The sequence below is a fragment of the Microbacterium sp. genome (assembly GCF_048259935.1).
In the GTDB taxonomy this organism is placed as follows: domain Bacteria; phylum Actinomycetota; class Actinomycetes; order Actinomycetales; family Microbacteriaceae; genus Microbacterium.
Window position 1 is genome coordinate 1 of sequence record NZ_JBLXHF010000001.1, and the last position, 115343, is coordinate 115343.

Genomic DNA, 115343 nt, shown 5'->3' on the forward strand with positions numbered 1-115343 from the left:
AGTCCGCGACGACGGTGATCAGCGCGGTCTCGGCTCGTTTGCGGCGCTCGAGTAGCCATTCTGGGAAGTAGGTGCCTTGGCGCAGCTTTGGAATCGCGACATCGATCGTGCCGACGCGGGTGTCGAGGTCGCGGTGAAGCGCCCTGAGTTTGCTGGAGACTCCTGGCCTTGGAAACGAGGATCGGTCTATGCCGAAAGTTCAGACAACAGGGAAGCCAACGACGCGTCGGTATTCGCCGGAGGAGAAGGCCGCTGCGGTCCGGATGGTACGGACGCTGCGAGCCTCGGCGACGTCCCGCCGACCGAGTTTAAGCAGACGTTCTATGCTGGTCAAACCACAAGCGGTCAGCTGATGGGAATCAAATAGCGCGAGTCTCCATCAGACTCAGGGCGCTTCAGATCGACGCTGTCACCAGCGGTGGTCCGGCCACTCTGAACGAGGTCCGCCGACCCGGCCGGACCCTGAAGAAACGCGCTACGGATCTCCTCCTGTTCCTCGCCCGCCTTCGGCGCCAGCAACGGTCTCACCGAAGCCGCCAACGGGCGGCTCAAGCATCTCCGCGGCACCACTCTCTGTGTCCGGAACGTCAGCGACTAAATCGCCCGGAGCCTGCTCGAAGCCGGAGGATTCAGACCACGATTACTTCCCTCGCGCGTGAAGACTCTGTTTGGGCATCATGCCAGCGACGATGGTTCCGAATCAAGGAGCACCGATACTTTGATCAACGTAAACTACCGTGCCCACGCACGTCGAGAACGAGTATATGTCGCATATTTAACAACAAGGAGTGTCGTATTTGCTACACACAGCGCGACGATAACAGAAAGAACTGAATTGTTAGTTAATGAAATCAAGACTGCTAGGCAAGCTATAAACATCGAGACGCTGATTGCCGTTGAAGCGAAAATCGTGCGATCTTTGTGGAATGCATACAGGCCATAGTGTGGTATCAGGGAAATATTGTATAAAGCCGAGGCGATCATCGAGGCCGGAATCGCCCAGCTGTATTCGACGTAAACATTCTGGCCAAACCACGTGGATATCCAGGAATGTGACACTATCGCTGTTAGTACTGCCGCGCCTGAAACGATCGTGGTTTGCCATGTGATAGAGCGCATGATCTGCCGAAAATCTATATACGATTTTTCGCGGGCAGCGGTAATGAGAGAAGGATAATTGAATTGCATAATCCCAACTGCGATCACACTACTCAAGCCGCCGGAGATCGTGACGGCTAAAACGTAGGCACCCAAAACATCTAGACCATCAAAATATGCCACAATTTGACGATCTAGAGTGAAGAGCAGTCTGAGCAATAGCGTGCCGCCCAGGAACGGCAAAGCGACAACTAGCCCCTTCCTGACCCATGCCCAATCAACCCGCAGTCGTCCTCGAGGGGTTGTATGGTGCAAGAACAGAAGTCCGAGGATGATTGCAACTACGTTAAAAACTGTCCAACTCCCGAAAACCCACTCGATCTTTCGGAGGTCGCTGGATGCTGCAAACATGATGACTACAGTGAGGGGCATCGCAGCCTGTCTTACCAGAATAACGACACTAGCAGCGAATTGTTTCGAGAGGGCGATCAGCGTTCGATCAATGTCTTGTGCCCATTGCTCGGAGATCGCGATGGTTGCTAACCAGCCGACAATGCTCCAGGGTAGTAAGGTGCTTATTCCAATACCGATGAAGACGGGTGTAGCTATTAATGCGATAGTTCCGAGAATCGCGGCGTGGGAAGTGAGCTTAGTTCTCCACGTTGATCTATCTGATTCAAGAATTTCACGAGTGCTATACGTATAAAAATCCATTCCGAGCGCATAAACGGCATAAGTGGCAGTAGCCGCAACGAGCCCGTAGAGTCCGACCTCAGTCGGTGGCAGAAACATGGCGAGGGCGAAGATCAGTAGGAAGCGCGCCGCGAGTGCAGTGAAACGAAGAGAGGTCGACGCCAAGCGAATAGTACGCTTACGCATAATAGGGCCCTGATTTCTGTGATTACCCTGCTCAGTGAGCGGAATCAACCAATTCTCAAACTAGTCTCGCTCCAGCGATGTCGGGGAATATTGCGCGCAGCTGCGGCTCATATCGAAGGCATGGCCCGCGAAGCTGTCCTGTGAAGAGTGCCTGGGTAAACCTCGTGCGTCATGGTGACAGCAAGATCTTGTTCCGGCACCGCGTACAACTTTCTCCACAGACGTATCGTAGATGCCAACTGTAGTGCGCGCTGCACCGTTGGTGCTGTGAACTACAAGTTCTACGTGCTAAGAACCCCTTGACAAGAAGTCCTGTGACTTGAATCACAGCTTCCTGAACGGGGGCGAGGGTTGCCTGGTGGCAGTGGTGTCACGTCGAACTTTTCCTCTGGCGGACCACAGCTGGCGTTGGAAGCCGTAGTAGGCCCGTCTCGTTGCGACTCTTGCTGCTTCAACGCACGGAGTATTCAACACCGTGAATAGTTGGGTCTTCGCAGCGGGTTGCCGGCGTCTCAGCAATGGCTCGGTTGAGCTCGGGGTGCTCGCGACTCCCAACCTCGAGAAGAAGTTCCTACATCATGCCCGGGAATCGGACTCACCGGTGTGGCTGCCCGATATATATCTGGGGTTGTCCCATGGCGGTGCCACAGTAGCTGCTTGCAGCCCACGCGACGTGATCGTCTCGGTGGTCATGATCGATGGTTTGAACTAACGCCTGATCGTGGTCTCTTCGATCAGGTACTCGGAGATGAGCTACGGGCCGGTTATTCGTGTGTACGTCGAGGCTGCTCCTCGCATGAGCGATGATGATGGGGGTCTGATGCAGGAACAGGTGACTGTTCTGGTTAGGCCGCGAGGGCCAGGTCGTTGTTCATGATGGTCTCGAACTCGATGGGCGTCAAGCGGCCCAGGCGGGCCTGACGGCGCCGGCGGTGGTAGGTTCGCTCGATCCAGGTCACGATGGCGATGCGCAGCTGTTCACGGGTGGCCCAGGAGCACCGGTTCAGGACGTTCTTCTGCAGCAGGCTGAAGAATGATTCCATGGCCGCGTTGATGCTCCTATATCTGTCAAGCCGCAGTTTGGAGGGATGGTCGGGCTTCGCGGATGGGGCGCATCGCGGCCCAGAGTTCGCGGGCGAGAAGACGTTTCAGACACCGGATGATTTCGGACTTTGTCTTGCCTTCGGTGATCCGGCGGGCGACGTAGGCCTTGGTGGGTTCGTGGTGCTGCATTCGAACGATGACGACGCGATAGAGCGCGGCATTCGCTTGCCGATGGCCGCCACGATTGAGCCGGTGTCGGGTGGTCATCCCCGACGATGCAGGGATCGGGGCGACTCCGCAAAGCCTGGCGAATGCGGCCTCTGAGCGGATCCGTTCCGGATTGTCACCGGCGACGATCAGCATCTCGGCCGCGGTGTCAGGACCGACCGCGAAGGCTTTCGCGAGGTCGGGAGCGACCTGCGCGGTCAGCTCTGCCAGGAGCTTCTCATGCCCGGAGATCTCGGCGTCCAGCACTTCCCACCGACGAGCGATCGACCGCAACGTGTGCTTGGTCGACGCGATGATCGTGGTTACTTGGCCCGGACGAAGCGCCGCGCAACGGTGAATGAGCGCCATCTTCGATAGCGGCTGCAGCTCCTGACGCAGATCATCGGGGGCATTCACGATGACCTGCTTGAGGCTGATCATCGCGGATGTTCGCGCCTTGACAGCGATGTCCTTGGCGACCTTGATCTGACGGATCATCTCCACGGTTCCGTCAGCTGACTTCGGGATGGCCGTGGCCAGGCCCGCGAGAACTGCCCTGGCTGCATTCTCAGCATCGATCGTGTCGGACTTGCCTCGCAACCGCCGGTCGCGACGGTCCGTTCTCATCACCTCCAGCGTCCCAATTCCACGACGGCGCACTGCGCCGGCCAGGCCTGCACCATAGGAACCGGTGCCTTCGATACCGAAGGTGAGCTTCCCGCCGAACGATTCGCCCCAATCGACCAGCTGACCGTAGCCACCGGAATCCGCCGCGAAAGACCGGCGATCCAGGACCACGCCGAGCTCATCGATCGCGACGGCGACGTGGACGTGTTTGTGAGTGTCTACGCCGACAACGACTCGACGGTGACAGGGTGAGTGACACTGGCCGGTCGGGTGGACGGGACTGTGATGGGACTGTTGCGATCAGGCTCCTATGAGGTCACGCCCGCCCGGCCAGCACCACGAGGGTGATGCGCCTCCTGACGGACGACAGATCAACAGCAAGGACACCCAGACTTCGAGGTCAGTCGTCAGCAAGAGTCAGGCCGCCAGGAGGTACTCGACACTCTCACAGTCGCCGCATGACGCGACTCTGCCCATCGAGCCGACGAGATTGTGGACGGTGAGTTCGCGGCGCAGTTTCCTGCTTCGAAATTGCGATCCTCTGTCCGAATGGACGATGCAGCCGTTCACGACTCCGCGCATCCGGGCGGCGTTGCGGACGGCGCGGACCGCGAGCGACGCTTTCATCCTCGAGTCCATCGAGTAGCCCACGATCCGACCGCTGAAGGCGTCTTTGACAGCGCAGAGGTAGAGCTTGCCCTCAGCGGTCTGGTGTTCGGTGATATCGGTCAGCCAGAGCTGGTTCGCCCGGTCCGCTTCGAACCTGTGCCGCTCACGCCCGTGCTCGTCGATGACGACGCAGAGATCATCGTGAACGGCAGGGCCGGGCTTCTTGCCGTTCTTGCCGCGCTTCTTCCCGAACACGCTCCACCAGCCGTTCTCCGACGCGATCCGCCACGCCGTCCGATCCGACATCGCCTCACCGCCCTCGACACGGGTCTCATCGGCGAGGAGCCGATACCCGAACTCCGGATCATCGCGGTGAGCGTCCAACAGCGCGTTCGCCCGATATGCCTCCTCCAACTCCCGCCCGGTCACGGGGGTTGCCCGCCAGCGATAGTACGGCTGGCGCGCGAGCTTCAATACCCGGCACGACACCACGACAGGGATGCCGTCCGCGGCGAGCTCGCTCACGAGCGAGTAGAGCCTTTTCCCGGCAGATGAGCCTGGGACAGATACGCGGTCGCGCGACGCAGGACCTCAACTTCCTGCTCAAGCAGACGGTTGCGCTTGCGGAGCTCGCGCAGCTCCACGGACTCCGACCTCGTCTCACCCGGCTGCTCACCGGCTTCGATCCGCGCCTGACGCATCCACTTGTCGAGAGTCCCGACATGGACACCGAAGTCCTTCGCGATCTGCGCGAGCGTGACCTCCGGATCACGACTCTCCGCAACGCGGATCACGTCGTCGCGGAACTCCTTGGGAAACGGCTTAGGAATGAGGACATCCTTCCAGGCCAGCCCTCTCGGCTAGCCACGTTCGATGTCACCTGTTCCTGCATCAGACCCCTTTGGCCCGAGTCGTAGGGCGAAGAGTAGCTGTCGTGAGGTAGTCACAGCCAGCCTTTCGATGAACGCTGGCGTGCTGCCCGGGCGGCATCTGTGCCGCTCGCGCTATCTCCGGAGTTACGGGAAGTGCGACAGCGCTGCGATGCGCGTTCGAAGACATGCGCGCCTGGTTGACTCGATAGGATAGGCGCGAACGGGGGACAGGTTGCCCCTGGGCCAGGTAGACTATTCAGGGAGACGAAGTGTCTGTTCTCGAGGGATCAAGTATCCTCATCACCGGTGGGACCGGTTCATTCGGCAAGGCTTTTATCCGATACGCCCTCGATAATTTGAACCCGCGTCGACTCGTTGTCTTCTCTCGCGATGAGCTGAAGCAGTACGAGGCTCGACAACTCTTCAATGATGACCCACGTCTTCGATGGTTCATCGGAGATATTCGTGACGAGCGTCGACTGGCTCGAGCTCTTCATGGAGTTGACTATGTAGTTCATGCTGCTGCTCTAAAGCAGGTGGACACCGCCGAGTACAATCCCTTCGAGTTCGTTAAGACAAATGTCTTGGGTAGCCAAAACGTCATTGAAGCATCGATTGATGCTGGAGTTAAAAAGGTCGTTGCGCTCTCGACAGACAAGGCTTCGAGCCCGATTAATCTTTATGGCGCAACTAAGTTGACTGCCGACAAGCTCTTCATCACGGGGAACCACTACGCGGCTGCGTATCCCACCCGATTTTCCGTGGTGCGGTACGGGAATGTAATGGGGTCTAGGGGATCAGTTATCCCGTTTTTTCGGAAGCTGGGTGAACAAAATAAGGCGTTGCCGATCACTGACCTCAGATGCACAAGATTTTTCATTACGCTTCCGGAAGCGGTGGAAATGGTTGTGGAAACGTTTGAGCTGATGCAAGGAGGCGAACTTCTCGTTCCGCGGATCCCGTCAATGCGGGTAACGGATCTGGCACACGCGGTTGTGCCGGGGGCGGAGCTAGTAGACGTCGGGCTGCGGCCAGGTGAGAAATTGCATGAAGAAATGATCAGCCCGGAGGAAGGGCGCCGTGCGGTGAGTGTTCAGGACGGCAAATACTTCATCATCCAACCGGACATGGCCTCATGGGGGTACAGCGCCCCAGCGGGCGCAGTTCCAGTCCCAGAGGGGTTTGCTTACCGGTCTGATGTGAACGACCAATGGTACACGCGCGAAGAGATCGCGACCATCATCGGAGCAGGGATCTAGATCGTCGAAGTAGATACCTAAACATCGCGCTGCTCGGACGTTGGTTACTTGGTTCTGAGTGGCCTGGGGTGTGGTGAGAGCGACGTGGAGTTTGAGGAGGGAAGGGCGCTATGGGGGCAGATTGGCTAGTAACAGGCGGAACCGGGCTTCTCGGTGCAAACGCCCTCGTTCAATTGAGCGAGTCGGGAAGTGCAGTTGGTGTCGCCCGGTCAGCTCCGTTGCGTCGAAGCGGTAGGGCCGACTTCGTGATCGCAGATTTAAGCTCTTCGCAGGATCGTGATGGGCTGGTCGATCGGGTTGCTCCGCGGAACATTCTTCATGCTGCAGCAATCGCTACGATTGAGGGTTGCGAGTCGGACCCCGTGGCTACACGCGAGTTGAATGTTCGGAGTGCGGAGGATCTCGCTGGACAGGCTAAGACGGTTGGATCTCGATTTATTTTCATTTCGACAGACGCGGTTTTCGACGGTGAACGCGGTGAGTACGCCGAGGGGGATCCGACGAATCCGACCACGGAGTACGGTCGGAGTAAGGTCGAGGCGGAACAGCGTGTGCTCGCAGCGAACCCTGACGCAGTGGTCGCTCGAGTGAACTTCTATGGGTGGAGCCCGTCAGGGACACGAAGCCTTGCGGAGTACTTTATTAACGCGCTCTCAAGGGGCGGGGGCGCTGGTGGGTTTACGGACGTGACTGTGAGCACGACCTACGTCAAACATCTCATCGCGGCGCTTCAACAGCTCGCTACTACGGACGAGTCCGGGATCTTCCACGTTGTCGCAGGGATAGGCGCGTCAAAGTATGAGTTCGGGCGTGAAGTTGCGCGTGCGTTTGGTTTTGACCCAGAACTGATTGAGCCAGTGCTATCGACATCAGTTCTTTCAACTCCGCGTGGCTCTGATCTGCGTCTTCGCACAGATAAGCTTGACGCAGTGCTCGGTGCGCGGTTGCCATCGAGCGTCGCCGGGATCAACGACCTTAGACTCGACAAAGCGAACGGCCACGCACAGGCAGTCGCGCGTTACCGAAGCTGAACGGAGCCACAAGATGGAATTTTCGATCGCAGATCGTCGAATCGGCCAGGATCAACCGACCTATTTCATCGCTGATATTGCGGCAAGTCACGACGGCGAGTTAAGCCGTGCAATTGATCTCATTTATCTTGCTGCTGAAGCTGGCGCCGAGGCTGCAAAGTTCCAAAACTTTACGGCTAGCGAGATCGTCTCTGACCGTGGTTTCGCAGAGCTCGGCGGCAACTTAGGACACCAGGCAAGCTGGTCCAAACCTGTAACTCAAGTCTACGCGGAGGCGTCTATCCCCGCAGAATGGACGCCGGATTTAAAGCACGCCTGTGATGATGCGGGGATACACTATTTCTCGACTCCGTACGACTTGCCGACCATCGACATGCTCGCCCCGTTTGTCCCCGCATTCAAGATCGGTAGTGGCGATATCACGTGGCTTGAAGCGGTCGAGCACATCGCGTCGAAAGGAAAGCCGGTACTGGCAGCAACAGGAGCTTCGACGCTCGAAGACGTAGTACAACTCGTTGATTCGGTGACGAAACACACTGATGAGTTCGTGCTGATGCAGTGCAACACCAATTACACCGGTAGCCGCGATAACTTTGGCTATATCTCTCTGAATGTGCTCAAGTCATACGCGGTGATGTTCCCAGACCTTATACTTGGTCTTTCGGACCATACACCTGGGCACGCGACAACCCTCGGTGCGATCGCGCTCGGTGCGCGCGTCGTGGAGAAGCACTTTACGGATGATACGCGACGTGAAGGGCCCGACCACGGCTTCTCGATGGACCCTGCATCGTGGCGTGAGATGATCGACCGATCGAGGGAACTCGAAAGCTCTCTCGGAGGGCTTGTCAAGCGGATCGAAGACAACGAGCTTGACACAGTGGTTGTCCAGCGCCGTGCAGTTCGTGCTCGCCGACCAATACGGGCTGGCGAACGTATCGAGCGGGATGACCTGATCGCCGTCCGCCCGGCTCCTCGAGGGTTAGTTCCCGCCAATCAGATTGCACATGTCGTCGGACGCATTGCGGCGCGGGATCTCGCCTCCGATGACGGAATCGCTTGGAGCGACCTTTCGGCTATCGAGTGATGCGCGCGCTCTACGTTTCCCCGACCGAGGGTGTGCACGACCGTCGGTTTGTCGACGCGATAGCCGATTCCGGTGCGCAGGTGGCTTCGTTTCGATGGAGCGAGGCAACAGTAGAGTCACTCGCGACAGAGATAGAGGTACGCCAGCCGGAAGTCATTATGGCTGGCCCTATACCCACCGCAGCTTACGGGGTGACGACCATCTGGAACGGCCCGTTAGTCGCAACCTCATGGGGGTTTGATCTCATGAGTGACGTTGAGAGTAGCACTCCCATGCGCACTCGTGCGGGGCGGGTACTAAGACGCGCACAGGTGACAATTACCGACAACGACGCTGTCACCGCTCGGGCAATACAACTGGGGGCTCTTCCGAGCAAGGTAGTCAGTTTCCCCTGGGGTGTCGACCACGAAGTGTTTGTACAGGAGGGGCCCAATCTCAGGCGAGAGCTCGGGATCAATAGAGACGATGTCGTGATTCTTAGCGTACGAACGCATGAGCCACTCTATGACGTTCAGACGCTAGTTCGAGCATTCATCACGATTTCTCATGAGACTCCGTCAGCCCGTCTTGTTCTTGGTGGGGTTCACGGCTCCACGACGGCTTTGCTACGCAAAATGCTTGAACAGGCTGGCCTCGTTGAGAGAGTTCGGTTCCCTAGGCCACTATCTGGTCCCGCCTTAGCTGCTCTCTACAGGACGGCAGACATCTACGTGAGCACCTCTCCTGTCGACGGCAGTTCAGTCTCGTTGCTGGAGGCTATGTCGTGTGGGTTACCTGTTGTCGTCACAGACGTTCCAGGTAATAAGCAGTGGGTTGATCAGGAAACTGGGTGGCGTTTTGCTGCTGGAGATTCTCGTGACCTGTCAGGTATATTGCAGACGATGGCCGCAGATCTAACCGCACGTACGCGCCGGGCGGAAGCCGGTAGATCCCGGGCGCGAGAGTACGCTGACTGGGCGTTCGGTAAGCGGGCGCTTGTCAACGCTCTGCAGACCGCGATAGCGTCCCATAACCCAGAAGAGGCAGGATGAGGATAGCGGTTATCCAAGCGCGGATGGGGTCACAACGGTTGCCTGGGAAGGTCCTGGCTGATCTTGGCGGGCGTCCGATACTGGAGCATGTAGTCGCAAGATTGCGACGTGCAAGTACCGTAGATGTGGTTGTCGTTGCAACGTCGACTGCGCCGACTGACGACGAGTTGCAGTCGTTTTGTGAGGCCTATGGCGTCGATGTTGTGCGTGGTGACCAGTTCGACGTGCTCGAGCGGTTCGGCCAGGTGTTGGATCTTTACCCGGAGGCAGATGAGGTTATCCGTGTAACAGCTGACTGCCCATTCATTGACCCAGATGTTGTGGACGAGGTGGTCAACGCCTTGAGCGACGCGGATTATGCAACGAATCGGTTGCCTCCGCCACATCCTCGAACATATCCGGTGGGGCTAGACGTGGAAGTTGCGAGCCGGTCGGCGCTTCTGCGCGCCCGATCCGAGGCGACAGCACCCGTGGATCGCGAACATGTTATGCCGTTTCTGTATGCCGTGCCAGGGCGGTTCAAAGTGCGAGTCCTAGACCTGGACGAAGATCTCTCGAGACATCGGTGGACGGTTGATACGCCAGAGGACCTTGCAGTGGTACGAGCGTTGTACGCGAAGCTTCTTGGAGAGCCATTTGGGTGGAGGGAGGTCCTCGAGATTGCGCGCAAAAACCCTACTCTAGAGGTGCTGAATTCCGCTATTAGACAAAAATCGCTCGACGTAGTCGATTCGCGATGGGAAGGCGCCGTTTCCGCTGAACCACCTGCGTCCGACAGGAAGAAATAACCGGTCTCATCAAATGCTAGGGGCTATGGGCGGGGTAGTAAGCATTAATTGGAGCACCCAGCGGTTGCGAGGCTAACTGGGGTGTCCCGCACCATTGGCGTGTGACGCACGGAGAGTGATCCGTACTGGCCGTCAGAAGCAGTGAAACCCACAACAATAGTGCGTGTTTCGCTAGGAGGATTTTCAACGTTTATCTTTACGGCCGGTCGGCCGACATGGGTGACAGCCGAAAAACTTACGGGCTCCCCATTCACAGATACTGTGGCGGCTGTCGCTCCGACTGGTCCGTAGAGTACAAGATCGGTCGATATAACGCCCTTTGGGAAGAACCGCGCAGGCGAGATGTACGGAGCAAGAGCGTCAACGTCGTCCGGGGCAAGTGTGTTCGTTAGCGTAGCAGTAGTCGTGAACGTCGAAGGCTCCGGGCTGCATTGGGCGGATGCAGCAACGATCTCAAGTTGCATGTAGTAGTCGAGCTTACCTTCGGTGATGTCGTTGACGTAGACGCCAAGCAGAGTCTCGAACTCATTCGTCGAGGGCAGCGTGCCCGACAGTCGTGTCTCACCGATTAGCTCAGCCTCCGCAACGTCAGTGGGAACGTACATCAGCCGTCCTTCATTGATCGCCTTGGTGAGGGCTTCGAGCAGAGCTTTGGGATCAGCCGAACCGGATGTCACGGCGTCGAAGATCGTCCCGGCTGCAGTTGCGAAGAAGGCATCCTGCAGTTCAGGTTGCTTGATCTCTGCATAGATCTGATTGAGAAGGTAGGAGACGGCGTTATCGGCGTTGAGCTCGACAGGCTGGTCTGCGATCTCAACGTTATACCCCTCGATTTCGACGTATTCAGGAACAGTTACTGGTCCGGTCGCCTGCAGCAGGTAGCTGAGAGCCACAGGGTCGAAGGAAACGACAGCGTCTACGGGCGTTCCAAATGATTCTGCCCAGAATGCACGCACGATCTCGGCGGTTTCAGAGAATTCCGGCGACAACGTCGTGTCTTGAACGTAGCGTCCGATTTTGTCGCCGTAGAGGGCGACAGTCTCTGGATCCAGATCGATGATGGGCGTCGCGCGGCCATTGTTGAAATCGCCACTCGATGCCTGCTGCGTGATGCTGATCCTGCCTTGATCAGCTGTCAGGAGCACGAGAGCCGCGGGGTTACCTCCGGTACCGCGGGACTCGGCATTGTTCTGGAACATCATCAGATAGTTGCGTGGACCGTCCGCGCCGAGCGCGGTCGGCAGAACGCCGATGATGTCCTTCGCCGGGCCGAGCATGGGTTGAAGCTCATCGACTGCGCCTGTGAGCTTCACGAGCGCGTCCGCAACTTGCGGGATCAATGCGTTCTGATCGATCGTCTCGAGTTCCGTTGCGGCTTTGTCAACGGTTTCGGCCGCCTGCGTCACAGCCGCCTGCATCTCGGTGATCGCCTCGAGATTCACGGCGCCATCAACGGGCGTAAGCGCCTTGATATTCAGCGATGTTGCTGGGGTCAACGCGCCCGTCACCAGGTCATCGGTCACTATCGCCGCGGTGCGAACGGCGTGCAGGTTGGCCCCGACGACCGGGATCCACTCCAGGCTTTTCCAGACCTCGTCGTCGGTCTGTTCACGCGCATCGGCGGTCAGCGACGCAAGCTGCGTGGTGGTGGCGACCGCGTCTTCGGCGTCGCCAGCGAGAATCTGATCTTTCGCGACCGTCGCAAGCGGCATCGCCTGCTGCAGAGAGTCCCTCGCTGACATCGCGCGATCGAACACGCGCAGACCGACGACTACCGCGACAGTGATCAGCGCGACGACCACAAGGAAGACTGCGAACCCGATCCAACGGCGACGCTTGCGGCGGCGCGCCTTGGCCAGCTCGGCCTCAGTCGGTGGCGCGTCGTCACGCTCAGCATCGCTGATCAGATCATCGATCGAGGGCTTGCGCTCCGGCGCCTCGGAGGCAGCTTGCGGCTTATGACTTTCACGCGCGGCGCGGCGGCTGAGGGGCTTGTCAGATTCCACACAGTCATCTAAGCATCCGACGTGTGCTCGAACCTGTCGATTATCTGCTGACCTTACGTGAGCGCTGCGCGCACGATCCGCTCGACATCATCGATGGCCGGCGCAAGCTGAGATGCCGAGAGCTCGTACGTCTCGCGTGATCGGCGGTAAGGGTCGATGACATCGTCGTTCTCGGGGGCGGCCGCCGCCATGCCCCGTTGGCCAGTGACGGCGAGAGCTACCGCTCGCACGCGTTCACGCGGGTCATCGCCTGCAGCTTCAGCTGCGGCGCGCGCATCGTCGGTGCTGAGGCTCTGGGCGAGCCTCGCGAACTCTCTCACAGTGAACGTGCGACGTAGCGCTCCGGGAACAAGCTGCACCGCGTACGATCGGTGCTCCCGCGCCATCGTAAGGATGAGGTCTGCGTCCTTCAGCATCGGATCGATGAGGTACCGGGCGCGATGATCCGCAGCAGCGTAGGCGGTTGCGCCGAGTTCAACCGCGAGCTCTTGTGCTGGCTCAGTCATCTCGTGATCGACCAGCGCGTGAGTGCCGGCGCTGTGCACTCGGACGCCGAGCGGTTCAAGCTTGGCGCGAAGCAGTACCTCAGCCATGGGGGAGCGGCAGATATTGCCTGTGCACACGGTCAGGATCGTCGGGCGGATCTCGGAAGCGGTTGCCGTCACTGATTCGCGGAGAATTGGACTAGGCGTTGATGGCTCATCCGTTGTCGGTTGTGCGGCGAGCCGCCGCCATTCTCGACGACTAACGCCGTTGGGCACGCCGTCGGAAAATCGAATCGCCATGGCTTAACAATAGGTGCCTCGTCTTACGGTCGACCCATCCCGTAGTAGGCCCATCCAGCTGCGCGCCAGGCGGCGGCGTCGAGGCAGTTGCGTCCGTCGATGACGATGGTGTCCGAGACCAGGGAGGCCGCGTGCTCGGGGGAGAGCTGACGGCGGTATTCGTCCCACTCCGTGACGACCACGACTGCGTCAGCTCCACGGAGCGCATCGTCGCGCTCGTGGACATAGTTCAGCTGCGGGTGCTTGCGACGAGCGTCCTCAATCGCCTGGGGGTCGGTGACTGTGACCTCGGCGCCGAGGCCCTTGAGCCGCACCGCGACATCGAGCGCTGGGGAATCGCGAGTATCGTCGCTGTGGGGCTTGAACGCGGCACCGAGCACGGCGACTTCTTGCCGACGATCCCGTCGTTGAAAGCGCCGACGACGACGTTGGCGGCGTGTTCGCGGCGGCGCAGATTGATGGCGTCGACCTCGCGGAGGAATGACACCGATTCGCCTCGTCCGAGTTCTTCTGCGCGAGCAGCGAACGCGCGAATATCCTTCGGCAAACAGCCGCCGCCGAAGCCGATACCAGCACCCAAGAAGCGGCGTCCGATGCGCGTATCATGACCGATGGCGTCGGCAAGCTGGGTGACATCTGCGCCGGTGACTTCGGCAATCTCAGCCATCGCGTTGATGAACGAGATCTTGGTCGCGAGGAAAGCATTCGCGGCGCCGACTCGGTGGTGCTCGAGGGCGTGAAGTTCGTCGGCACCGGCCCCGGGACGACCCGCACAGCGGGCTCGGCTGTGATCACTCAGTCGGATATCGACGAGACGGAGTGGCATAGCCAGCCCGAGATCATCGCGTGGCTTATCGATCACCCGATCGGATGGCTCTGGCTTCTGCTGCTCGGCGTTCCCGCGATCGGGCTTCCGGTGCTTGCGCGTCGCAACCGCAACCATCGTGATCTGCGTCGCAAATTCGAAGCGGCCATGCTGCAGTACGGCGCCCAGCAGGTCGCGACGTACGGGAATGGCAGCGCCGAGGACGTTGCTCCGCCCGAGCAGGAGATCACCGCGGTTGCGGAGGAGCGCATCTCCGGGACGGTGGTCGCGCCCGCAAGGCCCAACATCCTGCGCCAAGAGGTGTCAGTCGATGCCGCCGAGCGGGTGGAGAACCCGCGCACGCTTGACGACCTGCGCTCCGGGGCACTCGCCGGGCGGCAGTTCAGCTCTATGCAGGACTTCGCGATCGCCGCCGTCCTCGACGCAGGGTACCCCGTCAGCACCGTCGCGAAGCTGTTCCGCTTCTCGACGTGGCGACTGCAGGAGTGGGTCGTCGCTCGCGCGGAGCGGGAGCAGCTGGACACGAGGCACGGCCACGACGAAGACGCTCAGCGCGTCACGCGGTTGCCTGTAGCGACCGGTGATCCCTAATCGACCGGAGCGCCGCCGCGCCGCTTCGCTCGCATGCCGAGGTACATGTGCCCGACCGACATCACGATGATCGCGGCCGCGGCACCGACGAGCGTGTAGAGGGCGCGCTCGCCGATCGCGAAGAGCAGATCGTGGGTCGTCCCCGTCGTCTGGAGCACCACAGCGGGCGTCAGCAGCATCGCGAACACCCAGTAGGGAAGTTTGAGATTCGCGTAGGCGGCGCCGAGCGTGAGCGCGAATGCGATGACCGTGATCACGGTGGGGAAGTGGTGCAATGCCGCCACGACGACCACGGCGAGTAGGGCGCCGGCGAACGTCCCTCCGACTCGCTCCAGCCTCCGCCTGGCGGAATCGGCGTAGTACGGCTGTACGACGACGAAGAAAGTCAGGATGATCCACCACGACGCGGGATCGAGCCACCACATGCAGACGTACGCGGCGATGCCGATGAGGATTCCGAGCGCCGCAGCGAAGTGCCGTGCGGTGTGACCGGGCACTGAGCGGGGAGTCTTCACACCCACCGCCCGGATGACGAACGCGCCCATCAGCGTCGTCCACAGCCCGCCGGCAGCGACATAGGCCATCGTGACGAGGCCCGAGACGAGCGAAGCATCCGCGGCTACGGTGTCGCCCGGAAGAGCGACATACAGGTTTCCGATGAGAGCAAACGCCACCAGCGGACCGGCGAACGCACCCATCAGGTGCCATCCGCGCGCCGCCGACAGCCCGGTGCCGATGCCGATCACGGCCATGAAGAGCGCGCCGAGCAGCGGGACAATCCCGCAGCAGGAGTGCGGCGCCCATGAGTAGAGGAGTGAGGACCGACGCCGCGAGGGCCAGCCGCCGGTGGGTGAAGAGCCCCATCAGTGCGGGCAGCATTCCCAAATACCAGAGGCTGCTGTTCACATGCAGGGGCGAGGCGCTCAGCGCGATCATCGGCGCAACGACGAGCAGCGCCATGACGACGGTCATCGCGACTCCGGTCTTACGCGCTGTGGGCGGTGGCGACTCTACTGACATAGCCTCACGCTATTCGACCGAGGCGTCGGTGGTTCGATGTGACCCTCCGCAGCACCCTGAAGCGCTGTAATCGTGCCGAGCGTCAGGCGAGTTCGTCGAGCACGAGCTCCCCGCGTGCGTTGAGGTGTTCCACCATGCGCTCGAGCCTCTTCGGGTCGATCGTAGGCGTCTTGGCTTCGTCGAATGCAAGCACCAGAGGAATGCTCGGGTGAATCCAGATGGTCAAGCGACCGACGGCGTTCTTCTCATCGGGAATCCACGTCATCATGAAGCTCTCGTTACGCCGGAGCTTCGTCGCGATCACGATCTTCAAGTGCGCAAGCGTTCCGTCTTCAACCTCGATCGGAGGACGCGAGCTGTTGTACTCGAGAGTTCCCATGAAGCGAAGACTACTCCGTAATTGAGCCCCGCTAAATGAGCGCCGCGCGCAGCACGCGGGCGGCCTCGTCGACGCCAGGGACGAGCTGCTCAGTGGGGGTCGTGTCTGTCACCCCTCAACAACGGGAGGCGAGCCAGGGGAGATATCCCCGTGGCCGTGTTCTCGTCGTGGCAATACGATTCCGTTCAACACGATGAGGAGTTCTCATGGACGAGACCGGCTGGGTGGTTGCAGTTGTTGCGGTGTGGATCGCCCTCAGCATTCCGATCGGAGTGATCGCCGGAGGTCTGATCAAGCACGGGCACGACGGGGAGGCGTAGGGGCGGCTACGCTCGTCGCGGGGATGTTGCTCGCAATTCGACTGGTTCCGCAATGGCGGAAGACGCAGTCCGATTTTTTGGCGCTCATGGATGGAGCAACAGCGTTCGTCGCGCTCCTCGCTGTCAGCATCGGAGCACTCGGGACGGATCTGTTCGGCACCTTGCAGTCGGTTGGTGGGACGCTCCTGCTGGGGTTCGTGTTCTCGGGGCTGATCTACGGGCTCGCCTGGGTGGTCATTACCGCTCGCAGGGGGCGGAAACCGCCCGCGCCAGAGGACGAGATCTGATCACGACTTCTTGCTGACGCGACTGATTCTGCACCACTGCCAGATCGCGCTGCGGTCAGGCACAATGGAGGGGTGTACGTGTCCATCGAGATGATCACGGTGCTCATCGGCACCGTGTCGATCCTGCTTGCATTCGCTGGCGCGTTCGGCTGGATGGTCCACCGCATGGATCTTCTCGAGAACCGGCTTGAGTACAAGATCGGTGCGCGGATCGATGGGCTCGGTCGCAAGATCGGCGCGCTCGATGAAAGGCTGAGCGCGCGGATCGATGCGCTTGATGTGAAGCTGAGCGCACGGATCGACAGAGTCGCCGACGAACTCGTCGAAGTCAAGATCGCGATCGCGCGCGTCGAAGGGCCGCCGCGTCACCTGCTCCCTGCCCGCTGAGTGGCACTGCGGAGCCTCGGCATGCCGAGGTGCTGATCACGCCCGTCCTGTCGACGGTCGCTCGGTCGGAATCGCGTCGGCGTAGCTTTTATGCGCTTGAATGAGCCTGGGGAACTCTTCAAGGACGGCAACATGACATCGACTCCTCCCGGGTGGTACCCGGATCCTTCGGCTGCCCGCGAGGGCGACCTGCGCTGGTGGGACGGGGCGGTGTGGACTGCACACGTGCACTCGGTCGAACAGCCTGCGTCGATGCTGCCGCCGCCCGCGGCATCCGCTCTGCAGACCGCCCCGCAGGGGCGACGGCTGCCGATCTGGGCCTGGATCCTCATCGGGATCGCCGTGGTCGTGCTCGGCGTCGTGCTCGCGCCGGTGTTCGCTCCGCTGTGGCTCGTGGTGCTCATCACCGGAATCGTCGCACTCGTGAAGAACACGCCCACTTGGCTTCGATTCCCGAATCGCAAGGTGGCGACGATCGTCACGGCGGTGGCGGCGGTCGGGTTCCTTATTACCGGCAACATCAGCACCGGGGTGTTCGGGTCGTCGAAGGAGGAGCCTTCGGGTTCGGTTGCTGTCTCGGTTTCGCCTTCTGCTTCTCCTTCTGTCTCTCCGTCTGTATCTGCTGTGCCGGAAGACGAGCTGGTGGCCTTCGCGGGGGTGGCGGGGACCGTCACCGACACGTCGACGACCGCGGGGCGCACCGCGCTCGAGGTGCTCGAGGCGCTGCCGATCAAGGGGCGCGCCGCGAAGACCGGATATGACCGCGACAACTTCGGGCAGCGCTGGCTCGACGTCGACCGCAACGGATGCGACACCCGCAACGACACTCTCGCGACGCAGCTGACGGGCGTCGTGCGCTCCGGGCCGTGCAAGGTGACGTCGGGCGTCTTGGATGACCCGTTCACGGGGAGCATCATCGCGTTCGAGCGCGGCCAGGGCACATCGGAACTCGTGCAGATCGACCACGTCGTCGCGCTATCGGATGCCTGGCAGAAGGGCGCCCAGGCGCTCACCGTTGACCAGCGCGCGTCCTTCGCGAATGACCCCATCAATCTGCTCGCCGTCGACGGAAAAGCCAACTCGCAGAAGGGCGACGGAGACGCGGCGACCTGGCTGCCGTCGAACAAGGAATTCCGGTGCGAATACGTCGCGCGTCAGATCTCGGTGAAGGCCGCCTACGGATTGTGGGTCACGCAGCCCGAGCACGACGCCATCGCGCGGGTGCTCTCGGATTGCACGGATCAGCCGGCGATCACGTCTGCGTATGCGGTGGTGGCACCTGTCGTTCCTGAGCCGGTGCCTCTGCCGGTTGAGCCTGCGCCTGTTGCTCCTGCTGAGCCGGTGCCTTTTGTGGCGCCAGCCGAACCGGCTCCTGCTCCGGCCCCCGCGCCGGATGTGTACTACGAGAACTGCGATGCGGTGCGGGCAGCAGGTGCGGCGCCGATCTACGCCGGCGACCCGGGCTACAGCTACAAGCTCGACCGCGACAAGGACGGCGTCGCGTGCGAGTAGGTGGGGAGGGGGCGCCGCTGCCGAACCCCGATCGGCTTGGTGAGAACCAGGGGGTATGCCCCCGTATCGGCGCTGAGAGGTCGAACCTAGGATTCGAGAGACGACCGAATGAGGCCTGCCTCGTCGGCGAGATGAAGAAGCTCGGCCTCGGTGCATCCCCTCCGCGCCGGGGTCGAGTTTCTCTGTCGCGGGTTATCCACAGATTCACGAACCTTTGTTCTAGTGTCGGTGGTGGCTGAGAGTATGAAGTATGGCCACCTTCACAGACGTCGCAGCGCTGATTCCCACCCTGTGTGGGCAGCTCGCCGACGGTGCGGGTGCCGATGCTGCGCGGGTTTCGCTGATGTCCATGGCAGACGCTGATGTCGTCAAGGTTCTTCACGAAGTGTCTGAGCTCGTGACCCAGGCCGAACAGATTCAGGTGGTTGCTGCGGGAGTCATCGCCGCGCGCTCCACGCGCGAGCGCGGGCACTCCGGGCTCTCGCAATCGCGCGGCCACCGGTCGGCGGCGTCCCTCATCCAAGACGTCACCGGGTCGACGAAGGCAGACGCGAGTCGTAAGGTGCGAGTCGGCGAGGCCCTGCTCGATGACGGGCGCACCGAATGGTTCGGCGGGGCGGATGCTGGCGGGACGGATGCTGCGCAGCCCACAGGTTCGCCAGCGGACGGGTTGCCGGCAGACGGGTTGCAGCCGGGGGACGAGGAACGCGCTGCGCGCGGGCCGTGGTTCCAGCCACTGAACCACGCCTTGCGCGGAGGGACGCTGACGTCAGCGCAGTTCGACGCGATCCGGCGGGGGCTGGGTGACCCGCCTGCGATCGACAGTGTGGCTGCGTGGACGCAGGCCGCGGATCATCTCGTCGCAGAAGCCGCCGTGCGGACGGTCGAAGAACTCCTGCAGCAGGCGCGCACAGTGCGTGATCTGCTCGATCCGGAGGGCGCTGAGGCGCGGTACTTGGCGCGGTTCGAGAAGCGATCCTTCCGCACGTGGCGCGATCAGGACGGGCAGAAGCGCGCGAGCATGGTGCTCGATGACGAGGGTGATCTCTTTGTCGAGACAGTGCTCGCCGCGGCGTTGCGGCCGCGTCGTGGTGGTCCGCGGTTCGTTGATCCTGACGAGGAGAAGCGGGCAGCGACCCTCGTCGATGACACCCGCACGAACGACCAGCTCGCATACGACTTGATCATGGATGTTCTTCGCGCTGGCACTCTCGCCGACGTCAAGAATGTCTTCGGCACGCGTCAGGCCGGAGTACGGCTCGTGCAGGTCGTCGACGCCGACGGTCGCCCCGCCGCGGTCGCGCACAGCGAAGACCATTTGATGTCCGTGCCGAAAGCAGTGGCAGAGCAGCGGATGTGCGAGAGCGGATTCGTGCCCGTGACGATCGACACGTTCGGAAATGCGCTCGATGTGGGCCGAGAACAGCGACTGTTCACTCCGAAACAGCGCATTGCGCTCGCCGCGCGTGATGGCGGATGCCGGTGGCACGGATGCGATCGGCCCGCATCGTATGGCGAAGCCCACCACATCGACGAGTGGGAGCGAGATCATGGTCGCACCGATATCGATCGCGGAATCCTGCTCTGCCGCTACCACCACATGACTCTGCACAACGGCAAGTGGCGCATCACTCGCGACGGCAAAGACGACTTCATCCTGCGAAGTTCATCGGGCGAGGCGTTTGCGCTGAGACCGCGCACCGTGCTCAGCTACGCCTTCGGCGGGATCGATCCACCGCCTGCACGGTTCAGGGCGGGTGCTGTCGATGGGCGCAGCACGGGCAATGTGGCGTGACCCGTCCGGAGAACTCCGCCGGGGGCTACCCGTTCTCGACCTTCGAGAGGGGGTGGATGCTGCGGATCGCGCAGCATCCGATGATCGTCCCGAGGGTGTTCGCGATCACGTCAGAGATCGTCGATACGCGCTCCGGAACCACCAACTGGACCAGCTCGATGAGCACGCTCGTCGAGAAACCCGCCAAGATCACCCACCACGCATTCAGGCGCGGCCACGCGACCGCCACCAGCAGACCGAACGGAACGAAGAGCGCGATATTCGCTACGAACTCAAACACCGTGTAACTGGTCTGCAGAGGGATGCCCGACTGCTCCGACACGAACCGCGCGAACTCGAACACGATGCTGGTCGTGCCGGAGGCGACATCGGCCGGCAGCCAGACGATCAGTCCCAGCGCGATGACGTACGGAACGAGAAGGATGCGTGCCGCGACGACGAGAGTGAACGTGCGGGGCATATACCGATCGTACGACCCGGCTGGGAGCGAGCAGCCAGCCGTGAAATCCATCCCGGCTGGCCCCATAGGATTACCTCAAGTCATCGCGGGGCATGACAGGGGGAGAAACATATGCGCACACGAGTCGTGCAGCGTGCCGTCATGGCAGCTGCGGCGCTGACAGCATCCGTCATCGTCGTCGGGTGCGGACCCGCACCGTGGACGCAGGAACAGCCAGGTGCGTCACCGAGCCCCGCGGCGAGCGTCGCGCCGCCCGTGCCGAACGATCTCTCCAGCGGCAGCACCGAACGCGAGCTCATCGCCGGCGCTGTCACCGCCCAGGTCGACTACTGGTCCACGCTCTCGATGGATCGCTGGACGCCCGACGCTGTCAAGCCGATCAGCATCTCGCTGGTCACCACCGTCACCCCGAATGACGGCCAGAAGGTGTACCTGCAGAAGGCCACGATGATCGCGATCCCCGCGAACGCCGACGAGACCTTCGGACCGCTCGACGCACAGATCGATGCATCCAGCGTCAGCCCCGGCTACCTCGTGCTCTCGCCCTACAGCTACTCGCAGACGTTCAACGTCGGCCCGGTCGACGCGGCAGCGACCCACGTGACGGTGCAGTTCACCTACGACTTCCTCGTGCAGACGAAGCCGGACTCCAGCGAGTACGCGAAGCAGACGGCGACCGATACGCTCACCGTCGCGATCGCGCAGCCGGAGAACAAAGAGGAATAATCCTCTCGGCAAGCGCAAGATCAGCACAAGATCAGCACAAGCACTCCTCGTCGCCACCGGTCACGCGCGCAGACGCCGGTAGCGTGACCGGTGGCCTTTCGTCTCGGGACCCTTGTCCCCGCATCCAGAATCGGTGTATCCATGACTCCCCGTCGCCTCCGCGGCGCTGCCCGCGCCACCGCAGCCATCGCCATCATCGGCGCGCTCTTCGCGACCACAGGCTGCTCCCAGATCGTCGACGCGTTCAACAACGCACAGCGGGCAGAGGCCGTCGTTCCGACGCAGCAGCCCGACGCGAAGACCCCGCCCGAGGAACTCGCCTTCGATTCGCAGTTCACCCGCGACGGGTCAGTCTCACTCTCGAGCGACGTCGCCGAAGACCTCGAGGTACGCCTCGACGTCTGGGCCTACGACCCCAAGCGCACCATGGAGTGGACCCCGACCGGAGAGAAGACATTCGGCTTCTCCGTCAACGTCTACGACCACCGCGTCGACGAGAAGGCTGTGCTCACAGAGAAGCGCCGCGTGTACATCTCGCAGATCTCGATCACCTCGCAGACGTCGCAGACGTCGAACCAGTCGTCGAGCCCATTCCAGTTCAGCGCCGACCCGCGCACGCTCGTTCCCGTCGACACGCTGCGCTCTGACCGCGGACTGCTGCTGAACAGCTTCCAGGGCGGTCTGCTGGTGCCCCAGACGACGATCCACCAGCTGCCCGATGACACCTACGGCATCACTCTCGACTTCGCGATCACCGTGGCGGTCGAGGGCACGGCGAACGACGACACGACCTTCCAGCAGCAGATGATCTACCAGGTGCTGCCGATCGCCATCTACCCCGAGAGCGACTGAGCGCTTCTTCTGGATACCTTGCGGATAACCTCTGGAGTCCGCGCGCGAATCTGAAAGTCAACACGCGAGGATTGCCCTGTCGGAGCACACCACCCGGGCGCTCTGCAACATAGAGGATCAACCATGTCGACACCGTTCACCGGAGCCCACCGGGCTATCGAGCCTTTCGCTGACCGCGACGCCGAGTCCAGCGAACTCGCCATCGAGCACCCGATCCCCGGTTTCGCCGACGACTTCGCCGACGTGCTCGAGAGCACGACAGTGCACCGGTCGACCATCGGCTGCGTCATCCCCGCCTACAACGAAGAAGCATCCATCGCCGGCGTCATCACCTCGCTCCTCGCGCAGACACGCGTTCCTGATGTGATCCACGTCGTCGTCAACAACACGACCGATCAGACGGTGCGCGTCGCATCCGAATTCGCCGGACCCCACGAGATCGTCACCGACCTCGGCGAGCAGTTCACCGAGGTCTTCGTCCACGACATCGGCAAGAACCCCGATAAGAAGGTCGGCGCCCTCAACTACGGCTACTCGCTCGTCGAGGGATACGACTACCTGCTCGGCGTCGACGGCGACACCCTCGGTAACAAGCGCGCTGTCGAGTATCTCGAGACCGAAGCCGTCTCTGACTCGCGCATCGGTGGCATCTCGGCGATCTACTCGATCGATACCGCACCGATCAAGGGCACCATCGCCAAGTTCCTCATCGCCGGCCAGCGCACGCAGTTCGCCGCATTCAACCTGCAGAACCTGCTGCGCGGACGCAACATGGCAGTCCTCGGCGGACAGTTCTCGATCTTCTCGACCACCGCGCTGCGCGACGTCATGAAAGCCAACCACCAGCGCACACCCTGGGTGCGCGACAGCGAGGTCGAAGACTCCCTGCTCTCACTGCAGATCAAGAGCGCCGGCTACCTCACCAAGATCAGTCCCTACGCGCGTGCGGACGTCGGCGGGATGACGACGCTGCGGGCGTACGACGCGCAGCAGGTCAAGTGGACCTTCGGCGCGATCGAGCTCATGTGGCCCGGTCAGCGCGGCGACACCAAGGGGCAGCCGCTGCACCCCAACCTGCGCCTGCGCTGGTTCGAGAACTTCGGCATGCTCACGAACCTGTTCGTGCGCATCGCCTTCATCACGCTGCTCGCCGGGTCGCTGTCGATCAACGCGTTCGTGTTCTCACCCCTGTGGCTGATCCCCGTTGCCGTGGCGGTGATGCTGAACCTGCGCATCGCCATGACCATGCAAGACCACAAGAACAGCGACATTCTCTTCGCAGCCCTCGTCTTCCCAGCCGAGATATTCATGTGGATCAGGCTGAGTCACTTCTTGCGATCATGGTTCCGGTTCCTCTCGCGCAAGAAGGTCGACAACTGGGCCATGCAGGCCAAAGCAGAACGCGGCAGCGGCAGCAGTCACTGGACGCCGCTGATCCTGCTGCTCGTCGTGGTCGCAGCCTTCGCGGTGGTGTGGATGCTGCTCGGACCCGTCACCCAATCGGCGATCCTCTGGATCGGCTGGCCCGTTGTCGGTGTGGTGACCGTCGTGCAGACCGTGATCATGATCTTCCAGCTGCTGCGCCGCCACCAGGGCTACAAGGTCTGAATCCGGGTCTGGCGCCTGGCGGCGGCTCCGGTTTCGAAGACCGCGCCCTCGTCAGGCGGCGAGCTCGGACGTCAGCCGGTAGCCGACGCCGCGGACCGTCTCGATGTAGCGGGGCTGAGCGGCCGAATCACCGAGCTTGCGCCGCAGATTCGTCATGTGCGCTTCGATGGCGCGCTTATCGGCTTCGCCGACGAAGTAGCTCGTCACATACGACTCGCCGCGCAGCACCAGCGTCAGATCGGCCTTGCTGCGCACGCGCCGCTTCGATTCCATCAGCGTCGACAGCAGGTCGAACTCGGTACGTGTGAGTTCCAGCTCATGCCCACCGACCAGCACGATGCGCGTATCGGGGTTGAGCTGCAAGTCGCGATGCGACACCCAGATGCCCTCGGTCAGATCGGAGGAGGGCGCCGTCACCGGCGCGAGCGCCTCGGGGCGCTCTGCTCCGATGACGATGGTCGTTTGCGCTGCCGGCTGCGCGGGCTGATACGCCGGAGGTGCGGACTGATACTCGGGCACGGGCTGATATTCGGGCGCCGGCTGGGACTGCACCGGCCCGGACTGGGCCGGCTGATACTCAGGGGCCGCCCCATTCACGCGTGCCCCGGGAAACGAGGGGCCGGACACCTCTTGTCGCGGCTGGGGCGCGACTGCACCGTGGCGCGGACGGCGAAGCATCGCTTCGATGCGCGCACGCAGCTCACGCGGACGGAACGGCTTGTTGAGGTACTCGTCAGCGCCGGCGCTGAGGCCCAGCACGACATCGGCCTCTTCATCGAGGGCGGTGAGCATGATGATGTACGTGTCGCTCTGCGCACGGATGCGTCGCGCAGCCTCGAAGCCGTCGATCCCCGGCATGTTGACGTCGAGAGTCGTGATGAGCGGCTGGTAGTTGATCACCGCGCGCACACCATCGATGCCGTTGCCGACGGAGACCGTCGAGAAGCCGGCGGATTCGAGTACCTCGGCGAGCAGGTGACGTACCTCTGGGTCGTCCTCTACGATCACCGCGGTTTTTTGGCGCTGCGCGTCATCGATCATCGGTAGAGCACTTCACTCTCGAGTTGGGTATCAGAACCTGAGCAACCTGGACCTTCGGGGGTACTGGGCGTTACCTCGACATGCTACATGTGATATGCGAACGATGTGATAAAGATCTCATTTCGAAAACGTGAGCTCTACCGCGCCTGCCGGCCACCAGACGCCCGGCTCGGGCCCGCCGTTGCACGGCCCATCGCTCTCGCCGGGTGGTTTGATCCACAGGTTCGTGTCGACGACGTCATCGCCGTAGGTGCCGCCGGGGTCGCCGATGCGCTGACCGGGCGGGTTGCACCAGTCTGAGCCGGCGGTCGCCGCGCCGTTGCGTGATGTGTCGATGATGGCATGCAGTCCGCCCAGGTGCGCGGAGACCTCGCGTGAGTATTCGAACTCGTCGTAGCTGGACTGGTAGTTCGACACGTTCGTCACGAATCCTCGGATGCGGTCATTCACGCCGACCGCGTCGATGAGCGATGCCGTCTCGGCTGCCGAATGCCATCCGCTGTGGCCGCCGTCGAGATAGATCCAGGTCGCGGGGGCCTCGAGAGCAAGCACCGCATCGCGCAGCTGCTCGACCCGATCATCGAGGTTGCCGCACTCGACCGCCAGCGAGAGGCTGTCCGGCTCGAGGATCACGATCTTCTCCAAGTCGGGCGCCGTTGCCAATGCGGCGCCGATTTCGGAGACCCAGGCGCGGTACTGATCGGGGGAGAGGCCGCCGGCTGAATGGTTGCCGCAATCCCGCTCGGGCAATCCGTACACGACGATCGCGAGCGCGGCACCCTGTGTGCGCGCCTGCGCCAGCAGCGCCGCGGTCGTCGCCCCCGCCGTCCCCAGCGGATCCTGTTCCGGCGTCAGCCAGTACGCGGTCGGCTGTGCGGCCAGGTATTCGGTGGCGGCGGTGGCGTCAGCATCCATCTCGATCGTCTTCAACGCCTGCTGAGCCTTCGACTGCTCCGGCGCGACCACGATCGTGCCGATGCCGGGCGGCTGCGCCGTGATCGAATGGAACCAGCGCTGTGTCATGGTGACCGCGATGGCAAGCCCTGCGATGATGGCGATGATCGCGACACCGGCGATGACCAGCCAGAGTGTCCGCTTGCTGAGCCACGGCTTGCGCCGGTTGCGACCACGCGTGCTAGACCGTGCCACGGACGCGCTCCCACCTATCGCCGCCGGCCGTCTGCGCTGACTGCGCTGCGGCACCGGCCAGCGCCACGAGCGTCTCGAAGTCGTAACCGGCCGCCGACACCGGAGCCCACCCCACGCTCGCTGACAGACGCAGCGCATATGGACGCGTGGCGTCGGACTCCGATACCCGTTCGAGCAGCTCGGTCAGCAGCTCGCGCACACCTCCCTGCGAGCGCGGCACCAGCACGATGATGCGCGTCGCTGTCATCTGATCGATGTCGGAAGACGCGGGGAAGACCGCGTTGATGTCTTTCGCGAACCTCTGGGCGACAGCGTTGAAGGCCGCCGTGCTGGTTGCGGTGCGGATCTCATCCGGGTCGTCGAGGCGGATGTCGAGCAGCGACCACCACTGCTCGTCCATCTCACGAGCGCGCTCGAGACGGGTGCGCACGGTGCTCTCGAACGCGCCGTGGGGAGCCATCGACGTCTCATCCGCGCGGATCGTCAGCAGCAGCGTCGTGACGAGGCCGCACACGGTGAACACTGTCACACCGAGCAGATCCAGCGAGCGGATGAAGGCGAGGCTCTCGTCGTTGCCGATCTCACCGACCGCGAGCAGGATGCCGTTGACGACCGTGACCACGGCGAAGACGACGAACACTCCCGCGACCGCCATCAGCGGAAGAGCCTCGTCACGCAGACGCGGGCCGAGCTTCGCCAGCTCCCATACGATCAGCGCGGCGAACACCGCCGACGCCGAGAAGAGCACTCGGAACGCGATTCCGTACACGTTGATGAATGTCGACCCCAGCAGCATCAGCGGCATCACCACGAGGAAGGTGCAGGCGACCCACACGTAGGGGCGGTCCCGTCGGCGATACGCGCGAACACCAGCCCACAGCAGGGCGATCGGCGTGATCGTCAGCGCAGAGCCGATCGCACGGAGCTGCTCGGAATCAAGCAGCTCATACGCCAACCAGACGTACGATCCGACCATCGCGATGACGAACGACGAAGCCCAGAGCACGGTTGCGCGCGAAGGCCTGGGCAGGAACCCGAGGGCGATGGAGATGATGGTGCCGAGAGTGGTCACGGCGATGACCGGCATCACGAACGCAGAGGTGATCATTCAGGTGTCCGTTCAGAAAAGATGTCGATCGGTGCGGACAGAAAGACGGTGAACTCGGTGCCCTGCCCGAGTTCGCTCGTCACTTCGAGTCGCCCGCCCTGGGCTTCGATGATGTCGCGCGAGATGCTCAGACCCAGGCCGGTGCCGGGGATGCCGCTCGCGCGTGCGGCCTCGGTGCGGAAGTCGCGCTCGAAGATACGAGGAATGTCCTCTTCGGCGATGCCGATACCGTTGTCGATGATCCGAAGTGCGACCTCATGCTGATTCGGGCGGTACGTCTGAATCACGACCTTGCCATTGTGCTGAGCGTACTTGATGGCATTGCCGAGAACATTGTCGACCACCTGCCGCACTCGGAAGGCGTCGCCGCACAGCGGGAGAGCCTCCTCCAGGAGAGGCTCGATCGTGACCCCGGACTCATCCGCTGTGGGGGCGAAGGCCTCGACCGAGGCGCGCGTCAGGTCGGTGAGATCGAAGTCGACATCCGCATCGTCGTTGCGTGCGCCGGGGGCAACGAGCGCCTGGTCGATGAGCTGCTGCATGCGGTCGCCCGCCCTCTCGACCACCTCGAGCTGCCTACGTGCGGATTCGGCGAGGTCGTCGCGCTCGAGCACCAGATCGATATGCCCGAGGATCGCGGTGAGTGGATTGCGCAGCTCGTGCGAGATGCTGCGACGTTTGGCGTCGTCGCGTGCGTGCTGATCGACGCTCTCGGTGACGTCCTCCACAACCAGCAGAAGGCCGTCGTTGGCGTACTGCCCGCTGCCGATGATCTTGGTCGACGTCTTCACCGCCCGCCACTGCCCATCAAGCCCGAACAGCCACACGATCTCGTTCTCGAACAGCTCGCCGCGTGCGGCGCGCATGAGGGCGGTCTGGTTCGCAGGCACGGCCTGGCCGCGGCGCTCGCGGTATTCGACGGCGTGATTGGGATGGAACTGTTTCGTCACATCGAGGGCATAGATCGTGCGGAACGCGTCGTTGGCTATCTCGACCAATCCGGTCGTCGTCAACCGAGCGAGGCCGATGCTCAGCGTGTCGAGCAACCGTGCGTTGCGGGCTTTCTGGTCGTTCATGCGCAGCACGGAATGCGCGAGCCGGTCGGATTGCGCGCTCAGCAGTCGTCGGGACGAACGGTTGCGCCGCGCCCCTACGGCGGTGATGATTCCGACGAACCCCAGCGTGATCAGCAGGATGATGACGTTGATCGTGGTTTCGGCCGTCACACCGAGCACGAGGAGGTTGAGGATGCGGAGCACGCCGATGAGGATGGGCGCCGCGATCATCGCGGTGACGGAGTAGAAAGTCGCGATCCAGGTCAACGGGAAGACCCACAAGAACGAGGCCGCGGCCGTATCTCCGGCCGCAATGAGGTCGATGGCGAAGATATCGAGGAGGGGGAGGACGAGGACGCCGGATGCTCCGATCCGATGCCAGGGGATCGCCAGCGCAGCGAGCGTCAGGGCGATGATGAAGATCATGCCGGCGGTGAAGCGCCAGTTGCCGAATCGCTCCGGGGTCAGCAGGGCGACGCCGAGCGCGATCGCCACGATGGTGAATGCGATGATCAGCTGCCACTGCCAGATCGAGCGGCAGCGGGCGTCGCCGTAATACCCGGTGCCCGACGGTGATGAGGCACGCGCCGTCTGCGGTCCCCTCATCATGAGCGACAGTGTATCGGGACGGGCGTCTCTTGCCGCGACGCGCGGCGCAGAGCGGGAAGCGTCGCGAGGCTGAGCAGCGCGAGCACCGCCGCGGACGCGTACAGCGCGAGGTAGTTGTCGCTCGCGCCGGAGATCGGATCGCTCTGGCCGATGCGCAGCAGCCCCGCGGCGACCAACGGCACCAGCACCTGAGGGATCGTCTCGGCGACGTTGAGCACACCGAGGTACGTGCCGGCGCGGCCCTCGGGAAGAACCCGCATAGCCAGTGCCAGATTGACCGCGAGGTAGGCACCGACCGCGAGACCACCGACAGCGGATGCGACCCAGAGCGCGATCGGAACCTCCGCAACGGCACGCAGCGACGCACCGGCGGCGAGCCCCACCGCGCCGCATACCAGGAACGGCATGTATCGATGCAGGCGCGACGCCCACGCTCCACCGAAAGCCGCTCCGACGACGATGCCTGCACCGCCGGCGACGGTGGCGATCATCGCGATCGGCGTCGCCGCCACCGGGTCTGACGTCATCCGATCGATGATCATGTACAACGTGAAAGCGGTCGCCAGCGAGAGCGCCGACTGCATCGCGAAGCGTTGCAGCCACACCGCAACGAAGGCCGGCGAGACGGGTGCTGCGCGCAAACCGCGCCGAGCAGCCCGCAGTGCGCTTGAGGCCCGATCGGGAACCGTCATCGCGACCCCGACGACGGCGAGAGCGGCGACTGGCATCACGAACGAGACGAGATCGACGTGGCGCGGCAGCAGCGCCGTGAGCACGAGCGGGGGGAGGACGCCGACGAATGCCGCTGCGGTGAATACCCCGGAGGCGGCAGCGCGACGACTCTCAGGCACGGTGTCGGCGAGCAGCGCGGCCGCCACGGCGAGAACCGCGTTGAAGGCGGTCTGCGTGCACACCCAGCTGATCATGATCGCCGGGAGCGAATCGGATGCCGAGAGCGCAGCGACGCCGAGGAGACCGGCGACCGTACCACCCAGCATCCAGGGCCTGCGCCTGCCGAGCTGTCCTCGCGTGCGATCCGAGAGCGCGCCGAACAACGGGTTCGAGATCAGCGCGGCCAGCCCGCCGAGCGTCAGAACCGTCGCGAGCGCCGTCGCGCGCTGATCGGGCAGCATCAGCGCGTCGATCTTCAGCGGGATGCCCGCCATGACCGGGGCGGCGAGCGAGCCCAACGCGACGAGGTTGACTGCGGCCAGCAGATATACCGAACGTCGCTCGCTGAGCCCCGCGTTCTCACCTGCCGGCATCGTGCACCCCTTCGTTCTTCGTCACTTCACTTCGCTCTTCGTCACTTCATCGCCGAAGAGCACTCTAGCTAGAGTGAGGGAATGGCAGCTCCGGGTCCGATCGCGACATCCCCGGCTGCATCGACGCCACTTGAGCGCCCCCGGCTGCTCTCCGCACTCTCATCTGCCGCGCCTCTCGTCGTCCTCGTGGGTCCGGTCGGCGCGGGAAAGACGATGCTCTTGCGGCAGTGGGCCGCGCAGCATCCGGACGTCGTCTGGGGTGCGCCGCACAGCATCCCGTACACGACCGGCGACGTCCTCATGATCGACGACGCCGATGCGCTGACCGAGAGCGACTGGATGCGCATCCGCGAGCTGCGCCGATCCCGGCAGGGGCTCGTCGTCCGCGCCGCCGCGCACACTCGCCGGGCCGTGCCGACCGGTGAGCACGCCGAATTCATCGCCGAGCTGGCCTTCACGGACCACGAAACCCGGGCGTACCTGTCGATGCGCGGGTCGCAGCTTGACGCTCGCGCTGTACAGCTCGCCACTCGGGGGCTGCCCTCGGCGGTCGGCGCCGTCGCCGCGCTGAGGACCGTCCGAGACGACATCGTGCAGGCGCTTCTGGCAGAGTTGCCGCCGGGCCCGCTGCCATCGCCGCACGCCACGTTCGCGATGCCCGAGGTGCTGACCGACGAAGTGGTCGCCGCCCTCGATGGACCGGCTGATTTCATCGCGGAGTGCGAGCGCGCAGGTCGTGGGGAGTGGGTGGCGGGTGCCGGTCACCCGCTGTTCCTACTCACCGCCCCGGTGCGCGCGGCGACGCGGAAGGTGCACCCGCCGCAGAACGCGCAGACTGTGCGGGAGCAGGCCGCGCAGACCCTGCTCGGTCAGGGAGCCTGGTACGGAGCGCTCGTCGAGGGCGTGGCCGCGGAGTCTCTCTCGGTCATCGACGGTGCGATCCGGGGCGGGGGGATGCCGCTGCTCCAGGCGCACGGCGCATCGATCATGGCGCTGCTGCGCGGCATCCATCTGTGGGAGCTGCGGCGCTGGCCGATCATCGCCATGGCGCAGGCCCTCATCTACAACGCTCGCCACGAGCACCGGTTGCGGGCCGCCGAGCTCATGGGCATCGCCCTCATCGGCGCGCGCACTGCTCCTGCAGGGTCCGCCGACCGCGCACTTCTGCGCGTGATCGAATCCGTGCTGCAGCGGCTGCTCGGCATCGGCGATGGCGGAGCGAAGGCGGCGCGTGCCGCGGCATCCATCCTCGGTGAGCTTCCGGCCGATGAGTATCGCGCCATCGAGGGGCTGCTTGGCGACCTGCACACGCATTGTGCGATCAGTCTCATGTACGCCGGTCACCTCGACGAGGCGGCCACCGAGTTCGAGCGGGCGATGCCGTACGCGGGGCGTCCCGGTATCCAGTTGATCTCGTTGGGCGGCGTCGCGGTGGTCCATGCGCTCGCCGGCGACCTCGGTTCGGCGCAGAGATGGGTCGACACGGCGCGCGAGCACGCGTGGGCCGACGACATCCTCAACGAGTACATGGGCAGCCTGCTGCACATGGCGCAGGCGAGGATCCACATCGAGCACGGTGAGCTCGACCGCGCCGACGCCGCGCTCGACAGCGTGTGGCACATCATCGACACCATCGAGCATTGGCCGCTGCTGGCATATCTTCGGGCGCAGATCGACATCTGCCGGGGCGAGGCGGATGCCGGGCTGGAGCGGTTCCGCGCGCTTCGCCGTTCCCGTGGTTCTCGGACCACGCGGTCGCAGACCCGGCTGCTCGACCTGACGGATTCTTCGTTGGCGCTCGCCGCCGGCGATCTTGCATCGGCACGCAAGCTCACGGTGCGCGCCGATGATGCCGCGCCGGTGGCGATCGGTGCGGTGCGGGCGCTCCTGTTCGACGGGCTGCACGAACGTGCGCTGCGGATGCTGGGAACGATCGCCGCCGAGACCCCCGATGTCCGGGCGCAGATCGCCGTTCTCGATGCGGTCGTGCTGCGGCGGCTCGGTCGCCCTATCGAAGCCACGGTGGCTGCGCGTCGGGCGCGCACGATCGCTGGCACGTATGGGTTGACGACGCCGTTCCTGCTGACCTCGGCGGAGGATCGGGAGCTGTTCGACCTGGACGTGCCGTGGCCGGCCTTGGACGCGCGCGGGTCCGTTCCTCAGCTCACCGAACGCGAACTGGTCATCCTCACCGAGCTGATCGACACCGCGAACGTGAACACGATCGCCGCCCGCCTGCACGTCTCGGCGAACACCGTGAAATCGCAACGTCGGAGTCTGTACCGCAAGCTCGGCGCGGCCTCGCGGGAAGAGGCGCTCGCCATCGCCCTCGGGCACGGGCTGCTCGCCGGCACCACTGCCTGACCCGCTGCGCCTCGGGCGCCCTGACAGGCGCGACACGCCGGGGTGAACTGCGGGGTGAATCTGACTCACCCGAGCTTTTGCCCTTGTGGCGCCTGGATAACGTCGCGACGGCAGTTACCCGACTGCCGCGCGTATGGGCATCTGATTTGCTGCGCGCACTTGGGGAGCAAAGAGGAGTCATTCACGTGAGACAACCACGTCCAGAATCATTGCCGCGCCGGCGTGCGCGCATCGCTGCGAAGGGGGCTGTGGCTGCGACTCTCGCGGCGGCACTGGCCCTCGGCGGGGCGACGACCGCTGGCGCGGTCGAATCCGACGTACCGGTGCAGCCGAACCCGCCGCTGGCAGAGCACTGCGCGATGGACTTCGCGATCAGCATCGACCTGTCCAACTCCGTCACCGACGCGCAGCTCTCGCAGACTCGTGAAGAGCTGAGCGGACTGGTCACAGCCCTCGAGGGGTATCCGGTCAAGATCGCCGTGCACACCTTCGCATCGAACGCGCCGGCATCGGCCGTACCTGCGAACGCACCGCTTCCGCTGACCTCGGTCGCCGATGCTGCCGGTGTCGCAGCGATCAGCTCCTACGTCAATGGAGTACAGCGCCCCACGAGCCAGCAGGGCGGCACCAACTGGGATCGCGGCCTCGCCGCCGTCACGGCATCCGAAGAGCACTACGACGCGTTGCTGTTCGTGACCGACGGCAACCCGACGCAATACGGCAGCCCCGCCGCCGGCCCCGGCAACAGCACCGACAAGCCCGTGCTCGATGCGGCAGTGCGCAGCGCGAATGCGCTCAAGGGCGAAGACACCCGGATCATTCCGATCGGCGTCAGTGACAACCTCTCAGGTGCTGCCCTCGCCGATTTCCGTGAGCACATCAAGCAGATCTCTGGACCCGTGGACGGCAGCGACTACTACGTCGCCGGATTCGACCAGCTTCAGGCGACTCTGCTTGACATCGTCAACGCGAACTGCGCCTCGATCGACCTCGAGAAGGCCGGAACGCTCGCTGCCGGCGGCATCGGCGCCGAGGGTGACACCGTGGATTACGCATTCACCGTCACCAACGACGGAGCGGTCACGCTCAAGAACGTGACGCTCACCGACCCCAAGCCGGGTCTGTCGAGCATCGAGTTCGGCACATGGCCGGGGGAGCCGGGCGTGCTCGAACCCGGGCAATCGGTGATCGCATCGGCGACGTACGACCTCACGGCCGCTGACGTCATCGCCGGCGAGGTCACCAATACGGCGACCGTCGCAGGCACGCCGCCCGCGGGCAAGCCCGTCACCGATGAGTCCCCGGCAATCGTCGAGCTTCCCGAGCTCGCCCCGGCGATCTCTCTCGTGAAGTCGGGTTCGCTCGAGGGCGACACCATTTCTTATGAGTTCACGGCGACCAACACGGGTAATGTGACGCTCACGGACGTCTCGATCACCGACGAGCTCGAGGGCCTGTCTGAGATCACTTACGTTGAGTGGCCGGCTGCGGAGGGCGTGCTGGCTCCTGGGCAGTCGGTCACGGCGACGGCGTCGTACACGCTGACGCAGGCGGATCGGGATGCCGGCGTGGTGGAGAACACCGCGACGACGACGGGAACCCCGCCGGTTGGCACCCCTGTCACGGACGAGGACGACTTCGACCAGCCCGTGTCGCAGGCACCCGGTATCTCGCTCGTCAAGACGGGCTCGCTCGAGGGCGACACCATCTCGTACGAGTTCACAGCGACCAACACGGGCAATGTGACCCTCACGGACGTGTCGATCACCGACGACCTGAAGGGCCTGTCGGAGATCACTTATGGCGAGTGGCCTGCTGCTGAGGGCGTTCTCGCTCCTGGCCAGTCCGTCACGGCGACGGCCACTTACACGCTGACGCAGGCCGATCGGGATGCCGGTGTGGTGGAGAACACGGCGACGACCACCGGGAACCCGCCCAGCGGAACGCCGGTCACGGACGAGGACGACTTCGATCAGCCCCTCGACTCGCGCCCGGGCATCTCGTTGGTCAAGACCGGTGCGCTCGACGGCGACACGATTTCGTATGAGTTCACGGTGACCAACATCGGCGATGTGACGCTGACGGGTGTGTCGATCACCGATGAGCTCGAGGGTCTGTCGGAGATCACTTATGGTGCGTGGCCTGCTGCCGAGGGCGTTCTCGCTCCCGGCCAGTCGGTCACAGCGACCGCGTCGTACACGCTGACGCAGGCTGACCGGGATGCTGGCGTGGTGGAGAACACCGCGACGACCACCGGAAACCCGCCGACCGGCACTCCTGTCACCGATGATGACGACTTCGATCAGCCGGTGCCGCAGAACCCCAGCATCCTGCTGGAGAAGACGGGCGCGCTCGACGGCGACACCATCGCTTACGACTTCACGGCGACCAACACGGGCGACGTGACGCTGACGGGTGTGTCGATCACCGATGAGCTGAAGGGTCTGTCTGAGATCACTTATGGTGCGTGGCCTGCTGCCGAGGGCGTTCTCGCTCCCGGCCAGTCGGTCACAGCGACCGCGTCGTACACGCTGACGCAGGCTGACCGGGATGCTGGCGTGGTGGAGAACACCGCGACGACCACCGGAAACCCGCCGACCGGCACTCCTGTCACCGATGATGACGACTTCGATCAGCCGGTGCCGCAGAACCCCAGCATCCTGCTGGAGAAGACGGGCGCGCTCGACGGCGACACCATCTCTTATGAGTTCATGGCGACCAACACGGGCGACGTGACGCTGACGAACGTATCGATCGCCGATGAGCTCGACGGCCTGTCGGAGATCGCCTACGGCGAGTGGCCTGTCACGGCAGGAACGCTCGCGCCCGGCCAGTCGGTCACCGCAACGGCGACCTACACGCTGATGCAGGCCGATCGGGATGCCGGCGTCGTGGAGAACACTGCCACGACGACGGGAACCCCGCCGACTGGCACACCCGTCACCGACGAGGACGACTTCGACCAGCCGGTGCCGCAGAACCCCAGCATCCTGCTGGAGAAGACCGGCGCCGTCAGCGGCGACACGATCTCGTACGCGTTCACCGTCACCAACACTGGCGACGTGACGCTGACCGGGGTGTCGATCACCGACGAGCTGAAGGGCCTGTCAAAGATCACTTATGGCGAGTGGCCTGCTGCTGAGGGCGTTCTCGCTCCCGGCGAGTCGGTCACAGCGACCGCGTCGTACGCCGTCACCGCGGGAGACCGCGCGGCCGGCAGCATCACGAATGACGCGAGCGTCACCGGCACCCCGCCCACGGGGCCAAACGTCGCCGATGAGGACAGCGTGACCACTCCGGTCGGCGCGCTGGCTGTCACGGGCGCCGAGGCCGCACAGTGGCTCGGTGTGAGCGCGATGGCCCTGCTCGTCATGACGATCGGTGCGGTCGCGATGATCCGTCGTCGTCGCGTGCAGGCGTAACCGATAAAGCAGAAGAGTATGCCCCGCGGCCCAGATGGGTCGCGGGGCATACTCATCGGGCGGGCGGCACTTCGGTGCCCGATACGATGGATGCCGTGACCACCGCCGACACGACAGCGCCACTATCGCCGTACCGCGAGATCGGAAGAGCGGAGTGGGCACGATTGGCCGCAGGGCTTGATCAGCCTCTGACTGAGACCGAAGTCGTAGAACTGCGCGGCATCGGCGATCGCCTGGACCTCACCGAGGTGCGCGAGGTGTACATGCCGCTGAGCCGACTGCTCAGCCTCTACGCATCCGCGACCAAGCGGCTGGGGGCTGCGACGAGCGCTTTCCTCGACGAAGAAGACGTAACGACGCCCTTCGTCGTGGGCGTTGCGGGATCCGTCGCGGTGGGGAAGTCGACGATCGCGCGCCTGTTGCGCGAGCTGATGAGCCGCTGGCCCGGCACGCCCCGAGTGGAACTGGTCACGACCGACGGGTTCCTGTACTCGAACGCCGAGCTCGAGCGCCGTGGGCTGATGGACCGCAAGGGATTCCCCGAGTCGTACGACCGCCGGGCCCTTCTGGAGTTCCTCACCGAGGTGAAATCGGGCGCTCCAGAGGTGCGCGCGCCGTTCTATTCGCACATGCGCTACGACATCGTGCCGGATGCTCGGGTCGTCGTGCGGCGCCCTGACGTCGTGATCGTCGAGGGACTGAACGTGCTGCAGCCGCCGCCCGCGCCCAACGACGTCGCCGTCAGCGACCTGTTCGACTTCTCGATCTTCGTCGATGCCGACACCTCGCACATCGAGAAGTGGTACGTGGACCGCTTCCTGGCGCTGCGGCAGGGCGCCTTCGCGAACCCGTCGTCGTACTTCAATGTCTTCGCGCACCTCACCGATGCCGAGGCGCGCGCGACCGCGATGGGGTACTGGAACGAGATCAACATGCCGAACCTGATTGAGAACGTGATGCCGACCAAGCACCGCGCGACCCTCGTGCTGAACAAGGGCTTGGACCACAACGTCGAGAGCGTGCTGCTGCGCAAACTGTGAATGGGCTTTTCGTTCGGAACCCTCAGGGGTTCGTTCGGAACCCTCGCAAAATCTGCCGTTTATTCTTGACACCATGTGTGGAATCGTCGGATACGTGGGCCCTCGCCCCAGCCAGGACATCCTTATCGCCGGGCTTGCCCGCCTCGAGTATCGGGGGTACGACTCGGCCGGCATCGCGGTGATCGATGCGGATGGTCACCTCGGCATGCGCAAGAAAGCGGGAAAGCTCGCAGCCCTGCGCGATTCGCTCGCCGACGCACCACTGCCTGATGGTGCAACCGGCATCGGCCACACCCGCTGGGCCACCCACGGCGGACCCACCGACGTCAACGCGCACCCGCACCTGGCCGACGGCGGCAAGCTGGCCCTCATCCACAACGGCATCATCGAGAACTTCGCGCCTCTCCGCGATGAACTCGCAGCCTCGGGCGTCGAGTTCATCAGCGAGACCGACAGCGAGGTTGCTGCAGCCCTCCTCGGACGCGAATACGCCAAGAGCGGCAACCTGCAGACCGCGTTCCAGAACGTCGTGAACCGTCTGGAAGGCGCGTTTACCCTCCTCGCCATGCACCAGGATCACCCGGGCCTCGTCGTCGGCGCTCGCCGCAACTCTCCGCTGGTGATCGGTCTCGGCGAGGGCGAGAACTTCCTCGGGTCCGATGTCGCAGCCTTCGTCGAGCACACCCGCAAGGCGCTCGCCATCGGCCAGGACCAGATCGTCTCGATCACCCCCTCAGCAGTGACGGTGACCGACTTCGAGGGCAACCCCGTCGAGGCCGAGCCCTTCGACGTGTCGTGGGATGCCGCCGCCGCTGAGAAGGGCGGCTGGTCATCGTTCATGGCGAAGGAAGTCGCCGAGCAGCCCGAGGCCGTCGCGAACACCATCCTCGGTCGCGTGCACGATGGCCAGGTCGTGATCCCCGAGCTCGACGGGCTCGACGAGCTCTTCATCGGAATCAACCGTGTGATCATCACGGCCTGCGGCACAGCATCCTATGCCGCCCTCGTCGGCAAGTATGCGATCGAGCAGTGGGCGCGCGTCGCGACCGACGTCGAGCTCGCGCACGAGTTCCGCTACCGCGACCCGGTGATCGGTGACGACACGCTCGTCATCTCGATCAGCCAGTCCGGCGAGACCATGGACACGCTCATGGCCGTCAAGTACGCGCGCGAGCGCGGTGCGCGCACGCTGTCGATCTGCAACACCCAGGGCGCGACGATCCCGCGCGAATCGGATGCCGTCGTCTACACCCACGCCGGCCCCGAGGTCGCCGTGGCATCGACCAAGGCGTTCTCGGCGCAGATCACTGCGTTGCTGCTGCTCGGCCTGCACATGGGGCGCGTGCGCCAGGTGCTGACCGATGACACGGCCGTCTCCGAGCTGGCGGACCTGCCGGCCAAGATCGCACAGGTGCTCGAGAAGGAGCACGACCACGTCTCGCAGCTCGCGAACTGGATGGCAGACACCCGCTCGGTGCTGTTCCTCGGCCGCCACGTCGGCTACCCGATCGCTCTCGAGGGAGCGCTCAAGCTCAAGGAGATCTCGTACATCCACGCCGAGGGCTTCGCCGCCGGTGAGCTCAAGCACGGACCGATCGCCCTCATCGAGCCCGGCCAGCCCGTGTTCGTGATCGTGCCGTCGCCGCGTCACTCCGCGCTGATCCACTCGAAGGTCGTCTCGAACATCCAGGAGATCCGCGCCCGCGGCGCCCGCGTCATCGTCATTGCCGAAGAGGGGGATGCCGCAGTGCTGCCGTTCGCAGACGAGGTCATCCACATCCCGCTCGCCGCTCCCATGTTCGAGCCGCTGCTCACGGTCGTGCCGCTGCAGATCTTCGCCATGGCTCTGGCTACCGCCAAGGGCCTGGACGTCGACCAGCCCCGCAACCTCGCGAAGTCGGTCACGGTCGAGTAGCCCCGGACGGATGGCTATTTGCCCGGCTTGACACCCGTCAGTGCGGATCACGCCGGTCGGCCTAAATCCCGGCATCCGGGCTGACGGGCGTAATCGAGACTGACAAGTGTCGGGCGGGCGCGCAATCAGTCGACTGGACGCTTGCCAGCCCTGACACCCGTCAGCGCGGATTACGCCGGTCGGTCTAATTCCCGGCATCCGGGCTGACGGGCGTGATCGAGACTGACAAGTGTCGGGTGGGGGCGCGTAGGGCGGGGTGGCGTGGCGCAATCAGTCGCGTGCGCGCTCGAGCGCCGCGAGGATCGCAGCGAGCACGCGGTCCCAATCGTGAATGATGAGTGCGTAATCGAAGCGCAGGCTTTCGTATCCAAGGGCGGATGCTTCGGCATCCCGCACGAGATCCTTGTGGCGCCATTCGCCGGTGTGATTCAGCTTGCCATCGGCCTCGAGGATCACGCGCCCACCGATGACGAAGTCCACCCGTCCGACGCCGTCGATCTGCACCTGGCACTCCAGGCTCAGACCGAGCAGATGCAGGCGCAGCCGCAGGAGCGATTCCAGGCCGCTCTGGGCATCGGGGCGGGCAAGATCCAGTAGCCATCGCGCGGTGACCGGCAGCTCTCGCCGGATGCGATCGCGATCAGAAGCTCCGATCAGCCGCAGATTCCACGCGGACTCGTACGCCGCGAAAAAGGTCTCGTGATCAGCGCAGCGATACAGATGGACCAACGCCGCGGCAACCGGGGCGATGCCCAGCCCCGCTGTGCCGGGCGTGTAGTGCGGCACGCACTCGCACTTGCCGTGATGGCGCCGACCCGCAGTGCCCATCCACACATGAATCTGTTGGTCAGCGGGAATCAGAAGCCAGACGCCATATCGCTCCAGTGCGCGCGCACACGTGAGTGCTCCGCCGTGTGCAGCGGCCGTCGTGATCGCGGAGTCCAGCCCCGGCAGCGCATACACCCCGGTGCGGATTCGGCAGATGGACTGAGTGCGCGCGGCATCCGCGAGCTGGGTGCGCGTGCACCCGAACGTCTGAAGCTGCGTGCCGCGGGCAATCCCGTCGAAATGCGCGAGGAGCTGGTCGGGCTGAAGCATGCTCACAGCATGTCTGGAACGACGGCGGTGCCGATGTCGTTCTGTCGGGAATGTGGACAGATCATGGAATCCAGCGATTGTGCAGGACAGGTCGCGCGCGCGGCATATCCGTTCATCCGCCAGTCCGGTGCGCGGCATCCGCCTCATCCGTCAGTCCGGATCACACTCGTCAGTCCGGATGCCGGGATCCAGCCCGGCAGGTGTGATCCAGACTGACGGGTGTCGGGGGCCGCCGCCATCCGTGCCCGCGGGACCCGGGCCGGTAGGCTGGAGCCGTGATCATCGGGACCGGCATCGACCTCGTCGACATCCCGCGGTTCGAGCGCACGATCTCTCGCACCCCGCGGCTGATGGAGCGTCTGTTCGCCCCGACCGAGCGTGCACTCAAGCTCCCCTCTCTCGCCGCCCGCTACGCCGCGAAAGAAGCGCTCATCAAGGCGCTCGGTGGCTCAGACGGCGTGCACTGGACCGAGATCGAGATCGGGTCAGAAGAGTCTGGCAAGCCGTACTTCCGCCTCACCGGCACCACCGCCGACGTCGTCGAACAGCGGGGGATCACCAGCCTGCACCTGACGATGTCGCACGACGCGGGGCTCGCCACCGCATTCGTCATCGCCGAGCACCTCGATGAGCGCAGCGCCGAGCGCATCGAGAACGCGGAGGGAGCAGCATGACCGTCCCGTTCCGCGAGGCGACCATCGACATGGATGCCATCGCCGACAACACCCGGCACTTCCGCAGACTCACCGGGGCCGACGTCATCGCCGTCGTCAAAGCCAACGCATACGGCCACGCCGCGGCGCCCGCAGCGGTCGCCGCGCTCTCCGGAGGAGCGACCAGACTCGGCGTCGCAGAGATCGCCGAGGCCCTCGACCTGCGTCGCCAAGGCATCAACGCCCCGATCATGGCCTGGCTGCACGCGCCAGGTGAACGATTCGAGAGCGCCGCAGAGCAGCGCATCGAAGTGGGCATCTCGTCGTTCGACCAGCTCGAGGCGGCCGGTGCCGCGGCCGGCTCCGGCGGCGTCCTCGGCGTTCACCTCAAACTCGAAACCGGCCTGTCGCGCAACGGCATCCCGCCGAAGGACTGGGCGCGCGTGCTCGCCGAAGCGGCCAGGCTCGAGCGCATCGGCCGCATCCGCATCGTGGGTCTGTTCAGTCACCTCTCCAATGCGTCGGATGCTGATGACCGCGAAGCGCTCGCCCGGTTTGCAGAGGGCACCCAGCTCGCCGCATCCCTTGGCATCCACCCCGAGATCCGGCACATCGCCGCAACAGCAGCGGCGATCGATCTGCCGGAGGCCCGTCTCGACGCGGTGCGTATCGGCATCGGCCTCTACGGGCTCTCGCCGTTCGACGACCGATCGTCCGCCGAGCTCGGGCTGCGCCCTGCCATGACCCTGCGCGCATCCGTCGCCGCGGTCCGGCGCGTTCCGGCAGGCGCTGGCGTCTCATACGGCTATGACCACCGCACGACCGGCGACACGACGCTCGTGCTCGTCCCACTCGGCTATGCCGATGGCGTGCCCCGGCAAGCATCCGGTCGCGGTCCTGTCACGATCGGTGGGCGTCGTTTCACGGTCGCCGGCCGTGTCGCGATGGATCAGTTCGTTGTCGACGTCGGCGACTCTCCCGTCTCGGTGGGGGATGAGGTTGTGCTCTTCGGCGACCCGACGCTCGGAGTTCCCTCGGCCACGGAATGGGCGAACGCCGCCGGCACCATCAACTACGAGATCGTCACGCGGATCGGCAACCGCGTGCCGCGGAGGAGCGCGTGAGCATCGACCCCGCCTTCCTCGGACGCCGTGAAATCACGACCGCAGACGACATGGAGCGGCTCGGCTTCGTCATCGGCGAGCAGCTCGTCGCGGGCGATCTGCTCGTGCTCACCGGACCCCTCGGCGCGGGAAAGACCACCTTCACCCGGGGGCTCGCCGAAGGACTCGGCGTGCGCGGCCCCGTGCAGAGCCCGACCTTCGTCATCGCCCGCACCCATCCCTCCCTCGTCGGACGCGCACCGCTCGTGCACGCCGACGCGTACCGGCTCGGCTCGGCAGCAGAGCTCGACGACCTCGACGTCGACCTTGCCGGCTCCGTCGTCGTGATCGAGTGGGGGCGCGAGATGGCCCCTGCGATCGCGGACGCCTGGTGGGACATCGAGATCGAACGCCCCGTCGGCGGCGACGAAGAGCTCGACGATGAAGATCTGGATGCTGACGCGCCCCGAGTCGTGACGATCGACCGCGTCGCGCGCGCGCCGACTACCCTGGAGAGGTGATTCTCTCCGTCGACACCTCGCTCGGAACGGCCGTGGCCCTCATCGACGCAGACGGCCGTGCGCGGGCGACTGCCGAAAGTCCCGACCCGCTCGGCCACGCCGAGGTGATCGGCACCCTCCTGCACCAGGCGCTCGCCGATGCCGGGGTGGGCGAGATCACCCATGTCGTCGCGGGCATGGGCCCAGGACCGTTTACGGGACTGCGGATCGGCATCGCCGCCGCGCGTGCGTTCGCACTCGGTCGCGGCATCCCCGTCATCCCCGTGCCCAGCCACTTCGCCGCCGCCCTCGTTGTGATCGACCCTTCGACAGGCTCAGGGATCGATTCGACAGGACCGGTCGCTGAGCCTGTCGAAGCGTCGACAAGACCGGTCGCTGAGCCTGTCGAAGCGTCGGCAGGACGGTTCGCGATCGTCACCGATGCCCGCCGCCGCGAGGTCGCGATCTCCATCTTCGACGGGGTGGATGCCGACGGCATCCCAAATCTCGTAGAACCCACCGTTCTCGTGCCCAGAGCTGATTCGGAAGAGCGGCTGCGTGGCATCCATGCGATCGAGGTGGCGACCCTCGATGCGGCAGCCCTGGCGCGGGTCGGCCTGCGCGCGGCGCGGGCCGGACGCGTGCTCGCCGACGCCGAGCCGCTGTACCTGCGTCAGCCCGATGTCACCGTCCCCGGTGCCCCGAAGCGGGTGAACTGATGACGATCCGTCTGGCCACCCCCGACGATCTCGATGCGATCATGGCGATCGAGAACGCCTCCTTCCCCCGCGACGCATGGAGCAGCGAGGCGATGGCGGCAGAGCTCGCCACGGAGTACAGCCACTACATCGTCGATGAAGAAGACGACGGCATCATCGGGTATGCAGGACTGCGGTCGATCCGGGGCAGTGCGGATGCTGACATCCAGACGATCGCGCTCATCGAAGCACGCAGGGGAGAGGGGCGAGGCCGCGCAATGCTGCGGACGCTGCTCGCCGAAGCATCCGCCCGTCGCGCCCGAGAGGTGTTCCTCGAAGTGCGTGCAGACAATCCCGCAGCTGAGGCGCTGTACCTGTCAGAGGGGTTCGAAGAGATCGGCCGGCGTCCCCGGTACTACCAGCCAGACGATGTGGATGCGATCGTGATGAAGGTGAAGCTGTGAGCCCGGAACCCCTCGTCCTCGGCATCGAGACGAGCTGCGATGAGACCGGCATCGGCATCGTGCGAGGTCGCACGCTGCTGTCGAACACGATCGCCTCCAGCATGGACGAACATGCCCGCTACGGCGGCGTCGTCCCCGAAGTCGCTGCCCGCGCGCACCTCGAAGCCCTGCAGCCGTCGATCGAGGCTGCGCTCGCTGAAGCGCAGGTGCGACTGGAAGACCTCGACGCCATCGCCGTCACCAGCGGACCAGGCCTTGCCGGCGCACTCATGGTCGGCGTCGGTGCGGCCAAGGGCCTCGCGGTCTCGCTCGGCAAGCCGCTGTACGCGGTGAACCACCTTGTCGGACACATCGCTGCCGACATCGTGACACCGGACTCCGAGCCGCTGGAGTATCCCACGATCGCCCTGCTCGTCTCGGGCGGGCACACATCGCTCCTGCACGTGCGCGATCTCACCACCGACGTCGAGCTGCTCGGTGAGACGATCGACGACGCCGCCGGTGAAGCGTTCGACAAAGTGGCGAGGCTCCTGTCACTGCCGTATCCGGGGGGGCCCGAGATCGACAGGGCAGCGGCCGACGGCAACCCGAAGGCGATCCGCTTCCCACGCGGGCTCTCGAAGGCGCCGGATCTGGTGAAGCACCGCTACGACTTCTCGTTCTCGGGGCTGAAGACCGCCGTGGCCCGATGGATTGAGCGCTGCGAGGCCGCCGGAGAGCCCGTACCGCGCGCAGATGTCGCCGCGAGCTTCCGCGAGGCCGTCGTCGACGTGCTCGTCACCAAGGCGCTCGCCGCCTGCGCCGATCGGGGCGTGCCTCGGTTGCTGCTCGGCGGGGGAGTGATCGCCAACAGACGACTGCGCGAAGTCGCGCTGGCCCGTGCCGCAGAGGCCGGGGTCACCGTGCGGATTCCACCGCTGTCGCTGTGCACCGACAACGGTGCGATGATCGCCGCGCTCGCCGCTGACCTCATCGCCTCGGGCCGTCGGCCCTCGACGCTCGAGTTCGGTGCGGACTCGACACTGCCGGTGACCGAGATCCAGATCGCCGAGCGCGCCTCATGACCAATACCCCAGAGTCCCCGCAGCCCGCACGCCTGCCCGGCGCGCGCCGCGAAGAGTACACGCGCATGCCGACTGGTCCGATCGGCCTGGAATCGACCATCAGCAGCGGGCCGACAGAGACCGGTGGGATGCCGGCGGTGCAGTGGGACCCGCAGTCTCTCGAGCCCGTCGATGACAATTCCCGCCTCGCTCCGTGGGCGCTTCTTGCGGCGATCGTGGCGCTCATCGCATCGTGGTTCGTCGGGTGGGGCATCCCGCTGGCGATCATCTCGGTCGTCGCGGCGATCATGTCGCTGCGGCGTCCGGTCGAAAGCCGCGCGATGGCGACATGGGCGCTCGTGCTGGGAATGGCCGCCACGATCTTCAGCCTCGGATGGCTCATCTGGGCGGGCATGCAGTTCGAACAGTTCGGATAGTCGGATGCGTTTAGAACCGGTCCCTGAGCCTGTAGAGCCGGTCCCTGAGCTGCGGATGCTGCGCGCCAAGGCCTACGGCCAGGGCAGCGGTCTGTCGGTCGAAGAGCTCACACGCCTGCGCGAACTCGAGGGGTGGGATGCGGTCGGCGCCGACGCTTCAGTTTCGGTCCCTGAGCCTGTCGTTTCGGTCCCTGAGCCTGTCGTTTCGGTCCCCGAGCCTGTCGAAGGGCCGCGCGGTTCTGCCGACGCTTCGACAGGCTCAGCGATCGGTTCTGCCGACGTGCCGCGGCGCCTCCGCCGCTGGCCTCTGGGGATCGTGACCGCCGTCGCGCTCCTCGGAATCGGCCTCGGCGCAGGCTGGGGGATGTGGGGCTGGGACAGCGAAGCATCTGCCCTCGCTGCCGCACACGGCGACACGCAGGCCGAGCTCGAAGCGGAGCAGCTGTACGACCCCGGCACCGTCGTGCCCGTTGCCGAGGACTACGGCGTCGTGGTCTGGCGCGCCAATCGCTCCGACGGCGAAGAGCTCTGCGTGATCGTCACCTCACCGCCGAGAGCCCCGCAGACCGATTGCGTGACTCAGGAACGTGTGGACAACTACGCCTGGCCGAGTGCGATGGTCATGGTGCCCGAAGGTGAAGACAAGGCGGGTCAGCAGCTCAGCGCGAGTCTGATCCCGCAGGCGAACGGCGAGATCGTGCCCTTCATCCAGGTCTGGGGCGAAGACGACAGCTGGAAGCTGCAGTACTCCGAGGACGAGCTTGCGCAGCTGCAGAGCCTTGAAGAGACCGGGCACACCGGGGCGATGCTCCAGATCCTCGGTCGTGACGGCGACAGACTCGTGTGGTCGAGCTGGGAGACCGGAATGCTCTGCGTGATCGCATCCACCGGCGGCGGCGGCTTCGCAGAGGCGTGTGCCGAAGGACCGGACGACACGCTCACGCTCAGCACCGAGGTAGACGGCATCCCGACGCGCTACGTCGTCACGCAGTCCGAGATGCGTTCGCCGCAACTGACGGTGTACAAGGATGTCGACGCGGAGTACTACTTCGGCGCCGACGATCCTTCATCGATCGACGACAAGACCGGTCAGTAGCGGTTCAGACCCGATCGGCGAGGATGGCCATGCGCGTGTCGCCCACGCGCGTGAGGATCAGTGTCGCGCTTGCGCTCCCGCGCAGGTTCAGCTTCTTGCGGAAGGCTGCGGGATCGATATCCATCCCGCGCTTCTTGATCTCGAGCGTGCCGACATCGTGCGCGCGCAGCGCGGCATTGATGGCCTTCGGGTTCGCCGCTGTCACTTCGCGCACCCGGAACGACTGCACGAAGGGGCTCGTGACCGCGGCATCCCCGGTGAGATAGGCGATCTTCGCATCCAGCATCCCGGCATCCAGCGACCTGGCGACGTCGCCGATGAGTCTCGCCCTGATCACCGCGCCATCGGGTTCGTGCACGAAGGCCCCGAGTTCGCGGGTCTCTGCGTCTTCAGCATCCGCCCCTGCCATCAGCTCGTGCGACTCATCCCCGCGGATCACCAATGCTGACCTGCGCACGCCCTCGCGGGCGAGAACGCCCGACCAGAGCACGAGCTCGACGACGCTGCCGTCGGCGCTGACCCACTGCGCCTCGGCATCTGCCGGCAGGGCCTCGCGGTCGTGGGCAGGGCCGAGCTTGATGCCGCAGGGCACGCGCTCGGCGAGCGCGAACGCCCAGTCGAGCGAGGGAGAGTAGTCGGATGCCGCGACCCGCCGTGTCTCGCTGTGCCCCGCCGTCCGGCGCGCAGGATCGAGCCAGACCGCGTCTACGGTGCTGACGTCGAATTCCTCGGCCGTGCCGTGATGCACGACGGTGTGGGCGCCGGGCACTTCGACAGGCTCAGCGACCGGCTTCTCGCTCCCTGAGCCTGTCGAAGGGTGCCCGAACGGGGCGAGGTTGTAGGCGGCGATCGCTGCGGTGACCTCGTCGGCATCCACGGCGACGACGCTGAGCCCTGCGCCCGCGAAGGCGAGGGAGTCCCCGCCGATGCCGCAGCCGAGATCCGCCACCTGAGCAATGCCCGCACGGCGCATGCGTCCGGCGTGGCGGGCTGCGACTCCCAGGCGCGTGGCCTGTTCGAGACCCGCTCTGGTGAACAGCATCCGCTCGGCGAAACCGCCGAACTTCGCGACGCCCTTCGCGCGCAGGTGCGCCTGGCCGACCACGGCCGACACCAGGTCGGGGGAGTGACCTGCGGCCCGAAGGCGCGACACGCTCTGCGCGACTTCGGCGGTCGATGAAACCTGGCCCACCTCTTCGAGCAGCCGAAGGCCCTCGGGGGTGAGCAGTGCGGTCAGCTCGGACATCTCCACTGATCCAGACTACGGCGTGCTTCGACAGGCTCAGCAACCGCGAATTGGCACTCGCATTGCGTGAGTGCCAGCCGACCGCCTACACTTGTGATTAGCACTCTCGGGTTGAGAGTGCGAACAAGTCTTTCGTGTCAGCGTCAAGAAAGAAGAGGTAGACCGTGTCGGTTTCCATCAAGCCGCTCGAAGACCGCATCGTCATTCAGCAGGTCGAGGCAGAGCAGACCACCGCGAGTGGACTGGTCATCCCCGACACCGCCAAGGAGAAGCCCCAGGAGGGCGAGGTCGTGGCGGTAGGCCCCGGTCGCATCGATGACAACGGCAACCGTGTTCCGCTCGACGTCGCCGTCGGCGACCGTGTCCTGTACAGCAAGTACGGTGGCACCGAGGTGAAGTTCGGCGCCGACGAGTACCTCGTGCTCTCGGCTCGCGACGTCCTCGCTGTCGTCGTTCGCTGAGCGGTTCCATAAGCTCAACACTTCAGAAGACCCGGATGCATCACGCATCCGGGTCTTCGTCGTGCTCGGGCCACACGTCACCCATACGCCCCCCATCAGCCCCTGGGGATCCCCCGGTGACTCCCGTCAAGCCTCGGGGGGACCCCCGATGTCGTGAGCGCGCGCAAGTTCCACACTCGTAGGACGAAGCCTTTCCGGCAGTCTCACGAACAGAGGAAAACATCATGGCTGTAGAAGACAACCTGAACGTTCTCGGTCTCCAGTGGAATCTGGATGTCGAAGACGTCGGGAACACCAACGTCGAGGACAACATGGTCATCGCCGACAACGAGGTGGGCAACACTGACACCGACGTGGACCTCGAGGATGTCAACGTCGGAAACAACGTCGACAGCAATGTCGGCAACGACCAGTCGGACCACGACTCCAACAACGACAGCTCGGACAACTCGACCGACGTCGATGTCGAGGTCGAGGACTCGTTCAACGACGACCACTCGAACCACGCTGATGACTCGTTCAATGAAGACGAATCGATCAACGACTCCTTCCAGGACAACTCGGTGCACGACTCGGCCAATGACTTCTCGGTCAACGCCGGCATCCGCCAGTACAGCAACAGCCAGGTCGACGTCGACGCGATGCTCGACAGCTCTGGAGCAGGTGCAGGATTCGGACTCGGCGGCGGGGGAGACCTCGACCTTGAGATCGACAGCCGCAGCACGGTCAGTGACCAGTCCGTGAACCAGAACATCACGACCGCATCCGGCTCGGGTGGCGCGGCCATCGCGGTCGGCGGTGACGCAGACGGCGGCTGGGGCGGACCGGCATTCTCCGGCGCGAACGGTGGCGACACCGGTAACGGCGGCGACGGTGCATCTGACGGCGGCACCGGTGTCGGTGTTGGTGGTCTGATCGGTGTTGGTGTGGGTGGCGACGCCGACGGCGACGGCGGCGGCACGCAGGGCGCAGGCGATGCGGGTTCGCTCGCAGACGGCGGCAGCGGCGCGGGCGGCGACGGCGGAAATGCCTTCGCAGGAGCCGGCGATGCATCGGGCGGCAACGTCTCGCAGTACTTCGGCCAGTCGAGCAACATCGCCTCTGGTGACGGATCGGTGGCAGCCGGCGGAGACGCCAGCATCACCAACATCGATACCGAAGTCAACGTCGGCGACATCAACATCGGCAACGAGTACTTCGACAACTCGTTCAACACCGATCTGTCAGACAACTGGTCGATCGAGGACTCCTTCCAGGACAACTCGATGACCGACAACTCCGACAACTGGTCCGTCGAGGACTCCTTCCAGGACAACTCGCTCGAGGTGGATGTCGACGTCGAGAACTCGAACGTCGCCAGCCCGTTCGGCGACGCGACAGAGCTCGATTTCTGACTCGAGCTTCACACAGTGCCCGGCCTCCCTTTCGGGAGGCCGGGCATACCAGTACACTCCGAAGCATCCTGATCTGAAAGCGAGATCTGATGTTCCATGACGAGCCTGACCCGACCGGGGAGACCGGTTTCGAAGGCGAGGCATGGGAGAACCCGGATGCTGCATTCTCCGATCCTTCCGGTATGAAGACGTTCGCCGAAGAGATCGACAAGGTCGACGTGTCGGACTGGGACGTCGACAGCGATTCGCTCTGGGGCGATGAAGACACGAATCCCACAGCCGACATCGGTGACGGGACGTTCGACATCGACTTCCTGGGCTGAGCCAGGGACACGCGGGCGCGATCGGCCCGATGGCAGCGAACGACAGGGGAGTTCACGTGCCGAACAGAGATTTCGAGGTCACACCCATCGTCGACGTCGTGCGCGATGTCGGCGATATCGCCGCGTCCACGGGGCGCGCAGATCTCGCAGAGCGGCTCGAGCAGACCAGCGCGCGGCTGCGCGATCCCGCCGTCCGGGTGATCATCGTCGGTGAGTTCAAGCAGGGCAAGAGCAAGCTCATCAACGCCCTGGTGAACGCGCCGGTGTGTCCAGTCGACGACGATATCGCCACGAGTGTGCCGCTTGCCGTCGGGTACGGCGAGGAGCCCTCGGCCTGGGTTCTGCGGCAGGTGGATGCCCCGCCCACCCGGTCGGCGGCGAAGAGGCCGTCCGTGCGCACGGTCGAGCGCGAGGAGATCGCGCTGACCGATCTCGCCCGGTACGTCTCAGAGCAGGGCAACCCCTCCAACGAGCGGGAGCTGCTCGCGGCGGAGGTGCTGCTGCCACGTGAACTGCTCAAGGGCGGACTGAAGCTCATCGATTCACCGGGTGTCGGAGGACTCGATTCGTCGAACGCGTTGACGACGCTGTCTGCGCTGTCCACTGCGCACGCCGTGCTGGTCGTCTCCGACGCCTCGCAGGAGTACACCGAGCCCGAGGTGCAGTTCCTCAAGCACGCGATGCGCGTCTCGCCCAACGTGGCCGCGGTGCTCGCGAAGACCGATCTGTACCCGGAGTGGCGTCAGGTCGAAGACATCGATCGCGGCCATCTCGAAGGCGTCGGTGACGACGTGCCGATCTTCTCGGTCTCGAGCGATCTGCGCCTGCTCGCAGCCGAGCTGCAGGATCGTGAGCTCAACGACGAGTCCGGCTTCCCCGCACTCGTCGCGCACCTGCGTCGAGAGGTGCTGGGCCGCGCCGAAGTGATCCACGAGCGAAGCGCGGTGCATGATCTGCTCTCGGTCGTCGAGCAGCTCGCCATCTCGATGCGCGCCGAGCTGAACGCCCTGCAGAACCCGCAGGACACTCCCCGGATGATCGCCGAACTCGAAGAGGCCAAAGCGAAGGCGGATGAGTTCCGCGGCCGCTCAGCGAGATGGCAGGTCACGCTGACCGATGGTGTCAGCGACCTCATCGCCGACATGGAGCATGACCTGCGCGACCGACTGCGTACGGTGCAGCGCGAGGCCGAGCACGCGATCGATGAGGGCGACCCCGGTCCCATCTGGGATCAGATCAGCGAGTGGATCGACCAGCGGGCGACGTCCGCTGTCACCGAGACCTTCGTGTGGACCGATGAGCGCTCGAGGTGGTTGTCCGAAGAGGTCGCCGATCTGTTCAGCGAGGGCGAATCGGCGATCCCCGCGATCGACGTCGGCAGCATGGACGGCGTGCTCGACCCGGTCGAGCCGATCGCGGGCCTGGACCCGGGGCGCATGGGCGCCGGCGAGAAGATCTACATCGGCGTGCGCGGCTCGTACGGCGGCGTCCTCATGGTGGGTCTTGCAACCGGTCTGATCGGAATGGCGCTGATCAATCCGCTCTCGCTGCTCGCCGGCATCCTCGTCGGGCGGCGCGCCTACCGCGAAGACATGCACGCCCGTCTGGCCCGCCGTCAGCAGGAGGCGAAGCTGCTCGTGCGCCGCTACATCGACGAGGTCATCTTCCAGGTCGGAAAGCAGCTCAAAGACCGACTGCGACTCGTGCAGCGCACCGCTCGCGACCACTTCGGCTCGATGGCAGAAGAGCTGCACCGTTCGCTCTCCGAAGCACTGAACTCGGCGAAGGCGGCCGCTGGCAGCTTCACCGTGACACGTGATGAGCGGGTGATCGCCCTGCAGGCGAAGATCGCGCGGCTCGAGAGCCTCCGCGACCTGATCCCCGAGCTGCCGCCGGCGCCGGTGCGGCGGGGTCTCCCTTCCCCGTCACCGGCATCCGCGCACTCCGGGACCGCCGCGCACTCCGGGACCGCCGCGCACTCCGGGACCGCCCGATGACGACCGCAGTCCAGGCATCAGAGGCGCAGACAGTCGACGTCATCACCGACGCTGACGGCGTGCTCAGTGCAGCGGCCGCCGTCTATCACCGCGACGCGACGGTTCTGGCAGGGCTCGAGCGCCTGCGTTCGCGGCTGCATGAGCCGTTGCGGCTGGCGATCGCGGGAATGGTCAAGGCCGGCAAATCCACGTTGCTCAACGCGATGCTCGGAGAGGAGATCGCCCCCACCGACACCGGGGAATGCACCAAGGTCGTCACCTGGTATCGCTACAGCGCGACGCCCAACATCACGATGCATCCGCGTGTCGGCCCTCCGCACCGGATGCCGATCCGCCGCGAGGGGGGCAGGCTCGTCCTGTCGCTCGGAGGGCTTTCCGCTGGCGAGGTCGAATGGATCGATGTCGGCTGGCCGCTGGAGGGACTGAAGAGGGTCATCCTCATCGATACTCCAGGAATCGGATCGCTCTCCGAGGAGACTTCCGCGCGCACGCACAGGTTCCTCACCCCGCAGGAATCGCCATCGGCAGCGGATGCCGTGGTGTACCTGATGCGCCACCTGCACGGCGCGGACGTGCATTTCCTCGAGGCATTCCGCGACACTGCGGCGGGCGCCGCGCAGACGGTGTGCGCGGTGGGGGTGCTGTCGCGGTCGGATGAGATCGGCGCCGGCAGGATCGACTCGCTGCTCTCGGCAGGCAGAGTGGCCCAGCGATATGAGCGCGATGGTGATCTCGCCTCGCTGGTGCTGCGGGTGGTGCCGGTCGCCGGCCTGCTCGCCGAGGGCGCACGCACCCTCCGGGAGAGCGAATACATCGCGCTGCGCGAGCTCGCCGGGCTGGGCCGCGCCGACCGCGAGAAGCTCATCGTCTCGGCAGACCGCTTCGCAGGGCCGTCCACGGCGACCACGCTCAGCACGACCGTGCGAGAAGACCTTCTGGCGCGATTCGGGATATTCGGCGTGCGTCTGGCGACCGCGCTCATCCGTGGCGGGGCGCACACCTCTTCTGAGCTGTCCGATCAGATGGTGCAGCAGAGCGGACTGCTCGAACTGCAGGATTTCATCGCCGCGCAGTTCCACACGAGGGCCGCGACCCTGAAGACTCGTGGGGTGCTGCTGGAGCTCGAGCAGCTGCTGCGGGCGCACCCCAGAGACGGGCTGGACGATGTGCATGCCGGAATCGAGCGCATCACGATGCGCGCGCACACGCTGCGCGAGCTCGCGCTGCTGGCGCTCGCGCGGTCAGATGGCCTGCCGTTGTCGGATGCTGACGCAGACGAGGCCCAGCGCATCGCCGGTGTCGACGGCACCGCACCGCACATGCGCCTCGGTCTGCCTGCGGATGCTGACGCTGCTGCGCTCCGCGCGAGTGTGACGGAGAAGACCGATCACTGGCGCAGCCTCAGCCTGTCTCCGCTGACAGACCGTGCGACGGTCCACGTGTGCCGGACGATTCTTCGCAGCCTCGAGGAGATCGCGTCAGAAGTCGGTGCCGGCCGGAGCCTCTGGACCCCGACGGACGTCATGCTGGCGGGCGGTCCAGGCGATGGCACGGGGCAGGACGCCGGCGAGCAGGGCGAGAAGAACAAGCGCCGCCTGGGCGGTCAGAAGCGGTGGAAGTGGCTGACCCTGCTGACCGAGCGCAACCCACTCCGGTGAGAGCGCGACCACGAGCGCCTGCACGACGAGGGTGGCCAGTTGCCACCACCGCGTGCCGGGGCGCCGCCCCATGAACGACACCATCAGCACGATCTGCGTGAGCAGAATCGCGACGAGCGCCGCGAACACGATCCAGAAGATGATGTCGGCCGCGGACTTGTACGTCGCCTCATCTCGACCTTCGGTCACTCCCTTCGCGACATCGGCGATCAGCGGCAGCAGGTCCTGCCGGATGATGAAGAAGTACACCACGGTGAACCCGCCGACGGCGAAGCTCATGATCCAGAAGAACTGACTCAGCCTGATCGAGAAGGGCGGCGGCACCTTGACGAGCACCGGTGCCTCGTTCGCGCCGCGAACGAGAGGCCGCTGAGGGGCCTCTCGTTTCGGCGGGCTCCCGTTGCCGGGTGCCGGGTTCGACTGAATGGTCACTGTCCCTCGACCGGCTCCTCGATCATCGGCTCGTCTTCTACGGCGACGCCGGCGGCATCCTCCGTATAGGACTCCGCAGGAGCTGCGGCCATATCGGACTCGAGCACGTCCGCTGGCTCCTCGTGGACCATGACCGGTTCGTAGGGCTCTGCCAGCGGCGCCTGCTCCATCGCCGGCGCGGCATCCGCGGCGTCTGCCGCGTCGGTCGCCACGACGACGCTGGTCGAGTTGTCCTCCACCGAATTGTCCTGGAACGAATCGTCGATCGTGGAGTTGTCGGATCCATCGGTGTTGTTCGAGTTGTTGTACTCGTCGTTGCCGATGTTGATGTCACCGGTGGTGATGTCGGTGTCGGTATCGGTGACAGTGGCGTCATCGCCGGCTGCGACTGCTTGGTCGCCCGAAGCCACCACGGCATCCTGATCGAAGATCTGCGTGACATCTCCGCCGTCGGTCCAGATGTTCTGGTTCACCGACTGGTCGACGATCGTCGACCGGGCGTCGATCGTCGTGAACTGGCTCACCAGACGAATGATCTCGTTGACCACCGGGTCCGGAGGATTGGGCGGCTCAGGAGGCCCGGGGTGCGGAGGGCGCGGCGTGACCGACGGATGATCCACGACCACGGGCGCGACTGCGCGCACGTCGGCGACGCAGGCGTTCTGCACGCCGCCGCGCATCATCACCGCCTCAGGATCGGCGGTGAACTCCTCCGCGGCTTCCGGATCGTGCAGAAGGCTGAGTATGAACGAGATCAACGCGTCTGCGATGGTCTCTACAGGTGAAATCATGAGTTTGCCTCTTCGCCTTGCTCGGACAATGGGTCACTATCGGGGAGCTCCTCAGAGCGTATTCCGGCCCCGTGCAGGCATCATCGGGGGTGACCCCGATAGATCCCCGGGGCACTAGGGGGGTGTGCCATTCTCACTGGGGTGCGGAGCCTCCGTCGGGCCGTGTTCAGACCCGATGAGATGCCGCAGCTGCGCGATCATCTCCGAGCGGGAGCCCGCTCCGAGCCTGCGCCGGATGTGCGCGATGTGATGCTCGGCCGTGCGAGGGGAGATGAAGATCGTCTCACCGATCTCGGCATAGGTCTTGCCCTCGATCACCAGCCGCGCCACTTCGAGTTCGCGTTCGCTGAGCACCTCCTGCGGAGTGCTCGTGGCCGGAGTCGTCGAATCGCCGGCGTGGGCGGCCATCGCTCTGCGTGATCCGTCGATCGGGTGCAGTTCTCGCGCACAGGCGAGCAGTCGGGCAGCCACCTTGCGATCCTGCGACCTGGCCGCGCCGTGACCGGCCAATCGTGCACCATCCCAGACGAGGCCGATCGATGCCAGATCCTCAGCGGCCTTCTCCACGGCGTCGGCGTCAACGGTGCCGCCGAGTACCGATGTCCACACGCGTCCGGCTTTCGCCATGGTGCTGGCGATGCGACTGTGCGCTGAGGCTTCGACGAGCGCCTTCGCATGCGGGCGCAGGGACTCGGGACGGTTGAGCAGAATGCCGTTCTGGATCCCGGCCCAACGCAGGTGCGCAGACCACAGTGCAGGGTCATGCAGTTGATGCACGAGCTGGAGCGCCCGCTCGAACTGCGGGCGGATCCGCTCCGGATCGCCCACGCGCGAAGCGGAGCTGATGAGTTCGGCCAGGGGGTGCAGCAGATAGAGATCGACGTCGACGCGCAGCAGACTCGCTCTGGCACGGCGCCACGCGGTTTCGAGCCCCGCGGCATCCTCATAGCGTCGTGCGATCGCGACGCGCACGGCATCCGCAAGCAGAAGGTCGCGCGGGGCGCGCGCAGCGCTGGCGCTCGCCAGTGCTTCGCGCGCTTCGCCGGGCCGAGCGAGTTCGACGGCGATCCATGCACGCCACAGCAGCAGGCGGGGGCGCGCCCACGGCCCGCCCTGCGCGCCCGCGATCGCATCGTCGATGACGGAGCGCGCTGTGGCGAGGGCGCCGAGATTCAAGGCGACGATCGCCGCGAGGACGGCAGGCAGTTCTGGAATGCCGGATGCCTCGTGCGAGGTCGTGTACATCTCTGATGCGCGCACGAGATCCGAGAGCGAAGACTCGGCCTGTTCCGGCGCGATCGATGCGTCTAGCCCCCGGCGCAGCAGGCGCATCGCGACACCGAGCGTCGAGGGGACGGACTCCTCTGTCGACGCAGGAGCGTCGGGATCCGTGTCGGCGGGAATGCCGACGGCGAGGGCAGCGATGCGCGCGCGTGCCGCAGAGAGGGGACCGGCGGCAGACGCGAGCCGGTACACGGTGTGGGCCTGCTCCATCATCCCGCGGGCCGCCCAGATGGCGGCCGTGGTATCGGCGAGCCTGTCGCGGTCGTGCGCATCTGCGGACGGTTCGGTCAGCGGACCTGCCTCATCGACGAGCGCGCTCGCGGTGTCGAGATCGCCGGCCGACCAGGCGGCGTCTGCGCGTCGGCCGGCCAGCAGCGACGCATCCGCACCGGAGCGGATCGCACCCTCGTAGAGCTCTGCGGCGCGCTTCGGATGCGTGGGAAGAAGCAGATCGGCATGTCGGATCAGCACCTCGCCCGGCGTGCTCGGGCCGCCCGGCGTGCTCGGACCGTGCGACGACGAGCCGACGGCAGTATCCAGCGCGATCAGGCGACCTGCCGGCATCCCTGCCTGCACGGCGATGCGCACGAGCGGGACCGGCTGTCCGCTGCGCAGGAGAAGGCCTTCGGCATAACCGTGCAGCGCGTGCTCGCCCGACACATCCGCAGCGTTCGGCATGCCCGGATCGGATACGCAGATGCGCTCGATCTGTTCACGCAGACTCGGCTCCGTCATGCTCAGGCGGTGGGCGATGCGCTCTTCCAGCGCCATGCGCAGCTCGTTGTGGGTCGCGCCGCCGCCGCAGTCGCGGTCGTCGTGGGCGCGCAGCGCATCGCTGACCAGCCAGGACACGCCTCCGGTGATTTCGAGGATGTCGCTCAGACACGCCTCCGACAGGCGCAGGCCGTGCGGAGAAAGATAGGTCAGCAGGTCGGCGCGCGATACGTGGCCGAGGACGACGCTCGGATGATGCTGCTCGAGATGCTGCGAGATCTCCGCGACAGCGTCGTCCCAGCCGGCCGGACGCAGCGCGACGATGAGAGCGGCATCCGGGTCGGCCGCGCGCATGCGCAGCTGCGCGAGCTGATCGACGCCGAGCCGGTGCAGGTCGTCGACGATGAGCACGTGCGAGTGCGGAACCGCTGCGATGTCTGCCGGGCCAGGGCGCAGGTACACGGCCTCTCGAGCGTTCTCGGTCAGCAGCGCATGCAGGTGACGCAGAGTCGTGGACTTTCCCGAACCGGCGTTGCCGACCACCAGCGCGCGCGGAGCAGAATCACTGATGGCTTCGACAGCCGGGCCGATCATGTGCTCCCAGAGCGCGGGCAGCGACATCCGATGTGATGTGGCGCGCGCGATGTCGTCGTGTGTCGTCGCGGGTTGCCGCTGTTGCTCGGCGAGCATGATCAGGCATCTCCGATCAGGTGGGCGTGGCTACCGGACCTGAGTGCTGCTCGCCGGCAGTCGGGGCTGTCTCGGCCAGAGGCGTCTCTGCGACCGGAGTCGGGCTCACCGGTGCAGGGTCCTCTGCCGGTGGCGTGGTGTCAGCGGGCGGGGCCGTCGGGTCGGTCGGGTTGCTGCCGTCGGGGGCAGTGTCTTCTGGGGCGGGGTCTTGCGGGGTGGTGTCGGGGATCGGATCTGTTGGAGTGGTCTCCGGCGGGGGCGTCGTGGTCGTGCCACCCGTGTCATCGGGGTCGCTCGTGTCTGCCGGGGGCTGTGTGGTGCCGGTCTGGCCACCGGGGGTGGTCCCGGTGCCGGCGTCAGTCGAACCCGGCGTGGTCGGAGCAGCGCCCGTCGATCCTCCGGAATCGTTGGAAGGCGAGGTCGGCTCCACCTTCGGACCGGACTGCCTGGTCTTCGGCGCCGCCTGCTTCGAGCCAGCATCCGATTTCAGCTCGCTCACCGGACGGATGACCGATTCTGTGGCCGGTACCTGCGGGGTAGCCGGTGCAGCCGCCGCCGGATCAGGAGTCGGCTTCGTCGGTGCGCCGCCGAGCGGCTTCGGCAGGCTCATGAGCGTGGATGCCGCATGAGCGACGAAGTCCGGCCAGCGGGTGCCGGCGGCTGTGGTGTTGCTGAGGACGATCGTGGCGGCGATGAAGACGGCCGCCACGGCGAGCAGCGCAGGAGAGGTCGTGCGGGATGGCTTGGCGAACAGCGTCTGCAGGAATGCGGCGGCCCTGGTCTTCTCCTGTGATGGGTTCTCGCCGGGCTGATCCTGCTCTGGCGTACGCTCGTTCTCCGCTGGCTTGGGCGTGACCGACTGGGGCGTGACGGACTTGGGTTCGACGGCTCGCGAGGTGCGTGCGCTCGGCGCCGGCGCCGGCGCCGGCGCCGGCGCCGGCTTCGTCTCGGTCGCGGCACCGGTGCCGTAGGTCAGGTCGCAGGCGATGCGAGCGGCGCCGAGCGCCGTGGCGGCCTTCGTGTCAGCATCCGCCACGATCTGCACATCGAACCGCTCGGAGAGCCGCTGCGCGACCAGCGGAGTGCGCGAGGACCCGCCAGCGAGCACGATCCCTTTCAGGCGGTCTCCGTGGGCATCTGCCGACTCGATCGCGAGGTCGAGAGCCTCGACGGTCCGATCGAGATCGGCTGCGATCATGCCCTCGAGTTCGGAGCGGGTGATGCGCACACTCGCGCCGCCGGCGAGGGCGCCGAGCCGCACCGTCGCGTCTCCGGCCGAGGAGAGGAGCTCCTTGGCCTCGACGACCGCGCTGCGGACGTCGACCAAAGCGGTCAGCGGCGCGTCAGCGACGTCGGATCCCTGCACGGAGAGCACATGGCGCATGAGTTCGTCGTCGAAGCTCGCGCCTCCCAGATGTTCGATGCTCACCTGGTCGCCGACGGGCTGATAGCGCCCGCCGGAACGCTGGCGCAGGACGCGGGCGTCGAACCGGGTGCCGCCGAGATCGTAGACCGCGAGCATGTGTCCTGGGTCGAGCGGAAGGGCGGTCTCGGACTGCCGAGCGGATGCTTCGGACTCGCTCAGCAGGATCGGCGCATCGATGCCCGCGCGCTGCAATGCCCCGCGCAGGCGAGAGAGGCGGTGTCCGCCCCAGGTCGTGGGATGAGTGATGGCGATCACCGCGGGCTGTTCGCCCTCGGCTTCGGTGACTTGATCGACGACCCAGGCGCACAGTCGCGCGACGAGGTCGTCGGCGGACACGGCATGTTCGCCGATCAGCAGGCGAACGCCGTTCCCGACGTCGTGGGCGAATTCGCGCACCAGTCTGTGCGGGGCCGTTGCTCCCCGCCGGGTGGCCTCTTCACCGAAGAACAGCGTTTCGTCCTCTGCGACGAACACAGCAGAAGGTGCACTGTGCTCGTTAGCGCCTAACGAGAACAGAGCCGGGTTGTCGTATGACTCGCGTGAACCGTGAGCAACGGCAGCAGAAACCCTGCTGTTGCCCGCGTCGATCGCGAGCAGGAAGGAGGGTTCGCTCACGTCATCGGGATGAGTCGAGACCGCGTGTGCAGGCTCGCTCAGGTAGTTCGAACTGCTGGGTGATGCTCACTATAGAACTGTTCGGCGCGCAACGCCAGAGGGGATATTCAATTCGAAGGATTTATTTTCAGAATGCCCGCCGGCGCTCCTTATGCGGGGCCCTAGGGTGGAGCAGTGAGCATCGTCGCATCCCCACGGACCCGCGCAGCCGGGGCCGCATACGCCGGCGGTGCCTACCTGCTCTGGGGCTTTCTCCCGCTGTACTTCCTGCTGCTCGTGCCGACAGGGCCCTGGGAGATCGTCGCGGCGCGCGTGGTCTTCTCGTTGGTGTTCTGCCTGCTGCTGCTCACCTTCGCCAGGGGATGGCGGCGCATCATCGCGATCATCCGGCAGCCGAGACTCCTCGGATGGACGGCGCTGGCGGGGGCGCTGATCTACATCAACTGGCAGGTCTTCGTCATCGGCACGCTCAGCGAGCGGGTGGTCGAGACATCTCTCGGGTACTTCATGAACCCGATCTTCACGGTGCTGCTCGGCGTCTTCGTGCTGCGCGAGCGCATCCGCAGGCTGCAGTGGGTCGCCATCGGCATCGCTGTGCTCGCGGTGCTCGTCATCATCATCGGCTACGGAGCCTTCCCGTGGATCGCGCTGTCGCTGACAGCATCCTTCGGTCTTTACGGCCTGGTGAAGAAGAAGGTCGGACCGGCGGTGGATGCTGTCAGCGGTCTCACACTCGAATCCTTCTGGCTGCTGCCGGTCGCCGCCGTGCAACTGATCATCGTCGCGCAGACCACAGGGATCACGTTCGGTGATGTCAGCACGGCGCACACCCTGCTGCTGCTGTTCGCAGGGGTGGCCACCGCAGTGCCGCTGCTTCTGTTCGCCGCGGGTGCTCGCCGCATCAACCTCGCCGTGATCGGGATGATCCAATTCATCACTCCGATCATGCAGTTCCTCACCGGAGTGCTCATCCTGCACGAGCCCATGCCGGCCGAGCGCTGGATCGGATTCATCATCGTGTGGGTCGCGGTCGGGGTGTTCCTCGTCGACCTCGCTCTGGCGGCCAGGCGGTCTCGCCGGACACACCGTTAGCGCATCGCAACACACGCGTGACCTCTTCGCGTATACGTTAAGGGCACGGACGACGCCCGAGTCGTCGCGATCATGAATAGCAAGGGAGCAGCATGAGCGTCTTCACACACATGCGTACGCGAAAGGTCATCGGCGGTATCGCCCTGATCAGTGCGGGTGCGATGGTCTTGGCAGGGTGCAGCAGTGGAGGTGGCGGCGACGCTGATGAGCCTGCGGCATCGACTGATCGTGAAGCGCTCACGCTCAGCATCGGAACGGTCCTCCCGCAGACCGGTCAGCTCGCCTACCTCGGCCCGCCCGAGGAAGCAGGCGTCGGTCTTGCCGTCGCCGAGATCAATGAGGCAGATCTCGGCATCACGGTAGAGGTCGAGTACGGCGACTCCGGAGACCCCGACAACAAGGCGTTCGAGACCACGGTCCCGCGTCTGCTCGACTCGGGCGTTTCGGCGATCATCGGTGCGGCATCGTCCGGTGTCACCAAGCTCTTCCTCGACCAGGCGGTCAGCGCGGGTGTCATCACCTTCTCGCCGGCCAACACCTCGCCGGACTTCACCGAATGGCCGGATGACAACCTCTACTGGCGCACCGCTCCGAGCGACCTGCTCCAGGGTGAGGTCCTCGCCAGCGAGATCGGCATCGACGGTCACGCGAACCTCGGGATCATCTATCTCAACGACGCCTACGGTTCGGGCCTTGAGAAGTCGCTCACCGAGAACTTCGAAGCGGGCGGCGGCACGGTCGTGGCATCCGAGGCGTACAACGCCAACGACACCTCGTTCGATGCGCAGATCTCGACCATCCTCGCTCAGGCGCCGGACGCCATCGCGGTGATCGGCTTCGAGGAGACCTCGACGATCGTTCCGGCATTCATCTCGAGTGGATTCGACGGCAGCAAGTTCTACTTCGTCGACGGCAACACCCAGCAGTGGGGTGCCGACATGCCGGTCTCGATCGAGGGCAGCAAGGGAACGCAGCCGGGGCCCGTGCTCGCGGATGACTTCCAGCAGCGTCTGATCGACCAGTGGCAGGAGCAGTCGGGCAAGGAGCTCGTCGACTTCAACTACGCCGCTGAGTCCTACGACGCAGTGGTTCTGCTCGCACTCGCCTCGCTCGTTGCGAACTCCACGGATGCGACCGACATCGCGGGCGCCCTCCAGGAGGTCTCCGGCGGCTCGGGCGATGGTGAGAAGTGCGAGTCCTTCGCGGACTGCGCGCAGATCATCCTCGATGGCGGCACTGCTGACTACGACGGATACTCCGGCGCGATCACGTTCGACGACAACGGCGACCCGACCGAGGCGACCATCGGCGTCTTCCAGTACGGAGCCGACAACACCCACACCCGTATCAACTGATACCGACGCGAAGGGTCGGATGCTGCGGCATCCGGCCCTTTCGTGTGCCCGGCGCGGCGGCGGGCGCGGGCGCGGGCTGGATTTCGGGGCTGGGGAGCGTTCTTGGCCGCGTTTTCCATCCCGTGCGCCCATCCCGGGTGGCTCACGCGCGATTCGCGCGAGGCACTCGTTCTGCACGGGGGCCGGCTTGGGCCGGGTTGTCCACGGAACGGGGGTTCGGGCGGATGCTGCGATCCGCGAGCGCGGCACGATGAAGTGCATGCGCCACAGAACCAAGCTCCCGCGCCGGCTCGGCGAGCGATTCTCGATCGCGAATGCCGAAGCGGTCGGCGTCAGGCCAGGACGACACAGCGCGCGCGACCTGCATCGTCCGTACAGCGGCGTCCGCTCCACGACGAAGCCAGAGACGTTCGACGACTGGGTGAGGTGTTGCGCGCTGCGGCTCAAACCCGGGCAGCAGTTCGGGGGAACGACCGCCGCGAGGCTATGGGGGCTGCCGCTGCCGACGCTATGGAAAGAGGGCGAAGAGATCGACGTGGTCGTCCCCACCGGCACGACGCCGCCGAAGACGAGCAGAGTGCGGGGGAGCAGGCTCAAAGTCGAGCGGGCTGAGACCTGGCTTCTGCGGGGTGTGCCGGTCATCGATCCCGTCGCGGCGCTGTTCATGTGCGCGCCGGATCTCACCGTCGATCAAGCCGTCGTCATGATCGACGCTGTGCTGACGCCCGCGCTGAACTATCCAGACCTCGGGCCGGGAAAGCCAATGGCTACACTCTCGGAGATCGAGGAGCGTCTGGCCGTGTGGCGGCAGTTCCCCGGGCAACGAACGATTCAGCAGGCGCTGCCTTTCGCCCGTGTCGGGGTGGAATCGCCGAAAGAGACCGAGACGCGCCTACTGATCATCGACAGCGGCCTCCCGGAACCGGTGGTGCAGTTCGAGGTATGCGTGGAGGGCACGTTCATCGTCCGCCCGGACCTCGCCTACCCCACGCTCAAGATCGGCATCGAGTACGACGGCGACGGACACCGCACCGACAAAGAGGAGTGGCGGCGGGACATTCAGCGTCAGCGCGCGCTCGCCGCGGCAGGGTGGATGAGCCTTCACCTCACGGAGGCCGACCTCGTCGCGGGCGCGCGGGATGCTTTTGTTGCACAACTTCGACGCGCGATGGCCGAGCGCGAGATGGAAATCACGACGCAAGACAGCATCCGCGCCGTGAAATCCATCCCGCGCCGCGTATGAGCGGGGCGCGCCGCCGCTCGAGCGCCGCCGCCCCGGCCCGCGCCGACGCGCGAGCCGCGCCGCTAGTCCTCGCCGAGCGTGCCCAGGTAGAGGCCGATGACCTTCGGATCGTTCAGCAGCTGGCGACCCGTGCCCGTGTACGCATCGTGGCCCTGGTCGAGAACGTAGCCGCGGTCGCAGATCTGCAGGCACCGGCGCGCGTTCTGCTCGACCATGATCGTCGTGACTCCGGCCTTGTTGATATCGGAGACGCGGATGAACGCGTCATCCTGTCGCACTGGCGACAGACCGGCAGAAGGCTCATCGAGCAGCAGCACCGACGGGTCCATCATCAGAGCACGCGACATCGCCACCATCTGGCGCTCACCCCCGGACAGCGACCCTGCGCGCTGCTTCAGCCTCGAGCCCAACTCGGCGAAGATGCCGGTGACGAACTCCAGCCGCTCCTTGTAGGCCTTTGGCCGCTGGATGATCCCCATCTGCAGATTCTCCTCGATGGTCAGCGAGGGGAACACGTTGTTTGTCTGCGGGACGAACCCCACGCCGCGCTGTACGAGTTCATTGGCCTTCAGTCCGACGATGCTCTCACCGTTGACGAGGATGTCGCCTCCACGCACCTTGACCTGTCCGAAGATCGCCTTCAGCAGCGTCGACTTGCCCGCACCGTTCGGTCCGATGATGCCGACCAGCTCGCCCTTCGCGGCCGTCAGGTTGGTGTCGTTGAGGATGTTCACACCGGGCAGGTATCCCGCGGTGAGGCCTTTGACCTCTACGACGAGGTCACCGAAGGGCCGGTCCGTTGTCTCTTCGGCCGCGGGGGCAATGGGCGTGCTCATGGCTTGTCCTCCTCGGCGGTCTGAACCGCGGTGTGATGCTCCTCGCGGATCTCCTCGAGCATCTGGCTGGCAGACTCGTTGAGCTCGCCCTTGTGGCGTCCGGTGACCACTCCGAGGTCGACATCCTGATGACTGCCCAGATAGGCGTCGATGACGGCCTTGTCCTGCATGACGGTCTCGGGCGGCCCTTCAGCGACGATCCGTCCCTCGGCCATCACGATCACCCAGTCCGCGATGTGACGGACCATGTTCATGTCGTGCTCGACGAACAGCACGGTCATGCCCAGGTCCTTGAGGCCGAGGATGTGGTCGAGCAGCGATTGCGTCAGGGCCGGGTTCACACCCGCCATCGGCTCGTCGAGCATCACCAGCGAAGGGTCACGCATCAGCGCGCGCGCCATCTCGAGCAGCTTGCGCTGGCCTCCGGAGAGACTCGCGGCGTAGTCGGATGCCTTCGTGTCGAGCTTGAACCTGGCAAGCAGGTCCATCGCCTTCGCTTCGAGCTCAGTGTCCTGCTTGCGCCAGATCGCTGGGATGAGCGCGGGAAGGAACCCTTCGCCCTTCTGATCCGGTGCTCCGAGCTTCATGTTCTCGAGCACCGTCAGCAGCGACAGAGCCTTCGTGAGCTGGAATGTGCGCACCTGCCCCATCTGCGCAACCTTGAACGAGGGGATGCCCGAGAGCTGGTGCCCGTCGAAGCTCCACTTGCCGGTGTTGGGCTTGTCGAAGCCGCACAGCAGGTTGAAGAGCGTCGTCTTTCCGGCACCGTTCGGACCGATCAGCGCCGTGATGGCGTGACGGGGGACCTCGATGTGATCGACGTCGACGGCGGTGAGACCGCCGAAGCGCCGCGTTACCTTATCGGCGACGAGAATCGGATCGACTTTCTCGCAACCGGGGACGGCATCGCCCTTGTGAAGACCGGTCGTCTTGATCCGTCCGGTCTTCGGCGTGCTCTCTGCAGCGTTATTTGACAAAGGTCAGCTCCCTCTTGTTTCCGAGGAGTCCCTGCGGGCGGAAGATCACCAGCAGCATGAGGGCGAGTCCGACGATCACGAAGCGCAGCGTCGCCGCCTGGATCGCCGACATGGGCAGGATGCCCTGCGCGGCCAAGCTCGGCAGAACGCCCTCGAGGAACGCCATGATGACCCAGAAGATCACCGCACCCAGCGCCGGCCCGAAGACCGTCGCAGCCCCTCCGAGCAGCAGGATCGTCCAGAGGAAGAACGTCAGCGACGTCGTGTAGCTCGCCGGCACCACGGCCGATGGCAGAGCGAAGACCGCACCGCCGAGGCCGCCCATGATTCCACCGATGACCAGCGCCTGCATCTTGTACGAGAAGACGTTCTTGCCGAGCGAGCGCACAGCGTCCTCGTCTTCACGAATGCCCTTGAGCACGCGTCCCCATGGGCTGCGCATGAGCGCCCACACCAGGTAGATGCACACCGCCAGCACGAGCAGACCGAACACGCGCACCCAGAGCTGGCTGGCGTTGTACGTCCACGGACCGAACCCGTAGGTGCCTTCGGGGAAGGGATTGGCCGCACGGAATCCGGCGTGGTAGCCGCCGAGGCCGTCGGCAGCGTTGGTGTACTCCTCGAACGCGGTCGAGGTGAACAGCAGACGAACGATCTCGGCCGCGGCGATCGTCGCGATGGCCAGATAGTCAGCGCGCAGCCGCAGAGTCGGGATGCCGAGGATGAAGGCGAATACCGTCGACATCACCATGCCGACGATGATGCCCACCCACCACGGCAGCCCGAACGTCAGGATCGAGATCGCGTAGCTGTACGCACCGATCGCCATGAAGCCGGCCATACCGAAGTTGAGCAGTCCGGCATAGCCGAAGTGAACGGCAAGCCCGGTCGCCGCGATGGCGTAGGCGATGGTGGTCGGACTCAGCATCCAGGATGCGGTGTTTCCGAAGATTGCTCCCCAGTCCATGATCAACCGATCCTTTCTCTTCGACCGAGGATGCCCTGTGGTCGGAACAGCAGCACCAGAATGAGGATGGCCAGCGCTCCGACGTACTTCAGGTCAGAGGGCAGCCACAGCGTCGATACCTCGACGAGGAGTCCGACGATGATCGAGCCGATCAGCGCGCCGAACGCCGTTCCGAGACCGCCGAGGCAGACGGCCGCGAAGATGAGCAGCAGGATGTGCACGCCCATGTCCCAGCGGACGCCTGGGCGGAAATACGCCCACAGGATGCCGCCGAGGGCGGCGAGCGCGGATGCCAGGATCCATACGATCCGGATGACCCGGTCGACATTGATTCCGGATGCCGCAGCCAGCGAAGGGTTGTCGGAGATCGCTCGCGTCGCCTTGCCCGTGCGGGTGCGCAGCAGCCAGAACGCGACCGCGACGAGGACGACGATGCTCAGACCCATGGACATCATGTCGATCACGCTGAGCTTGATCGGGCCCCAGATCTCGATCTTCGGAGCGCCCGCATTGGGAAGCTGTACGGTGCCGCCGCCGAAGAAGAAGAGGAACACGTAGCGCAGCGCGAAAGAGAATCCGATGCTCACGATCATGAGCGGGATGATTCCCATGCCGCGCTTTCGCAGCGGCTTCCACAGCCCGACATCCATCAGATAGCCGAATATCCCGCCGCAGATGACGACGAGCGGAATCGTGAGCCACATCGGCAGCGCCAACGTCACGCCGAAGACGACGGCCATTACTGCGCCGAACGTCACCATCTCGGCATGCGCGAAGTTGGTGAGGTTCATCGTTCCGAAGATCAGCGAGACGCCGATCGCGGCGAGGGCGAGCAGAAGGCCGAAGTTGAGGCCGTTGATGATCCGCTCTACGAACTGGTCTATGAAACTCGTGGTCTCGCGCACCCCCTCACCGAGGAAGAGGTTGACGATGACGCGGTTGCCGAGCCCGAATTCGACATCCTGCGAGGCGGACTCGCCTTCGACGATGACTCCGTCCGGCAGGGTCGATTCGTCGACTGTCAGCTCGTACTCGCCCTTCTCGGGGACGTAGAGCGTCCAGCGTCCGGTGTCGTCGGTCTCGGTCTCGGCCTCGAAGCCGTTGCCCTTGATGGAGACGGCGACGCCGGGCAGGGGATCGGCGTCGTACTTGATCACGCCGGCGAAGAAGAAGTCCGTGACCTCTTGCTCGTCACCGCCGGAATCGTCGGAAGACGTCGTCGTGGTGTCCGTCTCTGCGTCGCCGGTATCGGCGAATGATGCAGGTGCTGCCATGAACAGCATCGCTGCCGCGAGCAGGAAGCTCACCAGCGCGATCACCCACGGTACGCGCCTGTGTCTGTGGCTGGTCGTCAGTTCCACGAAACCTCCCTAGTCGTTCGAGGGGTGCCGAGGCTTCGGGTCGCATCGGCTGTGATGAACGACGCTTTGAGCGTAATGTGTCGGCTCTGCTTCACGCCACTGTTCGGTGTGTCGTTATGAAAACGGTGGGCTGCGCGAAGTGCTCGGTGGATGCCGCGCGGGGAATTTTTCCGGCATCCGCGCCCTTAGAATTGGTAGAACACCACGCCTGCAGGAGGATCATTCATGGACCAGCACGATCCCTTCGGTTTCGTCGGACTCACCTACGACGACGTTCTTCTTCTTCCCGGGCACACGGATGTGATCCCGAGCGAGGCAGACACCTCCTCTCGCATCACGCGCCGCATCTCGGTCGCGACTCCGCTGCTCTCCAGCGCCATGGATACGGTCACTGAGTCCCGCATGGCGATCGCGATGGCACGCGAGGGCGGCATCGGCATCCTGCATCGCAATCTCTCCATCGCCGACCAGGCCACGCACGTCGACCGCGTCAAGCGCAGCGAATCCGGAATGATCACCGACCCGATCACCACCACGCCGGATGCGACGGTCGAAGAGGTCGACGAGATGTGTGCGAAGTACCGCATCTCGGGCCTTCCCGTCGTCGATGAAGAAGGCCGACTCGTCGGAATCATCACCAACCGCGACATGCGGTTCGTCTCGGCGTTCGAGCGCCCGACGACGTTCGTGAAAGACGTCATGACCAGTGAGAACCTCGTGACGGCGCCCGTGGGCGTGGCCGCAGGCGAAGTCATCGCACTGTTCGCGAAGCACCGCGTCGAGAAGCTGCCGCTCATCGACGACAACGGAAAGCTCGCCGGTCTCATCACCATCAAGGACTTCGACAAGAGCGAGAAGTACCCCCTCGCGACCAAGGACGAGCAGGGACGCCTCCGCGTGGGCGCCGCGATCGGCTTCTTCGGCGATGCATGGGAGCGCGCTGAGGCGCTGCGTGACGCTGGTGTGGATGTCCTCGTGGTCGACACGGCCAACGGCCAGTCCCAGGGTGTCATCGACCTCGTCAAGCGCATCAAGGCAGACGAGTCGTTCGAGCACATCGACGTCATCGGCGGCAACATCGCCACCCGCGAGGGTGCGCAGGCGCTCATCGAAGCCGGTGTGGATGCGGTGAAGGTCGGCGTCGGCCCCGGATCCATCTGCACGACCCGCGTCGTCGCCGGCGTCGGCGTGCCGCAGGTGACCGCTGTGTACGAGGCATCCCTCGCCGCACGCCCCGCCGGCATCCCCGTGATCGCCGACGGCGGCCTGCAGTACTCGGGCGACATCGCCAAGGCGCTCGTCGCCGGTGCGGATGCTGTCATGCTCGGCTCGCTTCTGGCCGGCACCGACGAGTCGCCGGGAGAGATCGTCTTCCAGTCCGGCAAGCAGTTCAAGCAGTACCGCGGCATGGGATCGCTCGGTGCGATGCAGACGCGCGGCAAGCAGACCTCCTACTCGAAGGACCGCTACTTTCAGGCGGATGTGCCCAGTGACGACAAGCTCATCCCCGAGGGCATCGAGGGTCAGGTGCCCTACCGCGGCCCTGTCGCCGCGGTGGCCTACCAGCTCGTCGGAGGCCTTCGTCAGTCGATGTTCTACGTCGGTGCTCGCACGATCGAAGAGCTGAAGACCCGCGGCAAGTTCGTGCGCATCACTGCGGCAGGTCTCAAGGAATCGCACCCGCACGACGTGCAGATCGTGGTCGAGGCCCCCAACTACAAGAAGTAGGGCGCGTCCCTCCTCCTCCTCCTCGTGCTCCCTCGCCGAGACCCCACGTTGTCGCCCAGACCCCTGGGTGCAGACGCGAACAACCTGGGGTCTCGGCGAGAACCTGGGGTCTCGGTGGCAGGTGAGGCTGCCGCGACTGACGAGGGATGCCACGACATAGATCCCTGATGTGACGGCAGATGACGGCATCCTTCGCCGCCGACGCGCGCCGCCGTTATCGTCGCGACATGACTCTTCTCCAGGACCAGACCGCATCCGTCGCCGATGTCACCCCCGATGAGCGCGCACAGCGCCTCACCGATGCGGGCACGACGTGGAACGAGCGCATCGCCGCCGACCCGGCGAACGCCGAGCTGACCTACAAGGTCGTCGGCCGCGGCGTCGGATCGGTGGGCACCGAGGTGCGTGCGGGCAAGCACCGCTTCCTCGTCGACGAGCCGGGCGCGCTCGCCGGTGACGATGCGGCTGCGAGCCCCGTCGAGTACGCGCTCGGCGCGCTGGTCTCCTGCCAGGTCGTCGTGTTCCGCCTCTACGCACAGGCGCTGGGCCTGACGATCGACGAGATCGAGATCACGGCGGAGGGCGACCTGAACGTCCAGAAGCTCTTCGGGATCGACGAGTCGGGCCGTGCCGGGTTCCACGACGTGCGTCTGAAGATCGACATCTCGGGTCCGAACAGCGCCGACGAGTACGCGAACCTCCGCAAGGTCGTCGACGAGCACTGCCCGGTACTCGACCTCTTCGCGAACCCGGTGCCGACCTCCAGCACTCTGGTCTGAGCATCCGCCCCACGGCTGCGGGCTGCGGTGAAGGCCGCAGCTCACCGCAGTCGGAACGGCTCAGCGGCGCGTGCTCCTGCGTCGAGCGCGAGATCAGCGAGGACGGCGCCGACGCCGGTGGCGAACTTGAAACCGTGTCCGGAAAAGCCGGCGCCGACGACGATCCGACCGCGGCGATCGAGGATGAAAGTGTCGTCGTCGGTCGACGTGTAGGTGCAGCTGATCGGCGCAGCCGACGAGGCATCGAGTCCAGGCATCCACTCGCGCACGTACGCCGCAAGGACATCCGCGTGCGTGGTCCGGTGCGGTCGGGCATCCGGGTCGACCTCGTCGCCGACGCCGTGGAACCCGACCTTGACGCCTTCGCCCGGTGTCGGCATCCCGTAGACCGTGGCAGGGAAGCGATCGGTGTCGACGTAATGGTTGAACGACGGCCATATGGCGTCGGAGGCGGAGCGCGGCGCGAAGTGCGCCGGCGTTTCCTCGGTCACTCGCAACCGGGGGAGTCGGATCCCGCCGAGCAATCGCGCCGTCCAGGCGCCGGCGGCGACCACGACGGTGTCCGTGTGCAGCGTCCCGTCCGGCAGCGCCAGTGCGACGCCGGAGGCGTCTTCGACGATGTCGCGCACCGGCGTCTCCCAGCGCACCTCTCCTCCGGCCTCGACGATCCGACGCTCCAGTTCGAGAAGAGCGGCCGATGCGCGCACGACGCCGGCATCGGATGACCAGAGCACAGCATCCTCGAAGCGCATACCGGGCCAGCGTCGCCTCGCCTCGGCAGCATCCAGGATTTCGGCGGGTATCCCGCGCTCGGCGAGCCGTCCGCGCACCGAGGCGATGTCGACGTCGCCGTGACTGACCAGTCCGTGCAACCGCAGCAGTGGCTCGCCGCCCGGAGAGCCGAGGGCGTCCCAGCCATGGCGGGCGCGCACGAGAAGATCGAGATAGTGCTCGTCCTGATAGGCATTGTTGAAGTTGCGCGTCGCGCCATGCGATGCACCGTGCGCATGACCGCGGGAGAACTGCTCGAGCACCACTGGCCGGTGGCCACGACGGGTCAGTTCCCATGCCGTCGCGAGTCCCATCACGCCGCCGCCGATGACAGCGACGGTCGCAGCATTCGAGCCCACGGCATCCTCCCGATCGTCACGATTCCCGCCATTCGGGAGTCTCGATCCTCACCAGTCTCGCAGTCGGATCGACCCCGGGTAGTCTGGACGGGTGAGCATGGACATCGAAATCGGTCGGGCCAAGCGCGCGCGTCGCGCATACACGTTCGACGACATCGCGGTGGTGCCGTCTCGGCGAACCCGCAATCCCGAAGACGTGTCGACGGCGTGGACGATCGACGCCTTCTCGTTCGACACCCCGGTGATCGGCGCTCCGATGGACTCGGTCGTCAGCCCCGAGACCGCGATCATGCTCGGCCAGCTCGGGGGCCTGGGCGTCCTCGACCTCGAAGGACTGTGGACGCGGTACGAGAACCCTGAGCCGCTGCTCGCCGAGATCGCCGCGCTGCCGGACGCGAAGGCGACCGTCAGGATGCAGGAGCTGTACTCCGAGCCGATCAAGCCCGCACTCATCACCTCACGCCTCGCTGAGATCCGCGAGGCCGGTGTGACGGTGGCCGGATCCCTCACCCCGCAGCGCACTCAGGAGCTCTACGACACCGTCGCGGCGGCCGGCGTCGACCTCTTCGTGATCCGCGGCACCACGGTGTCGGCCGAGCACGTCTCCAGCGTCGCCGAGCCCTTGAACCTGAAGAAGTTCATCTACGACCTCGACGTTCCCGTCATCGTCGGTGGCGCTGCCACGTACACGACCGCTCTGCACCTCATGCGCACGGGCGCGGCGGGTGTGCTCGTCGGGTTCGGCGGGGGAGCAGCATCCACGACTCGCGCGACCCTCGGCATCCACGCGCCGATGGCGACGGCCGTCTCCGACGTCGCCGCCGCACGTCGCGACTATCTCGACGAGTCAGGCGGACGCTACGTGCACGTCATCGCCGACGGAGGAGTCGGCTCGTCCGGCGACATCGTCAAGGCGCTCGCGATGGGTGCGGATGCCGTGATGCTCGGCGTCGCCCTGGCGCGCGCGACGGATGCTCCTGGACGCGGTTTCCACTGGGGCCCTGAGGCGCACCACCCGCAGCTGCCGCGCGGTCGCCGCGTGCAGACACCCGGTATCGCGACGCTCGAAGAGATCCTGTACGGCCCGGCTCCGGTCGCCGACGGCACCGCGAACCTGATCGGGGCGCTGCGCAAGTCGATGGCCACGACCGGATACTCCGACCTCAAGGAGTTCCAGCGCGTCGAGGTCGTGCTCGCTCCCTACGAGTCGTGAGCTGCGTCGAGTACTCGTGACGATCCCGGAGTTCCCGCCGACTCTTCGCGAGGTCATGCTGCGTGGCCGCTGGATCGCGGTGCTGTGCGCATGCCTCGTCGTGGCAGGCGTCTTCGCCTTTCTCGGCCAGTGGCAGCTGGAGCGCGCCATCGATACCGATCCGCCGCCCGCGGGCATCACCGAAGACGTGCGCGCCCTCACTGACGTGGTGCAGCCCGGTGAGTACCTCCCTGAACCGCTGGTCGGCCAGCGGGTCGAAGCGGCTGGCACGTGGATCGGCGGCGACTTCCTCGTCGTCTCCTCGCGATTCAACGAGGGTGACGGTTCTGATGAAGGCGTGGCCGGCTACTGGGTGACCGGGCAGCTCCGGGTCGCCGAGGACACGTCGATCGCCGTCGCGCTCGGGTGGGCACCCGACCGTAAGAGTGCGGATGCTGCGGCGGCTGCCCTTGAGCAGAGGGCCGCAGGCACCGAGGAAGACATCACCGGGCGCATCATCTCTGATGAGGGCCCGGCACTGCCGACGACGGACGATCCGTTCGGGATGAGCAGGATGTCTCCGGCGATGCTGCTCGGCCAGTGGCACGACACGGAACAGCTTGCGATGTACCGGCCGTATCTCGCGTCGACGACGGCACCCGTCGGCCTGGTCGATATCGTCTCACCCGCGCCGCACGAACTCTCGCCCGTGAACTGGCTCAACGTCTTCTATGCGATCGAATGGGCGGTCTTCGCCGGCTTCGCGTTCTACATCTGGTACCGCCTGGCGAAGGATCGCTGGCAGCTCGAGGTCGAAGAGTTCGAAGAGCGCACCGGCTCCGCGGCCTGACGGCAACGCGCAGGAGAACTTCCGGTGAGCGATTCTCGAACTCCCTCGAGAATGTCTCATCCGCTTCATAGACTCGCTCGGGGACGGAAGGGGCACTTGCGCTGATGCGAGCGGCTGTCCGTCTCCGCGGCACCTGACCCAGGAGCCGTGTCTACGTCGACGTCGAGGAGCACTACCGCATGATGTCCACCCCCCACGGTGCAGCACCCAACGCTGCATCATCGATCTCACGCAGACGGGGGCGCATCGGCGCTCTCGCGCTGACCACCGCATGCGCGATGGGCTTGGGAACGCTCATCGCTTCACCTGCCTTCGCAGCAGCAGACGGCACGGGTGTCGTGATCAACGAGGCCTATCTGTCTGGCGGCAGCGCGGGTGCCGCGTTCACGAACAAGTTCGTCGAGCTCTACAACCCGACAGATGCAGACATCGTCCTCGACGGAATGTCGCTGCAGTACCGCTCCGCGGCGGGAACCGAGAACTTCAACAGCGTCACCCCTCTTTTCGGCACGATCCCCGCAGGCGGTTACTTCCTCGTGCAGGGCGGCAGCAACGGTGACGCTGGTAAGGCCCTGCCGACGCCTGACCAGGACAGCGCTCTCTCGCCCAGCGGCACGAAAGGCACCCTCGCACTCGTACAGGGAACCTCAGCTGTTGCTCTCGCCCCCGGCTCGATCGTCAGCGCCGATGGCGTCGTCGACCTGCTCGGTTACGGCGGTTCGAACACCTTCGAGACCGCGTTCGCCACGGCCCCTGCGAGCAATCAGGACGTGAAGTCACTGAACCGTGCCGGTGGCGTCGACACCGACGACAACTCGGCCGACTTCAGCCTGTCGGCGACGATCACACCGCAGGGAACCGGGACGACGGATCCAGGAGAGCCGGAACCAGAAGCGCCCACCGAGCCCGTCGCGGTGTCGATCGCTGACGTGCAGGGCACCGGCGACGCCACGCCTCTTGCCGGGCAGACCGTCACGGTCGAGGGAATCGTCACCGGCGACTACCGCACCGGCGGCTACCAGGGCATCTCGATCCAGACCGCAGAAAGCGGAGGAGACGCAGACGCCACGCCCGGAGCATCCGATGGCATTTTCGTCTACCTGAACGCTCTCGCTCCCGCGCTCGCGATCGGCGACCTCGTCTCGGTGACCGGCGTCGCCGGTGAGAACTACGGGCAGACGCAGATCTCACCGTCTGCAGTCACCGACGTCACGGTCGTCACCGCCGGCGTCGGAGCGCCTGCCGCGACGGCACTCGCCGAAACAGTCGTCGGCGCCGACCGCGAAGCGTACGAGAACATGCTCGTCGCGCCCGCTGGCGCCTACCGGGTGGCCTCGAGTCACCAGCTCTACAACTACGGCACGCTGTGGCTGAACCCCGGGGACCTCAACGTCAAGAGCACAGAGATCGCTCGTCCTGGTGCGGATGCCGACACGATCGTCGCTGCCAACCGCGCCGACCGCATTCTGCTCGACGACGGTTACAGCGTGCAGGTGAGCAATAAGGCGCATCCGGGAGAGCAGCCGTACTTCACCGAAGACGTCGTCGTTCGAAACGGTGATGTCGTCGACTTCGCCGAGGCCGACTACGTGCTGCAGTACGGCTTCGATGACTGGCGTCTGCAGCCGGTGATCCCCATCGATGACGCGAGCGATGCGGCGTACAAGGCGGCCTTCACGACCGATAGCCCGCGCAGCGACACCGCCCCCGATGTGGGCGGCGATGTGCAGGTTGCCGCGTTCAACGTCTTCAACTACTTCACGACGATGAGCGAAGACGACTCCCAGGCCCGCGGCGCGAAGAACCAGGGGTTCTTCGACGTGCAGCGTTCGAAGATCGTCACCGCGATCAACGGCCTCGACGCCGACGTGGTCGCGCTGATGGAGATCGAGAACTCGATCCACTTCGGTGATGGCACAGCAGATGTCGCGCTCGCGGATCTCGTCGACGGCCTCAACGCCGCCGGCTCCGATGTGTGGGAGTACGTTCCCACTCCCGACGCGCTGCTCGACACCGAGACGGATGTCATCACCAACGCGATCATCTACAAGAAGGATGCGGTCGACCCGGTGGGTGAGAGCGCAGCGCAGATCGACGAGTTGGTCTGGGGCAATGCACGCGAGCCCATCGCGCAGACCTTCGACATGGATGGCCGGATCGTCTCGGTCGTCGCCAACCACTTCAAGTCGAAGTCCGGCGACGGCGACGAGCCGGCCGACGGCCAGGGACACTTCAACGCCGACCGCACCGCCCAGGCGCAGTCGCTGCTGGAATTCACCGACGAGCTCGCCGAGACCAGCGGCAGCGAAGACGTCCTGCTGCTCGGCGACTTCAACGCCTATGCGAAGGAAGACCCGATCGACGTCTTCGCGAAGGCCGGCTGGACCGACCTGGTTCCCACGAACGCGGCGGGCCAGTACACCTACACGTTCGATGGTGAGCTCGGTTCGCTCGACCACGCGATCGCCTCTCCGTCGCTGGCGGGTTCCGTGACGGGAACGGGCGTCTGGGGCATCAACTCGCCCGAGTGGAGCGACCGCGGCTACGCGTTCGGCGCCGCAGAATCCGGCACACCGTTCCGCTCCAGCGATCATGACCCGGTCATCGTCGGAATCTCGAGCGAGATCCCGCCGGTCGACATCGACATCGTGACGATCAACGACTTCCACGGTCGGATCGAGGCTGATGGCGCAGCAGCCGGTGCCGCAGTACTCTCCGGGGCTGTGAAGTCGGTGCGCGAGGCGAACCCGAACACGGTGTTCGCGGCAGCCGGTGACCTTATCGGTGCATCCACCTTCACCTCGTTCATCAATGACGACAACCCCACGATCGACGCGCTGAACGCGGCAGGGCTCGAAGTGAGCGCCGCCGGCAACCACGAGTTCGACCAGGGGTGGGAAGACCTGCGCGACCGCGTACAGCAGCGCGCGGACTGGGAGTACATCTCCTCGAACGTGTTCCTCACCGAGACCGGTGAGACCGCTCTGGCACCCGCGTGGGTCAAAGAGATGGACGGCGTGCGCGTCGGCTTCATCGGTGCGGTGACAGAAGAGCTGGATTCGCTCGTCACCCCCGAAGGCATCGCTGATCTCGAGGTGCGCAGCATCGTCGATTCCGTGAACACGGTGGCGGATGAGCTCACCGACGGTGACGCCGCCAACGGCGAAGCCGACGTGCTCGTCCTCCTCGTGCACGAGGGTGCGACATCGACCGATGTCGCGAGCATCACGCCGGAATCGGCGCTCGGCGAGATCGTCGCCGGCGTTGATGACAGCGTGAGCGCCATCGTCTCAGCACACACCCACCTCGCCTACAACCACGTCATCGACGGCCGCCCGGTCGTCTCGGCGGGGCAGTACGGCGAGAACTTCGGTCTGATGAACCTGCAGGTCGACCCCGAGTCGAAGGAGCTGCTCTCGATCACGAACGAGATCAAGCCGCTCACGAAGACCGAGAAGGACCCGGTCACCGGCAAGGACGTCATCACGCCGCTGTACGACGTAGACGGTGATGTGCAGAGCATCGTCGACGCAGCCAAGGAGGAAGCCGACGTGCTCGGCGCGGAACCGGTGGGGAGCATCACCGGTGACTTCAACCGCGCACGCCAGACCGACGGATCCGAGAACCGCGGAGGCGAGTCGACCGTCGGCAACTTCGTCGCCGACGTTCAGCAGTGGTCAACCGGTGCGGACCTCGCGATCATGAACCCCGGCGGCATCCGCGCGAACCTCACGTACGCCTCCTCGGGAGATCGCGACCCCGACGGCAACGTGACCTTCCGCGAGGCGGCGACGGTGCAGCCGTTCGCCAACACGCTGGTCACGCTCAACCTCACCGGCGCGCAGCTCAAGAGCGTGCTCGAGGAGCAGTGGCAGCCTGAGGGCGCGAGCCGTCCGTTCCTGAAGCTCGGTCTCTCAGCGGGTCTGCAGTACACGTACGACCCGACGGCGACAGCGGGGGAGCGGATTACCTCGATCACGCTGAACGACGAGCCGATCGATCCTGCGGCGTCGTACCTCGTGGCGGCCAACTCGTTCCTCGCGGCGGGTGGAGACAACTTCTTCACCTTCGCGGAGGGCACGGGCAAGGCCGACACCGGAAAGATCGACCTCACCTCGATGGTCGACTGGTTCGACGCCAACGGCACGGCAACGACCGACCTCGCTCAGCGCGCTGTCGGGGTGACGCTGAGTGCCGCGGACGCCGACGGGTATCGTGCCGGCGATCAGATCACGATCGACGTCTCATCCTTGGCGTTCAGCGGAGGAGAACCTGCGCCTGCTGAAGCCACGGTCTCGCTCGGGGACACGGTGCTCGCCACGGGCGCTGTCGACCCGGCGGTCGTCGACACCACCGACGAAGCAGGGCGTGCCAGCTTGGCGTTCACTGTTCCGGACGGTGTCTTCGGTGAGAAGTTGCTCACCGTCGCGACGGCCGACGGCACGAGCGTCGACGTACCGGTCACCTTCGCCGCAGCACCAGAGGCATCCGGCGAGATCACTCTCGGTGCGACTTCGGTCGTCGCTGGTGGAACGGTCACGGTCAACGGCTCCGGATTCGACGCCGGCCTGAAGCTGGTCGTCGAGCTGCGCTCGACGCCGGTGCAGCTCGGCACGGTCACAGTGGCCGATGACGGCACGTTCACGGTGACAGTGACGGTTCCGAAGAACACTCCGGCCGGCGCGCACACGCTGGCCGTGATTCAGCCGGACGGCGCCGAGACGACCGCACCGCTCACAGTGACCGCTGCTGGCGGCACTGGCGTAGACGGCGGCGGTGAGCTCGGGGTGACGGGTGCCGACCCGACACCGTACCTGATCGTCGCTGCGCTCCTGCTGCTTCTGGGCGGAACCTTCGTGTTCGCTCGCCGTCGCCGCATCGAGCAGTAACGCATCGAGCAGTAACGCACCGAGCACACACAAGCGCCTGGCATCCCCGCTCGCGGGGGTGCCAGGCGCTTCGCTGTGTTCGCCGTAACGCAGATGCACTCAGAGTAGGGGGTTGTATTTGTGTTGAACTCTGTTGTAATGTGTGGGAAATATTACGACAACGGAGACGATATGTACGCAGTGGAGCGCCAACAGCTCATCGAGCGCATCCTCCTTCAGGAGGGCCGCGTCGCCGTTGTCGAACTCGCGCGTCGCTTCGACGTCACGACCGAGACCGTGCGCCGAGACCTCGCTGCTCTCGAAGAGTCCGGAGCTCTCGTCCGGGTGCACGGCGGGGCCGTTGCGAACGATGCAGACAGCACCAACGAGCCGACCGTGCTCGAGCGCACGCTCCGACACAGCCCGGCCAAACGTGCCATCGCCGTTCGCGCGCTGGCGGCTCTCGGCGAAGGGTTCCGCGGGTCAGTCTTCTTCGACGCCGGCACCACGACCGCAGCCGTCGCAGAGGCGCTGGCCGCTCGTGCGTCCGGACAATCAGCAGCGCACGCGCACGTCGAGGCAGTGACCCACTCCCTCACGGTCGCGCCGGCACTCGCTGGCGCCGACGGGGTTTCCCTCACAGTGATCGGCGGCCGGGTTCGCGGTATCACCGCGGCCGCTGTCGGTGCGGAGACCGTCGGCGCGATCGACCGACTGCGCCCTGATGTGGCGTTCGTCGGCACGAACGGTATCTCCGCAGCCTTCGGTCTCAGCACGCCCGATCCCGATGAAGCGTCCGTCAAGAGTGCGATCGTGCGCGCTGCGCGCCGCACCGTCGTCGTTTCGGACTCGAGCAAGCATGATCGTGAACTGCTCGTGAGCTTCGCCGCACTGAGTGACATCGACGTGCTCGTGACAGATGCCGTGCCGTCCGCCGCGTTCGCGGCCGCTCTGGATGAGGCCGGAGTGGAGGTGTGGGTCGCATGATCGTCACCCTCACCGCCAACCCCGCGCTCGATCGCACGATCACCCTCGACGCCCGCCTTCGCCCCGGAGAGGTGCAGACCTCGACCTCGGTACGTGAGGATGCAGGAGGCAAGGGCGTGAACGTCGCTCGCGTCGTCGCCGCTGCCGGTGGCGAGGCTCTGGCCGTGCTTCCGGTCGGCCCCGATGACCCGTACGACGCGGTGCTGCAGGCGTGCGATATCCCGACGCGCACGGTTCCGGTCACGCCGCTCGTACGTGTCAATGTCGCGATCACCGACCCTGAGGGCATCACGACCAAGATCAACCAGCCAGGAGCGACGCTGTCCGCCGGCGATGCGGCGGCACTCACCGCCGCCGTCGTGGATGCGTGCGACGGCGCCGAGTGGCTCGTGCTGGCAGGATCCCTCCCGCTCGGTATCTCGAAGGCGTTCTACGTCGATGTCATCGAGGCTGTTCGGGCACGGTGGGGTGCGGGAGCACCGCGGATCGCCGTCGACACCTCTGGCTCCGCGCTCGCCGAAGTGGTCGCCAGCGGCGCGGCAGATCTCATCAAGCCCAACGATGAGGAGCTCGCCGAACTCGCCGGCACCGACTTCGATGGTGACGACCTCGACACAGCCAGTCTCGTTGCAGCGGTCCAGACGATCGCTCGCCGCATCGTCCCCGATCGTGTCGCGGCGGCGCTGGTCACGCTCGGGGGGACGGGAGCGGTGCTGGTCACCGCAGACGGCGCCTGGTTCGCTGAGGCCCCGCGCATCCGTGTGGCGAGCACGGTCGGCGCCGGCGACAGCTCGCTCGCGGGATACCTGCTGGCAGAGCGCGCAGGAGCTGATCCGGAAGAGCGGCTGCGCTCCGCGATCCGGCACGGAGCTGCCGCAGCGTCCCTCCCCGGCACCCAGACTCCTGCACCCACCGACCTCGGCACCGGCGACATCGCCGTCCGATCCCTCTGAACCACTCGACCTGAACCCACACTCGACCACTGGAGGTCATCGTGTCCGACACCATCACCGCCGAACTCGTCAGCATCGACGCTGCGCTCGGCTCCGACAAAGCAGAGGTCATCCGCGCCCTCTCCGAGCTCGTCGCAGGGCAGGGGCGCGCGAACAGTGCGCAGGGTCTCTTCGAAGACGCGTGGGCGCGCGAGGAGAAGGATGAGACGGGGTTGCCCGGTGGCATCGCCATCCCGCACGCGAAGAGCGCCTCGGTGACGAAGCCCTCGCTCGCGTTCGCCCGGCTGAACCCGGCCGTCGACTTCGGGGCGCCAGATGGACCGGCCGATCTCGTGTTCCTCATCGCCGCGCCCGACACCGCGGCCGAAGCACATCTCGCGATGCTGTCGAAGCTCGCCCGCAGTCTCATGCAGGAAGAGTTCACCGCGGCACTGCGCGCGGCCGCGACCAGGGAGGATGTGGTCGCGATCGTCGAGGCCGAGATCGCGGACGAGCAGGCGCAAGAGCCAGAGGCCGGCGAACAGGCTGAGCCCGCGCCAGTCGTCGCGGAAGAGCCCGCCGCGGCTGCGGGCGTGCGCATCGTCGCCGTCACCGCATGCGCCACCGGGATCGCGCACACGTTCATGGCGGCGGATGCCTTGACCGCTGCCGGCAAGGCAGACGGCGTGGAGCTTGTCGTCGAGCCGCAGGGTTCCAGCGGCTACAAGGCGCTGCCGCAGAGCGTCATCGACGCCGCAGGCGCAGTGATCTTCGCGGTCGACGTCGACGTGCGCGAGCAGGAGCGCTTCGCCGGGAAGCCGGTGGTCCGCTCCGGCGTGAAGCGCGGCATCGAAGAGCCGAAGCAGCTCATCGCCGAGGCGATCGCCGCTGCCGGCAACCCCTCTGCCGCTCGGGTGCCGGGTGCGGGCGCCGCATCGACATCCACCGCCGCTCCGGCAGCGCAATCGTTCGGCGCGCGGATCCAGCGCATCCTGCTCACCGGCGTCAGCTACATGATCCCCTTCGTCGCAGGCGGCGGTCTGCTCATCGCCCTCGGATTCCTGTTCGGCGGCTTCGACGTCAACCAGGACGGGCAGGCGTTCGAGGTCGTCTTGCAGAACGCGCTCTGGGACCTCCCCGCGGGCGGTGTGGGGCAGTACATCGGATCGGTTCTGGTCGTGATCGGCAGCACGTCGATGGGCTTCCTGGTTTCCGCGCTCGCCGGCTATATCGCGTTCGCCATCGCCGATCGTCCGGGAATCGCGCCGGGATTCGTTGCCGGAGCCGTCGCGGTGCTCATGAACGCCGGCTTCATCGGCGGTATCGTCGGCGGCCTGCTCGCGGGCTTCATCGCATGGGCGATCGGCCGCATCGATGCACCGCGCTGGTTGCGCGGTCTCATGCCGGTCGTGATCATCCCGTTCCTCGCATCGATCGTGGCATCCGGTCTCATGCTGCTGTTCCTCGGGCGGCCTATCGCCTGGCTGATGCTGGTGCTCAACGACTGGTTGACCGGGCTCGCGGGAACCTCGGGCATCGTGCTCGTCGGCGTGATCCTCGGGCTCATGATGTGCTTCGATCTCGGAGGCCCCGTCAACAAGGTCGCCTACGCATTCGCGACCGCAGGGCTTGCCTCCGCATCCGCAGACAACCCCGCGCCGTATCTCATCATGGCTGCGGTCATGTGCTCGGGTATGGTCCCCCCGCTCGCCATGGCTCTCGCCTCTACCGTGCTCGCCCGTCGGCGGTTCACTTCGGTGGAGCGCGAGAACGGCGTCGCCGCGTGGCTGCTCGGAGCCTCGTTCATCAGCGAGGGTGCGATCCCGTTCGCTGCGGCAGACCCGCTGCGGGTCATCCCGGCATCCATGCTCGGCGGTGCGCTCACCGGGGCGCTCAGCATGGTGTTCGCCGTGCAGTCCCTCGCCCCGCACGGCGGCATCTTCGTCTTCTTCGCGATCAACCCGATCTGGGGCTTCCTGATCGCGCTGGCGGCGGGCACGCTCGTCAGCGCCGTCGCGGTCGTCGCACTCAAGCGCTTCGCGACGAAGCGTCCGCAGGCCGTCACGGAACCCGCCGTCGCCTGAGCCGCACAGCCGAACCACCCCTTCCACCACGATGAATTCCACCGCACCGAATTCCACCGCACCGATCAAGGAGAACACCATGACCGAACGACAGGCAACGATCGCCAGCAGCTCCGGACTTCATGCCCGCCCCGCGAAGCTCTTCGTCGCAGCTGTGCAGAAGACCGGCATCCCGATCACGATCTCTGTCGCGGGCGGCAAGGAGCTCAGCGCCGTCAGCATCCTGTCGCTGATGGGTCTTGGCGCATCGCAGGGCACCGTCGTGACACTCCGCTCAGACGCTGAAGGAGCGGAGCAGGTGCTCGACGAGCTCGTCGCCATGCTCGAGACGGATCTCGACGCCGAGTAGCTCGTGCACGGCCAGGTAGACTGGACACCATGCCAGAACCGAAAGTTGCCTCCTTCCCGAAGATCCGCGGGGCGCTGAAGTTCTATCAGATCGCGTCGATCATCACCGGTGTCATGCTGCTTCTGCTGCTGGCCGAGATGATCCTGAAGTACAGCCCCATCCACCTTGAGCTGTTCGCAGGCGGATCGGGGGGAGTCCTCTGGCTCGCCGACGTCATCGTCCAAGACGGATGCCAGTGGTACTCGCTGTTCGTGCCGGGCGGCATGGGGTGTGATCTGGTCTCCGTCGGCGACGGAACCAACATCTCGCTGCTGATCCTCGTCGCGCACGGCTGGTTCTACGTCTTGTATCTCTTCGCGATCTTCCGCCTGTGGAGCCTCATGCGCTGGCCCTTCGTCCGCTTCATCATCCTCGCGCTCGGCGGCGTCATTCCGCTGCTCTCCTTCTTCATGGAGGCTCGTATCTCCCGCGAGGTCAAGGCGTACCTCGCATCCCGTGACCCTTCGATCCCTGACCCTTCGACAGGCTCAGGGGTCGAAGGGTCAGGGACGGCCGACACCTCACACACCCAGGAGGCAGCGCGATGAGCGCAGACACCGCCCAGCGTCCGGTCCTCGTCATCGACTTCGGTGCGCAGTACGCGCAGCTCATCGCGCGTCGCGTGCGTGAGGCCGGCGTCTACAGCGAGATCGTTCCGCACACTGTCAGTGCTGCGGAGATCGCTGAGAAGAATCCGGTCGCCCTCGTCCTCTCCGGTGGGCCTTCGTCGGTGTACGAAGAGAACGCGCCGACGCTCGACGACGAGATCTTCACCCTCGGCATCCCCACGCTCGGCATCTGCTACGGCTTCCAGGTCATGGCGCGCGCCCTCGGCGGCGAGGTCGCCAACACCGGCCTGCGCGAGTACGGTGCGACGGATGCTGCGGTCACCGGTGACGGCGGCGTGCTGCTCGGCGGACAGCCCCGCACCCAGAACGTCTGGATGAGCCACGGCGACCAGGTCTCCCGTGCACCTGAGGGCTTCGAGGTGCTGGCCTCCACCACCGATACTCCTGTTGCGGCCTTCGGCAGCGACGAGAAGTGCTTCTACGGCGTGCAGTGGCACCCCGAGGTCAAGCATTCCGATCACGGTCAGCAGGTGCTCGAGAACTTCCTGCACAAGGCGGCGGGGCTTGCCGCCGACTGGAACAGCGGCAATGTCATCGACGAGCAGGTCGCCCGCATCCGCGAGCAGGTCGGCTCGGCGCGTGTCATCTCGGCCCTCTCCGGTGGCGTCGACTCGGCGGTCTCGACGGCTCTCGTGCACAAGGCCATCGGCGACCAGCTCACGGCGGTCTTCGTCGACCATGGCCTCCTCCGCAAGGGCGAGCGCGAGCAGGTCGAGAAGGACTACGTCGCATCCACTGGCGTGCGCCTGATCACCGTGGATGCCGCGGACACGTTCCTCGGACACCTCAAGGGCGTCAGCGACCCCGAGCAGAAGCGCAAGATCATCGGCCGCGAGTTCATCCGCGCCTTCGAGAAGGTGCAGCTCGATCTCGTCGCCGAAGCCAAGGCAGAGGGCGAGCCGATCAAGTTCCTCGTGCAGGGCACGCTCTACCCCGACGTGGTCGAGTCCGGTGGCGGCACCGGCACCGCGAACATCAAGTCGCACCACAATGTCGGCGGTCTTCCCGAAGATCTCGACTTCGAGCTGATCGAGCCGCTGCGCACCCTCTTCAAGGACGAGGTGCGCCAGATCGGTCGCGACCTGGGCCTGCCAGAGGCGATCGTCGGTCGCCAGCCGTTCCCCGGCCCCGGCCTCGGCATCCGCATCGTCGGTGAGGTCACCGCTGATCGTCTCGAGATCCTGCGCGAGGCCGACGCCATCGCCCGCGAAGAGCTCACCAAGGCTGGCCTCGACAACGAGATCTGGCAGTGCCCTGTCGTGCTGCTCGCCGACGTCCGTTCGGTCGGAGTGCAGGGCGACGGCCGCACATACGGCCACCCGATCGTGCTGCGCCCGGTCTCGAGCGAAGACGCTATGACGGCGGACTGGACCAGGCTGCCCTACGACGTGCTCTCGAAGATCTCCAACCGCATCACCAACAGCGTGCGCGATGTCAATCGAGTAGTGCTCGACGTGACCTCCAAGCCCCCGGGGACCATCGAGTGGGAGTAGTCGCGGTGGCTGCGCACCGCGGCATCCGTCTTGGCAGAAAATAAGAGGCGCGCTCCGAGTTCGTGGCCGCCGCGAAACTCGCGGGGAACGACAGGGAGCGCGCCTCTTAGAGACGAAGTCCTCCGACTAGTAGGTCAGTCGCGGACCTTGTTGTTACGGCCGACGATGAGGCCGTAGATCAGCAGCACGATGATCGCGCCACCGATGGCCAGGAGCCACGAAGACAGACTCCAGAACTCGTCGACGCCGACGCCGAAGATCGCGCTGCCGATCCATCCGCCGAGGATTGCACCAACGACGCCCAGCAGAAGCGTGATGAACCAGCCGCCACCCTGCTTGCCGGGAAGGATCAGTTTCGCGATCGCACCGGCGATCAATCCGAGAAGAAGAAACGCAAGGAAACTCATGATGTAATTCCCCTTTCTTGTTGCGGTGATGCAACTATGCTCCTCCGGACATGAATTGCGCTAGACCCTTGCGGCGTGGCCTCGAGTCGCGATAAATGCCGCTTTATCGCGAAAGGGCCCCGTCTCGTGTGAGACGGGGCCCTTTCGCGAAGCAGTTAGATCAGTTGCTGCCGCGGGCGATCGCGATGATGCGCAGGATCTCGACGTAAAGCCACACGACCGTGACCATGATGCCGAACCCGCCGACCCAGCCGTACTGGCGGGGTGCGCCGTTGCGCACACCCTGCTGGATCTGATCGAAGTCGAGGACCAGCGAGTACGCAGCCATGAACACGACCAGGACACCGATGATCAGGCCCAGCGGGATGCCGGCGATCGTCATGCTGCGAAGGCCAAAGGCCTGGTCGCCAGGAAGGACGTTCGTCCACATGAGGATCAGGTTCAGCACCGAGAAGACGAGGTAGCCGAGCATGGCGATCATGAAGATCTTCGTCAACTTCTTCGACGCGCGGATCTTGCCGCTGGCGAAGAGCGCGAGCGTCACACCGACGACGGCGACCGTTGCGAGCGTCGCCTGAATGACGATGCCGGGGTACATGGTCTCGAAGAATGCGGAGATGCCGCCGACGAACAGTCCCTCAAGCGCTGCGTAGCCGAAGATCAGCGCCGGGCGCACCTTCTTGCGGGAGGTGAAAGTGATGATCATCGCCAGGACGAAGCCGCCGAGTGCACCGATGAGCATCGGAGCCATCGAAGCGCCCGCACCCGGGATCGCCTCGACGCCACCGAGGGTCCATACCCAGCCGATGGCGGCGGTGACGAGGAGAATGACGAAGAGTCCGGCGGTCTTCCACACGGTGTCTTCGACGCTCATGCGGTCGGTCTCGATGGCGCCAGCCGGCGGGGCGGCGTACATTCCCTCGAGCTGTGCATTGGCTGCGGCATCCACTGCGCCGTGCGCGAGTGATGCGGCCTGTGCGCCCTGCGCACCGGGCTGGGAGCCGGGCGCACCAGGGTAGGTGGCGACGTTGCGCGGGTCCTGCTTCTGGAACGCCGGGTTGTTGAACGCGAAATTGCTCATGGTGGTTGGGCCTCACTCCGAGAGGTTTGAAGGTCGCTTTCCTCCACGATACCGGCGGAAGCCTATGGGTGGGGTGTTCTAACCTGAAACCATGCCTAGGAAATCGCCGCTCGTCATCGGCCATCGCGGCGCTCCCGGCTACCGTCCAGAGCACAGCAGATCCTCGTATGAACTCGCGCTCGCGATGGGCGTGGATGCTGTCGAACCCGATGTGGTCGCCACCAAGGACGGCGTACTCGTGGTCAGGCACGAGAACGAGATCTCTGGCACGACGAATGTCGCAGATCATCCGGAGTTCGCCGATCGCAAGACGACCAAGCGCATCGACGGAGAGCCGCTGACGGGGTGGTTCACCGAGGACTTCACCTGGGGGGAACTGGCGATCCTGCGAGTGCGCGAGCGGCTGCCGCAGCTGCGCGCATCGAGCGCGTCTTTCGACGACACGCAACCGATTCTGCGCCTGATCGACCTGCTCGACCTCGTGCGCGATGGATCCCGTGATCACGGCCGCGAGATCGGCGTCGTCCTCGAGGTCAAGCACGCCACCTACTTCAAAAGCATCGGTCTGGATCTTGCTCCGCTGATCGCGCGCGATCTGCGCGCGGCAGGATGGGCAGACGGCGAACTGCCGCTGACCATCGAAGCCTTCGAGTCGACTGTTCTTCGACAGCTGCGTGCCGAGGGCGTCTTCGCGTCGTACATCTACCTGATCGAAGCATCCGGTCGCCCATACGACCAGCTCGTCGCTCACGGGCGCCAGGCACTCACTTACAAGGCGACGGTCACGCCGCAGGGTCTGGACGGACTCGTCGGAGAAGTGGACGGCATCAGCGTCGACAAGCGGATGCTGCTGATTGCAGGCAGCACGATCGTCCAAGACGCCCACGAACGAGGGCTGAAAGTCTTCACATGGACCGCGCGACCGGAGAACTCGTTCCTCTCCGCGGAATTCCGTACCGGTGGCGGCAAGCAGGAGTTCGGAGACTACGAATCCGAATGGGCGGTGATCGCGCGCACCGGCGTGGACGGCGTCTTCGTCGACCATCCCGATCTCGGGGTGGCGTTCTTCCGCGGCGGATGGTCCCTGACAGACTGACCGGATGAGCGGAATCGCAGCCGAAGGCGTCAGCAGATCGTTCGGCGCGGTGCACGCAGTGCGAGCCGCGAGTTTTCGTGCCGCGCGCGGTCGCGTCACCGGACTCGTCGGTCCCAACGGCGCCGGCAAGACGACGCTGCTGCTGATGCTGGCATCGCTGCTCGCCCCCGACTCGGGCACGATCCGCATCGGCGACGTCGATCCGATCGCCGATCCGCTGAGCGCACGACGACTGCTCGGCTGGATGCCCGATGCACTCGGTGCCTGGCCGTCGCTCACCGCGCGCGAGACGATCGTCACGACCGCACGGCTGTACGACATTGAACGGGATGCTGCGGCGGCGCGCGCCGCGGAGTTGCTGGCCCTGGTTGGCCTGGACGAGCTCGCGGATGCCCCGGCGAAGGTGCTCTCGCGGGGGCAGAAGCAGAAGCTCGGCCTGGCGCGGGCACTCGTGCATGACCCACAGGTGCTGCTGCTCGACGAACCGGCATCAGGGCTTGACCCTGAAGCGCGCGTGCAGCTGCGTGTGCTGTTGCGGCGGCTCGCGGCCGAGGGGCGCACGGTGCTCATCTCGAGCCACATCCTCTCTGAACTCGAAGAGGTCATCGACGATGCGGTGTTCCTCGTCGCCGGTTCCGTCGTCGACGGTGCGCCGGCACAGGCCACCGCACGCGCCTGGCGCATCCGTCTTGCGGGGACTGATGTCGGGCGGCTGCCTGCCGATGCCGACCAGGTGGCGGCGGCGCTGGCCATGGAGCCTGGCACGCTCGGCATCGACCGAAATGCCGTCATCGTCGGCTTCGAGACCGAAGCGGCGGCAGCCGCAGGGCTTCGCCGGATCGTCGAGTCGGGTCTGGGCGTGAGCGAATTCGCCCCCGCGCAGAGCGCGCTCGAACACACCTTCCTCAACCTGCCGCGGACGGAGCCTCGAGCATGAACTTCTCGCACATCGGCACCATTGCCCGGCTCGAACTGATCCAGCGGCTGCGCAGCGTCGGCTGGTACATCTTGCTCGGCGTCTTCGCGCTCATTCTGCTCGGTGTCACTGTGCTCTCCTTCGCGGTCTACTCGTTCACTGAAGCGGCTGGCGCTGGCGTCTACTCGATCGTCGTCAACGTCGTGCTGCTGTTGGTCGTGCTCGTCTCGCCGACGCTGAGCGGCAACGCGATCAACGGTGATCGGGATGCCGCAACGCTGGCCGCGGTGCAGGTGACTGCGGTATCCACCGGTGACATCATGGTCGGCAAGCTCGTCGCTGCGATCGCCACGGGCGGGGTGTTTCTCGTTGTCGCGGTGCCGTTCCTCGCGCTATCGCTGGTCGGTGGGGGAGTGCATCCGGCGACCTTCGCGGTGTCGCTGCTCGTGCTCGCCGCCGAGATCGTCGTCGTCGCAGGCATCGGGGTGGGGCTGAGCGGCCTCATCGCGCGCCCGCTGTTCTCGGTCGCGGCGACCTATCTCGTGGTTGCGGCATTGACGATCGGCACTCTCATCGCCTTCGGGCTCGGTGGCATGGCGCTGCGCAGCGAGACAACGAGCTACAACCGTCCCTACGACAGCATGGGAAACGTCGACTGCGACCGCTGGGAGACCTATACGTACGATGTACCGCGCTTCGATCGGGTCTGGTGGGCGCTCGCGGCAAACCCGTTCGTCGTGCTGGCGGATGCCACGCCCACCGTCTACGACGCGAATGGTTGGCCGGTGGATATGTTCGGTCAAGTCAAGTACAGCGTGCGCAGTTCGCAGCTGCCGCCGGAGGATTACCGCTGGGACGAGTGCGATCGGGCGATGACGCAGACCCCGTCACCTGCGCCGCGTGAGGTCATCGAAAGCACTGTGCCGAGCTGGTTCGTCGGTCTCGGCATCCAAGTCGTCATTGCCGGTGGGCTATTCGCTGGCGCCTGGGCGCGTACGAGGACACCGGCTCGGATGCTGCCACCGGGAACCCGCATCGCCTGAACATCCCGCACCATTTCGGGCCATTTCCTCCGGGCCGGTTTCCGTGACGCCACGAGCCGTTCACCTCCAGGTCGGATGCCGTACTTCTCTCCGACAGCCGGAGTCGGTCGACTGGGCAGGTTCCTCTCCCCGTCCCGACCCCCTGGAGTCACATGTCTCGCTTGTCCCGCGGGCTTTCGGCATCCGTTGTGTGCGCCCTCGGCGCTGCCACGATGCTCGCCGTGCCGACCGCTGTCACCGCTGCTGAAGAGCCGCTCGGCATCCGCATCAACGAAGTCGTGTCCAACGGGGGGAGCCCTGACGACTGGATCGAGTTCTACAACTACTCGGACAGCGACGTCGACCTGGGTGGCTACATCCTGCTCGACAACGCGCAGAAGGATGCCTATACGTTCGCGTCGACGACGGTCGTCGAGCCGGGCGAGTACCTCGTGCTGGACACCGACACGGACTTCGCCTTCGGTCTCGGCAAGGGCGACAGCGTCCGACTGTTCGCTCCGGGGGCAACGACTGCCACTGACACTCCGGTGCTTGAGACCTCCTGGCCACCCGACACCCACGCCGTGCCCAGCTGGGGCGCTCAGGGCGACGGTGCGGACGTCGAGTACGTCATCACCGCAGAATCGAGCAAGGGTGCCGAGAACATCTTCACGACCGATGGCGGCGAAGACGGTGGCGAGGGCGACGGCGACGTCGTGCTGAATGAGATCGTCTACGACGAGATCTCCGGTTACTCCGACCGCGTCGAGATCTTCAACAGGGGCGTCGATACCGCATCGATCGCGGGATGGACGATCTCCGACGACAAGCGCGACCGCTTCAGCACACCGTTCGCCGAGGGCACGAAGCTCGCGCCAGGGGAGTTCGCGGTGCTCGTCACCGACGTCGACTTCACGTTCGGCCTGGGCAAGGGCGATGAGGTCGTTCTCTACGACGCATCCGGCGCCGAGATCGACGCCTACGCCTACGAGAACACCGCACCGATCGCGACCTTCGCACGCTGCATCGACGGAACGGGCGAGTGGGCGCACGCGACGGCCGCGACGCCGGGAGCGGCGAACGACTGCGCGACGGCCCCGGTTCCCGGTGCAGTTGTTCTCAACGAGGTCGACTCGCAGCCTGCCGACTGGGTCGAGCTGCACAACCCCGGCACCGAGCCGTTCGACATCTCGGGCTACGAGATCCGTGACAGCGATGATGACCTCGATCATCGCTGGGCTTTCCGCGACGGCACTGTGCTCGCCGCCGGCGAGTTCCTCGTCGTCGAACAGGGCGACGTGGGCCTCACCAAGGGCGTGGAGACAGAGTTCGGCCAGTTCGGAATCGGCAGCGCCGATGAGATCCGCCTGTTCACCCCGGCGGGCGAACAGAGCGATCGCACTGGAGCCTGGACCAGCCACGCGGCAATCGACGGCGACTTCGAAGCTGCCTCATATGCGCGCTGCATCGATGGCACAGGCGACTTTGCGCTCGCATATGCCACGCCGGGAGCAGCGAACAACTGCGTGCCCCCGACCGTCGCGATCAATGAGATCGACTCGAACGGTGCCCCGGACTGGGCGGAGATCGTCAACACCGGCACTTCGGCGATCGACATCTCCGGGTGGACCCTGATGGACAACGACCCGATGGGTCACGCTGCCGACGTGATGCCGCTGGCCGAGGGAACGATCCTCGAGCCCGGCGCCTACTTCGTCTTCAACGGCACCGACCACTTCACCTTCGGGCTCGGCAACGGCGACACCACAACGATCCGCAACGCGGCAGGACTCACCGTTGCTGAGCACGTCTACGACGCCCACGCAGAAGGCGTCTGGGCGCGCTGCGAGGATGGCACGGGTGACTTCGCCGATGTTGCAGTGCGCACCCCCGGCATCCGGAACGCCTGCGGTAATCCGGTGCGAATCAACGAGGTGGAATCCGACGGCGATCCTGACTGGGTAGAGCTCGTCAACCCGACAGAGGGCGCACTCGACGTCTCGGGCATCGTGCTCAAGGACGACGATGACACGCACGTGTACGAGATCGCTGCGGGCACCAGCATCCCGGCCGCGGGCTACCTCGTCATCGACGATCTCGACTTCGGCATCGGCAAGGACGACACCGTTCGCGTCTTCGACGGCGACCACCTCGTCGATTCCACGGTCTGGGGCGCAGGACACGCCGTGCCCACGTGGGGACGCTGCCCCGACCTGACGGGCCCCTTCGCGGTGACCGCCGAGCCGACACCGGGTGCGGCCAACATCTGCCCCGTTGAGATCGCGGTCGCAGACTGGCTGGGCTCTGCCGACGTGCGGGTGCTCGACACCGCGCCGATGTTCCTCGAGGACAGTTCAGGGCTCGACGTGCAGGAGACGGCAGAGGGCACGTTCCTGTGGGCGATCGACAACGGCACCGGCACGATCTGGAAGCTCGTCGCCTCCGCAGACGGCTCCGTCGCCTTCGCCGATGGATGGGCAGACGGCAAGCGGGTGCGCTTCCAGAAGGATGCCGCGAACCCGGATGCTGCCGGCCCCGACACCGAGGGCATCACTGTCGCCGGCGATGGGCTCGTCTATGCGGCATCCGAGCGCGATAACAGTGCGAAGGGCATCAACCAGAACACGATCCTGCAGGTCGACCCTGACGCACCCGGCCGCGACCTCGTGGCCCTTACCGAATGGGATCTCACCGCGCTGCTGCCTGCCGTCGGTGCGAACCTCGGAATCGAGGCCGTCGAGTGGGTGTCGGATGAGACGCTCACCGGCGCGCTCTTCGACGACAACACGAAGGCGGCATACGACGGCGCCGCGTACGCGGGCGACGGACTGTTCTTCGTCGCCGTCGAGGACGGTGGCGGGGTCTACGCGTTCGCGCTCGCCGCAGACGGCTCTGCCGTGCTCGTCTCGACCATCGACCCGGGACTCGCAGGAGTGATGAGCCTCGACTACGACTCGGTGCTCGGTGTGCTCTGGGCCGTCTGCGATGACGGCTGCGGCGGAAAGTCGGCGCAGATCACGCTGAACGGCACGGTCGCTCCTGCGATCGCACACTTCGCGCGCGCGGCATCCATGCCTGACATCAACAACGAGGGCTTCGCGACCGCACCGGCGTCGCTGTCGGTGGACGGCCAGCGTCCGGTGTGGTGGTTCGCGGATGGTTATGCCGCAGAGGCACTGCGCGCGGGCACGCTGGCTGGGGTGGAAGGCGGCGCAGGCGGCGGTGGCGGCTCGGGTGACGGCGGTTCGGGTGACGGCGCGGGCTCCGGCGAGGCAGGCACGGGCGGACTCGCTACGACCGGATCCGAACTCCCGGCCATGGCCCTGATCGTGGCGCTGTCGCTTCTGCTGGCTGGCGCCCTCACCGTCGCAGCCCGCCGGGCGCGACGCCACTCGGCATAAGTTGGCGCGGGATGGAAAACGCGGCCCGCAGCGCGTGCGGGCCGCGAAATCCATCCCGCGCGGCGCCACTACGCGAGGCGCGCGGCGCGCGCGGGGCTACTTCGTGTCGAAGGGGCCGCGCCTGGTCGAGACGATGTCCTTGCCGAGCGGCATGAGTGAGATCGGCACCATCTTGAAGTCGGCAATGGCCATCGGGATGCCGATGATCGTGAAGCACAGCACGACTCCGGAGATGATGTGGCCGATGGCCAGCCACCATCCGGCGAGGATCACCCAGATGACGTTCCCGAGGAATGCGCCCACACCTGAGCGCGGCTTCTCGACGACCTCGCGCCCGAACGGCCAGAACGCGTAGCCGGCCAGTCGGAACGACGCGATCGCCCAGGGGATCGTGATGATCGGGATGCACAGCAGGATTCCCGCAAGCACGTACCCGAGGAAGAGGGCCCAGCCGGCGAAGATCACCCAGATGATGTTGAGAATCGTGCGCATGGAGCTGTCCTTTTACTCAGTGCCGGTCGCGACGCACGCGCCGGCCGGAGATGCTGTCGATGCGGAATCGCAGGGGTTTCGCGCGGTCGTCGCCCGCCCAGGGCGAGACTCGATCAAAGCCGTCCAGATCACCTTCGGGCGAGGCCGTGGACAGCTCGCCGTGCATCAGGACGCTCCAACCACTGCCGGCGAGGTCATCGTGATAATCGATCTCGAACGCCACCTGCGCGCCGTCGTCGCCGAGTCGGCTGAGGCTGCCGCCGGATGACGTGCGGATCAGCAGATCGCGCCCCGACACGGAATAGTTCACGGGGAAGATCTGGATGCGGTCGTTCTCGGTGAATCCGAGCCGACCGACGGTCGTGCTGGTGAGCAGTTCGAAGCACTCCTGCTCTGGCAGGTCACTGATCATGTCGTCCTCCTGATCCGGATCGCAACCGGGTGTCTGCGGCCCAGCCTAGACTCGTAACGCCATGACCGACGCTCCTCTCATCGTTCCCGCATCCACCGGCCCCAGCTCTTCCTCCGCATCAGGCCAGGATGATCTCCTCGCGGGCCTCAACCCGCAGCAGCTCGCAGCCGTGACCTATCGCGGCCCCGCGCTGCTCATCGTCGCGGGCGCGGGATCAGGCAAGACGAGCGTGCTCACCCGTCGCATCGCCTCGTTGCTGCGGAATCGAGAGGCGTGGCCGAGCCAGATTCTTGCGATCACCTTCACGAACAAGGCCGCGGGCGAGATGCGTGAACGTGTCGCAGACATCGTCGGCGAAGCATCCCGCGGTATGTGGATCTCGACCTTCCACTCGGCGTGCGTGCGGATCCTGCGCCGCGAGGCAGACCAGTTCGGTTTCACCAAGTCGTTCACGATCTACGACTCCGGCGACTCGCGCGCCCTGATCAAGCGCCTGGTGAAAGAGCACGAGGCCGATGCCTATGGCCTGACCCCGGCATCGACGCAGGGCCGCATCTCCAAGCTCAAGAACGAACTGCAAGATGCCGAGTCGTACGCGCGCGACGCGAACATGAGCGACCCCGCCGAACGCAAGTTCGTCGAGATCTTCGCCGACTACCAGCGTCGTCTGCGCAAGGCGAACGCCTTCGACTTCGACGACCTGATCGGCCAGACGGTCTACCTGTTCCGTGCGTTCCCGAAGGTCGCCGACACGTACCGCCGCCGGTTCCGGCACATTCTCGTCGACGAGTACCAAGACACCAACCACGCCCAGTACGCACTCATCCATGAGCTCACCCGCCCTTCGACAGGCTCAGGGAACGTGTCGGCAGATGCTCCTGACCCATATGCCTCAGACGGCATGATGATCTTCGACACTTCGACAGGCTCAGTGACCGGCTCCGATCGCCTCGAGGGTGCATCGCTCACCGTCGTCGGTGACTCCGACCAGTCGATCTACGCCTTCCGCGGCGCCGACATCCGCAACATCAGCGAGTTCGAGCGAGATTTCCCGGGGGCGAAGGTCGTGCTGCTCGAGCAGAACTACCGCTCGAGCCAGAACATCCTCTCGGCCGCGAACGCCGTGATCGGGCACAACTTCGATCGCAAAGCCAAGAACCTCTGGAGTGACCGCGGCGACGGCGACAAGATCGTCGGCTTCACCGGGTATTCGCAGCACGACGAGGCGCAGTTCGTCGCCGACGAGGTCGAGTCCCTGCGTCGCTCGGGCATGCCGTACTCCGAAATGGCGGTGTTCTACCGCACCAACTCGCAGTCGCGTGCGCTCGAAGAGATCTTCATCCGCTCTGCCGTGCCCTACAAGATCATGGGCGGCACCAAGTTCTACGAGCGCGCAGAGATCAAGGACGCCCTCGCGTATCTGATCGCGGTGGCGAACCCGGCTGATGAGATGTCGGTCCGCCGCATTCTCAACAGGCCGCGTCGCGGTATCGGCGATGTCACCGAGACCGCGATCGCACGGTTCGCAGAAGATCACGACATCTCGTTCCGCGACGCGCTGTCGATCCCGGGTCAGCTCGGTGTCGGCCCGAAGATCCAGGCTGCGATCACTCAGCTCGATGCCGTGCTGAAAGAGGCGACCGCGCTGATGCTGCCGGCATCCGGCGAGGTTCCCCCACCCACTGCCGTCGCTGACGGGCTCAGCCTGCTGCTGGGCAAGAGCGGCTACCTCGACGCGCTGCGCGCCAGTCGCGATCCGCAAGACGAGGCACGCGTCGAGAACCTCGACGAATTGGTCGCCGTCACGCGCGACTTCGCCCGCAACAACCCTGAGGGCACGATCGTCGACTTCCTCACCGAGGTCGCGCTCGTCGCCGACGCAGACGATCTCGATGACGAATCCGGCTCCGTGTCGATGATGACGATGCACACGGCGAAGGGGCTCGAGTACGACGCGGTGTTCGTCACCGGTGTCGAAGAAGATCTCATCCCGCACCGCATCTCCGCGGGGGAGCCGGGCGGACCGCAAGAAGAGCGACGGCTGTTCTACGTCGGCATCACCCGAGCCCGAAAGCGACTGCATCTCTCGCTCGCGATGACCCGCGCGCAGTTCGGCGAAGTGTCGGTCGCGATGCCGAGCAGGTTCCTCCAGGAGATCCCTGCCGAACTCGTCGACTGGCGGCAGTCGCCAGGAGACGTGAACTCACGCGGCGGCACGCAGTCCCGTGCGCTCAACGCGCGGCGCGGCGGGTTCGGGGGCGGTTCCGGCGGTTTCGGAGGCGGCAGCGGCAACGACCGCTTCGCAGTGAAGCCGCTCGGCTCGCGCGACGGGATCAAGCCGCTGTCGACGGCGATGGACAAGTTCCCCAACAAGGTCACCGGCAAGGTCCGCGACAACGGCGACCTCGAGCTCACAGCCGGCGATCGCATCCGGCACGATGACTTCGGCGAGGGGCGAGTAGACGCCGTGACCGGTGAGGGCGCCAAGCGCATCGCCCATGTGCGATTCGATTCCGCAGGGCTCAAGAAGCTCCTCATCAAGATCGCTCCGATCCAGAAGCTCTGAGGCTTCCCGCTGAGGCTCGCACCCGGCATCCCCACGTTAGGCTGATCGATATGGCAATGTTCTCCCGCCGCAAGAAGACCGGCGACGCACTGTCCGAGTCGCAGACACCGATCCAGGCGGATGCTCCGGACGAGCTCCCTGAAGATGCGCAGCCCGCAGAATCGGTGCCCGAGATCGGCATCTCCGTCCAGGCATTCCGAGGCGTGGGCGCTGCGGCTGGTCCCGAGATCGCATTGCCGGATCCTGCTCAGCCGGCCGCCGCGCGCCCTGCTGCAGCATCCGCGCCCGCAGCATCCGCGCCCGCAGCATCCGCGCCCGCAGCAGCCGCGCCCGCAGCATCCGCGCCCGCGGCACCCGCGGCACCCGCGGCACCCGCGGCGGAGCCGAAGCGGACTCTTCCGCTGGCGCCGCTCCTTCCGCCGGAGCCGACCGAGTCGATGCCGGGCATGAAGGACAACGTGCTGCTGCGTACGGCCCTGGCCGAACTCGCTGAATTCGCCGAGAGCGCCGAAGGCTCGACGAACGAGCAGCTCATCGGCGTGCTGCGTCAGATGATGCAGAACCACCTGTACTTGCGGGTGCACGGCGACGCGCGTGCGCAGCTGGCCGAAGGTAAGCCGCTGTCCATCGCTGTGGTCCGCGACGGAGAACGCAGCTACATGCTCGCGTTCAGCTCTGCTGCTGCCGTGCGTGAATCCGTACAGCGCGAGACCGAACCGACCGCGACATCGGCGATCGCTCAGCCGGTGACCGCCGTGCTGCAGCAGCTCGTCGCCGGGGACTTCGCCGGCCTCATCCTCGACAACGCCTCCGGCGCGCGCCGGGCGGTGTTCCCCGCCGAAGTGCTCAAGAGAGCGCTCGAGCAGGCCGATGTCAACATGACCGTCAAGATGCTGCTCGCCGCCCCGCGCGAGCAGGACACCGTGCAGAAGGTCAGCGACGCGCTCGCGAAGACCAAGATGTGGGTAGCGGTCAACGACGGCGGGGGCAAGGGCGAGGTCGGCATCGCCGAAGCCCGCACCACTGACGGTCGACGCTTTCTGCAGCTGTTCTCGCACCCGCTCGAGATCGTCGCCCTCGGCCGTGGCGACAAGCCGTTGCCGTTCGAGCCGGATCAGCTCGCGAAGGTGCTCGCCGCCCACAACGCACTCTCCGGCGTGATCATCGACTCGGCCGGGCCCTCGCTCGTCGTCGAGCGTGACGCTCTGGGCGCGGTGCTCGTGCGCGCGGTCGACGTCAGCGAGTAGTCCACCCCCTACCGCGCGCCGCGCGACGCCCGTAGGGTCGGTGCATGGCTTCCGAGCGCGTGACACTGACGATCGCCGACCCTGAGGGGGAGCGCGACGTGGCCCTGTCGAGTCCGAACAAAGTCATCTGGCAGGATCCCTCGACAGGCTCAGGGGGCATCACGAAAGCCGAGCTCGCCGAGTACGTGCAGACCGTCGCCGAGCCGTTCTTGAATGCGAACGGTCATCGGCCGGTGTCGCTCGAGCGCTTCCGCAATGGCGTGGGCCCTTCTTCGGAGAGCTTCTTCTCGAAGAATCCGCCCAAGGGCACCCCTGACTTCGTGGACGCGGTGACAGTCACGTACAACAGCGGCCGGCGGCATCCGCAGATCGTTCTGAACCGGCCGAGCGCGATCGTGTGGGCAGTGCAGATGAACACGATCGTCTTCCATCCGTGGGCGTCGCTCGCGAGCGACACCGACAAGCCGATCGAGTTGCGCATCGATCTCGATCCGCAGCCGGGAACGGATTTCTCGGATGCGGTGGCCGCAGCCCACGCGCTCCGCGAAGTGCTGCGTGAGGCAGAGCTGGAGCCCTTCATCAAGACCAGCGGCAACCGCGGACTGCACGTGTTCTGCCCGATCGAGCCCACGCACGAGTTCCTCGATGTGCGGCACGCGGTGATCGCCGCCGGCCGTGAGCTTGAGCGACGGATGCCCGACGAAGTCACCACGAACTGGTGGAAGGAAGAGCGCGGTGAGCGCATCTTCGTCGACTTCAACCAGGCCAATCGTGACCGCACGATGGCGGGTGCCTACAGTCCGCGCGCGCTGCCCACTGCGAGCGTGTCGACACCGGTCGAGTGGGACGAACTCGACGACGTCGACCCGCAGAGCTTCACTGTCCGAAGCATCCCGCAGCGTCTTGCCGACGTGGGCGACCCGTGGGCGCGCATGCAGGAGAACCCCGGCCGCATCAGCACCCTGCTCGAATGGTGGGAGCGCGACGTGTCGAACGGTCTCGGAGAGCTGCCGTTCCCGCCTGACTTTCCCAAGATGCCCGGGGAGCCGCCGCGGGTTCAGCCGAGCAAGCGGGTCGACGCGAATTGGGATGCCGAGGGCAACCGCATCGAGGACTGAAACCCCGCGCGGTCAGGCGAGCACGTCGGCGAGGTCGTACCCCGCGACGGTCTCGAGCTGTTCATATGTGCACGAGCGCGCATCACGGTCAGGGCGCCAGCGTTCGAACTGCACTGTGTGGCGGAACCGCGCACCCTCGAGCTGGTCATAGCGCACCTCGAGCACGCGCTCGGGGCGGAGACGCACGAACGAGACATCCTTCGCGCCGGTGAAGCGACTGCGCTCGCTCGCACCCTTCACCGCGTCGCCGGACTCGTCTCGTTCGACCAGCGGTGCGAGCTCGTCGACGAGCTCCTGGCGCCGCTTGTCGCTCCAGGCTGCGACTCCGCCAACCTGGCGGAGCGTGCCGTCGCTGTCGTACAGGCCGACCAGGAGGGACCCGACGCCGGAACCGGACTTGTGGATGCGATAGCCGAGCGCCACGACATCCGCGGTGCGCGCGTGCTTGATCTTGATGAGCGTGCGCTTGCCGGGTGCGTACGGCTGGTCAAGAGGCTTGGCGACGACGCCGTCGAGCCCGGCGCCCTCGAACTCGGCGAGCCACTGCGTGGCGACCGCGTGGTCACGCGTGGTGCGGGTGAGGTGGAGCGGGTGCGGCACCCCATCGAGCAGCTGTTCCAGGCGCGTTCGGCGCTGGTGGAAGGGTTCGGCCAGCAAGGACTCCTCGCCGAGGGCCAGCAGGTCGAAGGCGATGAACATCGCGGGAGTCTCTTCTGCCAGTCGCGCAACCCGTGACGCCGCGGGATGGATGCGCTGGCTCAGGGCTTCCCAGTCGAGGCGCTGTGCGCCCGGAGCGCCGGTAGCGACGACGATCTCGCCGTCGAGCAGGCACGGCTCCGAGAGGATCTGCGGCAGAGCATCGACGAGCTCAGGAAAGTAGCGGGTGAGCGGCTTCGCGCCGCGTGAACCGATCTCTACGGCTTCGCCGTCCCACGCGATCAGCCCTCTGAACCCGTCCCACTTCGGCTCGAACAGCATCCCGCCCGCCGTTTTCACTGGGTCGGGGACGGATGCGGCCGCCTTCGCGAGCATCGGTGCGGGGATCTCGTAGCGCATGGCCCCATCTTCGCGCGTGCGCGCGCGGAGCGACAGGGGGGAGGTGGCGCGGATGGTCGCTTCCTGCGCACTGAGGCGACCATCTGCGACCCCTCCCGAGCGGGTGCGCCGCGCTACGAGAACAGCTCGGCGAGCGCGGACGGGCGCCCGGCGTCTTCGAGCACGGTCCGAGCCGCGTGCCAGCCCGCCATGCCGTTCACGCCCGGGCCGGGAGGCGTGGATGCTGAGGCCAGATACACCCCGCGCATCGGGGTGCGCCACGGATGCGTCGACAGCACCGGCCGTGCCAGTGCCTGCGGGATCGTGAATGCGCCACCCAGCACGTCCCCGCCGATCTCGGAGGGGTTGATCGCCTCTCGGTCGGATGCCGCGACCGAGTGCGTTGCGAGGATGAGATCGCGGAAGCCCGGTGCGAAGCGCTCGATCTGCGCGGTGATGAGCTCGGTGGCATCCACCTCGGATCCGAAGGGAACGTGGATGTACGCCCAGAGCACGGCCTTGCCCGCAGGGGCCCGAGTGTCATCGAGCACAGAGGGCTGCACAGCGAGCACGTACGGCCGGTCACAGACGCGACCGGCGATGACAGCGTTCTCGCTCGCCCAGATCTCTTCTCGGGTGCCGCCGACGTGGACGGTGGGCGACTGCGCGACCTGCGCATCGAGCCACGGCACGGGGCCATCAAGGGCGAAATCGACCTTCGCCGCAGCCGGTCCGTATCGGTAGCGTCGCAGGGCGCGCGCGTACGATGCCGGGGCATCGGGATGCGTCAGCGCGAGGCGCGGTGAAGAATTCAGCAGCAGCACGTCGCCGTGATTCGGATCGCCCCAGTCGAGCGAGGCGAGATCGTGCACGTGCACGCCGGTTTCGACCGTGCCGCCGTGCGCTTCCAGATCAGTCACGAGAGCATCCGCGATGCGCTGCGCGCCGCCGCGCGGATACATCCATCCGCCCGCATGGCCCTGCGCGGCCAGCAGGAGTCCTGCCGCGGCTCCCGCCAGCGACGGCTGCGGAGTACTCGCGTGGGCGAAGACCCCTGACAGCAGGGCAGCGGCCTCGGGGGTGCGGAATGCGCGTCGTGCCAGTGGTGTGCCGTGCTCGAGCATCCGCATCGCGAAGCGCATGGCCGTGACCGGGTCGTGCGGCAGCCGCAGCAGCTGGTTGCCGGTGAAGTCGACGACGCCGTCGATGTGCGAGCTCAGCGGACGCAGCAACGAGAGCCAGGCGCGCTCGTCTGCGCCCAGATCCTTCGCGGTGCGCTCGATGTCGCGCCAGGCGATGGCGGCCCGGCCGCCGTCCAGCGGGTGTGCGTAGGAGATCTCCGGCGTGATCCAGTCCACGCGCTCGGCGAGCCCGAATGCCTGGAAGAACGGGGACGCGAGGGCTGCGGGGTGCACCGCAGAGCACACATCGTGCGCGAAACCGGGGAGGGTCGCCCCTGTGGTGCGGATGCCGCCGCCGATGCTCTCGGCAGCTTCGAGGACGCGGACCTCGTAGCCGCCGCGGGCGAGCGATACGGCTGCGGCGAGTCCGTTCGGCCCACTGCCGATGATCGTCGCGCGTGTCATGCCCTCAGTCTTCCAGCCCGAACGACTCCGCGAGCGGCATTCGGCGCAACTGCCCAGCTGGACGTGAGACCCTTGGAGATGATGAATGAGATTCAGGGCCCTACGCCCGCAGGCACTTCCCGTCCATACCGCAATCTCTCCGACGCGCTGCGCGCGCATAGAACCGACCCGGCGAACATCGAGTTCATCACCGCGATCGTGGATGCCGTCGGCATCAGCTCGCTGATCGATCGAGGCCGATACATCGAGGCGATCCGTCTCGGCGAGGGAGCCCCGCTCCACATTGGCAAGACCTACACGAACGGCTTCACCGAGGACGAGCAGATCCTCGTCGGCTCCGCCGCGCTGCGACTTCGCCCGAGCGAAGGACGCGCCCCGTACTTCTACGTCTCGCACCCGAGCGAGTTCCGACCGCTCAGCCCAGTCAAGAAGCCTGCAGCGCGCGCACCGCGTGCGAGTGCGGCGGCTCCGGCCAAGCCGAAGGCGACGCCGGTGGCCGAACGCGAATACGGCGTGTGCGATGTGTGCTTCATGGTGCGCAACGCCTCCGGCGGCTGCAACTGCGACTGAGCTACGACTCCAGCTCGGACTGCAGCCGGCGCGATACCTCTGCGATCGGCATGGCGCGGGGGAACACCGCGACGATGACGTCGTCTGCGGCGGCATCCGGGGCCTCCGGGAGCACGCCGTATCTCCGGCGCACATCATCGAGCGCCGACTGCAGCACCGACGGCGCCACGCGCTTCGTGCCGCGCAGCAGCTGGCGGAGCACGTGATTGTGCACCGCGGTGACGAGGGCGGCGAAGCCGACAGCATCCAACGGGTCGATCCCCGGAAGCGCACGACGCAGGTAGTCGTCGAAGAGCCGCTCGTAGCGGAACACCGTCACGATCTCGCGTTCCCGCAACGCCGGAACCTGCCGCACGATCTGGTAGCGGAGCCGGGCAATCTCCGGGTCATGCGCGAAGTGCGAGAACACGTGCTGTGACGCGCGGCAGACTGCTTCCCAGGGGTCGCGATGCCCCTCGGCGAGGAACTCGCGCAGCTCGCCGAGGAGCACTTCATGATCGGCGAAGACGACGTCTTCTTTGCCGCCGAACTGTCGGAAGAATGTCGACCGGGATACACCCGCGGCTTTCGCGATCTGCTCGACAGAAGTCTGGTCGAACCCCTGCTCGCGGAACAGAGCCAGTGCTGCGGCAACGACGCCGCCCGGCATTTTTGCGGACTCATGCATAGCACGAAGCCTAGGGCTATGCGCCAGCACGGCGGTGCCGGATTACCCATTCAGACGAGAGTAGTAGGCTGTACTACTGGTCGATATCTCGATATCGAGAGACTTTCCGCCCCCGCAGCCCAGTGAAGGAAGCACAGTGGATCTGTACGAGTACCAGGCACGAGACGTTTTCGAGAAGTACGGAGTGCCGGTCCTCGCCGGCATCGTCGCGGACACCCCCGAGGAGGTGAAAGCGGCAGCGGAGAAGCTCGGCGGCGTAGTCGTCGTCAAGGCTCAGGTCAAGACCGGTGGTCGTGGCAAGGCAGGCGGTGTCAAGGTCGCCAAGAACCCCGATGAGGCGTACGAGGCAGCCAAGGCCATCTTCGGCCTGGACATCAAGGGCCACATCGTCAAGCGCGTCATGGTAGCAGCCGGTGCTCGCATCGCCGAGGAGTACTACTTCTCCGTGCTGCTCGACCGCGCCAACCGCTCCTACCTCTCGCTGTGCAGCGTCGAGGGCGGCATGGAGATCGAAGAGCTCGCTGTCGAGCGCCCCGAGGCTCTCGCCCGCATCGAGGTCGACCCGCTGACCGGAATCGACAAGGAAAAGGCCGTCGAGATCGCTCGCGCGGCGAACTTCCCGGAAGACCTCATCGAGAAGGTCTCCGACGTCTTCGTGAAGCTCTACGAGGTCTACAAGGGCGAGGATGCCACCCTCGTCGAGGTCAACCCGCTGGTTCGCACCGAAGAGGGCGACATCATCGCGCTCGACGGCAAGGTCACTCTCGACGAGAACGCTTCTGAGATCCGTCACCCCGAGCACGAGGCGCTCGAGGACAAGGATGCTGCTGACCCGCTCGAGGCCAAGGCCAAGAAGTCTGGTCTGAACTACGTCAAGCTCGACGGCCAGGTCGGCATCATCGGCAACGGCGCAGGTCTTGTCATGTCGACGCTCGACGTCGTCGCCTACGCCGGCGAGAACCACGGTGGCGTCAAGCCCGCGAACTTCCTCGACATCGGTGGTGGGGCATCCGCCGAGGTCATGGCGAACGGCCTCGACGTCATTCTCGGTGACCCGCAGGTCAAGTCGGTCTTCGTCAACGTCTTCGGTGGCATCACCGCGTGTGACGCTGTTGCCAACGGCATCAAGGGTGCGCTCGAGACTCTCGGCGCCACAGCATCCAAGCCGCTCGTCGTGCGCCTGGATGGCAACCGCGTCGACGAGGGTCGCGCGATCCTCGCCGAGTACGCCCACCCGCTTGTGACTCTCGCCGCCACCATGGACGAGGGCGCCGACAAGGCCGCCGAGCTGGCGAACGCCTGACCCTTCGACGGGCTCAGGGACCGGATTTTAAGCAAAGGATAAGAGAAATGTCGATCTTCCTGAACAAGGATTCCAAGGTCATCGTCCAGGGCATCACCGGCGGTGAGGGCACCAAGCACACCGCCCTCATGCTCAAGGCCGGCACCCAGGTCGTCGGCGGCGTCAACGCCCGCAAGGCTGGCACGACCGTCTCGCACACCGACAAGGACGGCGCGGCTGTTGAGCTTCCCGTCTTCGCCACCGTCGCAGAGGCGATGAAGGAGACCGGCGCAGACGTGTCGATCGCCTTCGTCCCCGGCGCCTTCACCAAGTCCGCCATGATCGAGGCCATCGACGCCGAGATCCCACTGCTCGTCGTCATCACCGAGGGTGTTCCCGTCGGCGACTCGGCTGAGGCATGGGCCTACGCGAAGAGCAAGGGCAACAAGACCCGCATCATCGGCCCGAACTGCCCCGGCATCATCACCCCCGATGAGGCGCTCGTCGGCATCACGCCGGCGAACATCACGGGCAAGGGCCCGATCGGTCTCGTCTCGAAGTCGGGCACGCTGACCTACCAGATGATGTTCGAGCTGCGCGACCTCGGCTTCTCGACCGCCATCGGCATCGGCGGCGACCCGGTCATCGGCACCACGCACATCGATGCGCTCGAGGCGTTCGAGGCAGACCCCGAGACCAAGGCGATCGTCATGATCGGCGAGATCGGTGGCGACGCCGAAGAGCGCGCGGCCGAGTACATCAAGGCGCACGTCACCAAGCCGGTCGTCGGCTACGTCGCGGGCTTCACGGCCCCTGAGGGCAAGACCATGGGCCACGCAGGCGCCATCGTCTCCGGCTCTGCGGGAACCGCTCAGGCGAAGAAGGAGGCCCTCGAGGCCGCCGGCGTCAAGGTCGGGAAGACCCCGTCCGAGGCCGCAGACCTGATGCGCGAGATCGTGAACGCTTTGTAAGCACGTGTAAGCTAGAACTGAAGGCCCCGGGCTCCACCCTGGGGCCTTCTTCTATCTGTACTGCGCTGATGCGACCACGCCTGGAGCGCATCAGGGCGATTCGTCACGATCCCGTCGACGCCCATCGCGGTGAGCTCCTCCCAGTCGGCATCGGCGTCGTGCGTCCACACGAAGACACCGAGCCCTGCATCGTGCGCGAGGGCGACGGCTCGTGCGCTCGCGACCGCAGGGTTGACGGCATCCGCACCGATCTGGCGAGCGGCCCGGATGGTCGGCGCGTCGAGGGCGTGGGTGAGCCAGCCGACGACGAGGTCGGGGGCAGCCTTTCTGAGCTGAGCGACGGTCTTCTCACTGAAGCTCTGCGCGATGACCCGGTTCTCCAGACCGGCGTGGTCGATCATCTCGATCGTCGCTTTCACGCCGGCCTTCGTCCAGTTGCCCTTGTACTCGATGACGACATCGGTGCGACGCGTGTCAGCGACGAGAGCGAGCACATCGTCGAGCGCGGGGATGCGGGCGCCGGTGTGGGACTCATCGAACCACGAGCCGGCATCCAGAGCCTTGAGCTCGGCGATGGTCAGATCGGCCACCGCTCCCGTGCCATCGGTCGTCCGATCGACGGTGCTGTCGTGCATGACGACAGGGACGCCGTCCTTCGACATCCGGATGTCGATCTCGAAATACTCCGCGCCGACGCTCGTGGTCAGTTCGAACGCGGCCATGGTGTTCTCGGGAGCTGCAGCGGAATCACCGCGGTGCCCGATGATCGCCGCGGGCTGACCCGGCTCGCGCAGCACGGCCAATGGGCGAAGAATGACCAGGTCGAGCAGCGACGCAGAACGGGTGGCTGCACCCGCGATGTGTCGGGCGGCATCGGGTGGAGGAGCGAGAGCCTGGGCGACGGGTGAGACGAAGCCCGTGAGCAGCGTGCATACGGTTGCACAAGCCGCTCCTGCACCCCACAGGCGTCGTCGTCGAACGCTCATGATCAGCATCCTGGCAGAGCGGACGCTCGGCGTCGAGACCTTTTCGTTACATTCGCCTGCCTGTCGAGACGAAGATTCCCTCTGCGCTGTTCAGCGCAGAGGGAATCTCAGCAGATCGCGGCCCCGGAAGAGGCGCGGGGTGATCAGGCGACGCCGAATGCCGCCTCGATCGGCCCGCGGGCGAAGAACAGCACGAACCCGAAACCGACGACCCACAGCAGCGGGTGGATGGTCTTGGCGCGGCCGGAAAGTGCGTTCACGACGATCCAGCTGACAAAGCCCGCACCGATGCCATTGGCGATCGAGTAGGTCATCGGCATGACGGTCGCGGTGAGGAAGACCGGCAGCAGCACGCGGAAGTCGCTGAAGTCGATGTTCTTGATCTGCGCGAGCATGAGGGCACCGACGAGCACGAGCGCCGCTGCGGCGATCTCGCCAGGCACCAGTCCCGTCAGCGGTGCGAAGAACATCGCCAGCAGGAACAGCACACCGGTGATCGAGGTCGCGAATCCGGTACGTGCACCTTCACCGATACCGGAGCCGGACTCGACGAACACGGTCGCCGACGAGGACGATGTTGCACCACCGGCGATCGCGCCGACGCCCTCGATGACCAGCGCCGACTTGATGCGCGGGAAGTCGCCCTTCTTGTCGGCAAGGCCCGCTTCACCGGCGAGGCCGGTCATCGTGCCCATGGCGTCGAAGAAGTTCGAGAAGATCAGCGTGAAGACGATCATCACAAGTGCGACGCCGGAGACGCGGCCGAGGTCGAAGCCGAAGTCGACCTGCCCGATCAGGCTGAGGTCGGGAACGCCGACGATGCCGCCGGAGAAGTCGAACACGAATCCGGAGTCCGGCCAGATCGCAGCGATGATCGCCGAGATGATGGTGCCCGAGACCAGAGCGATCAGGATCGCACCCTTGGTGCGCAGCGACATCAGCACGCCGCCGATGAGCAGCGTCACGACGAACATCAGCGTCGGGATCGTGGCGACCGAGCCGCCGACGCCGAGATCGATCGGCGGCGAGGGGTTGCCGGTCGCGGTGACGAATCCAGCGTTGACAAAACCGATGAAGGCGATGAACAGGCCGATGCCGACCGTGATCGCCAGCTTCAGCTGCACGGGGACGGCGTCGAAGATCATCTTCCGAAGGCCGGTGGCAGCCAGCAGCACGATCACCGCGCCGTTGATCATGACCAGCGCCATGGCCTCCGGCCAGGTCACCGACCCAACGACCGAGAAGGCCACGAAGGCGTTGATGCCGAGGCCCGCGGCGAACGCGAACGGCAGGCGGGTGACGATGCCGAACAGCAGAGTCATGACACCGGCGGTGAGGGCAGTGGCCGCTGCGACGGCGCCGCCGTCGAGGACGTTGCCGTCGATGTCAGGGGTAGAGAGGATGATCGGGTTGAGGATCACGATGTAGGCCATCGTGACGAACGTGACGATGCCGCCACGGATTTCAGTGCCGATCGTCGAGCCGCGCTTGGTGATCTCGAAGAAGCGGTCGAATGCGTTCTTCGGTTCGGCTGGTGACTCGGCGGGGGCGTTGGTGGCGGGTGAGGGGGCAGTTGTCATCGGGAAACCTCCTCCGGAACGATATCGTGTCCGCGCACTCGCGCGCGCCCACGCGAGGCGATCAGGTTCTCGTCGTAGTCTCGATGAGTCATGCAACGCCTTCTTGTCGCGATTCTCGCTGCCGTCGATGCCGCCATCGCGGCGGCCGTCGGGCTGGCGGTGCTGCTCGCGCCCCTGACTCTGCTGTGGACGCTCACGCTCGGTGCGACCGCCGATTGGGGAGGGCTCTGGCCCGTCACCGGCACGCTCTGGCAGTTCGGTCACGGGGTGTCGATGGACATCGTCATTCCGGATGCCGTCGTCTCCGCCGTCGGAATCGCCCCGGATGCTGCGCGCTTCACGCTCTCGCTGACGCCCCTGGCGTTCCTCGTGTTCACCCTGCTCTTCGCTGCTCGCTCCGGCGCACGCGCCGCACGCTCGGGAGCCGGGCTGCTGGGCGCGGTCGCCGGCACGATCGTCTTCACCGCGATCGCCGTTCTCGTTGCGCTCACTGCGCGCAGCGCAATCGCCGAGGTGCAGATGTGGCTGGCGATTCTCCTGCCCTCGGCCGTTTATCTCGTCGGCGCGCTCTGCGGGGCTGTGGCCTACGCGTGGCGCGAGGGAGATGGCGGGGTCATCGACCGCATCCACGACCGGGTCGACGGCTGGGGGGACTGGAGCGTCGTCCCCGGTGAAGTCGTTCGCGGCACCGCGGCAGTCATCGTCGCCCTGATGGGTGCAGCCGCGCTCGCCGTCGCGCTCGCCGTCGCTGTACGCGGGGGAGAGGTGGTCGCGCTGTTCGAATCGGCGCGCGTGGACGCGACCGGAGCGGCAGTGCTCACCCTCGGACATCTCGCTTATCTCCCCACGCTGCTGGTGTGGGCGACCGCGTGGATCGCAGGACCTGGTTTCGCCGTCGGCGCAGGCACGGCGGTCTCGCCCGCCGGGACGCAGCTCGGCGTCGTTCCCGGTGTACCGGTCTTCGGACTCCTTCCGGAGAACAGCTCGATCTGGATGCTCGTCGTGGTGCTGCTTCCGGTCGGCGCTGGTGCGTTCGCCGGCTGGCTGATCCGATCACGCCTGGTGTGGAGCGATGCCGCGCATGCCGTCGGGCCGCGGGCGGTGATCGCTCTCGCTGTCGCAGGGTTCAGCGCGGGAGTCGTCGCCATCGCCTCGGCGCTGGCCTCGGGAGCGATCGGGCCAGGACGCATGGCAGAGATCGGGCCCCACGCCGGGTGGACAGCGCTCGCCATCGGCGTCGAAGTGCTGGTCGGTGCGTCGATCATGCTCCTCGCGCCGCGCAATCGCGATGAGATCGCCGAGGAGCGCACCGACCGCTGGGTCGCCGAGATGGGCGCATCCCCGCTCGATGATGATGCCGCACTGCCCGTCTGGACCGGGGCCGAGGAGAACGACACTCAGCCTCTGGATGACCACGGATTCTTCGGGGACGGCAGCACTCCTACGCCCCGCTAGACTGGCCGGGTGCTCACGGTCGCCGTTCTCATCTCGGGCGCCGGCTCGAACCTCCGCGCCCTCCTCGAAGCCGCACGCCACCCGGATTTCCCCGCGCGGATCGTCGTCGTCGGCGCTGATCGCGATGCCGCTGGGCTCGCGCATGCGGAAGAATTCGGCATCCCGAGTTTCGCGGTTCCTTACCGCGCATTCGAGAGTCGAGAGGCTTGGGGCGAGGAGCTCGACCGGCAGCTCGACGTTTGGCAGCCCGACCTCGTCGTCCTGAGCGGCCTCATGCGTCTGCTCCCGGCAGACCTGGTCGCCCGCTACGCGCCGCGCATCATCAACACCCACCCGGCGTACCTTCCGGAGTTCCCCGGCGCACATGGCGTCCGTGACGCGCTCGCCGCCGGTGCGGCACAGACCGGTGCCAGCGTCATCGTCGTCGACGGCGGCGTCGATTCGGGGCCGATCCTCGCGCAGGAGCGGATCCCCGTGCACCCCGGCGACACCGAGCACACCCTGCACGAGCGCATCAAGCCCGTCGAGCGCAGGCTGCTCATCGACGTCGTGCGCCGCATCGCCACTGGCGACCTCGCTCTCATCCCCTGACCGAAAACCCGCCCGCCCCCCGCAAGAAGGAGAACATCTATGGCCGGTCCGAGCCACGATTCATCCCTGTACCGCGATCGCGACGTCGTCCCGATCAGACGCGCATTGGTGTCGGTCAGCGACAAGACCGACCTGCTGGTGCTGGCAGCGGCCCTGGTCGACGCCGGTGTCGAGATCGTTTCGACGGGATCCACTGCGGCGACGATCCGTGAAGCCGGGCACGAGGTCACCGATGTCGCCTCGGTGACCGGCACTGCCGAGATGCTCGATGGGCGCGTGAAGACTCTGCACCCCAGCATCCACGGCGGACTTCTCGCCGACCTGCGTCTCGAAGACCACGAGCGACAGCTCGCTGAGCTCGAGATCGCCCCGTTCGAGCTCGTCGTCGTGAACCTGTACCCCTTCGTCGAGACCGTCGCATCGGGAGCAGCAGACGATGTCGTCGTCGAGCAGATCGACATCGGCGGTCCTGCCATGGTGCGCGCCTCGGCGAAGAACCACGCCAACGTCGCGATCGTCGTCTCGCCCGAGTCCTACCCTGCGATCATCGAATCCATTCAGGCCGGTGGCACGAACTTCACCCAGCGCCGCGAGCTCGCCGCTCGCGCGTTCGCGCACACGGCGGCATACGACGCGGCTGTCGCCGCGTGGTTCTCCGAGAGCACGCTCAACGACGAAACCGGTGAACTGCCCGAGCACCTCACGATCAAGGCCGAGCGCCTGTCCACCCTGCGCTACGGCGAGAACGCGCACCAGCGCGGTGCGATCTACACGCGCGTCGGCGAGCACGGCATCGCGCAGGCGGTTCAGCTGCAGGGCAAGGAAATGTCGTACAACAACTACGTCGACGCGGATGCCGCGCTGCGTGCAGCCTTCGACATGGTGCTGCCCGCGGTGGCCATCGTCAAGCATGCGAACCCCTGCGGTATCGCGACGACGGCGCCCAACGCGCTCGACCCGATCGCCAGCGCGCACCTGCGCGCGCACGAGTGCGACCCGGTCTCGGCTTACGGCGGTGTCATCGCCACCAACGGCACCGTGACGCTGAAGATGGCCGAGAACCTCAAGGACATCTTCACCGAGGTCATCGTCGCCCCCTCCTTCGAGCCCGCAGCGCTCGAGGTGTTCAAGACGAAGAAGAACCTTCGCCTGCTGCAGCTGCCGGATGACTGGCAGCAGGAGCGCATGGATGTGCGCCTGGTCTCGGGCGGACTGCTGCTGCAGGACGCTGATCGCTTCCCCGATGACATCCTCTCGGTCGCGAAGAACTGGGAGCTGGTCTCCGGCGAGCGTCCGGATGACTCCGAGCTCGAGAACATGATCTTCGCCTGGAAGGCGTGCCGTGCGGTGAAGTCCAACGCGATCGTGCTCGCCAAGGGCAACGCCACGGTCGGTGTCGGCATGGGGCAGGTCAACCGTGTGGACTCCTGCCGCCTCGCGGTGGAGCGTGCGGGGGATCGTGCAGCGGGGTCGGTCGCGGCATCCGATGCGTTCTTCCCGTTCGCCGATGGTCCGCAGGTGCTCCTCGACGCCGGCATCTCGACGATCATCCAGCCGGGTGGGTCCGTGCGCGATGACGAGGTGATCGCTGCGGCCAAGGCCGCAGGCGTCACGATGTTCTTCACCGGAGAGCGGCACTTCTTCCACTGAGGCCGCTCGCGGCATCGGCGGTCATGCGGTGGCGGAGCTGAGCAGAATGCTCGTTTCGCTGTCGCGGATCCCGTCGATGCCGCGCACGGCGCCCAGTGTCTCATCGAATGACGCGAGGCTGTCGCAGATGATCTCGGCGACGAGGTCCCAGCGTCCGTTCGTCGTGTGGAGGGCTGCGATCTCCGGGATGCCGCGAAGGCTGCGGATGACATCGTCGGTGTTGCGCCCCTCGACAGCGACCATCATGAGTGCCCGCACGGTCGAGGCCTCGGCGGGGTCGCGCACGCGCACGGAGAACCCGACGATGGTGCCGCCTGCGACGAGCCGACGCAGACGGCTATCCACTGTCGCGCGTGTGACGCCGAGCCTTCTGGCCAGGGTGATGACGGGCTCGCGTCCGTTTGCGCGCAGCAGTGAAACCAAGCGTCGGTCCAGGTCGTCCAGGGCAGCCATGATACAAAACGTATGTCAGACGTATGCATTGTGTCTATGAACTAGCAGAAATGACTCATGCTGCTGATTGAAAGTACGCGCGTTCTATCTCTACGGTGGGAAGACTGAGCAAAGGAGTGCGCGGATGGTCCGTTTCGTGGATGTGCCGGGAATGCAGCGCTGGGTCAGAATGACCGGGCTGGAGGCGGCGATCACGGGGATCGCGGCTGCGATCGAAGAAGACTTCCTGCGCTGGCCGGAGTTCGATAAGTCCGCGCGGGTGGCGAACCACTCCGAGGTCGGTGTGATTGAGCTCATGCCGATCAGCGACGACCGCACCTACGCCTTCAAGTTCGTCAACGGTCACCCGGGCAACCCCGCGCGGGGCCTGCAGACGGTCACCGCATTCGGCGTGCTGGCCGATGTCGCCAGCGGCTACCCGACGCTGTGGACGGAGATGACGATCCTCACCGCACTGCGCACGGCGGCGACCTCGGCGCTGGTCGCCCGCGTGCTCGCGCCGGAAGGCGCCTCGACCATGGCGATGCTCGGCACCGGGAGTCAGTCGGAGTTCCAGGCCCTCGCATTTCGCGCCATGCTCGGGATCGACCGCCTGCGCATCTGGGACACCGACCCTGCCGCCATGGACGCGTTCGAGCGCAACATCCGCCCGCTCGGGTTCGACATCACCAGGGCCCACAGTGCCGAACAGGCCGTGCAGGGTGCGGAGATCATCACCACCTGCACCGCAGACAAGGCCTACGCCACGATCCTCACCGACGACATGGTCGGCAAGGGCGTGCACCTGAACGCCATCGGTGGAGACTGCCCCGGCAAGACCGAGCTCGACCCGCGCATTCTGCGACGCTCCGACATCTTCGTCGAGTACCCGCCGCAGACCAGGGTCGAGGGCGAGATCCAGCAGCTGGCAGCCGACCACCCGGTGACCGAGTTCTGGCGCGTGCTGCGCGGTGACGCGCCTGGACGCACGTCGGCCGAACAGGTGACCGTGTTCGACTCCGTCGGGTTCGCGCTGGAGGACTTCTCGGCGCTGCGCTACCTCGCTGGCGCAATCGAAGGCACGGACGTCTACCAGGACGTCGACCTCATCGCTGATCCGGTCGACCCCAAGGATCTGTTCGCGCTCGTCGCCGACGCGGCTTCCGTCAGCGCTCGTTTCTGAGCGGCACTGTCGTGTCCGATTTCCGCGAGCTCGCGGCATCCGGACGTGTCAGAGTGGAGCTGTGACCTTCCAGGCGATGACCTTCGATGAGCGGTATCGCGCGATCGATGCGCGCGATACCCGCTTCGACGGGCAGTTCGTCACGGCCGTGCACTCCACCGGCATCTATTGCCGCCCCTCATGCCCCGCGCGCACGCCGAAGCAGCAGAACGTCAGCTTCTATCCGACCAGCGCCGCCGCCCACGAGGCGGGGTTCCGGGCGTGCAAGAGGTGCCTTCCGGAGGCTGCTCCCGGCTCGCCTGCCTGGGATCTGCGAGGGGATGCTGCCGCCCGCGCCATGCGCCTGATCGCTGACGGTGTGGTGGAGCGCGAGGGCGTTGGCGGGTTGGCTGCGCGACTCGGCTACTCCCGCAGGCATCTGACTCGGTTGCTGACCGCAGAACTCGGTGCAGGTCCTCTTGCGCTGGCTCGCGCGCATCGCGCGCACAACGCCAGGATGCTGCTGGTGGGCACTGATCTTCCGGTCGCCGACGTCGCGTTCTCGGCGGGGTTCTCGAGCATCCGCCAGTGCAACGAGACGATCCGCGAGGTGTTCGACCTGACGCCGAGCGAGCTGCGGGCGCGCCGCCGTGCCGCACAGGAGCCGCAGACCGTCCTCGGCGAGATCGATCTGCTGCTGCCGCACCGTTGGCCCATGGATGCCGCCGGTATCTTCGCGTGGATGGCCGCCCGTGCGATCCCCGGGGCCGAGACGTCGACGGCGAATTCCTTCGCACGGCACCTCCGGATGCCCGGTGGGCCGGCGTGGTTCGAGGTGCGTCAGGAGCCCGGCGGCCCCCTGCGTCTGCGGGCGCGCGTCGCACACCTGGGTGATCTCGCCCCGCTCGTCGCGACCGCCCGCCGCGTCTTCGATCTGGATGCTGACCCTGTTGCGGTGGACGCGGCGCTCTCGCGGCATCCGCTGCTCGCGCCGCTGGTGGCACGCGTCCCCGGCATCCGGGTACCGGGTGCGGCCGATCCGCACGAGATGCTCATCCGCGCGATGGTGGGCCAGCAGATCACTGTCGCGGCGGCACGCACGGCGCTGACCGCGCTGACCCAGGCGCTGGGGGAGCGAGTCGCTGGGCCTGATGGCGAAGAGGGGATCCTGTTCCCGGCGATGACGGCGATCGCCGAGCATGGTGCGGAGGTGCTCAGGGGCCCTGCCGCCAGGATTCGCGCGATCACGGGCGCTGCCACAGCTCTTGCCGACGGGACGCTCACGCTCACCGTCGGCGACGACCGTGCCACGCAACGCAGTGACCTTCTCGCCATGCCGGGAATCGGCCCGTGGACAGCGGATTACGTGCGCATGCGCGTCATCGGCGATCCGGACGTCTTCCTCCCCGGAGACGTCGCGATCCGTGCGGGAGCCGGAGCATCCGGCATTCCGGCGGATGCTGTGCCACTCACCGCCTGGGCAGAACGGGCCGCTCCATGGCGCAGCTACCTCTCCGCACACCTCTGGCGTGCCGCCCCCGTGCGGGCGCCGCGCCGACAGAAGACCCCAGGCCGCAACGAGGAGCTCTCATGACCGCTCTCATCCAGACCATCGACACCGCAGACGGCGCGTTCACCATGTTGGTGGACGAAGACCAGCGAGTGCTCGCCTCGGGGTGGACCCCCGACCACGCCGAGATCATCGCCCGGCTGGCGGCGAAGAACCGTCCCACCGAGATCCGTGAGGGCGAGACCCAGGCCGCGTCCGCCGCTCGCGCGTACTACGCGGGGGATCTCACCGCGATCGATTCCGTCGCGGTGCGCCAGTTCGGCACAGAGCTGCAACAGGCCGGCTGGGACGGGCTGCGAAGGATCGCCCCGGGCCAGCCGCTCAGCTACGCGGAGTTCGCCGCGGAGCTCGGCAGCCCGAGCGCGGTGCGGGCCGCGGCATCCATCTGCGCCCGCAACGCTCCCGCACTCTTCGTTCCGTGCCATCGCGTGCTGCGCTCGGACGGCTCGCTGGGAGGATTCGCGTGGGGCCTTCCGGTCAAAGAGTCACTGCTCGCGCGTGAGCGCGCCCTCAGCTTTCGCTGACCGCCGCCGTCTCGGAGTCGATATCGCTGATGAACGCGACAGCCGAATAGATGATCTTGGTGAAGTCCAGTACGTCATCGCGCAGCGCGGTGTTGTCGACGACATAGGCGAGCATGACGGGGAAATCCTTCATGCCGGCGTGCGGATGCGAACCCGCGATGCGCGCCGCGATCACGATACCGAAGACGCGCAGGTCGACGGTGCCGTCCTCGTGGATGCGGATGAGCTGCGGGTCCGCGGCATCCGGATCGACGCCGAGTTCGCGCAGCGCCGTCAGTGACGTGCGACACCTGACCGCTTCATCGAGCACGGCGAAGAAGTAGTCCGGGCGGTCAGGGCCCGGGATCTGGCGCAGCAGCCGGGCCTCGGCGGGCAGCTGTTCGCGCAGGTCGTCAGGGCCCGTGTCGATACTCGTGATGCGCAGTCGTGAGCTCATCCGCCCAGCCTACGGCGCCGGATCCGGCGCCGCGATCGAGGAATAGTGGTTGTCAGGCCGAGGTTTGGAGCAATAAGCTGTAAGGCTGTCGCGTTGACCGTTTTCCGCACCACAACTTGTTTGAGAGTCATGTCTTCCTCCCCGTCTTCGCACTCCGCTTCGCTGTCGACGCCTCAGGCGCTCTGGCGCCTCGCCCCCTTCGTCAAGCCCGTCGTCTGGCGCTTCGCCGGCGGTGCCGCCAGCGCACTCGCCGCGGCAATCATCGCCCTGATGATTCCGATCGTGCTCGAGCAGATCCTGCGGGGACCGATCGAGTCCGGTGAGATCAGCCTCATCGTCCTCGGCGCGGTCGCCGTTCTCGCACTCGGGCTCGGTGAGGCGGTGATGGTGTGGTTGCGCCGCTGGTTCATCCTGAAGCCCTCCACGGAGGTCGAGTACCAGATGCGCACGCAGCTGTATTCGCGGCTGCAGGCGCTGCCGGTCGCCTTCCACGACCGCTGGCAGTCCGGACAGCTGCTCAGCCGCATGATGCAGGACATCGGTCTGATCCGCCGGTGGCTCGCGTTCGGGCTCATCCTGCTCGTCGTGAACATCCTCACGATCCTCATCGGCTCTGTGCTGCTGTTCCGCTGGCACTGGCTGCTGGGGGTGATCTTCCTGATCACCGGCATCCCGATGTGGATCCGCGGCTACCTGTTCGAGAAGCGCTACGGCGTACTCACGCGCCGTAGCCAGGACCAGACCGGTGACCTCGCTACCAGCGTCGAGGAGAGCGTGCACGGCATCCGCGTGCTCAAGGCCTTCGGTCGCGGAAAGCACGCGCTCACGCGCTTCTCCGGCCAGGCCGAGACGCTGCGCGAGACCGAGATGAGCAAGGCGCGCTCTGTCGGCGCGCTGTGGTTCTTCCTCGATCTGATGCCGCAGATCGCTTTCGGCGTGAGCCTGATGTCGGGTATCTGGCTCATCTCGCAGGGCTCCATCGATGCCGCGCAGCTGTTCGCGTTCTTCGCGATGGCGACT

The 115343-nt window shown here is 65.7% G+C and carries 96 protein-coding genes and 5 pseudogenes (1 of these 101 running past the window's edge); 63 read left to right on the forward strand and 38 right to left on the reverse strand.

What is annotated here, in order from left to right:
* A pseudogene (locus ACN0RC_RS00005) lies at positions 1-136 on the reverse strand (transposase); the annotation flags it as partial.
* Between ACN0RC_RS00005 and ACN0RC_RS00010 the strand changes: the two are divergent.
* Entirely contained in the window at positions 77-367 is a 291-nt protein-coding gene (locus tag ACN0RC_RS00010) for a hypothetical protein (RefSeq protein WP_417508624.1), read from the forward strand. The pseudogene ACN0RC_RS00005 and the gene ACN0RC_RS00010 overlap by 60 nt on opposite strands.
* A 32-nt stretch (positions 368-399) precedes the next feature.
* Positions 400-598: pseudogene (locus tag ACN0RC_RS00015) on the forward strand (ISL3 family transposase); the annotation flags it as partial.
* 134 nt (positions 599-732) lie between these two features.
* Here the strand turns inward: ACN0RC_RS00015 and ACN0RC_RS00020 are convergent.
* The 5 genes and pseudogenes from ACN0RC_RS00020 to ACN0RC_RS00040 form a co-directional block, all read right to left on the reverse strand.
* Entirely contained in the window at positions 733-1977 is a 1245-nt protein-coding gene (locus tag ACN0RC_RS00020) for a lipopolysaccharide biosynthesis protein (protein ID WP_417508018.1), read from the reverse strand.
* An 845-nt stretch (positions 1978-2822) separates the two neighbouring features.
* Positions 2823-3029 (reverse strand): annotated as a pseudogene (locus ACN0RC_RS00025) (IS3 family transposase); the annotation flags it as partial.
* A 16-nt stretch (positions 3030-3045) separates the two neighbouring features.
* A pseudogene (locus ACN0RC_RS00030) lies at positions 3046-4074 on the reverse strand (IS110 family transposase); the annotation flags it as partial.
* Between the two features lie 198 nt (positions 4075-4272).
* Positions 4273-4989, reverse strand: a complete 717-nt coding sequence (locus tag ACN0RC_RS00035; protein WP_417508019.1) for a DDE-type integrase/transposase/recombinase — start codon at positions 4987-4989, stop codon at positions 4273-4275.
* Positions 4986-5315 (reverse strand): transposase, encoded by a 330-nt coding sequence (locus tag ACN0RC_RS00040; protein WP_417508555.1) that lies wholly within the window; start codon positions 5313-5315, stop codon positions 4986-4988. Before ACN0RC_RS00040 ends, ACN0RC_RS00035 begins: the two co-directional genes overlap by 4 nt.
* Positions 5316-5605: 290 nt before the next feature.
* Between ACN0RC_RS00040 and pseB the strand changes: the two genes are divergently transcribed.
* From pseB to ACN0RC_RS00065, 5 genes are all read left to right on the forward strand, one after another.
* Positions 5606-6595, forward strand: a complete 990-nt coding sequence (gene pseB, locus ACN0RC_RS00045) for a UDP-N-acetylglucosamine 4,6-dehydratase (inverting) (protein WP_417508020.1) — start codon at positions 5606-5608, stop codon at positions 6593-6595.
* Positions 6596-6705: 110 nt separating this feature from the next.
* Positions 6706-7626, forward strand: coding sequence for an SDR family oxidoreductase (locus ACN0RC_RS00050; protein WP_417508021.1), 921 nt, complete (start codon positions 6706-6708; stop codon positions 7624-7626).
* A 13-nt stretch (positions 7627-7639) separates the two neighbouring features.
* On the forward strand, positions 7640-8713 hold the full coding sequence (locus ACN0RC_RS00055) for an N-acetylneuraminate synthase family protein (protein WP_417508022.1): 1074 nt from the start codon (positions 7640-7642) through the stop codon (positions 8711-8713).
* Between the two features lie 272 nt (positions 8714-8985).
* Entirely contained in the window at positions 8986-9744 is a 759-nt protein-coding gene (locus ACN0RC_RS00060) for a glycosyltransferase (RefSeq protein WP_417508557.1), read from the forward strand.
* The gene (locus ACN0RC_RS00065) at positions 9741-10532 is read left to right on the forward strand and encodes a cytidylyltransferase domain-containing protein (protein WP_417508023.1); all 792 of its coding nucleotides are present in this window, start codon (positions 9741-9743) and stop codon (positions 10530-10532) included. The genes ACN0RC_RS00060 and ACN0RC_RS00065 overlap by 4 nt, the downstream gene beginning before the upstream one ends.
* Before the next feature lie 44 nt (positions 10533-10576).
* Here the strand turns inward: ACN0RC_RS00065 and ACN0RC_RS00070 are convergent, their stop codons facing one another.
* The 3 genes and pseudogenes from ACN0RC_RS00070 to ACN0RC_RS00080 form a co-directional block, all read right to left on the reverse strand.
* Positions 10577-12334 (reverse strand): DUF4012 domain-containing protein, encoded by a 1758-nt coding sequence (locus ACN0RC_RS00070; RefSeq protein ID WP_417508024.1) that lies wholly within the window; start codon positions 12332-12334, stop codon positions 10577-10579.
* A 257-nt stretch (positions 12335-12591) separates the two neighbouring features.
* A complete protein-coding gene (locus ACN0RC_RS00075; RefSeq protein ID WP_417508025.1) occupies positions 12592-13203 on the reverse strand; it encodes a low molecular weight phosphatase family protein in 612 nt (203 codons plus the stop codon).
* A gap of 143 nt (positions 13204-13346) precedes the next feature.
* A pseudogene (locus ACN0RC_RS00080) lies at positions 13347-14035 on the reverse strand (UDP binding domain-containing protein); the annotation flags it as partial.
* Here ACN0RC_RS00080 and ACN0RC_RS00085 point away from each other — a divergent pair.
* Positions 13928-14740 carry a hypothetical protein gene (locus tag ACN0RC_RS00085; RefSeq protein ID WP_417508626.1) on the forward strand — a complete coding sequence of 271 codons (813 nt, stop codon included), beginning with the start codon at positions 13928-13930 and terminating at the stop codon, positions 14738-14740. The pseudogene ACN0RC_RS00080 and the gene ACN0RC_RS00085 sit on opposite strands and share 108 nt — an antisense overlap.
* Here ACN0RC_RS00085 and ACN0RC_RS00090 read toward each other — a convergent pair.
* Positions 14737-15492, reverse strand: coding sequence for an FUSC family protein (locus ACN0RC_RS00090; RefSeq protein WP_417508026.1), 756 nt, complete (start codon positions 15490-15492; stop codon positions 14737-14739). The two genes, ACN0RC_RS00085 and ACN0RC_RS00090, sit on opposite strands and share 4 nt — an antisense overlap.
* Positions 15493-15842: 350 nt before the next feature.
* The gene (locus ACN0RC_RS00095; RefSeq protein WP_417508027.1) at positions 15843-16139 is read right to left on the reverse strand and encodes a hypothetical protein; all 297 of its coding nucleotides are present in this window, start codon (positions 16137-16139) and stop codon (positions 15843-15845) included.
* A 343-nt stretch (positions 16140-16482) separates the two neighbouring features.
* On the opposite strand from ACN0RC_RS00095, the gene ACN0RC_RS00100 reads away from it, so the two are divergent.
* From ACN0RC_RS00100 to ACN0RC_RS00115, 4 genes are all read left to right on the forward strand, one after another.
* The gene (locus ACN0RC_RS00100) at positions 16483-16746 is read left to right on the forward strand and encodes a hypothetical protein (RefSeq protein WP_417508028.1); all 264 of its coding nucleotides are present in this window, start codon (positions 16483-16485) and stop codon (positions 16744-16746) included.
* A gap of 72 nt (positions 16747-16818) precedes the next feature.
* Entirely contained in the window at positions 16819-17133 is a 315-nt protein-coding gene (locus ACN0RC_RS00105) for a response regulator (protein WP_417508029.1), read from the forward strand.
* A 132-nt stretch (positions 17134-17265) separates the two neighbouring features.
* Positions 17266-18645, forward strand: coding sequence for a GmrSD restriction endonuclease domain-containing protein (locus tag ACN0RC_RS00110; RefSeq protein ID WP_417508030.1), 1380 nt, complete (start codon positions 17266-17268; stop codon positions 18643-18645).
* 250 nt (positions 18646-18895) lie between these two features.
* A complete protein-coding gene (locus ACN0RC_RS00115; protein ID WP_417508031.1) occupies positions 18896-20440 on the forward strand; it encodes a DUF222 domain-containing protein in 1545 nt (514 codons plus the stop codon).
* A gap of 25 nt (positions 20441-20465) precedes the next feature.
* On the opposite strand, the gene ACN0RC_RS00120 is transcribed toward ACN0RC_RS00115, so the two are convergent.
* A complete protein-coding gene (locus ACN0RC_RS00120; RefSeq protein WP_417508032.1) occupies positions 20466-20900 on the reverse strand; it encodes a VanZ family protein in 435 nt (144 codons plus the stop codon).
* A 111-nt stretch (positions 20901-21011) separates the two neighbouring features.
* On the opposite strand from ACN0RC_RS00120, the gene ACN0RC_RS00125 reads away from it, so the two are divergent.
* The 3 genes from ACN0RC_RS00125 (at position 21012) to ACN0RC_RS00135 (ending at position 24086) form a co-directional block, all read left to right on the forward strand.
* Positions 21012-21626 (forward strand): hypothetical protein, encoded by a 615-nt coding sequence (locus tag ACN0RC_RS00125; protein WP_417508033.1) that lies wholly within the window; start codon positions 21012-21014, stop codon positions 21624-21626.
* Positions 21627-21767: 141 nt separating this feature from the next.
* Complete coding sequence (locus ACN0RC_RS00130) at positions 21768-22478, forward strand: fructose 1,6-bisphosphatase (protein ID WP_417508034.1); 711 nt, start codon at positions 21768-21770, stop codon at positions 22476-22478.
* A 123-nt stretch (positions 22479-22601) separates the two neighbouring features.
* Positions 22602-24086: a glycosyltransferase family 2 protein gene (locus ACN0RC_RS00135; protein ID WP_417508035.1), complete on the forward strand. Its 1485-nt coding sequence runs from the start codon at positions 22602-22604 to the stop codon at positions 24084-24086.
* Positions 24087-24137: 51 nt separating this feature from the next.
* Here ACN0RC_RS00135 and ACN0RC_RS00140 read toward each other — a convergent pair whose 3' ends face one another.
* The 5 genes from ACN0RC_RS00140 to ACN0RC_RS00160 all read right to left on the reverse strand — a co-directional run bounded on the left by ACN0RC_RS00140 (position 24138) and on the right by ACN0RC_RS00160 (position 30313).
* Positions 24138-25127, reverse strand: coding sequence for a response regulator (locus tag ACN0RC_RS00140; RefSeq protein WP_417508036.1), 990 nt, complete (start codon positions 25125-25127; stop codon positions 24138-24140).
* A 117-nt stretch (positions 25128-25244) separates the two neighbouring features.
* A complete protein-coding gene (locus ACN0RC_RS00145) occupies positions 25245-26276 on the reverse strand; it encodes a glycoside hydrolase family 6 protein (RefSeq protein ID WP_417508037.1) in 1032 nt (343 codons plus the stop codon).
* Positions 26263-27384 (reverse strand): hypothetical protein, encoded by a 1122-nt coding sequence (locus tag ACN0RC_RS00150; RefSeq protein ID WP_417508038.1) that lies wholly within the window; start codon positions 27382-27384, stop codon positions 26263-26265. The genes ACN0RC_RS00145 and ACN0RC_RS00150 overlap by 14 nt, the downstream gene beginning before the upstream one ends.
* Entirely contained in the window at positions 27381-29048 is a 1668-nt protein-coding gene (locus ACN0RC_RS00155) for a sensor histidine kinase (RefSeq protein WP_417508039.1), read from the reverse strand. The genes ACN0RC_RS00150 and ACN0RC_RS00155 overlap by 4 nt, the downstream gene beginning before the upstream one ends.
* Complete coding sequence (locus tag ACN0RC_RS00160; protein WP_417508040.1) at positions 29045-30313, reverse strand: MFS transporter; 1269 nt, start codon at positions 30311-30313, stop codon at positions 29045-29047. Before ACN0RC_RS00160 ends, ACN0RC_RS00155 begins: the two co-directional genes overlap by 4 nt.
* Before the next feature lie 81 nt (positions 30314-30394).
* Between ACN0RC_RS00160 and ACN0RC_RS00165 the strand changes: the two genes are divergently transcribed.
* The 4 genes from ACN0RC_RS00165 (at position 30395) to glmS (ending at position 39054) form a co-directional block, all read left to right on the forward strand.
* Entirely contained in the window at positions 30395-32677 is a 2283-nt protein-coding gene (locus ACN0RC_RS00165; protein ID WP_417508041.1) for a LuxR C-terminal-related transcriptional regulator, read from the forward strand.
* Positions 32678-32925: 248 nt separating this feature from the next.
* Positions 32926-36099 (forward strand): hypothetical protein, encoded by a 3174-nt coding sequence (locus ACN0RC_RS00170; protein ID WP_417508042.1) that lies wholly within the window; start codon positions 32926-32928, stop codon positions 36097-36099.
* A gap of 86 nt (positions 36100-36185) precedes the next feature.
* Positions 36186-37139 (forward strand): type I pantothenate kinase, encoded by a 954-nt coding sequence (gene coaA, locus ACN0RC_RS00175; RefSeq protein ID WP_417508559.1) that lies wholly within the window; start codon positions 36186-36188, stop codon positions 37137-37139.
* Positions 37140-37212: 73 nt separating this feature from the next.
* Positions 37213-39054, forward strand: coding sequence for a glutamine--fructose-6-phosphate transaminase (isomerizing) (gene glmS / locus ACN0RC_RS00180; protein WP_417508043.1), 1842 nt, complete (start codon positions 37213-37215; stop codon positions 39052-39054).
* A gap of 270 nt (positions 39055-39324) precedes the next feature.
* On the opposite strand, the gene ACN0RC_RS00185 is transcribed toward glmS, so the two are convergent.
* On the reverse strand, positions 39325-40152 hold the full coding sequence (locus ACN0RC_RS00185; RefSeq protein WP_417508044.1) for an endonuclease domain-containing protein: 828 nt from the start codon (positions 40150-40152) through the stop codon (positions 39325-39327).
* A 275-nt stretch (positions 40153-40427) separates the two neighbouring features.
* Between ACN0RC_RS00185 and ACN0RC_RS00190 the strand changes: the two genes are divergently transcribed.
* The 8 genes from ACN0RC_RS00190 to ACN0RC_RS00225 are packed head-to-tail and all read left to right on the forward strand — an operon-like array spanning position 40428 to position 46146.
* Positions 40428-40826 (forward strand): holo-ACP synthase, encoded by a 399-nt coding sequence (locus ACN0RC_RS00190; RefSeq protein WP_417508045.1) that lies wholly within the window; start codon positions 40428-40430, stop codon positions 40824-40826.
* Positions 40823-41929: an alanine racemase gene (alr, locus tag ACN0RC_RS00195; protein ID WP_417508046.1), complete on the forward strand. Its 1107-nt coding sequence runs from the start codon at positions 40823-40825 to the stop codon at positions 41927-41929. The genes ACN0RC_RS00190 and alr overlap by 4 nt, the downstream gene beginning before the upstream one ends.
* Positions 41926-42429, forward strand: a complete 504-nt coding sequence (gene tsaE, locus ACN0RC_RS00200; RefSeq protein ID WP_417508047.1) for a tRNA (adenosine(37)-N6)-threonylcarbamoyltransferase complex ATPase subunit type 1 TsaE — start codon at positions 41926-41928, stop codon at positions 42427-42429. The genes alr and tsaE overlap by 4 nt, the downstream gene beginning before the upstream one ends.
* Complete coding sequence (gene tsaB, locus ACN0RC_RS00205) at positions 42426-43127, forward strand: tRNA (adenosine(37)-N6)-threonylcarbamoyltransferase complex dimerization subunit type 1 TsaB (RefSeq protein WP_417508048.1); 702 nt, start codon at positions 42426-42428, stop codon at positions 43125-43127. The genes tsaE and tsaB overlap by 4 nt, the downstream gene beginning before the upstream one ends.
* Complete coding sequence (gene rimI, locus ACN0RC_RS00210; protein ID WP_417508049.1) at positions 43127-43570, forward strand: ribosomal protein S18-alanine N-acetyltransferase; 444 nt, start codon at positions 43127-43129, stop codon at positions 43568-43570. Before tsaB ends, rimI begins: the two co-directional genes overlap by 1 nt.
* Positions 43567-44634 carry a tRNA (adenosine(37)-N6)-threonylcarbamoyltransferase complex transferase subunit TsaD gene (tsaD, locus tag ACN0RC_RS00215; RefSeq protein WP_417508050.1) on the forward strand — a complete coding sequence of 356 codons (1068 nt, stop codon included), beginning with the start codon at positions 43567-43569 and terminating at the stop codon, positions 44632-44634. The genes rimI and tsaD overlap by 4 nt, the downstream gene beginning before the upstream one ends.
* Complete coding sequence (locus tag ACN0RC_RS00220; RefSeq protein WP_417508051.1) at positions 44631-45050, forward strand: hypothetical protein; 420 nt, start codon at positions 44631-44633, stop codon at positions 45048-45050. Before tsaD ends, ACN0RC_RS00220 begins: the two co-directional genes overlap by 4 nt.
* A gap of 4 nt (positions 45051-45054) precedes the next feature.
* On the forward strand, positions 45055-46146 hold the full coding sequence (locus ACN0RC_RS00225; RefSeq protein WP_417508052.1) for a hypothetical protein: 1092 nt from the start codon (positions 45055-45057) through the stop codon (positions 46144-46146).
* A gap of 4 nt (positions 46147-46150) precedes the next feature.
* Here the strand turns inward: ACN0RC_RS00225 and ACN0RC_RS00230 are convergent, their stop codons facing one another.
* On the reverse strand, positions 46151-47398 hold the full coding sequence (locus ACN0RC_RS00230) for a THUMP-like domain-containing protein (protein WP_417508053.1): 1248 nt from the start codon (positions 47396-47398) through the stop codon (positions 46151-46153).
* A 158-nt stretch (positions 47399-47556) separates the two neighbouring features.
* Here ACN0RC_RS00230 and groES point away from each other — a divergent pair, with 158 nt between their 5' ends.
* The 5 genes from groES (at position 47557) to ACN0RC_RS00255 (ending at position 53225) form a co-directional block, all read left to right on the forward strand.
* Complete coding sequence (groES, locus tag ACN0RC_RS00235) at positions 47557-47853, forward strand: co-chaperone GroES (protein ID WP_067242196.1); 297 nt, start codon at positions 47557-47559, stop codon at positions 47851-47853.
* Positions 47854-48077: 224 nt separating this feature from the next.
* Entirely contained in the window at positions 48078-49247 is a 1170-nt protein-coding gene (locus tag ACN0RC_RS00240) for a hypothetical protein (RefSeq protein ID WP_417508054.1), read from the forward strand.
* 89 nt (positions 49248-49336) lie between these two features.
* On the forward strand, positions 49337-49570 hold the full coding sequence (locus tag ACN0RC_RS00245) for a hypothetical protein (protein ID WP_417508055.1): 234 nt from the start codon (positions 49337-49339) through the stop codon (positions 49568-49570).
* Between the two features lie 29 nt (positions 49571-49599).
* A complete protein-coding gene (locus ACN0RC_RS00250) occupies positions 49600-51567 on the forward strand; it encodes a dynamin family protein (protein WP_417508056.1) in 1968 nt (655 codons plus the stop codon).
* Positions 51564-53225: a dynamin family protein gene (locus ACN0RC_RS00255; protein ID WP_417508057.1), complete on the forward strand. Its 1662-nt coding sequence runs from the start codon at positions 51564-51566 to the stop codon at positions 53223-53225. Before ACN0RC_RS00250 ends, ACN0RC_RS00255 begins: the two co-directional genes overlap by 4 nt.
* Positions 53226-53653: 428 nt before the next feature.
* On the opposite strand, the gene ACN0RC_RS00260 is transcribed toward ACN0RC_RS00255, so the two are convergent.
* The 3 genes from ACN0RC_RS00260 to ACN0RC_RS00270 form a co-directional block, all read right to left on the reverse strand.
* Positions 53654-54448, reverse strand: coding sequence for an IniB N-terminal domain-containing protein (locus tag ACN0RC_RS00260; RefSeq protein WP_417508058.1), 795 nt, complete (start codon positions 54446-54448; stop codon positions 53654-53656).
* Between the two features lie 114 nt (positions 54449-54562).
* Positions 54563-57136: a LuxR C-terminal-related transcriptional regulator gene (locus ACN0RC_RS00265; protein WP_417508059.1), complete on the reverse strand. Its 2574-nt coding sequence runs from the start codon at positions 57134-57136 to the stop codon at positions 54563-54565.
* A gap of 16 nt (positions 57137-57152) precedes the next feature.
* Positions 57153-59177 carry an Hsp70 family protein gene (locus tag ACN0RC_RS00270; protein WP_417508060.1) on the reverse strand — a complete coding sequence of 675 codons (2025 nt, stop codon included), beginning with the start codon at positions 59175-59177 and terminating at the stop codon, positions 57153-57155.
* A 174-nt stretch (positions 59178-59351) separates the two neighbouring features.
* On the opposite strand from ACN0RC_RS00270, the gene rarD reads away from it, so the two are divergent.
* The 3 genes from rarD to ACN0RC_RS00285 all read left to right on the forward strand — a co-directional run bounded on the left by rarD (position 59352) and on the right by ACN0RC_RS00285 (position 62867).
* The gene (gene rarD / locus ACN0RC_RS00275) at positions 59352-60269 is read left to right on the forward strand and encodes an EamA family transporter RarD (RefSeq protein WP_417508061.1); all 918 of its coding nucleotides are present in this window, start codon (positions 59352-59354) and stop codon (positions 60267-60269) included.
* A 92-nt stretch (positions 60270-60361) separates the two neighbouring features.
* Positions 60362-61624 carry an ABC transporter substrate-binding protein gene (locus ACN0RC_RS00280; protein WP_417508062.1) on the forward strand — a complete coding sequence of 421 codons (1263 nt, stop codon included), beginning with the start codon at positions 60362-60364 and terminating at the stop codon, positions 61622-61624.
* A gap of 259 nt (positions 61625-61883) precedes the next feature.
* Positions 61884-62867 (forward strand): hypothetical protein, encoded by a 984-nt coding sequence (locus ACN0RC_RS00285; RefSeq protein ID WP_417508063.1) that lies wholly within the window; start codon positions 61884-61886, stop codon positions 62865-62867.
* Positions 62868-62929: 62 nt separating this feature from the next.
* Here ACN0RC_RS00285 and ACN0RC_RS00290 read toward each other — a convergent pair whose 3' ends face one another.
* Genes ACN0RC_RS00290 through ACN0RC_RS00305 form a run of 4 tightly spaced genes read right to left on the reverse strand, consistent with a single transcriptional unit; the run spans position 62930 to position 66930 of the window.
* Positions 62930-63703, reverse strand: coding sequence for an ABC transporter ATP-binding protein (locus ACN0RC_RS00290; protein WP_417508064.1), 774 nt, complete (start codon positions 63701-63703; stop codon positions 62930-62932).
* Positions 63700-64638 (reverse strand): ABC transporter ATP-binding protein, encoded by a 939-nt coding sequence (locus ACN0RC_RS00295; RefSeq protein ID WP_417508561.1) that lies wholly within the window; start codon positions 64636-64638, stop codon positions 63700-63702. The genes ACN0RC_RS00290 and ACN0RC_RS00295 overlap by 4 nt, the downstream gene beginning before the upstream one ends.
* A 31-nt stretch (positions 64639-64669) precedes the next feature.
* Positions 64670-65647 (reverse strand): branched-chain amino acid ABC transporter permease, encoded by a 978-nt coding sequence (locus tag ACN0RC_RS00300; RefSeq protein WP_417508065.1) that lies wholly within the window; start codon positions 65645-65647, stop codon positions 64670-64672.
* A 2-nt stretch (positions 65648-65649) separates the two neighbouring features.
* Positions 65650-66930, reverse strand: coding sequence for an ABC transporter permease subunit (locus ACN0RC_RS00305; protein ID WP_417508563.1), 1281 nt, complete (start codon positions 66928-66930; stop codon positions 65650-65652).
* 303 nt (positions 66931-67233) lie between these two features.
* Between ACN0RC_RS00305 and guaB the strand changes: the two genes are divergently transcribed.
* Together guaB and ACN0RC_RS00315 are read left to right on the forward strand one after the other, a co-directional pair.
* Entirely contained in the window at positions 67234-68736 is a 1503-nt protein-coding gene (guaB, locus tag ACN0RC_RS00310) for an IMP dehydrogenase (RefSeq protein ID WP_417508066.1), read from the forward strand.
* A 227-nt stretch (positions 68737-68963) separates the two neighbouring features.
* Positions 68964-69515: an OsmC family protein gene (locus ACN0RC_RS00315; protein ID WP_417508067.1), complete on the forward strand. Its 552-nt coding sequence runs from the start codon at positions 68964-68966 to the stop codon at positions 69513-69515.
* A 41-nt stretch (positions 69516-69556) separates the two neighbouring features.
* Here ACN0RC_RS00315 and ACN0RC_RS00320 read toward each other — a convergent pair whose 3' ends face one another.
* Positions 69557-70645: an FAD-dependent oxidoreductase gene (locus tag ACN0RC_RS00320; protein WP_417508068.1), complete on the reverse strand. Its 1089-nt coding sequence runs from the start codon at positions 70643-70645 to the stop codon at positions 69557-69559.
* A gap of 97 nt (positions 70646-70742) precedes the next feature.
* On the opposite strand from ACN0RC_RS00320, the gene ACN0RC_RS00325 reads away from it, so the two are divergent.
* The 9 genes from ACN0RC_RS00325 to guaA all read left to right on the forward strand — a co-directional run bounded on the left by ACN0RC_RS00325 (position 70743) and on the right by guaA (position 84068).
* Positions 70743-71858: a GuaB3 family IMP dehydrogenase-related protein gene (locus tag ACN0RC_RS00325; protein ID WP_417508565.1), complete on the forward strand. Its 1116-nt coding sequence runs from the start codon at positions 70743-70745 to the stop codon at positions 71856-71858.
* A 16-nt stretch (positions 71859-71874) separates the two neighbouring features.
* Complete coding sequence (locus ACN0RC_RS00330; RefSeq protein ID WP_417508069.1) at positions 71875-72687, forward strand: SURF1 family protein; 813 nt, start codon at positions 71875-71877, stop codon at positions 72685-72687.
* 179 nt (positions 72688-72866) lie between these two features.
* Complete coding sequence (locus ACN0RC_RS00335) at positions 72867-77576, forward strand: ExeM/NucH family extracellular endonuclease (RefSeq protein ID WP_417508070.1); 4710 nt, start codon at positions 72867-72869, stop codon at positions 77574-77576.
* 171 nt (positions 77577-77747) lie between these two features.
* Positions 77748-78542, forward strand: coding sequence for a DeoR/GlpR family DNA-binding transcription regulator (locus tag ACN0RC_RS00340; protein ID WP_417508071.1), 795 nt, complete (start codon positions 77748-77750; stop codon positions 78540-78542).
* Positions 78539-79495, forward strand: coding sequence for a hexose kinase (locus ACN0RC_RS00345; protein ID WP_417508072.1), 957 nt, complete (start codon positions 78539-78541; stop codon positions 79493-79495). Before ACN0RC_RS00340 ends, ACN0RC_RS00345 begins: the two co-directional genes overlap by 4 nt.
* 41 nt (positions 79496-79536) lie before the next feature.
* Positions 79537-81558 (forward strand): PTS fructose transporter subunit IIABC, encoded by a 2022-nt coding sequence (locus ACN0RC_RS00350; RefSeq protein WP_417508073.1) that lies wholly within the window; start codon positions 79537-79539, stop codon positions 81556-81558.
* 79 nt (positions 81559-81637) lie between these two features.
* Positions 81638-81907 (forward strand): HPr family phosphocarrier protein, encoded by a 270-nt coding sequence (locus tag ACN0RC_RS00355; protein WP_417508074.1) that lies wholly within the window; start codon positions 81638-81640, stop codon positions 81905-81907.
* 29 nt (positions 81908-81936) lie between these two features.
* Positions 81937-82494, forward strand: coding sequence for a DUF3817 domain-containing protein (locus tag ACN0RC_RS00360; RefSeq protein WP_417508075.1), 558 nt, complete (start codon positions 81937-81939; stop codon positions 82492-82494).
* A complete protein-coding gene (gene guaA, locus ACN0RC_RS00365; protein ID WP_417508076.1) occupies positions 82491-84068 on the forward strand; it encodes a glutamine-hydrolyzing GMP synthase in 1578 nt (525 codons plus the stop codon). Before ACN0RC_RS00360 ends, guaA begins: the two co-directional genes overlap by 4 nt.
* 134 nt (positions 84069-84202) lie before the next feature.
* Here the strand turns inward: guaA and ACN0RC_RS00370 are convergent, their stop codons facing one another.
* Positions 84203-84475, reverse strand: coding sequence for a GlsB/YeaQ/YmgE family stress response membrane protein (locus ACN0RC_RS00370; protein ID WP_417508077.1), 273 nt, complete (start codon positions 84473-84475; stop codon positions 84203-84205).
* Between the two features lie 160 nt (positions 84476-84635).
* Positions 84636-85556, reverse strand: coding sequence for a Bax inhibitor-1/YccA family membrane protein (locus ACN0RC_RS00375; protein WP_417508078.1), 921 nt, complete (start codon positions 85554-85556; stop codon positions 84636-84638).
* 91 nt (positions 85557-85647) lie between these two features.
* Here ACN0RC_RS00375 and ACN0RC_RS00380 point away from each other — a divergent pair, with 91 nt between their 5' ends.
* From ACN0RC_RS00380 to ACN0RC_RS00395, 4 genes are all read left to right on the forward strand, one after another.
* Entirely contained in the window at positions 85648-86652 is a 1005-nt protein-coding gene (locus ACN0RC_RS00380; protein ID WP_417508079.1) for a glycerophosphodiester phosphodiesterase family protein, read from the forward strand.
* A 4-nt stretch (positions 86653-86656) separates the two neighbouring features.
* Positions 86657-87589: an ABC transporter ATP-binding protein gene (locus ACN0RC_RS00385; RefSeq protein WP_417508080.1), complete on the forward strand. Its 933-nt coding sequence runs from the start codon at positions 86657-86659 to the stop codon at positions 87587-87589.
* Positions 87586-88611, forward strand: a complete 1026-nt coding sequence (locus tag ACN0RC_RS00390; protein WP_417508081.1) for an ABC transporter permease — start codon at positions 87586-87588, stop codon at positions 88609-88611. The genes ACN0RC_RS00385 and ACN0RC_RS00390 overlap by 4 nt, the downstream gene beginning before the upstream one ends.
* A gap of 152 nt (positions 88612-88763) precedes the next feature.
* Positions 88764-91991 (forward strand): lamin tail domain-containing protein, encoded by a 3228-nt coding sequence (locus ACN0RC_RS00395; RefSeq protein ID WP_417508082.1) that lies wholly within the window; start codon positions 88764-88766, stop codon positions 91989-91991.
* Positions 91992-92087: 96 nt separating this feature from the next.
* On the opposite strand, the gene ACN0RC_RS00400 is transcribed toward ACN0RC_RS00395, so the two are convergent.
* Both ACN0RC_RS00400 and ACN0RC_RS00405 read right to left on the reverse strand, forming a co-directional pair.
* Positions 92088-92483: a YccF domain-containing protein gene (locus ACN0RC_RS00400; RefSeq protein ID WP_417508083.1), complete on the reverse strand. Its 396-nt coding sequence runs from the start codon at positions 92481-92483 to the stop codon at positions 92088-92090.
* A gap of 16 nt (positions 92484-92499) precedes the next feature.
* Positions 92500-92895 carry a pyridoxamine 5'-phosphate oxidase family protein gene (locus ACN0RC_RS00405; protein WP_417508084.1) on the reverse strand — a complete coding sequence of 132 codons (396 nt, stop codon included), beginning with the start codon at positions 92893-92895 and terminating at the stop codon, positions 92500-92502.
* 61 nt (positions 92896-92956) lie between these two features.
* On the opposite strand from ACN0RC_RS00405, the gene ACN0RC_RS00410 reads away from it, so the two are divergent.
* Genes ACN0RC_RS00410 through ligD form a run of 3 tightly spaced genes read left to right on the forward strand, consistent with a single transcriptional unit; the run spans position 92957 to position 97826 of the window.
* Positions 92957-95461, forward strand: coding sequence for an ATP-dependent helicase (locus tag ACN0RC_RS00410; RefSeq protein WP_417508085.1), 2505 nt, complete (start codon positions 92957-92959; stop codon positions 95459-95461).
* A 50-nt stretch (positions 95462-95511) separates the two neighbouring features.
* Positions 95512-96708, forward strand: coding sequence for an SseB family protein (locus ACN0RC_RS00415; protein ID WP_417508086.1), 1197 nt, complete (start codon positions 95512-95514; stop codon positions 96706-96708).
* Between the two features lie 44 nt (positions 96709-96752).
* Positions 96753-97826, forward strand: a complete 1074-nt coding sequence (gene ligD, locus ACN0RC_RS00420; RefSeq protein WP_417508087.1) for a non-homologous end-joining DNA ligase — start codon at positions 96753-96755, stop codon at positions 97824-97826.
* Positions 97827-97838: 12 nt separating this feature from the next.
* Here the strand turns inward: ligD and ACN0RC_RS00425 are convergent, their stop codons facing one another.
* Both ACN0RC_RS00425 and ACN0RC_RS00430 read right to left on the reverse strand, forming a co-directional pair.
* Positions 97839-98882, reverse strand: coding sequence for an ATP-dependent DNA ligase (locus ACN0RC_RS00425; protein ID WP_417508088.1), 1044 nt, complete (start codon positions 98880-98882; stop codon positions 97839-97841).
* Between the two features lie 113 nt (positions 98883-98995).
* Positions 98996-100447, reverse strand: a complete 1452-nt coding sequence (locus ACN0RC_RS00430; RefSeq protein ID WP_417508089.1) for a phytoene desaturase family protein — start codon at positions 100445-100447, stop codon at positions 98996-98998.
* A 78-nt stretch (positions 100448-100525) separates the two neighbouring features.
* Here ACN0RC_RS00430 and ACN0RC_RS00435 point away from each other — a divergent pair, with 78 nt between their 5' ends.
* Positions 100526-101017 (forward strand): hypothetical protein, encoded by a 492-nt coding sequence (locus tag ACN0RC_RS00435; protein WP_417508090.1) that lies wholly within the window; start codon positions 100526-100528, stop codon positions 101015-101017.
* Position 101018: 1 nt separating this feature from the next.
* On the opposite strand, the gene ACN0RC_RS00440 is transcribed toward ACN0RC_RS00435, so the two are convergent.
* Entirely contained in the window at positions 101019-101684 is a 666-nt protein-coding gene (locus ACN0RC_RS00440; protein WP_417508091.1) for a TetR/AcrR family transcriptional regulator, read from the reverse strand.
* A gap of 136 nt (positions 101685-101820) precedes the next feature.
* On the opposite strand from ACN0RC_RS00440, the gene sucC reads away from it, so the two are divergent.
* Both sucC and sucD read left to right on the forward strand, forming a co-directional pair.
* Complete coding sequence (gene sucC / locus ACN0RC_RS00445) at positions 101821-102987, forward strand: ADP-forming succinate--CoA ligase subunit beta (RefSeq protein WP_417508092.1); 1167 nt, start codon at positions 101821-101823, stop codon at positions 102985-102987.
* A gap of 47 nt (positions 102988-103034) precedes the next feature.
* Positions 103035-103937, forward strand: coding sequence for a succinate--CoA ligase subunit alpha (gene sucD, locus ACN0RC_RS00450; RefSeq protein WP_417508093.1), 903 nt, complete (start codon positions 103035-103037; stop codon positions 103935-103937).
* Positions 103938-103948: 11 nt separating this feature from the next.
* Here sucD and ACN0RC_RS00455 read toward each other — a convergent pair whose 3' ends face one another.
* Positions 103949-104923 carry a glycerophosphodiester phosphodiesterase gene (locus ACN0RC_RS00455; protein ID WP_417508094.1) on the reverse strand — a complete coding sequence of 325 codons (975 nt, stop codon included), beginning with the start codon at positions 104921-104923 and terminating at the stop codon, positions 103949-103951.
* A 143-nt stretch (positions 104924-105066) separates the two neighbouring features.
* Complete coding sequence (locus tag ACN0RC_RS00460) at positions 105067-106503, reverse strand: NCS2 family permease (protein WP_417508095.1); 1437 nt, start codon at positions 106501-106503, stop codon at positions 105067-105069.
* Positions 106504-106593: 90 nt separating this feature from the next.
* Here ACN0RC_RS00460 and ACN0RC_RS00465 point away from each other — a divergent pair, with 90 nt between their 5' ends.
* From ACN0RC_RS00465 to purH, 3 genes are read left to right on the forward strand one after another with little or no spacing between them, the layout of a single operon-like run.
* A complete protein-coding gene (locus ACN0RC_RS00465; protein WP_417508096.1) occupies positions 106594-107958 on the forward strand; it encodes a DUF6350 family protein in 1365 nt (454 codons plus the stop codon).
* Positions 107959-107967: 9 nt separating this feature from the next.
* Positions 107968-108549: a phosphoribosylglycinamide formyltransferase gene (gene purN, locus ACN0RC_RS00470; protein WP_417508097.1), complete on the forward strand. Its 582-nt coding sequence runs from the start codon at positions 107968-107970 to the stop codon at positions 108547-108549.
* A gap of 39 nt (positions 108550-108588) precedes the next feature.
* Positions 108589-110199 (forward strand): bifunctional phosphoribosylaminoimidazolecarboxamide formyltransferase/IMP cyclohydrolase, encoded by a 1611-nt coding sequence (purH, locus tag ACN0RC_RS00475; RefSeq protein ID WP_417508098.1) that lies wholly within the window; start codon positions 108589-108591, stop codon positions 110197-110199.
* Positions 110200-110220: 21 nt separating this feature from the next.
* Here the strand turns inward: purH and ACN0RC_RS00480 are convergent, their stop codons facing one another.
* A complete protein-coding gene (locus ACN0RC_RS00480) occupies positions 110221-110652 on the reverse strand; it encodes an Lrp/AsnC family transcriptional regulator (RefSeq protein WP_417508099.1) in 432 nt (143 codons plus the stop codon).
* A 124-nt stretch (positions 110653-110776) separates the two neighbouring features.
* Between ACN0RC_RS00480 and ACN0RC_RS00485 the strand changes: the two genes are divergently transcribed.
* The 3 genes from ACN0RC_RS00485 (at position 110777) to ACN0RC_RS00495 (ending at position 113887) form a co-directional block, all read left to right on the forward strand.
* The gene (locus ACN0RC_RS00485; protein WP_417508100.1) at positions 110777-111814 is read left to right on the forward strand and encodes an ornithine cyclodeaminase; all 1038 of its coding nucleotides are present in this window, start codon (positions 110777-110779) and stop codon (positions 111812-111814) included.
* A 76-nt stretch (positions 111815-111890) separates the two neighbouring features.
* Positions 111891-113387 (forward strand): AlkA N-terminal domain-containing protein, encoded by a 1497-nt coding sequence (locus tag ACN0RC_RS00490; RefSeq protein ID WP_417508567.1) that lies wholly within the window; start codon positions 111891-111893, stop codon positions 113385-113387.
* Positions 113384-113887 (forward strand): methylated-DNA--[protein]-cysteine S-methyltransferase, encoded by a 504-nt coding sequence (locus ACN0RC_RS00495; RefSeq protein ID WP_417508101.1) that lies wholly within the window; start codon positions 113384-113386, stop codon positions 113885-113887. The genes ACN0RC_RS00490 and ACN0RC_RS00495 overlap by 4 nt, the downstream gene beginning before the upstream one ends.
* Here ACN0RC_RS00495 and ACN0RC_RS00500 read toward each other — a convergent pair.
* Complete coding sequence (locus ACN0RC_RS00500; protein WP_417508102.1) at positions 113874-114323, reverse strand: hypothetical protein; 450 nt, start codon at positions 114321-114323, stop codon at positions 113874-113876. The two genes, ACN0RC_RS00495 and ACN0RC_RS00500, sit on opposite strands and share 14 nt — an antisense overlap.
* A 129-nt stretch (positions 114324-114452) precedes the next feature.
* On the opposite strand from ACN0RC_RS00500, the gene ACN0RC_RS00505 reads away from it, so the two are divergent.
* Positions 114453-115343 carry the 5' end (the start) of an ABC transporter ATP-binding protein gene (locus tag ACN0RC_RS00505; RefSeq protein WP_417508103.1) on the forward strand. 1002 nt of this gene lie beyond the right edge of the window, so the window shows 891 of its 1893 coding nt (coding positions 1-891); it begins with the start codon at positions 114453-114455; its stop codon lies off the right edge, out of view.

What these genes read in the sequence shown, in the direction of transcription:
- ACN0RC_RS00020 (WP_417508018.1), bottom strand. Translation starts at nt 1,977, where the DNA reads ATGCGTAAGCGTACTATTCGCTTGGCGTCGACCTCTCTTCGTTTCACT.
- ACN0RC_RS00050 (WP_417508021.1), top strand. Translation starts at nt 6,706, where the DNA reads ATGGGGGCAGATTGGCTAGTAACAGGCGGAACCGGGCTTCTCGGTGCA.
- ACN0RC_RS00055 (WP_417508022.1), top strand. Translation starts at nt 7,640, where the DNA reads ATGGAATTTTCGATCGCAGATCGTCGAATCGGCCAGGATCAACCGACC.
- ACN0RC_RS00060 (WP_417508557.1), top strand. Translation starts at nt 8,986, where the DNA reads ATGCGCACTCGTGCGGGGCGGGTACTAAGACGCGCACAGGTGACAATT.
- ACN0RC_RS00065 (WP_417508023.1), top strand. Translation starts at nt 9,741, where the DNA reads ATGAGGATAGCGGTTATCCAAGCGCGGATGGGGTCACAACGGTTGCCT.
- ACN0RC_RS00085 (WP_417508626.1), top strand. Translation starts at nt 13,928, where the DNA reads ATGACCGATGGCGTCGGCAAGCTGGGTGACATCTGCGCCGGTGACTTC.
- ACN0RC_RS00090 (WP_417508026.1), bottom strand. Translation starts at nt 15,492, where the DNA reads ATGGCCGTGATCGGCATCGGCACCGGGCTGTCGGCGGCGCGCGGATGG.
- ACN0RC_RS00095 (WP_417508027.1), bottom strand. Translation starts at nt 16,139, where the DNA reads ATGGGAACTCTCGAGTACAACAGCTCGCGTCCTCCGATCGAGGTTGAA.
- ACN0RC_RS00100 (WP_417508028.1), top strand. Translation starts at nt 16,483, where the DNA reads ATGTTGCTCGCAATTCGACTGGTTCCGCAATGGCGGAAGACGCAGTCC.
- ACN0RC_RS00110 (WP_417508030.1), top strand. Translation starts at nt 17,266, where the DNA reads ATGACATCGACTCCTCCCGGGTGGTACCCGGATCCTTCGGCTGCCCGC.
- ACN0RC_RS00115 (WP_417508031.1), top strand. Translation starts at nt 18,896, where the DNA reads ATGGCCACCTTCACAGACGTCGCAGCGCTGATTCCCACCCTGTGTGGG.
- ACN0RC_RS00120 (WP_417508032.1), bottom strand. Translation starts at nt 20,900, where the DNA reads ATGCCCCGCACGTTCACTCTCGTCGTCGCGGCACGCATCCTTCTCGTT.
- ACN0RC_RS00125 (WP_417508033.1), top strand. Translation starts at nt 21,012, where the DNA reads ATGCGCACACGAGTCGTGCAGCGTGCCGTCATGGCAGCTGCGGCGCTG.
- ACN0RC_RS00130 (WP_417508034.1), top strand. Translation starts at nt 21,768, where the DNA reads ATGACTCCCCGTCGCCTCCGCGGCGCTGCCCGCGCCACCGCAGCCATC.
- ACN0RC_RS00135 (WP_417508035.1), top strand. Translation starts at nt 22,602, where the DNA reads ATGTCGACACCGTTCACCGGAGCCCACCGGGCTATCGAGCCTTTCGCT.
- ACN0RC_RS00140 (WP_417508036.1), bottom strand. Translation starts at nt 25,127, where the DNA reads ATGATCGATGACGCGCAGCGCCAAAAAACCGCGGTGATCGTAGAGGAC.
- ACN0RC_RS00150 (WP_417508038.1), bottom strand. Translation starts at nt 27,384, where the DNA reads ATGATCACCTCTGCGTTCGTGATGCCGGTCATCGCCGTGACCACTCTC.
- ACN0RC_RS00155 (WP_417508039.1), bottom strand. Translation starts at nt 29,048, where the DNA reads ATGATGAGGGGACCGCAGACGGCGCGTGCCTCATCACCGTCGGGCACC.
- ACN0RC_RS00160 (WP_417508040.1), bottom strand. Translation starts at nt 30,313, where the DNA reads ATGCCGGCAGGTGAGAACGCGGGGCTCAGCGAGCGACGTTCGGTATAT.
- ACN0RC_RS00165 (WP_417508041.1), top strand. Translation starts at nt 30,395, where the DNA reads ATGGCAGCTCCGGGTCCGATCGCGACATCCCCGGCTGCATCGACGCCA.
- coaA (WP_417508559.1), top strand. Translation starts at nt 36,186, where the DNA reads ATGGATGCCGTGACCACCGCCGACACGACAGCGCCACTATCGCCGTAC.
- glmS (WP_417508043.1), top strand. Translation starts at nt 37,213, where the DNA reads ATGTGTGGAATCGTCGGATACGTGGGCCCTCGCCCCAGCCAGGACATC.
- ACN0RC_RS00185 (WP_417508044.1), bottom strand. Translation starts at nt 40,152, where the DNA reads ATGCTTCAGCCCGACCAGCTCCTCGCGCATTTCGACGGGATTGCCCGC.
- alr (WP_417508046.1), top strand. Translation starts at nt 40,823, where the DNA reads ATGACCGTCCCGTTCCGCGAGGCGACCATCGACATGGATGCCATCGCC.
- rimI (WP_417508049.1), top strand. Translation starts at nt 43,127, where the DNA reads ATGACGATCCGTCTGGCCACCCCCGACGATCTCGATGCGATCATGGCG.
- ACN0RC_RS00220 (WP_417508051.1), top strand. Translation starts at nt 44,631, where the DNA reads ATGACCAATACCCCAGAGTCCCCGCAGCCCGCACGCCTGCCCGGCGCG.
- ACN0RC_RS00225 (WP_417508052.1), top strand. Translation starts at nt 45,055, where the DNA reads ATGCGTTTAGAACCGGTCCCTGAGCCTGTAGAGCCGGTCCCTGAGCTG.
- ACN0RC_RS00240 (WP_417508054.1), top strand. Translation starts at nt 48,078, where the DNA reads ATGGCTGTAGAAGACAACCTGAACGTTCTCGGTCTCCAGTGGAATCTG.
- ACN0RC_RS00245 (WP_417508055.1), top strand. Translation starts at nt 49,337, where the DNA reads ATGTTCCATGACGAGCCTGACCCGACCGGGGAGACCGGTTTCGAAGGC.
- ACN0RC_RS00250 (WP_417508056.1), top strand. Translation starts at nt 49,600, where the DNA reads ATGGCAGCGAACGACAGGGGAGTTCACGTGCCGAACAGAGATTTCGAG.
- ACN0RC_RS00255 (WP_417508057.1), top strand. Translation starts at nt 51,564, where the DNA reads ATGACGACCGCAGTCCAGGCATCAGAGGCGCAGACAGTCGACGTCATC.
- ACN0RC_RS00260 (WP_417508058.1), bottom strand. Translation starts at nt 54,448, where the DNA reads ATGATTTCACCTGTAGAGACCATCGCAGACGCGTTGATCTCGTTCATA.
- ACN0RC_RS00265 (WP_417508059.1), bottom strand. Translation starts at nt 57,136, where the DNA reads ATGCTCGCCGAGCAACAGCGGCAACCCGCGACGACACACGACGACATC.
- ACN0RC_RS00280 (WP_417508062.1), top strand. Translation starts at nt 60,362, where the DNA reads ATGAGCGTCTTCACACACATGCGTACGCGAAAGGTCATCGGCGGTATC.
- ACN0RC_RS00285 (WP_417508063.1), top strand. Translation starts at nt 61,884, where the DNA reads ATGCGCCACAGAACCAAGCTCCCGCGCCGGCTCGGCGAGCGATTCTCG.
- ACN0RC_RS00290 (WP_417508064.1), bottom strand. Translation starts at nt 63,703, where the DNA reads ATGAGCACGCCCATTGCCCCCGCGGCCGAAGAGACAACGGACCGGCCC.
- ACN0RC_RS00300 (WP_417508065.1), bottom strand. Translation starts at nt 65,647, where the DNA reads ATGGACTGGGGAGCAATCTTCGGAAACACCGCATCCTGGATGCTGAGT.
- ACN0RC_RS00305 (WP_417508563.1), bottom strand. Translation starts at nt 66,930, where the DNA reads ATGCTGTTCATGGCAGCACCTGCATCATTCGCCGATACCGGCGACGCA.
- guaB (WP_417508066.1), top strand. Translation starts at nt 67,234, where the DNA reads ATGGACCAGCACGATCCCTTCGGTTTCGTCGGACTCACCTACGACGAC.
- ACN0RC_RS00315 (WP_417508067.1), top strand. Translation starts at nt 68,964, where the DNA reads ATGACTCTTCTCCAGGACCAGACCGCATCCGTCGCCGATGTCACCCCC.
- ACN0RC_RS00325 (WP_417508565.1), top strand. Translation starts at nt 70,743, where the DNA reads ATGGACATCGAAATCGGTCGGGCCAAGCGCGCGCGTCGCGCATACACG.
- ACN0RC_RS00335 (WP_417508070.1), top strand. Translation starts at nt 72,867, where the DNA reads ATGATGTCCACCCCCCACGGTGCAGCACCCAACGCTGCATCATCGATC.
- ACN0RC_RS00340 (WP_417508071.1), top strand. Translation starts at nt 77,748, where the DNA reads ATGTACGCAGTGGAGCGCCAACAGCTCATCGAGCGCATCCTCCTTCAG.
- ACN0RC_RS00345 (WP_417508072.1), top strand. Translation starts at nt 78,539, where the DNA reads ATGATCGTCACCCTCACCGCCAACCCCGCGCTCGATCGCACGATCACC.
- ACN0RC_RS00355 (WP_417508074.1), top strand. Translation starts at nt 81,638, where the DNA reads ATGACCGAACGACAGGCAACGATCGCCAGCAGCTCCGGACTTCATGCC.
- ACN0RC_RS00360 (WP_417508075.1), top strand. Translation starts at nt 81,937, where the DNA reads ATGCCAGAACCGAAAGTTGCCTCCTTCCCGAAGATCCGCGGGGCGCTG.
- guaA (WP_417508076.1), top strand. Translation starts at nt 82,491, where the DNA reads ATGAGCGCAGACACCGCCCAGCGTCCGGTCCTCGTCATCGACTTCGGT.
- ACN0RC_RS00370 (WP_417508077.1), bottom strand. Translation starts at nt 84,475, where the DNA reads ATGAGTTTCCTTGCGTTTCTTCTTCTCGGATTGATCGCCGGTGCGATC.
- ACN0RC_RS00375 (WP_417508078.1), bottom strand. Translation starts at nt 85,556, where the DNA reads ATGAGCAATTTCGCGTTCAACAACCCGGCGTTCCAGAAGCAGGACCCG.
- ACN0RC_RS00380 (WP_417508079.1), top strand. Translation starts at nt 85,648, where the DNA reads ATGCCTAGGAAATCGCCGCTCGTCATCGGCCATCGCGGCGCTCCCGGC.
- ACN0RC_RS00385 (WP_417508080.1), top strand. Translation starts at nt 86,657, where the DNA reads ATGAGCGGAATCGCAGCCGAAGGCGTCAGCAGATCGTTCGGCGCGGTG.
- ACN0RC_RS00390 (WP_417508081.1), top strand. Translation starts at nt 87,586, where the DNA reads ATGAACTTCTCGCACATCGGCACCATTGCCCGGCTCGAACTGATCCAG.
- ACN0RC_RS00395 (WP_417508082.1), top strand. Translation starts at nt 88,764, where the DNA reads ATGTCTCGCTTGTCCCGCGGGCTTTCGGCATCCGTTGTGTGCGCCCTC.
- ACN0RC_RS00400 (WP_417508083.1), bottom strand. Translation starts at nt 92,483, where the DNA reads ATGCGCACGATTCTCAACATCATCTGGGTGATCTTCGCCGGCTGGGCC.
- ACN0RC_RS00405 (WP_417508084.1), bottom strand. Translation starts at nt 92,895, where the DNA reads ATGATCAGTGACCTGCCAGAGCAGGAGTGCTTCGAACTGCTCACCAGC.
- ACN0RC_RS00410 (WP_417508085.1), top strand. Translation starts at nt 92,957, where the DNA reads ATGACCGACGCTCCTCTCATCGTTCCCGCATCCACCGGCCCCAGCTCT.
- ACN0RC_RS00415 (WP_417508086.1), top strand. Translation starts at nt 95,512, where the DNA reads ATGGCAATGTTCTCCCGCCGCAAGAAGACCGGCGACGCACTGTCCGAG.
- ligD (WP_417508087.1), top strand. Translation starts at nt 96,753, where the DNA reads ATGGCTTCCGAGCGCGTGACACTGACGATCGCCGACCCTGAGGGGGAG.
- ACN0RC_RS00425 (WP_417508088.1), bottom strand. Translation starts at nt 98,882, where the DNA reads ATGCGCTACGAGATCCCCGCACCGATGCTCGCGAAGGCGGCCGCATCC.
- ACN0RC_RS00430 (WP_417508089.1), bottom strand. Translation starts at nt 100,447, where the DNA reads ATGACACGCGCGACGATCATCGGCAGTGGGCCGAACGGACTCGCCGCA.
- ACN0RC_RS00435 (WP_417508090.1), top strand. Translation starts at nt 100,526, where the DNA reads ATGATGAATGAGATTCAGGGCCCTACGCCCGCAGGCACTTCCCGTCCA.
- ACN0RC_RS00440 (WP_417508091.1), bottom strand. Translation starts at nt 101,684, where the DNA reads ATGCATGAGTCCGCAAAAATGCCGGGCGGCGTCGTTGCCGCAGCACTG.
- sucD (WP_417508093.1), top strand. Translation starts at nt 103,035, where the DNA reads ATGTCGATCTTCCTGAACAAGGATTCCAAGGTCATCGTCCAGGGCATC.
- ACN0RC_RS00455 (WP_417508094.1), bottom strand. Translation starts at nt 104,923, where the DNA reads ATGAGCGTTCGACGACGACGCCTGTGGGGTGCAGGAGCGGCTTGTGCA.
- ACN0RC_RS00460 (WP_417508095.1), bottom strand. Translation starts at nt 106,503, where the DNA reads ATGACAACTGCCCCCTCACCCGCCACCAACGCCCCCGCCGAGTCACCA.
- ACN0RC_RS00465 (WP_417508096.1), top strand. Translation starts at nt 106,594, where the DNA reads ATGCAACGCCTTCTTGTCGCGATTCTCGCTGCCGTCGATGCCGCCATC.
- purH (WP_417508098.1), top strand. Translation starts at nt 108,589, where the DNA reads ATGGCCGGTCCGAGCCACGATTCATCCCTGTACCGCGATCGCGACGTC.
- ACN0RC_RS00480 (WP_417508099.1), bottom strand. Translation starts at nt 110,652, where the DNA reads ATGGCTGCCCTGGACGACCTGGACCGACGCTTGGTTTCACTGCTGCGC.
- ACN0RC_RS00485 (WP_417508100.1), top strand. Translation starts at nt 110,777, where the DNA reads ATGGTCCGTTTCGTGGATGTGCCGGGAATGCAGCGCTGGGTCAGAATG.
- ACN0RC_RS00490 (WP_417508567.1), top strand. Translation starts at nt 111,891, where the DNA reads ATGACCTTCGATGAGCGGTATCGCGCGATCGATGCGCGCGATACCCGC.
- ACN0RC_RS00495 (WP_417508101.1), top strand. Translation starts at nt 113,384, where the DNA reads ATGACCGCTCTCATCCAGACCATCGACACCGCAGACGGCGCGTTCACC.
- ACN0RC_RS00500 (WP_417508102.1), bottom strand. Translation starts at nt 114,323, where the DNA reads ATGAGCTCACGACTGCGCATCACGAGTATCGACACGGGCCCTGACGAC.